Source organism: Specibacter sp. NPDC078692, from assembly GCF_040686835.1.
Taxonomy (GTDB): Bacteria; Actinomycetota; Actinomycetes; order Actinomycetales; family Micrococcaceae; genus Specibacter.
Map to the genome: position 1 here is coordinate 1 of NZ_JBFBLV010000008.1, position 113,067 is coordinate 113,067.

At 62.0% G+C, this 113,067-nt stretch carries 105 protein-coding genes, 1 pseudogene and 1 riboswitch (1 of these 107 only partly in view); of the genes and pseudogenes, 56 read left to right on the forward strand and 50 right to left on the reverse strand.

Going from position 1 to position 113,067, the window contains the following annotated elements; translation table 11 throughout:
* Positions 1-167: 167 nt before the first annotated feature.
* Together AB0O97_RS07650 and AB0O97_RS07655 are read right to left on the reverse strand one after the other, a co-directional pair.
* The gene (locus tag AB0O97_RS07650; protein WP_363841972.1) at positions 168-1,574 is read right to left on the reverse strand and encodes an NAD(P)/FAD-dependent oxidoreductase; all 1,407 of its coding nucleotides are present in this window, start codon (positions 1,572-1,574) and stop codon (positions 168-170) included.
* A gap of 381 nt (positions 1,575-1,955) precedes the next feature.
* On the reverse strand, positions 1,956-3,593 hold the full coding sequence (locus tag AB0O97_RS07655; RefSeq protein ID WP_363881473.1) for an ABC-F family ATP-binding cassette domain-containing protein: 1,638 nt from the start codon (positions 3,591-3,593) through the stop codon (positions 1,956-1,958).
* A gap of 230 nt (positions 3,594-3,823) precedes the next feature.
* Positions 3,824-3,943, forward strand: a riboswitch (SAM riboswitch).
* Positions 3,944-3,980: 37 nt separating this feature from the next.
* Between AB0O97_RS07655 and AB0O97_RS07660 the strand changes: the two genes are divergently transcribed.
* Positions 3,981-4,544, forward strand: a complete 564-nt coding sequence (locus AB0O97_RS07660) for an OsmC family protein (RefSeq protein ID WP_363881475.1) — start codon at positions 3,981-3,983, stop codon at positions 4,542-4,544.
* 193 nt (positions 4,545-4,737) lie between these two features.
* Here AB0O97_RS07660 and AB0O97_RS07665 read toward each other — a convergent pair whose 3' ends face one another.
* Together AB0O97_RS07665 and AB0O97_RS07670 are read right to left on the reverse strand one after the other, a co-directional pair.
* Complete coding sequence (locus tag AB0O97_RS07665) at positions 4,738-5,436, reverse strand: NAD(P)-binding domain-containing protein (protein ID WP_363881477.1); 699 nt, start codon at positions 5,434-5,436, stop codon at positions 4,738-4,740.
* Positions 5,433-6,491: an LLM class flavin-dependent oxidoreductase gene (locus tag AB0O97_RS07670; protein ID WP_363881479.1), complete on the reverse strand. Its 1,059-nt coding sequence runs from the start codon at positions 6,489-6,491 to the stop codon at positions 5,433-5,435. The genes AB0O97_RS07665 and AB0O97_RS07670 overlap by 4 nt, the downstream gene beginning before the upstream one ends.
* A 142-nt stretch (positions 6,492-6,633) precedes the next feature.
* Here AB0O97_RS07670 and AB0O97_RS07675 point away from each other — a divergent pair, with 142 nt between their 5' ends.
* Positions 6,634-7,161 (forward strand): MarR family winged helix-turn-helix transcriptional regulator, encoded by a 528-nt coding sequence (locus tag AB0O97_RS07675; RefSeq protein ID WP_363881481.1) that lies wholly within the window; start codon positions 6,634-6,636, stop codon positions 7,159-7,161.
* Between the two features lie 11 nt (positions 7,162-7,172).
* Here the strand turns inward: AB0O97_RS07675 and AB0O97_RS07680 are convergent, their stop codons facing one another.
* From AB0O97_RS07680 to AB0O97_RS07700, 5 genes are all read right to left on the reverse strand, one after another.
* Entirely contained in the window at positions 7,173-7,478 is a 306-nt protein-coding gene (locus AB0O97_RS07680) for a hypothetical protein (protein WP_363881483.1), read from the reverse strand.
* Positions 7,479-7,566: 88 nt separating this feature from the next.
* Positions 7,567-9,576 (reverse strand): GAF domain-containing protein, encoded by a 2,010-nt coding sequence (locus tag AB0O97_RS07685; RefSeq protein WP_363881485.1) that lies wholly within the window; start codon positions 9,574-9,576, stop codon positions 7,567-7,569.
* A 22-nt stretch (positions 9,577-9,598) separates the two neighbouring features.
* Entirely contained in the window at positions 9,599-10,954 is a 1,356-nt protein-coding gene (locus AB0O97_RS07690) for an MFS transporter (protein ID WP_363881487.1), read from the reverse strand.
* 33 nt (positions 10,955-10,987) lie between these two features.
* Positions 10,988-12,397, reverse strand: coding sequence for an FAD-linked oxidase C-terminal domain-containing protein (locus AB0O97_RS07695; protein WP_363881489.1), 1,410 nt, complete (start codon positions 12,395-12,397; stop codon positions 10,988-10,990).
* 644 nt (positions 12,398-13,041) lie between these two features.
* Positions 13,042-14,265 carry a hypothetical protein gene (locus AB0O97_RS07700; RefSeq protein ID WP_363881491.1) on the reverse strand — a complete coding sequence of 408 codons (1,224 nt, stop codon included), beginning with the start codon at positions 14,263-14,265 and terminating at the stop codon, positions 13,042-13,044.
* A gap of 217 nt (positions 14,266-14,482) precedes the next feature.
* Here AB0O97_RS07700 and AB0O97_RS07705 point away from each other — a divergent pair, with 217 nt between their 5' ends.
* From AB0O97_RS07705 to AB0O97_RS07740, 8 genes are all read left to right on the forward strand, one after another.
* Positions 14,483-16,327 carry an ABC transporter ATP-binding protein gene (locus tag AB0O97_RS07705; protein ID WP_363881493.1) on the forward strand — a complete coding sequence of 615 codons (1,845 nt, stop codon included), beginning with the start codon at positions 14,483-14,485 and terminating at the stop codon, positions 16,325-16,327.
* On the forward strand, positions 16,327-18,072 hold the full coding sequence (locus tag AB0O97_RS07710) for an ABC transporter ATP-binding protein (protein ID WP_363881495.1): 1,746 nt from the start codon (positions 16,327-16,329) through the stop codon (positions 18,070-18,072). Before AB0O97_RS07705 ends, AB0O97_RS07710 begins: the two co-directional genes overlap by 1 nt.
* 143 nt (positions 18,073-18,215) lie before the next feature.
* Positions 18,216-18,359 (forward strand): hypothetical protein, encoded by a 144-nt coding sequence (locus AB0O97_RS07715; RefSeq protein ID WP_363841940.1) that lies wholly within the window; start codon positions 18,216-18,218, stop codon positions 18,357-18,359.
* A 48-nt stretch (positions 18,360-18,407) separates the two neighbouring features.
* Positions 18,408-18,965 carry a dihydrofolate reductase family protein gene (locus tag AB0O97_RS07720; RefSeq protein WP_363881497.1) on the forward strand — a complete coding sequence of 186 codons (558 nt, stop codon included), beginning with the start codon at positions 18,408-18,410 and terminating at the stop codon, positions 18,963-18,965.
* Positions 18,966-19,101: 136 nt separating this feature from the next.
* Positions 19,102-20,163, forward strand: a complete 1,062-nt coding sequence (locus AB0O97_RS07725; RefSeq protein WP_363841934.1) for an LLM class flavin-dependent oxidoreductase — start codon at positions 19,102-19,104, stop codon at positions 20,161-20,163.
* Between the two features lie 46 nt (positions 20,164-20,209).
* The gene (locus AB0O97_RS07730) at positions 20,210-20,503 is read left to right on the forward strand and encodes a hypothetical protein (protein WP_363881498.1); all 294 of its coding nucleotides are present in this window, start codon (positions 20,210-20,212) and stop codon (positions 20,501-20,503) included.
* A 47-nt stretch (positions 20,504-20,550) separates the two neighbouring features.
* The gene (locus AB0O97_RS07735; RefSeq protein ID WP_363881500.1) at positions 20,551-21,027 is read left to right on the forward strand and encodes a GNAT family N-acetyltransferase; all 477 of its coding nucleotides are present in this window, start codon (positions 20,551-20,553) and stop codon (positions 21,025-21,027) included.
* 159 nt (positions 21,028-21,186) lie between these two features.
* Positions 21,187-21,447, forward strand: a complete 261-nt coding sequence (locus AB0O97_RS07740; RefSeq protein ID WP_363881502.1) for a hypothetical protein — start codon at positions 21,187-21,189, stop codon at positions 21,445-21,447.
* Positions 21,448-21,585: 138 nt separating this feature from the next.
* On the opposite strand, the gene AB0O97_RS07745 is transcribed toward AB0O97_RS07740, so the two are convergent.
* Both AB0O97_RS07745 and AB0O97_RS07750 read right to left on the reverse strand, forming a co-directional pair.
* Positions 21,586-21,849: a ribbon-helix-helix protein, CopG family gene (locus AB0O97_RS07745; RefSeq protein WP_363881503.1), complete on the reverse strand. Its 264-nt coding sequence runs from the start codon at positions 21,847-21,849 to the stop codon at positions 21,586-21,588.
* A 173-nt stretch (positions 21,850-22,022) separates the two neighbouring features.
* Positions 22,023-22,196, reverse strand: a pseudogene (locus AB0O97_RS07750) (NAD(+)--rifampin ADP-ribosyltransferase); the annotation flags it as partial.
* A gap of 331 nt (positions 22,197-22,527) precedes the next feature.
* Here AB0O97_RS07750 and AB0O97_RS07755 point away from each other — a divergent pair.
* On the forward strand, positions 22,528-24,201 hold the full coding sequence (locus AB0O97_RS07755; RefSeq protein WP_363841923.1) for a ribonuclease J: 1,674 nt from the start codon (positions 22,528-22,530) through the stop codon (positions 24,199-24,201).
* 221 nt (positions 24,202-24,422) lie between these two features.
* Positions 24,423-24,665, forward strand: coding sequence for a DUF2630 family protein (locus AB0O97_RS07760; RefSeq protein ID WP_363881505.1), 243 nt, complete (start codon positions 24,423-24,425; stop codon positions 24,663-24,665).
* Positions 24,666-24,826: 161 nt separating this feature from the next.
* On the opposite strand, the gene AB0O97_RS07765 is transcribed toward AB0O97_RS07760, so the two are convergent.
* The 5 genes from AB0O97_RS07765 to AB0O97_RS07785 all read right to left on the reverse strand — a co-directional run bounded on the left by AB0O97_RS07765 (position 24,827) and on the right by AB0O97_RS07785 (position 29,423).
* Positions 24,827-25,207 (reverse strand): RNA-binding S4 domain-containing protein, encoded by a 381-nt coding sequence (locus tag AB0O97_RS07765; protein WP_363881507.1) that lies wholly within the window; start codon positions 25,205-25,207, stop codon positions 24,827-24,829.
* Between the two features lie 161 nt (positions 25,208-25,368).
* Positions 25,369-26,370 (reverse strand): sugar phosphate isomerase/epimerase family protein, encoded by a 1,002-nt coding sequence (locus AB0O97_RS07770; protein ID WP_363881509.1) that lies wholly within the window; start codon positions 26,368-26,370, stop codon positions 25,369-25,371.
* 4 nt (positions 26,371-26,374) lie between these two features.
* Entirely contained in the window at positions 26,375-27,550 is a 1,176-nt protein-coding gene (locus tag AB0O97_RS07775; RefSeq protein ID WP_363881511.1) for a Gfo/Idh/MocA family oxidoreductase, read from the reverse strand.
* 11 nt (positions 27,551-27,561) lie between these two features.
* The gene (locus AB0O97_RS07780; RefSeq protein WP_363881512.1) at positions 27,562-28,668 is read right to left on the reverse strand and encodes a Gfo/Idh/MocA family oxidoreductase; all 1,107 of its coding nucleotides are present in this window, start codon (positions 28,666-28,668) and stop codon (positions 27,562-27,564) included.
* A gap of 5 nt (positions 28,669-28,673) precedes the next feature.
* A complete protein-coding gene (locus AB0O97_RS07785; protein ID WP_363881514.1) occupies positions 28,674-29,423 on the reverse strand; it encodes a sugar phosphate isomerase/epimerase in 750 nt (249 codons plus the stop codon).
* 138 nt (positions 29,424-29,561) lie between these two features.
* Between AB0O97_RS07785 and AB0O97_RS07790 the strand changes: the two genes are divergently transcribed.
* The 5 genes from AB0O97_RS07790 (at position 29,562) to AB0O97_RS07810 (ending at position 35,649) form a co-directional block, all read left to right on the forward strand.
* Complete coding sequence (locus AB0O97_RS07790) at positions 29,562-30,827, forward strand: ROK family transcriptional regulator (protein ID WP_363881516.1); 1,266 nt, start codon at positions 29,562-29,564, stop codon at positions 30,825-30,827.
* Positions 30,828-30,832: 5 nt separating this feature from the next.
* Positions 30,833-31,933, forward strand: a complete 1,101-nt coding sequence (locus AB0O97_RS07795) for a LacI family DNA-binding transcriptional regulator (RefSeq protein WP_363881518.1) — start codon at positions 30,833-30,835, stop codon at positions 31,931-31,933.
* A 468-nt stretch (positions 31,934-32,401) separates the two neighbouring features.
* Positions 32,402-33,706: a sugar ABC transporter substrate-binding protein gene (locus tag AB0O97_RS07800; RefSeq protein ID WP_363881520.1), complete on the forward strand. Its 1,305-nt coding sequence runs from the start codon at positions 32,402-32,404 to the stop codon at positions 33,704-33,706.
* Between the two features lie 136 nt (positions 33,707-33,842).
* Positions 33,843-34,817: a sugar ABC transporter permease gene (locus tag AB0O97_RS07805; protein ID WP_363881522.1), complete on the forward strand. Its 975-nt coding sequence runs from the start codon at positions 33,843-33,845 to the stop codon at positions 34,815-34,817.
* A complete protein-coding gene (locus AB0O97_RS07810; protein ID WP_363841853.1) occupies positions 34,810-35,649 on the forward strand; it encodes a carbohydrate ABC transporter permease in 840 nt (279 codons plus the stop codon). Before AB0O97_RS07805 ends, AB0O97_RS07810 begins: the two co-directional genes overlap by 8 nt.
* Before the next feature lie 79 nt (positions 35,650-35,728).
* On the opposite strand, the gene AB0O97_RS07815 is transcribed toward AB0O97_RS07810, so the two are convergent.
* The 4 genes from AB0O97_RS07815 to aceA form a co-directional block, all read right to left on the reverse strand.
* Positions 35,729-36,583: a trypsin-like peptidase domain-containing protein gene (locus AB0O97_RS07815; RefSeq protein WP_363881523.1), complete on the reverse strand. Its 855-nt coding sequence runs from the start codon at positions 36,581-36,583 to the stop codon at positions 35,729-35,731.
* A 490-nt stretch (positions 36,584-37,073) separates the two neighbouring features.
* Positions 37,074-37,778: a DsbA family oxidoreductase gene (locus tag AB0O97_RS07820; RefSeq protein ID WP_363841848.1), complete on the reverse strand. Its 705-nt coding sequence runs from the start codon at positions 37,776-37,778 to the stop codon at positions 37,074-37,076.
* Between the two features lie 212 nt (positions 37,779-37,990).
* Complete coding sequence (gene aceB / locus AB0O97_RS07825) at positions 37,991-39,640, reverse strand: malate synthase A (RefSeq protein WP_363841845.1); 1,650 nt, start codon at positions 39,638-39,640, stop codon at positions 37,991-37,993.
* Between the two features lie 125 nt (positions 39,641-39,765).
* Positions 39,766-41,088 (reverse strand): isocitrate lyase, encoded by a 1,323-nt coding sequence (gene aceA, locus AB0O97_RS07830; protein WP_363841842.1) that lies wholly within the window; start codon positions 41,086-41,088, stop codon positions 39,766-39,768.
* A 157-nt stretch (positions 41,089-41,245) separates the two neighbouring features.
* Between aceA and AB0O97_RS07835 the strand changes: the two genes are divergently transcribed.
* The 10 genes from AB0O97_RS07835 to AB0O97_RS07880 all read left to right on the forward strand — a co-directional run bounded on the left by AB0O97_RS07835 (position 41,246) and on the right by AB0O97_RS07880 (position 51,120).
* Positions 41,246-42,742: a helix-turn-helix domain-containing protein gene (locus AB0O97_RS07835; protein ID WP_363881525.1), complete on the forward strand. Its 1,497-nt coding sequence runs from the start codon at positions 41,246-41,248 to the stop codon at positions 42,740-42,742.
* Between the two features lie 141 nt (positions 42,743-42,883).
* A complete protein-coding gene (locus tag AB0O97_RS07840) occupies positions 42,884-43,747 on the forward strand; it encodes a hypothetical protein (protein ID WP_363881527.1) in 864 nt (287 codons plus the stop codon).
* Between the two features lie 136 nt (positions 43,748-43,883).
* Positions 43,884-44,402: a GIY-YIG nuclease family protein gene (locus AB0O97_RS07845; RefSeq protein WP_363881529.1), complete on the forward strand. Its 519-nt coding sequence runs from the start codon at positions 43,884-43,886 to the stop codon at positions 44,400-44,402.
* Positions 44,403-44,525: 123 nt separating this feature from the next.
* Complete coding sequence (locus AB0O97_RS07850) at positions 44,526-45,320, forward strand: SDR family oxidoreductase (RefSeq protein ID WP_363881531.1); 795 nt, start codon at positions 44,526-44,528, stop codon at positions 45,318-45,320.
* A complete protein-coding gene (locus AB0O97_RS07855) occupies positions 45,317-46,573 on the forward strand; it encodes an acyl-CoA dehydrogenase family protein (RefSeq protein WP_363841831.1) in 1,257 nt (418 codons plus the stop codon). Before AB0O97_RS07850 ends, AB0O97_RS07855 begins: the two co-directional genes overlap by 4 nt.
* Positions 46,573-47,652: a phosphotransferase family protein gene (locus AB0O97_RS07860; protein ID WP_363881533.1), complete on the forward strand. Its 1,080-nt coding sequence runs from the start codon at positions 46,573-46,575 to the stop codon at positions 47,650-47,652. The genes AB0O97_RS07855 and AB0O97_RS07860 overlap by 1 nt, the downstream gene beginning before the upstream one ends.
* Positions 47,653-47,844: 192 nt before the next feature.
* Positions 47,845-49,737: an FAD-binding monooxygenase gene (locus tag AB0O97_RS07865; protein WP_363841826.1), complete on the forward strand. Its 1,893-nt coding sequence runs from the start codon at positions 47,845-47,847 to the stop codon at positions 49,735-49,737.
* 187 nt (positions 49,738-49,924) lie between these two features.
* The gene (locus AB0O97_RS07870; protein ID WP_363881535.1) at positions 49,925-50,524 is read left to right on the forward strand and encodes a class I SAM-dependent methyltransferase; all 600 of its coding nucleotides are present in this window, start codon (positions 49,925-49,927) and stop codon (positions 50,522-50,524) included.
* A 93-nt stretch (positions 50,525-50,617) separates the two neighbouring features.
* On the forward strand, positions 50,618-50,866 hold the full coding sequence (locus AB0O97_RS07875) for a type II toxin-antitoxin system Phd/YefM family antitoxin (protein WP_363841820.1): 249 nt from the start codon (positions 50,618-50,620) through the stop codon (positions 50,864-50,866).
* The gene (locus AB0O97_RS07880; protein ID WP_363841817.1) at positions 50,863-51,120 is read left to right on the forward strand and encodes a type II toxin-antitoxin system RelE/ParE family toxin; all 258 of its coding nucleotides are present in this window, start codon (positions 50,863-50,865) and stop codon (positions 51,118-51,120) included. Before AB0O97_RS07875 ends, AB0O97_RS07880 begins: the two co-directional genes overlap by 4 nt.
* 286 nt (positions 51,121-51,406) lie before the next feature.
* On the opposite strand, the gene AB0O97_RS07885 is transcribed toward AB0O97_RS07880, so the two are convergent.
* From AB0O97_RS07885 to AB0O97_RS07925, 9 genes are all read right to left on the reverse strand, one after another.
* Positions 51,407-52,063 (reverse strand): type II toxin-antitoxin system ParD family antitoxin, encoded by a 657-nt coding sequence (locus tag AB0O97_RS07885; RefSeq protein ID WP_363881537.1) that lies wholly within the window; start codon positions 52,061-52,063, stop codon positions 51,407-51,409.
* Between the two features lie 300 nt (positions 52,064-52,363).
* Entirely contained in the window at positions 52,364-53,086 is a 723-nt protein-coding gene (locus AB0O97_RS07890; RefSeq protein WP_363881539.1) for a DNA methyltransferase, read from the reverse strand.
* Between the two features lie 231 nt (positions 53,087-53,317).
* Positions 53,318-53,473 carry a hypothetical protein gene (locus AB0O97_RS07895; RefSeq protein ID WP_363881541.1) on the reverse strand — a complete coding sequence of 52 codons (156 nt, stop codon included), beginning with the start codon at positions 53,471-53,473 and terminating at the stop codon, positions 53,318-53,320.
* Positions 53,474-53,484: 11 nt separating this feature from the next.
* Entirely contained in the window at positions 53,485-53,652 is a 168-nt protein-coding gene (locus AB0O97_RS07900) for a hypothetical protein (protein WP_363881543.1), read from the reverse strand.
* 110 nt (positions 53,653-53,762) lie between these two features.
* Positions 53,763-54,545, reverse strand: a complete 783-nt coding sequence (locus AB0O97_RS07905; protein WP_363881545.1) for an HpcH/HpaI aldolase/citrate lyase family protein — start codon at positions 54,543-54,545, stop codon at positions 53,763-53,765.
* Positions 54,530-55,315 (reverse strand): 2-oxo-hept-4-ene-1,7-dioate hydratase, encoded by a 786-nt coding sequence (gene hpaH / locus AB0O97_RS07910; protein ID WP_363881547.1) that lies wholly within the window; start codon positions 55,313-55,315, stop codon positions 54,530-54,532. Before hpaH ends, AB0O97_RS07905 begins: the two co-directional genes overlap by 16 nt.
* Positions 55,316-55,327: 12 nt before the next feature.
* The gene (hpaD, locus tag AB0O97_RS07915) at positions 55,328-56,431 is read right to left on the reverse strand and encodes a 3,4-dihydroxyphenylacetate 2,3-dioxygenase (RefSeq protein WP_363841795.1); all 1,104 of its coding nucleotides are present in this window, start codon (positions 56,429-56,431) and stop codon (positions 55,328-55,330) included.
* Positions 56,428-57,924, reverse strand: a complete 1,497-nt coding sequence (hpaE, locus tag AB0O97_RS07920) for a 5-carboxymethyl-2-hydroxymuconate semialdehyde dehydrogenase (protein ID WP_363881549.1) — start codon at positions 57,922-57,924, stop codon at positions 56,428-56,430. The genes hpaD and hpaE overlap by 4 nt, the downstream gene beginning before the upstream one ends.
* Entirely contained in the window at positions 57,921-59,417 is a 1,497-nt protein-coding gene (locus tag AB0O97_RS07925) for a fumarylacetoacetate hydrolase family protein (RefSeq protein ID WP_363881551.1), read from the reverse strand. Before AB0O97_RS07925 ends, hpaE begins: the two co-directional genes overlap by 4 nt.
* A gap of 244 nt (positions 59,418-59,661) precedes the next feature.
* Between AB0O97_RS07925 and AB0O97_RS07930 the strand changes: the two genes are divergently transcribed.
* Together AB0O97_RS07930 and AB0O97_RS07935 are read left to right on the forward strand one after the other, a co-directional pair.
* A complete protein-coding gene (locus AB0O97_RS07930; protein WP_363881552.1) occupies positions 59,662-60,153 on the forward strand; it encodes a DUF2127 domain-containing protein in 492 nt (163 codons plus the stop codon).
* A complete protein-coding gene (locus tag AB0O97_RS07935; protein WP_363881554.1) occupies positions 60,150-61,067 on the forward strand; it encodes a ketopantoate reductase family protein in 918 nt (305 codons plus the stop codon). The genes AB0O97_RS07930 and AB0O97_RS07935 overlap by 4 nt, the downstream gene beginning before the upstream one ends.
* Before the next feature lie 83 nt (positions 61,068-61,150).
* Here the strand turns inward: AB0O97_RS07935 and AB0O97_RS07940 are convergent, their stop codons facing one another.
* From AB0O97_RS07940 to AB0O97_RS07955, 4 genes are all read right to left on the reverse strand, one after another.
* Positions 61,151-62,977 carry a plasmid pRiA4b ORF-3 family protein gene (locus AB0O97_RS07940; RefSeq protein WP_363881556.1) on the reverse strand — a complete coding sequence of 609 codons (1,827 nt, stop codon included), beginning with the start codon at positions 62,975-62,977 and terminating at the stop codon, positions 61,151-61,153.
* A 136-nt stretch (positions 62,978-63,113) separates the two neighbouring features.
* Positions 63,114-64,337, reverse strand: coding sequence for a hypothetical protein (locus tag AB0O97_RS07945; protein ID WP_363841779.1), 1,224 nt, complete (start codon positions 64,335-64,337; stop codon positions 63,114-63,116).
* Positions 64,338-64,435: 98 nt separating this feature from the next.
* Entirely contained in the window at positions 64,436-65,362 is a 927-nt protein-coding gene (locus AB0O97_RS07950; protein ID WP_363881670.1) for an NADP-dependent oxidoreductase, read from the reverse strand.
* 213 nt (positions 65,363-65,575) lie between these two features.
* Positions 65,576-66,793 carry an alpha/beta hydrolase gene (locus AB0O97_RS07955; RefSeq protein ID WP_363881558.1) on the reverse strand — a complete coding sequence of 406 codons (1,218 nt, stop codon included), beginning with the start codon at positions 66,791-66,793 and terminating at the stop codon, positions 65,576-65,578.
* 99 nt (positions 66,794-66,892) lie between these two features.
* On the opposite strand from AB0O97_RS07955, the gene AB0O97_RS07960 reads away from it, so the two are divergent.
* A complete protein-coding gene (locus AB0O97_RS07960) occupies positions 66,893-67,522 on the forward strand; it encodes a hypothetical protein (protein ID WP_363881560.1) in 630 nt (209 codons plus the stop codon).
* A 318-nt stretch (positions 67,523-67,840) separates the two neighbouring features.
* Entirely contained in the window at positions 67,841-68,569 is a 729-nt protein-coding gene (locus AB0O97_RS07965; protein ID WP_363881562.1) for a queuosine precursor transporter, read from the forward strand.
* A 90-nt stretch (positions 68,570-68,659) separates the two neighbouring features.
* Here the strand turns inward: AB0O97_RS07965 and tgt are convergent, their stop codons facing one another.
* The 4 genes from tgt to AB0O97_RS07985 all read right to left on the reverse strand — a co-directional run bounded on the left by tgt (position 68,660) and on the right by AB0O97_RS07985 (position 72,129).
* Positions 68,660-70,006 carry a tRNA guanosine(34) transglycosylase Tgt gene (gene tgt, locus AB0O97_RS07970; RefSeq protein WP_363881564.1) on the reverse strand — a complete coding sequence of 449 codons (1,347 nt, stop codon included), beginning with the start codon at positions 70,004-70,006 and terminating at the stop codon, positions 68,660-68,662.
* Between the two features lie 103 nt (positions 70,007-70,109).
* Complete coding sequence (locus AB0O97_RS07975) at positions 70,110-70,826, reverse strand: SRPBCC domain-containing protein (RefSeq protein WP_363881566.1); 717 nt, start codon at positions 70,824-70,826, stop codon at positions 70,110-70,112.
* A gap of 122 nt (positions 70,827-70,948) precedes the next feature.
* Entirely contained in the window at positions 70,949-71,488 is a 540-nt protein-coding gene (locus tag AB0O97_RS07980; protein WP_363841755.1) for an NUDIX hydrolase family protein, read from the reverse strand.
* 56 nt (positions 71,489-71,544) lie between these two features.
* Positions 71,545-72,129: a hypothetical protein gene (locus AB0O97_RS07985; protein ID WP_363881567.1), complete on the reverse strand. Its 585-nt coding sequence runs from the start codon at positions 72,127-72,129 to the stop codon at positions 71,545-71,547.
* A 46-nt stretch (positions 72,130-72,175) separates the two neighbouring features.
* Between AB0O97_RS07985 and AB0O97_RS07990 the strand changes: the two genes are divergently transcribed.
* Positions 72,176-72,763: a YdeI/OmpD-associated family protein gene (locus AB0O97_RS07990; protein WP_363881568.1), complete on the forward strand. Its 588-nt coding sequence runs from the start codon at positions 72,176-72,178 to the stop codon at positions 72,761-72,763.
* Here the strand turns inward: AB0O97_RS07990 and AB0O97_RS07995 are convergent.
* The gene (locus tag AB0O97_RS07995) at positions 72,760-73,251 is read right to left on the reverse strand and encodes an Lrp/AsnC family transcriptional regulator (protein WP_363881569.1); all 492 of its coding nucleotides are present in this window, start codon (positions 73,249-73,251) and stop codon (positions 72,760-72,762) included. The genes AB0O97_RS07990 and AB0O97_RS07995 overlap by 4 nt on opposite strands.
* A 113-nt stretch (positions 73,252-73,364) precedes the next feature.
* Between AB0O97_RS07995 and AB0O97_RS08000 the strand changes: the two genes are divergently transcribed.
* On the forward strand, positions 73,365-74,594 hold the full coding sequence (locus AB0O97_RS08000; RefSeq protein ID WP_363881570.1) for an aminotransferase class I/II-fold pyridoxal phosphate-dependent enzyme: 1,230 nt from the start codon (positions 73,365-73,367) through the stop codon (positions 74,592-74,594).
* A gap of 55 nt (positions 74,595-74,649) precedes the next feature.
* Here the strand turns inward: AB0O97_RS08000 and AB0O97_RS08005 are convergent, their stop codons facing one another.
* Positions 74,650-75,729 (reverse strand): glycoside hydrolase family 76 protein, encoded by a 1,080-nt coding sequence (locus AB0O97_RS08005; protein ID WP_363881572.1) that lies wholly within the window; start codon positions 75,727-75,729, stop codon positions 74,650-74,652.
* Positions 75,730-75,970: 241 nt separating this feature from the next.
* Here AB0O97_RS08005 and AB0O97_RS08010 point away from each other — a divergent pair, with 241 nt between their 5' ends.
* On the forward strand, positions 75,971-76,744 hold the full coding sequence (locus AB0O97_RS08010) for an SDR family NAD(P)-dependent oxidoreductase (RefSeq protein ID WP_363881672.1): 774 nt from the start codon (positions 75,971-75,973) through the stop codon (positions 76,742-76,744).
* Positions 76,741-77,946, forward strand: coding sequence for an acyl-CoA dehydrogenase family protein (locus tag AB0O97_RS08015; RefSeq protein ID WP_363881574.1), 1,206 nt, complete (start codon positions 76,741-76,743; stop codon positions 77,944-77,946). Before AB0O97_RS08010 ends, AB0O97_RS08015 begins: the two co-directional genes overlap by 4 nt.
* Before the next feature lie 214 nt (positions 77,947-78,160).
* Here AB0O97_RS08015 and AB0O97_RS08020 read toward each other — a convergent pair whose 3' ends face one another.
* Positions 78,161-78,964 (reverse strand): DUF1684 domain-containing protein, encoded by an 804-nt coding sequence (locus AB0O97_RS08020; RefSeq protein ID WP_363881576.1) that lies wholly within the window; start codon positions 78,962-78,964, stop codon positions 78,161-78,163.
* A 126-nt stretch (positions 78,965-79,090) separates the two neighbouring features.
* On the opposite strand from AB0O97_RS08020, the gene AB0O97_RS08025 reads away from it, so the two are divergent.
* The 12 genes from AB0O97_RS08025 to AB0O97_RS08080 all read left to right on the forward strand — a co-directional run bounded on the left by AB0O97_RS08025 (position 79,091) and on the right by AB0O97_RS08080 (position 87,815).
* On the forward strand, positions 79,091-79,648 hold the full coding sequence (locus tag AB0O97_RS08025) for an SRPBCC domain-containing protein (RefSeq protein ID WP_363881578.1): 558 nt from the start codon (positions 79,091-79,093) through the stop codon (positions 79,646-79,648).
* Between the two features lie 141 nt (positions 79,649-79,789).
* Positions 79,790-82,648 carry a phosphoenolpyruvate carboxylase gene (gene ppc / locus AB0O97_RS08030; RefSeq protein ID WP_363881580.1) on the forward strand — a complete coding sequence of 953 codons (2,859 nt, stop codon included), beginning with the start codon at positions 79,790-79,792 and terminating at the stop codon, positions 82,646-82,648.
* Positions 82,649-82,829: 181 nt separating this feature from the next.
* Positions 82,830-83,135 (forward strand): hypothetical protein, encoded by a 306-nt coding sequence (locus AB0O97_RS08035; RefSeq protein ID WP_062285558.1) that lies wholly within the window; start codon positions 82,830-82,832, stop codon positions 83,133-83,135.
* 180 nt (positions 83,136-83,315) lie between these two features.
* The gene (locus tag AB0O97_RS08040) at positions 83,316-83,870 is read left to right on the forward strand and encodes an Asp23/Gls24 family envelope stress response protein (protein ID WP_363881582.1); all 555 of its coding nucleotides are present in this window, start codon (positions 83,316-83,318) and stop codon (positions 83,868-83,870) included.
* Positions 83,867-84,058 carry a DUF2273 domain-containing protein gene (locus AB0O97_RS08045; RefSeq protein WP_363841726.1) on the forward strand — a complete coding sequence of 64 codons (192 nt, stop codon included), beginning with the start codon at positions 83,867-83,869 and terminating at the stop codon, positions 84,056-84,058. The genes AB0O97_RS08040 and AB0O97_RS08045 overlap by 4 nt, the downstream gene beginning before the upstream one ends.
* Positions 84,055-84,486 carry a hypothetical protein gene (locus tag AB0O97_RS08050; protein WP_363881583.1) on the forward strand — a complete coding sequence of 144 codons (432 nt, stop codon included), beginning with the start codon at positions 84,055-84,057 and terminating at the stop codon, positions 84,484-84,486. The genes AB0O97_RS08045 and AB0O97_RS08050 overlap by 4 nt, the downstream gene beginning before the upstream one ends.
* Positions 84,483-85,073, forward strand: a complete 591-nt coding sequence (locus tag AB0O97_RS08055) for a hypothetical protein (RefSeq protein WP_363841721.1) — start codon at positions 84,483-84,485, stop codon at positions 85,071-85,073. The genes AB0O97_RS08050 and AB0O97_RS08055 overlap by 4 nt, the downstream gene beginning before the upstream one ends.
* Positions 85,070-85,777 (forward strand): hypothetical protein, encoded by a 708-nt coding sequence (locus AB0O97_RS08060; protein WP_363881585.1) that lies wholly within the window; start codon positions 85,070-85,072, stop codon positions 85,775-85,777. The genes AB0O97_RS08055 and AB0O97_RS08060 overlap by 4 nt, the downstream gene beginning before the upstream one ends.
* 22 nt (positions 85,778-85,799) lie before the next feature.
* On the forward strand, positions 85,800-86,057 hold the full coding sequence (locus tag AB0O97_RS08065) for a GlsB/YeaQ/YmgE family stress response membrane protein (protein WP_363841715.1): 258 nt from the start codon (positions 85,800-85,802) through the stop codon (positions 86,055-86,057).
* A gap of 128 nt (positions 86,058-86,185) precedes the next feature.
* Positions 86,186-86,755: an RNA polymerase sigma factor gene (locus AB0O97_RS08070; protein WP_363841712.1), complete on the forward strand. Its 570-nt coding sequence runs from the start codon at positions 86,186-86,188 to the stop codon at positions 86,753-86,755.
* A complete protein-coding gene (locus tag AB0O97_RS08075) occupies positions 86,752-87,438 on the forward strand; it encodes an Asp23/Gls24 family envelope stress response protein (protein ID WP_363881587.1) in 687 nt (228 codons plus the stop codon). The genes AB0O97_RS08070 and AB0O97_RS08075 overlap by 4 nt, the downstream gene beginning before the upstream one ends.
* A complete protein-coding gene (locus tag AB0O97_RS08080) occupies positions 87,435-87,815 on the forward strand; it encodes a hypothetical protein (RefSeq protein WP_363881588.1) in 381 nt (126 codons plus the stop codon). The genes AB0O97_RS08075 and AB0O97_RS08080 overlap by 4 nt, the downstream gene beginning before the upstream one ends.
* 44 nt (positions 87,816-87,859) lie before the next feature.
* On the opposite strand, the gene AB0O97_RS08085 is transcribed toward AB0O97_RS08080, so the two are convergent.
* Positions 87,860-88,786: a pseudouridine synthase gene (locus AB0O97_RS08085; RefSeq protein WP_363881590.1), complete on the reverse strand. Its 927-nt coding sequence runs from the start codon at positions 88,784-88,786 to the stop codon at positions 87,860-87,862.
* A gap of 106 nt (positions 88,787-88,892) precedes the next feature.
* Between AB0O97_RS08085 and AB0O97_RS08090 the strand changes: the two genes are divergently transcribed.
* A complete protein-coding gene (locus AB0O97_RS08090; RefSeq protein ID WP_363881592.1) occupies positions 88,893-89,279 on the forward strand; it encodes a hypothetical protein in 387 nt (128 codons plus the stop codon).
* A 32-nt stretch (positions 89,280-89,311) separates the two neighbouring features.
* Complete coding sequence (locus AB0O97_RS08095; protein ID WP_363881593.1) at positions 89,312-89,812, forward strand: maleylpyruvate isomerase family mycothiol-dependent enzyme; 501 nt, start codon at positions 89,312-89,314, stop codon at positions 89,810-89,812.
* 175 nt (positions 89,813-89,987) lie between these two features.
* Here AB0O97_RS08095 and AB0O97_RS08100 read toward each other — a convergent pair whose 3' ends face one another.
* The gene (locus AB0O97_RS08100) at positions 89,988-90,809 is read right to left on the reverse strand and encodes a DNA-formamidopyrimidine glycosylase family protein (protein WP_363841694.1); all 822 of its coding nucleotides are present in this window, start codon (positions 90,807-90,809) and stop codon (positions 89,988-89,990) included.
* A 26-nt stretch (positions 90,810-90,835) separates the two neighbouring features.
* Positions 90,836-95,689 carry a DEAD/DEAH box helicase gene (locus AB0O97_RS08105; RefSeq protein WP_363881674.1) on the reverse strand — a complete coding sequence of 1,618 codons (4,854 nt, stop codon included), beginning with the start codon at positions 95,687-95,689 and terminating at the stop codon, positions 90,836-90,838.
* A 288-nt stretch (positions 95,690-95,977) separates the two neighbouring features.
* Here AB0O97_RS08105 and AB0O97_RS08110 point away from each other — a divergent pair, with 288 nt between their 5' ends.
* Both AB0O97_RS08110 and AB0O97_RS08115 read left to right on the forward strand, forming a co-directional pair.
* The gene (locus tag AB0O97_RS08110) at positions 95,978-96,532 is read left to right on the forward strand and encodes a hypothetical protein (protein WP_363881595.1); all 555 of its coding nucleotides are present in this window, start codon (positions 95,978-95,980) and stop codon (positions 96,530-96,532) included.
* Positions 96,533-96,820: 288 nt separating this feature from the next.
* Positions 96,821-98,965, forward strand: a complete 2,145-nt coding sequence (locus tag AB0O97_RS08115; protein WP_363881597.1) for an alpha-galactosidase — start codon at positions 96,821-96,823, stop codon at positions 98,963-98,965.
* A gap of 780 nt (positions 98,966-99,745) precedes the next feature.
* Here AB0O97_RS08115 and AB0O97_RS08120 read toward each other — a convergent pair.
* Both AB0O97_RS08120 and AB0O97_RS08125 read right to left on the reverse strand, forming a co-directional pair.
* Entirely contained in the window at positions 99,746-100,258 is a 513-nt protein-coding gene (locus AB0O97_RS08120) for a hypothetical protein (RefSeq protein WP_363881598.1), read from the reverse strand.
* Positions 100,259-100,861: 603 nt separating this feature from the next.
* Positions 100,862-101,884: a LacI family DNA-binding transcriptional regulator gene (locus tag AB0O97_RS08125; protein WP_363881600.1), complete on the reverse strand. Its 1,023-nt coding sequence runs from the start codon at positions 101,882-101,884 to the stop codon at positions 100,862-100,864.
* 192 nt (positions 101,885-102,076) lie between these two features.
* Between AB0O97_RS08125 and AB0O97_RS08130 the strand changes: the two genes are divergently transcribed.
* Genes AB0O97_RS08130 through AB0O97_RS08145 form a run of 4 tightly spaced genes read left to right on the forward strand, consistent with a single transcriptional unit; the run spans position 102,077 to position 107,317 of the window.
* Positions 102,077-104,104, forward strand: a complete 2,028-nt coding sequence (locus tag AB0O97_RS08130) for a beta-galactosidase (protein ID WP_363881602.1) — start codon at positions 102,077-102,079, stop codon at positions 104,102-104,104.
* Entirely contained in the window at positions 104,101-105,027 is a 927-nt protein-coding gene (locus AB0O97_RS08135; protein ID WP_363881604.1) for a sugar ABC transporter permease, read from the forward strand. The genes AB0O97_RS08130 and AB0O97_RS08135 overlap by 4 nt, the downstream gene beginning before the upstream one ends.
* The gene (locus AB0O97_RS08140) at positions 105,020-105,940 is read left to right on the forward strand and encodes a carbohydrate ABC transporter permease (protein WP_363881605.1); all 921 of its coding nucleotides are present in this window, start codon (positions 105,020-105,022) and stop codon (positions 105,938-105,940) included. Before AB0O97_RS08135 ends, AB0O97_RS08140 begins: the two co-directional genes overlap by 8 nt.
* Positions 105,941-105,991: 51 nt before the next feature.
* A complete protein-coding gene (locus tag AB0O97_RS08145; RefSeq protein ID WP_363881607.1) occupies positions 105,992-107,317 on the forward strand; it encodes a sugar ABC transporter substrate-binding protein in 1,326 nt (441 codons plus the stop codon).
* A gap of 193 nt (positions 107,318-107,510) precedes the next feature.
* On the opposite strand, the gene AB0O97_RS08150 is transcribed toward AB0O97_RS08145, so the two are convergent.
* The 5 genes from AB0O97_RS08150 to AB0O97_RS08170 form a co-directional block, all read right to left on the reverse strand.
* Positions 107,511-108,212 (reverse strand): DUF4232 domain-containing protein, encoded by a 702-nt coding sequence (locus tag AB0O97_RS08150; RefSeq protein ID WP_363881609.1) that lies wholly within the window; start codon positions 108,210-108,212, stop codon positions 107,511-107,513.
* A gap of 118 nt (positions 108,213-108,330) precedes the next feature.
* Positions 108,331-109,044, reverse strand: coding sequence for a YcnI family protein (locus tag AB0O97_RS08155; RefSeq protein ID WP_363841662.1), 714 nt, complete (start codon positions 109,042-109,044; stop codon positions 108,331-108,333).
* 72 nt (positions 109,045-109,116) lie between these two features.
* Positions 109,117-109,818, reverse strand: coding sequence for a hypothetical protein (locus tag AB0O97_RS08160; RefSeq protein ID WP_363881611.1), 702 nt, complete (start codon positions 109,816-109,818; stop codon positions 109,117-109,119).
* 20 nt (positions 109,819-109,838) lie between these two features.
* Complete coding sequence (locus tag AB0O97_RS08165) at positions 109,839-111,419, reverse strand: HAMP domain-containing sensor histidine kinase (RefSeq protein ID WP_363881613.1); 1,581 nt, start codon at positions 111,417-111,419, stop codon at positions 109,839-109,841.
* Entirely contained in the window at positions 111,416-112,222 is an 807-nt protein-coding gene (locus AB0O97_RS08170; RefSeq protein WP_363841653.1) for a response regulator transcription factor, read from the reverse strand. The genes AB0O97_RS08165 and AB0O97_RS08170 overlap by 4 nt, the downstream gene beginning before the upstream one ends.
* Before the next feature lie 464 nt (positions 112,223-112,686).
* Here AB0O97_RS08170 and AB0O97_RS08175 point away from each other — a divergent pair, with 464 nt between their 5' ends.
* Positions 112,687-113,067, forward strand: the 5' portion of a protein-coding gene (locus AB0O97_RS08175) for an excalibur calcium-binding domain-containing protein (RefSeq protein ID WP_363881615.1). It continues 180 nt past the right edge of the window; only the first 381 of its 561 coding nucleotides appear in the window; its start codon is at positions 112,687-112,689; its stop codon lies beyond the right edge, outside the window.

Sequence of the window (113,067 nt, forward strand, 5' to 3'; positions counted from 1 at the left end):
CAACAAAGCCCACCGCTCCGATGGCAAGAAATGGGACTGCCGTGATGGCCGCTGCGGAATATCCATGAACAATTAACTCCTCCTGCCCAACCAACCCTGAATGAGAAAAACTCTCTCACCCAAGGCTGACACGAAGGGTTGCTGCGATAGCGTTCCGGGGGAGGAGGCTACTTGCGGGAGATCTGGTCCTCGCTGGTGAGCGCAGCCAAGGTGGCGGTGTCCACGTCCTGTGAGGGGCCGTTGAGGTAGCGTTCCAGTGAATCGTCCATGGCGTTGATCCACCGGGTGTGGTGTTTGGTGGCCATGGTGCCGGTGACAACGGAGCGGTGAACCATGTCGCGGTAGCCGAGGATGTCGGTTTCCTTGTGGCCCATCCAGTCCTTGAAGAGCTGCGAAACTGCGTTCAGGTCAAACGGCGGGTAGTCGGTAGCGTCAATGAGCTCGCGCAGGTAGTCCGACTGGAAATCAGCTTCGGCGTTGTGGTCCGGTAGTGCGGCCTGGCGCTCGAGCCAGAGCTGAATATCGGCCTCGCGTACTTCCGGTGAGGGGAGCGCAATAGCGCCTGTCATGACATCGCGGGCAAACCAGGCCTGCGCGTCAAACATGTTGAACGTGTAGTACTGATCCTGTGCGCCCAGGTAGAACAGGTTGGTGTTCCCTTGCCACACCACGCCCTTGTACAGATTGCTCGGGTAGAGCACGTTCTTGGACTTCAAGCTCAGTTCGCTGGGCAGGAACGGATACTTGTGCTGGTAGCCGGTGCACAGTACGACGGCGTCAAACTCACCTTGGGTGCCGTCTAAGAAGTGGGCGGTGCGGCCATCGAAGCGGGTGACCAGTGGGCGCTCTACCGTGTTCTCAGGCCAGTCGAAGCCCATGGGGCCTGAACGGTAGCTGAAGGTGATGGATGCTGCGCCCATTTTGTGGGCCTGCATGCCAATGTCTTCAGCGGAGTAACTGCTGCCGATCAGGAGCAGGTTTTTGCCGGCAAAACGCTCGGCGCCGCGGAAATCGTGGGCGTGCAGGACCTCTCCTGGGAAGCTGTTGATGCCGTCAAACTCGGGGACGGTCGGGGTGGAGAAGTGGCCGGTGGAAACCACGAGCTTGTCAAAGATGTGGTCCGTGGTTGTGCCTGTGGTCAGATCTTCAACAGTCAGGGTAAATTCTTGCGTGGCTTCGTTGTAGCTGGTGTGGCGTGCCACGGTATTGAACTGCACGTACTTGCGCACATCGGACTTTTCCACGCGGCCCTTGATGTAGTCAAAGAGGACTTCGCGGGGAGGGAAGGACGAGATGGCACGGCCAAAGTGCTCATCGAAGGAGTAGTCGGAAAATTCCAGGCATTCCTTGGGCCCGTTGGACCACAGGTGGCGGTACATACTGGAGTGCACGGGCTCGCCGTGGCCATCCAAGCCAATTCGCCAGCTGCTGTTCCACTGGCCGCCCCAATCGGACTGCTTTTCAAAGCACATGATCTCTGGGATATCCGCACCGTTTTGGCGTGCTGATTCAAAGGCTCGCAACTGGGCCATGCCGCTGGGGCCTGCGCCAATGATTCCGACTCGCAATGTCATGCTGTTCTCCTCATCATTTGGATCGACTATGTCGTTGTGAACATGACGCTTCGAATCCATGCCCGCGGCGATAGTGCGGAAGCGGACGATTCGTCAGCGCCTCCAAGCGGGGCAATAATGCGCAGGGAGCGCGGCGGCAGATATGACTGCGGCAAAAACCAGCCGGGTAAGCGCTGGTGGTCCACGGAAAATCAAGCGCAGGGGCGATGTCCGGGACCGGGGTGGTGCAAGTGGCACCAGGATTCGATCAGCAGCTTGCCGCAGATCCAAGAAGCAGCAAACCTGTTACCCATTGCAACATTTTAGAGAACGTAAGTCAAAATGGTCAGATCGATAAGCTGCGCTAATGCGTTGAATGGGGTGGGTTGGCTGAATAGCTCATTACAGCTCCGTGAGCTGCCCTCCGGAAACGGCCCAGCGGGCGTCCAGCCGAACATTTTCCAGCAGTCGGCGGTCGTGGGTTACCAGCAGCAGCGTGCCTTCGTAGCTTTCCAGAGCCTCTTCCAGCTGCTCGATGGCGGGCAGGTCAAGATGGTTGGTGGGTTCGTCGAGTACCAGTACATTCACACCGCGGGCCTGCAGCAACGCCAGTGAGGCGCGGGTGCGTTCGCCGGGGGAAAGGGCGCCCACCGGGCTGGTCACCTGATCGGCCTTGAGGCCGAATTTGGCCAGCAGTGTGCGCACCTCGGCTTGATTCAGCTCCGGCACCAGAGCCTCAAACGCATCCCCCAAGGGAGCGGCTTCCGGGAATTGGCTGCGGGCCTGATCAATCTCACCGATGGCCACGTTAGCACCCAAGGAGGCGACGCCGTCGTCCGGGGTAGTGCGGCCCAGCAGCAACCGCAAAAGGGTGGACTTCCCGGCACCATTGGGGCCGGTGATGCCAATGCGTTCACCGGCGTTGACCTGCGCCGAGACCGGGCCGAGCGTGAAATCCCCCTGCCGGACTACAGCTTCGTTCAGGGTGGAAACTACGGTGCTGGAGCGCGGGGCTGCGCCAATGCTGAACTGCAACGCCCATTCCTTGCGTGGCTCCTCAACTTCGTCCAGACGGGCGATCCTGGACTCCATCTGCCGCACCTTCTGCGCCTGCTTCTCGCTGGATTCGCTGGCCGCCTTGCGCCGAATCTTGTCATTGTCGGGGCTCTTTTTCATGGCGTTGCGCACGCCCTGGGAGCTCCATTCGCGCTGTACACGGGCCCGTCCCACGAGGTCAGCCTTTTTGTCGGCGAACTCGTCATAGGCCTCCCGGGCGTGGCGTTTGGCGATGGCGCGTTCCTCGAGGAAGGAATCGTAGCCGCCGTCGTACACGCCCACCTTGTTCTGTGCCAGATCCAGCTCCACCACGGAGGTGATGGTGCGAGCCAGGAACTCACGATCGTGGGACACCAGCACCACCCCGCCACGCAGTCCCTTCACGAACTCCTCGAGCCGGGCCAGCCCGGCCAGATCCAGATCGTTGGTGGGCTCATCTAGTAGCACGATGTCGAAGCGGCTCAACAGGAGCGCGGCCAGGGCAACGCGCGCGGCCTGCCCGCCAGAAAGCCCTGTCATGGCGGCCTCGGGGCCAACATCCAGACCGAGCTCGGCCAGGGTGGCTGGGATGCGCTCATCGAGGTCTGCGGCGCCGCACGCCAGCCAGTGATCCAGAGCTGTGGCGTAGCGGTCGTCGTCGGCGGAATTGCCGGAACCCAGGGCTTCGGCGGAGGATTCCATGGCTTCAGTGGCGGCGGTGCAGCCGGTGCGCCGGCCAATGTACGCGGCGATACTCTCGCCGTCGAGTCGCTCATGCTCCTGCGACAACCATCCGACGAAGGCGTCCTGCGGTGCTGTGCTCACGGTGCCGCCTTGCGGGGTTGCAGCGCCGGCGAGGAGGCTCAAAAGTGTTGATTTTCCGGCTCCGTTGGCGCCGACTACGCCAATGACGTCGCCGGGGGCCACCGTGAAGGAGAGACCAGTGAACAGGGTGCGGTGGGCGTGGCCGCCGGAAAGGTCCTTTGCCACAAGTGTTGCGCTCATGTATCCATCTTAAGTTGCTTCTAGGTGGTGGACGGACCTGCCCTCCGGAGCTGCTGGACCTGCCTTCCGCTCCTGCCTGTCCCGGCGGAGCCTGATGTCGAATTCATCCGTGAGTTATGGCTGTTTAGAGCACCCTAAACGGCCATAACTCACGGATGGATGTCGTGATGTTGCCCTGTGTGACGGAATCCTTGCCCGCGGGGACCAGTGGTAGGCAGACTGAGAGTCAGAATCAAGAGTTTCGACCATGCGGCCCTGGCCGGTCGAACGGCAACCCTCGCAACCATAGTGGGGTGCCCCAGGTGAGGATTCGACGCCTTCGACACCAGCCGTTGGCGTAAGTATGGCGCAGTGCCTCGCACTCGCCTTCATACGAAGGACACCACCATGAGTGAAGCAACACTTAGCGAATCAACTTTTATCCCGTCGATCGATGACGCAGCCCTCCGTTCAGCCCGCCTCGGCGAGGCCGGTGCAGCATGGGCGCAGCGGATCGGTGCCAACCCGGATAGCGCAAAGCTGACCTACAAAGTTGACGGCGTGGGCGTGGGTTCGGTGGCCACCCGCATCAGCTCCGGAAAGCACCAATTCACCGTGGACGAGCCCGCCGCGTTGGCCGGCGACGACGTGGCTGCCAGCCCGGTGGAATACGCGTTGGGTGCCATCATTTCCTGCCAAGTTGTGGTGTACCGGCTGTACGCCGAGCAGCTCGGCATTCAGGTGGATGACATCACCATCAACGCCGAGGGGGATCTGGACGTGCGCGGCCTATTTGGTCTGGATGACACCGTGCGCCCGGGGTTCAGTGATATCCGTCTGGCAGTGAACATCAGCGGTCCGGAAACACAGGAACGGTATGACGAACTGGCCCGCACCGTGGAGGCGCGTTGCCCCGTCCAAGATCTATTCAGTAACCCGACACCGTTCCGCACCTTCATCACCAAGGTGTGAGCGCTGATTTAGATGCTGGTCCAGACGGCGCTAGCCGGTGCGTGATCGAGGATAAAGCATAGGGAATCGACCGCACCGGCAAGCGTCGGGCTCAGATCCAGAGACCTAAGTGTCCAGAGGAATAGCCGCCTATGCCTCTAAGCTTCAAGGCTTCAAGGCTTCAAGGCTTCAAGGCTTCAAAGCGTCAAGGCGTCTAGGCGACGGGGCTGAGCTCAGCTTGTGCAGTAGCGGCATGTGCCAGAAGTTCTGCCTGCAACCCAGCCTCATCGTAGGTGCCGGTGAAGATGGGGGTGTCCGGTTCGAATGCAGCGCCTTGGGCGAGGTGACCGGCGTCGACCGCGTCAAACCCCAGGTGCTCCACGAAGTTCAGCACCATAGCGCGAGTCTCGGGATCGTCCGAGGCAACGGCCAGCGCGCGGCGATCAGCGGCTCCGGCGTCACGGGCATCCAACTCCAGCTCGTGGTAGCCAATGTGGTTCAGCGATTTCGCGAGCCGGGCGCCGGGAAGATGGGCGTGCACCATTTCCGAGCTGGAGCGCGCCTCGGCCAGCTCTGGCATATCGCCGTTGGTGTCGCGCCAATAGTTCATGGTGTCCAGGACGTGCTTGCCGGCAAGAGCGGCCGGATCCAGCGTGCGGAATTTGTGCAGCGGCACCGAAAGCACCACCAAATCGGAGAGCTCCATGGCGTCCTGCGCTGAGACGGCGATGGCGCCGGGAGCCATGACAGAGACGATCAAGTCGATCTTTTTCGGGTCCCCGGAGGCGGCAATCAGCACACGGTAGCCGGCCTTGATGGCCTGCCGGGCAACGCCGGTGCCTACTTTTCCGGCGCCGAGGATGCCAATGGTGGTGGTTGCCGGATCGTGGAGGGCGGGGGACTGCTGGCTCATGCGCTTACCTTCTTTGTGTTGCGGAGTTCTGCATCGATCAAGGGCTTGACCTCGGTGCCGAAGAGTTCAATGGACTTCAGGACGTCGGTTTGCGGCACCGAGGCGAAATCCATTTCCAGGATGTGGCGGTCGTGGCCCATGTGCTGATGCGTGAGCAGGATCTTCTCGGCGACCTGTTCCGGGGTACCTGTATAGATGGCGCCGGCCGGTGCGGTCTGCATGTTGTAGCTGATGCGGTTGGGAGGGGTGAAGCCGCGCTCGCGGGCAATGTCCTCCATGACTCGGCGCCAGTACGGGTAAAACGTCTCCGTGGCATTGTTCTTACTGACAAGTCCGACGGCGCTGACCCCCACCTTGAGTGCCTTGGCATCGTGCCCGGCTTGCTCGGCTCCGGCCCGGAAGAGCTGCGCGTGCCGGGCGAAGTTGCTGACGGCTCCGCCGAGCAGTGCGTAGATGACGTTGGTGCCCAATGCTGCGGCCCGTGCTGTTGAGCTGGGGGTGCCACCCGTGGCGATCCAGATGTCCAGATTGTTGTTGACGGGACGAGGATAGATGGTGGCGTCCTCCAATGCGGGCCGGAACTTGCCGCTCCACGTGATGGGCTCTTCCTTGCGGCCGGCCTCATTGAGCGCCAGCAATAGGGCGATCTTCTCTTCGTAAAGTTCCTCGTAATCGTTCAAGTCGGCGCCGAAGAGCGGGTAGGACTCAATAAAGGAGCCACGCCCCGCTGTCAGTTCCGCGCGGCCTCCCGACAGCAGGTCCAAGGTGGCGAACTGCTGGTAGACGCGGACGGGGTCCTCGGTGCTCAAGACCGTGACAGCGGAGCCTACTTTGATGTTCTTGGTTTGCGCGGCGGCGGCAGCAAGCACGGGGACGGGAGAGGAGATGGCGTACTCGGGGCGATGATGTTCGCCGAGCCCAAAGTAGTCAAGGCCTACCTCGTCGGCCAGCCGGGCGCGTTCAAGGAGATCAGCCATGCGCTGTTGCGGGCTGACCTGCGCACCCGTGACGGGATCTTGATGTACGTCACCAAAGCTGTAAACGCCTAGTTCCACGAAATGCTCCTTATTTCTGCGGTCCCGCCAGCGTGCCAGCGAGGTGGCTCACGGGCTTCTCCGTGAATATGTGTTGCTCTACAGATCATCTTACTCAAATATGATCTGTTGTAAAGCGTAGATGTCCGTTATGATGGGTGTCATGAGCAACACTGCAACCGCCGCACAGCCGCACACCAGTCCCGACGAGGACTTTGGGTGGACGCTGGGTGTTCTTGTGCGGAACTACCAAAACGCCACAAACGCTGCCATGGGGGAATCTGTGGGTGAGTTTCCGCATGGGGCGCGGGGTTACCAGGTCCTGGTGGCCGTTGTTAGCGGCGAGCAGCCCAATCAATTGGCGCTTGCCCAACATCTGGGAATTGACCGAACCGTCATGACGTATCTGGTGGATGACTTTGTGAAGGCCGGCTTGGTGGAGCGTCAACTCAACCCCGCCGATCGCCGTGCCCGCATAGTGGTGGCGACGGATTCTGGGCTTGCGGTACTGGCTGATCTGCAGCAGCGCGTGGCCGAAGCCGAGCGTGCGGTCCTGGGCGCACTTGCCGATGACGAGCGGGAGCTGTTCCGCTCACTATTGCGCCGGGTAGCGTGCGATGCCCCCATTGCTTCCGAACATGATCTGGGTGCTTGCGAGGCAGTTGAAGAAATGCTCGGGACGAAAGGGTAGCTCTCTACGGACTAGTTCCCCACGGTCCTGTCTGGGGCCTTAGATAGGGTTGCGCCGGGGGAGCAGGAACACCCGATGAACGCTTGTGGAAGCGGTTGATCCTTCTTCTCGAGTTGATCAATCGTGGTGTCGAGCGAAGACGCGAGGGCCAAGATGGAGATGTCCTGCGGAATGCGGTAACCAGCTTGTTGTAACCCGGCCACGAAACCAGGCCCGGCATGTTCATTCATCATGAGCACACACGTGGTTCTGGCGTGCTTGGCGACAAGTTCGCGGGCCAGCTCGCGGCCACCCGCAGATGAGTGCAATCCGCTCATGATAGATCCGGTCAGGCCGCGCACGCGGTCCGCGAGAATGAGTCCGCGAGAATGAGCAGGACGCCCTGGGGGTGGAAGGTGGTGGCAGTTACACGCCGCGGCCGCCTGGCTGTTGGGCAATTGTGTTTATGAGGCGGTTCAGGCGCAGCGCCAGCTGAATGTCGAGGCTGCGTGCCGGCTCCTTCCAATCGGGGCCGATGAGGTCGTCCATGCGTTCGAGCCGGTTGTACAGCGTATTCGCATGGATGTGCAGCGCGGCGCAGGTCCGGGCGTGGTGTTGTGACAATTCCAGGTAGGTGGAGAGCGTGGCGGCAAGGTTCCTGCCATGCTCCGTGTCGTAGTCCAGCAACCTGCCCACGCACTGCTTCACGAATACGGCAATGTCGTTGCGGCCTGACTGGCTGAACACGGCGCGGTAAATCCCCAACTCGGAGTCTTCGGCAACATCGTGCGGGCGGCCCAAGGCGTTGAGCATCGTGGCGGTTTGCACAGCCGAGGTGTGTGCTGAACGCAGAGCCCGCATTCCGCTACTGCAGGAAGCCAGGCCCACTGCTCCGGAGAAGTTTCCGTTGGTCAACTGCTGAACATAAGCCTTCGCGGCCGCCGCGTCAGTGTCCGGCAGCAGCGCCACCATATGTTCCCCGTGTTGGCCTGACCACCCTTGGAAGTGCCGCGCCACCCGCGTTGCCAGCCGCCGCGCGTCGTCCGCTTCCTTGCTGCCGGGATCGGCAGAGACAACGACGACGGCGCTCACCCTGCCGATATCGATGCCGGCGGCGGAGGCGTGCCGTGCCACGCTGTCCTCATCGGCCTGGCTGCCCAGCAAGGTGTTCATGAATTCACTGCGGGTGCGCATTTCCATTTCGGCCAGGGAACGGTCCGTGGCCACCAGGATGGCGATGGAGGTGGCGCCCAATGGCAACAGCCGCAGCGCCTCGCCGTCGAGCGGTTCGGGCGAATCCGCCACGACAACGCCGCCGTAGCCCGTGGACAGCATGACCGGCACTGCCACTCGATGCAGCCCGCCGGCGTTGCCCAGGAACGGAGCATCGGATGTTGAACCAGCGAACAGCGCTGCAAACTCGGCATTGTCGGCGTCTTCAAAGCGGACAGGGAGGCCGATGGTGTCCTGTAATTCGGCCAGAATGTCCACAGGTTTCCCGCCGCGGATCACGCTCTGGGTCAGCCGTTCGCGCAGATCGAAGGCCCGCTGCCGGGTGGCGTTGGCGGCCTTGAGCTCGTCAACTGCCTTGCGCAGCTGCGACTCGGATCGTTGCTGCTGTTCATAAAGCTGGGCATTGCGGATGGCGACTGAGGCGTGCGCCGCAAGGGCAGCAAGCAGCTCGATTTCACGTTCGGTGAATCTGCGGGGACGGCGGTTGGCGGCCAGCAGCACCCCCAGCGTCTTATCGCCGGCCTGGAGCGGGACTCCCAAAATACCGCCGAGGTGCTCGCTGCTTGCCACCTCATCAACATCGCTGAGGTGGGCGATCATGGGGTCGTGCAGGTAGTCCTCCGTCCACTGTGGTTTGCCTGCACGCAGGACCTGGCCTCCCAGCCCTTCGCCGAGGCCCACTTCAGTGCCAGCCAGAATGGATCCAAGAGAACCATCGGAAACCTCAATGCGGAGAAGTCTCCGGCCCTTGCGGCTGCTTTCGGTTTTCCCGTCCCGGACCCCATCCTGGCGGAGCATCAAGTAGGCAACATCGGCGTGGAGCAGCCGCCGGGCCTGGCTTGCCACCTCCTGGAGTAGATTCTGTGGTTCGTGCAGCGAGGCAAGCCTGCGGGCAAGATCGTTGAGCACCGTGAGCTCGTCCGCGTGCTCGCGGCGCTCGGCCAAGCGTTCCATGATTGTCTGGGCTTGACGGGCCTGACGTTCTATTTCAGCGCGCTCCGGGCCGGCTGCCGCATCCAGCAGCCCGCGCCGGTAAGCCTGCGCATCGTCCAGTGATGGGTCGCGGGCCAGCAGACCCAGCCACCCCTCGGCAGTGGCGAAATGGCTGGGGCCGAGCTGTCCGGCGTCGTCATTTACGGCGGAGCGGGCAACAGCGGCATCGGTGTTGTTGGCGGCAACGTGGCCGCTCTCGGAGGGAAGCACGCCTCAGTATTGCATGCTGGCGCTATTCGAGCTTGTCTTTGTTGGCTGCTGCCCGCAGGTCCGGTGCGAGGGTAGTTCTCAGTCTCACCACCACCAGACTGGCCAGAACCATGACCGCGCCAACCACCCACATGCCCGCCTGCTGGGAACCGGTGATCTCAGCCAGCTTGCCGGTGACCAGCGGGCCAATGAACCCGGAGAAATTGCCAAAGGAATTGATGAAGGCGATGCCGGCGGCCGCCGCGGCACCCGTCAGGAACAAGCTGGGCAGGGGCCAAAAAGTGGGCAGTGCCGCGCAGATGCCCATGGTGCAGATGGTGATCGCCACCATGGCTGCGAAGGGTGAATTCAGGTACAGGGCCACTGGGATGGCAATGCCACCCAAGGCCGTGGGGGCCGCGACGTGCCAGATTCGTTCGCCTGTTTTGTCGCCGTGCTTGGCCCAGAAGTACATAGAGAAGGCGCCGAAAACGAACGGAATGGCAACGATGAAGCCCTGCTGCATCACGGTGAAGTCAGTATTGAACTGTTCCGCGAAGCCGGCCACGATGGTGGGCAGGAAGAAGTTGATCGCGTAAAGGCCATAGGTGATGCCGAAGTAGACGAACGCAAGGGCCCACACGCGCCCCTTGGTCAGGGCGGCCTTGATGGACAGGCTGTGGCGGCTGGCGGTCTCGGCCTCTTCCGAGTCGATCTGCTGCTGCAACCATGCGCGCTCATCCGGCTTGAGCCATTTCGCCTGGGCGGGCTTGTCCGTCAGATAGAACCAGCACATGATGCCCAGAATCACTGCCGGGAGGCCTTCCATGAGGAACATGAAGCGCCAGCCGTCCAGGCCAAAGACGCCGTCGCCCGCCGTGATCAGCCAGGACGACAGCGGGGAGCCGATGGCCGCGGAGAGCGGTACGGCCAGGATGAACACCGCCAGTGCCTTCGCCCGTTGCTGCTTGGGGAACCAGAACGTCATGTAGAGGATGATGCCTGGGAAGAATCCGGCCTCGGCCACACCCAGCAGGAATCGCATCACATACAAGGTCCCGACATTGGGCACAAACGTCATCAAGGTCGCGATGATGCCCCAGCTGACCATGATCCTGGCGATCCAGCGCCTGGCGCCAAACTTGTTCAGGGCCAGGTTGCTGGGCACCTCCAGGAGCAGGTAGCCGATGAAGAACAGGCCGGAGGCCATGCCAAAGGTGGTTGCCGTCAGCCCCAGTGTTTCGTTCAGTCCGTGGGGCGCGGCGAACGCGAGGTTGGTGCGGTCAAGATAGTTGATCAGGTACAGCAGGCCGAGAAAAGGCAACAGCCTGCCGGACACTTTGCGCACAACGCGCTTGCGCATCGCCGCGTCGCTTGCCTGCATTTGGGTGGTGGTCATGGCGATCCTTGGGAGGGTAGGTGAATGCGGGCGTCAGGCCGTGACGGACTGGGGGAATGCCTTGCCGGGGTTCAGGGTGCCGAGCGGGTCAAGGGCAACCTTGATGCCCTTGTGCATCGTGATGACGCGCTCCTCCAGTTCAGCGCCAGCGCCTTCAAGTTTGAGCAGGCCAACCCCGTGCTCCCCTGTCACGGTGCCACCCAGGAGCCGGCAGTCCGCAACGATTTCGTCGAAGGCAATTTTGGCCCGCGCTTTGGCTGCTTCGTCTCCCACGGGAGCGATAATCAGAGGGTGCAGGTTGCCATCGCCGGCGTGCGCAATGTTGGCAATCACGACGTCGTGCCTCGCCGCTGAGGCCTGGATACGCGAGAGCATCTCCGGCACGGCCGCGCGCGGTACGCACACGTCCTCCGTAAGAACCGGCCCAAGCCGTTCCAGTGCGGGGTAGGCCATGCGCCGGGCAAGAAAGAGCGTAGCGATCATTTCCGGGTCGGTGGCCTGTTCAATATGGCTGCCGCCGTGGTCCGCGAAGATTCCGGCCAGCTTGGTGGCAAGTTCCGCGCCGGTGCTGCCTGGTTCGTCAACAGTAGCCAAAAGCATGACGTTGACGTCCTCGGGCAGTCCCAGCTTCAGCCAGTTGTCCACGGCCCGGAGGCAGGTGCTGTCGATGAGCTCCATGGCGGCCGGCACGATCCCGGCAGCCGTCACGGCTGCCACAGCCCGTCCCGCATCCGGCAGCGACGGGAAGTAGCCAATGACTGCCCGGTCCTGCCGTCCCGAGAGAGGCAGTAGCTTGACCGTCACTTCCGTGATGATGCCCAGGGTCCCTTCCGAACCGACCATGAGCGAGGTGAAGTCATAGCCAGTGACGCCCTTGGCGGTGCGGTGGCCCAGATGGACGATTTCACCATCCGCCAGCACAACCGTCATGCCCAGCACATAGTCACCGGTGACGCCATACTTGACGCAGCAAATCCCGCCAGCGTTCGTGGCCGCATTGCCGCCAATGGTTGAGATGTTGGAGCTGGCCGGATCCGGCGGGTACCAGAGTCCCTTGGCGGCCACAGCCTCTCGCAGCTTGTCATTGATGACGCCCGCTTCGGCCACCGCGAGTCCTTCGCCGGGGTTGATCTCAAGGACACGGTTCATGAGCTCAAGGGAGAGGATGATGCAGTTCTCCACGCTGTTGGCGCCACCGGAAAGTCCTGTCCCGGCGCCCCGGGGGACCACCTTTAGTCCGTGGCTTGCTGCATAACGCACGACGGCGGCCACCTCAGCTGTGTTTTGGGCCAGCACCACCGCCAGCGGTGTGGTGAACGGCGCCCACTCCGCGTCGTCGTGGCTGTATTTCTGCAGCGAAGGCCCGTCGTGAAGCACTTTTCCGTCCGGGACCAACATGGACAGCTCGTCCGCTAGGGTGGTTTCTTGCTCCGTTGAGGTCATTCTTGGTTGCTCCTTTGATGTGGCGACATCCGCTCGGGCGGCGGGAAACCGGCCGGATTGATCCAACACTATTGGGAGATTCACGTCACATCAATGGAGATTTAATCCACTGGAACTAGGGTGCATTGGAGAAAGCCTCCAGTCGTGCTTGGCAAGCGGCCGGGCCCGGCACCGTTGCTTCCAGCTTCGCCTGGCGGGTCACCAAGCCGGGGCGGCGGGTCACTTCTGCCGCAGGCGAGATGCAGGACATTGCGGGCTACCTGGGGCCACAGTCCCAGGCGGCCCGCTGGCGTTACCCATCCACGCTGCAGCCGGATAATACGCTGCTCTTCGGACGCCCTGGGCGCGCGAAGAAGTGCCAGGGCCGCCCGTCTCGTCGGCGAGATCCGCAAGGGCACGGCCGATGGCAGGGGTAAATCCGGAACCCTCCGATTCTCCTATACCCGCCCGCACATAAGTCCATTCCTCTGGCTCCGACAAGCATTGGCTCGATGCTCGCCAATACCGCCTGATCCGAGGTGATTTGGTCATCGAACTTGGAACGGGACGGCCTTAACGATGATGCGCATCATACGGAAAGTGACCCGAATGCGAGAATTCTGGGGATCTAGCGTGACTCATCCGTGCAGGACTCTCGAAGAGCCTTACGGCAGAGTTTCTTTCTCGCTGCGTACAGCTGCGGCAAGCTCAGCCTCAAGCCGGGCAAGTTTCGTTTCGTAGCGGGCCTGCTTGTGGCCTTCAACGCTCAGTTCAGTCCAGTAGGCGGCTTCGCGTGCTCCATCGAAGCAGGCAATTAATCCGTGGGTCAGCCGGTTTTTGGGCCGAGCGGCCAACCGGTATTCCAAAGGGGTCATGTGGGTTGACTGCGGTTTGCGGAAGATCAGCAGCAGCGAAGGTGTTAACCAGAGGAAATATCCCATGAGTGAATGCAGTACTCGTTCGTTCTGGAGCGCTGCCACCGTCAAGGGGCTGACTACGGCCAAGGCCACCACAACCAATAAAACCAAGGAATATCCCAAACCCACACCCGGATGGGGATTGCTGCGGTACAAGGAGACAGCCAAGGCAGTCAGCGTCGCGGTGGCAACCGCCAACAAGATCAATGCCACGAGAGACAGCGCTAAAAGCACGGGCGAGAAACTACTGTTGAGGATCAGCGGGACAACGGTAAATACCAGACCACTGCCTGCCCACCACAGCACCAATTTGACCGTCTTTGCCGGCGCAACCCTGATCCGAGTCCTGGCAGAAACTCCCCACATGCGCTCCCAACGGTGAGTGTGCAGACGCATGGCGGTGGTCAGATGAAACTCGTCAATCTCGCGCTGCACGGCTGCATCTCGCTGGCGCACAACAGAGAAGATGACCAGCATCAGGCACAGCAGGCCCAAGAAGAACTTGGGACCAGAATCAGGATCGGAGGGGAGGAAGAATACGTTGTGCAGCGCCATCCACATGGTGGCCGCCGCAGCGATTCCCACGAGCAGGGTCAAGAGTTCAAGCAGGTCATCCAACGCCATGACCTGGGCTTGATTAGCCATGCCCAGCGGGTTGCGTCCACTGAACACCAACGCCACCAAAATGGTGGCCGTGGCACCAATGATCCAGCCGAGGGCGTCAAGACCAAAGTCGAAGGTTTCCGGACTGGTGAAGGGTGCCAAGATCCGTTCACTGAAACGGGCCCACACCACATTCAGGTCACCAAAGGAGGCCACGATGGCCTTATCAGCTGGGTGGTGCACCTGCAGGATCAGCAGACACATGAGCCAGCCGAGAAAGAGCAAAGTAAAAATCTGTCTCCGCTGGCTACGCTTTTCGCGGTGAAAATCCGCAACAGCAGCCATGGTGTGTTCGTGTGTCGTGGCCAATTCTGTCCCCTTGATTGTCCCTATTCGGTGATCCTAGCCGAGCCCGTTCAAAGAATGTGGGTTCCTGTTGGATTCGGGCGCACACGTGTACTAGGGTAAATGATTGTGAGATAGATAACGCAGCCCCCGCCCGCGCCGATCGCTTCCGCTCTAACAGTGGATTGCCGGATCGCGCCTGACATGCCTGCCAATCCACAATTCTCGTTAGAAGGCCGTAGTGCGCTCGTTTCCTTACAAATCCGCCAAAAAACCGGACCTTCGCTCGCCTGACCGTTATCTCCTGTGGTTGGCGGGTGCCCAACGCGGCACGCTCTGGCTGGGGATCTTCTACGGCTCCATCTGGACGGTGTGCCAGGCGTTGACCCCCTACATCCTGGGCCAGGCGATTGATCAGGGGATTCTGCCCGGTGACTTCGCCCGGCTCTCCGTCTGGGTCGGACTACTGGTCGGGATCACCGTGGTCCAGTCAGTCTCAACCACCCTGCGCCACCGCGCAGCCGTGAGCAACTGGATGCAGGCGGCGTACCGTTCCTCGCAAGTGGTGGGCTACAAGGTCACCCGCAGCGGGGACGCCCTGCCACAAAAGTTCTCTACCGGTGAGGTGGTCTCCACCAGCGCCTCCGATGCCATGCGAATTGGCGAAATCTTTGACGTGGTTGCGCGTCTGGCCGGATCCGTAGTGGGTTACCTGCTGGTTTCCTACTTGGTCTTCCAAACGTCCTGGCAGCTTGGCCTTGTGGTGTTAGTGGGCGTGCCGCTGTGCGGTGCCGCCCTGTTGTTCGTGATTCGTCCGCTCCAAAGGCGGCAGAAGGATCAGCGCGAAGCGGCCGGACAAATGACTGCGCTCGGCGCCGACACCGTTGCCGGACTGCGCGTGTTGCGAGGCATTGGCGGGGAACACATTTTCGTGGAGCGCTACCGGGAACGGTCGCGGGCAACCCAGCTCGCCGGGAACAAGGTAGCTTATTCGCTGGCCGACTTGGACGCCGCTCAGGTCTTCGTGGTCGGCGTCTTCAGCGTCGCCTTCACCTGGATCGGTGCCCTGCAAGCCGTATCGGGGCAGATCGAGGCCGGCCAGCTCGTGGCACTCTACGGTTATGCGGTCTTCTTAGTCTCGCCCATCCGCACCGCTGCCGACGGCGTCTCCCGCTTCATTCGCGCCCACGTTGGTGCCAAACGCATCATCGATGTGTTGTCCACACCCTCTGCCGTGCACGACGCCGAGACCACAGTTCCTGCACCGTCGGCACCTAGCGCTTTGGTGGATTCGGTGACGGGGGTGATGGTTTCCCCGGGCGGGCTCAGCGCCATTGTCTCGGGCGATCCGGAACACTCGGCATCTTTGGCCCGGCGATTGGGCCGCTTTGAAGACGCCGTACTGCGTGAGGCGCAAGTGCGGTGGGGCGATGAGGCCCTGCACCTGATGCCGTTGCGCGAGGTGCGCTCACGCATTGTGGTTTCCGACGCTGAGCCCCAGCTCTTCACGGGAACCCTTCGCGAGGAGCTGGACCCCACGGGAGAGCACACGGATGCCGAAATCATGGCGGCCATTGACGTGGCCAGCGCGGAGGATGTCTTCGACGGGCTGGAAGACGGTTTGAATGATGAGGTCACGGAGAAGGGTCGCAGCTTCTCCGGAGGCCAGCGCCAACGCCTGACCTTGGCGCGAGCTGTGTTGACAGAGGCCGAGGTGCTGGTGCTGATTGAGCCCACCAGCGCCGTTGACGCCCACACCGAATCACGCATTGCCACCGCGCTGCGCCGCACCCGCAACACCCCCGGCCACACCACCGTGGTGGTCACGGCCAGCCCGCTGCTGCTGAGTGCCATGGACACCGTGGCATTTTTGCAGGACGGCAAGCTGCGGGCCCAAGGCACGCACCGGCATTTGCTGGACACCGAGCCCGACTACCGCAAGGTGGTCATCCGCGGTGAAGGCATGGACGGACATGGCGGAACCGCGGCGGATCATGCGGCAAGCGCCCAGGCAAGCGCCCAGGCGAGCAACGGCGTCGAACTTGCCAACAACAGCAACAACGTCATGCACGGAGGGGAGAACTAATGGCTGAAACGAAGCTTCCTGTGGCAAATTCTGCCGAGGTCAAGGCCGAGGGTTTGCGCCTCATGGGCATGCACAAAAAGCCGCTCGCAGGCGTTGTTGGCCTGTACGGTGTGGCCGCTGTTGCGGGATTGGCGGGGCCGTTCCTGCTGGGCCGGCTGGTGGATGCCATCAGCGTTGGCACCACCGCCGGGTTCGTGGCCATGGTGGCGCTGGCGCTCGCCGGATTCGTCATTGTCCAGACGGTGCTGGCTCGATGGGCACGGCGCAAGGGCATGATTCTGGGTGAGAAGGTCTTTGCCCAGCTGCGCGAGGAATTCATGGAGCAAGTCACCTCGCTGCCGCTCTCAACAGTGGAAAAAGCGGGTACCGGTGATCTGGTCTCGCGCACCACCAATGACGTGGACGCGGTCTCGCACACGGTCCGCTTCGGCGTGCCGCAGGTGCTGGTTTCGGTGGCAACCATTGCGCTGACGGTGGCCGCGGCGGTGCTTACGAGCCCGCTCGTAGCCGTGGCGTTGCTCATTGGCGTGCCGTTGCTGGTGCCTGTCACGCGCTGGTACCTCAAGCGCGCCACCCCCGGCTATTTGGCTGAGCGGGAGAGCTACGCCGGTCTCAACGGTGCCATCACCGAGACCATTGAGGGTGCCCGCACGGTCGATGCGCTGAGTCTGGGCCAGCATCGCCGCGACCGGATCGACGCGGCTCTGCGGAACTGCTTTGAACGTGAAAAATACACCCTGGGCCTGCGCACCGTGCTCTTCCCCGTGGCTGAACTTTCCTTTTGGCTCCCAGTAGCTGGGGTGCTGTTGTGGGGTGGCTGGCTGTCCTCGCAGGATCTGGTGACCACGGGTATGGTGGCCACGGTTGCGCTCTACGCCATGCAGCTCATTGACCCCGTGGACACCTTGATCATGTGGATTGATGAGATTCAGGTGGGCGCGTCCTCGCTGGCCCGGATTGTGGGCATTCGCGATGTCAAGGCTGACCGCATTGCCAAGGACGCCGTCCCCGCCGACGATCTGCTGGTGGTGGATGACGTCCGCTACGCCTACCGTCCCGGGCACAATGTTTTGCACGGCATCGACCTGACGCTGCGGCAGGGGGAGCGGCTGGCCATGGTGGGTCCCTCCGGCGCTGGCAAGTCCACGCTGGGCAGGTTGTTGGCTGGAATCCACGGACCCACGTCCGGTTCGGTCACGGTGGGCGGGGTGCCGCTGGTGGACCGGCCGCTGGATGAATTGCGTGGCGAGGTGGCTCTCGTGACGCAGGAACACCACGTATTTGTGGGGACGCTGGCCGATAACGTCCGCCTAGGTAAGGCCAACGCCAGTGACGCTGAGATCGAAAAGGCCCTGTCCGACGTCGGATCCTTAGCTTGGGTGCGTGCCCTCCCCAAGGGCTTGGCTACTGAGGTGGGTTCGGGTTCGCACACATTGACGCCGGCTCAGGCGCAGGAATTGGCCCTCGCGCGGCTGGTACTGGCCGATCCGCACACGCTGGTGCTGGATGAGGCCACCTCGCTGATTGATCCGCAGGCTGCACGGGATCTGGAGTTTTCGCTCAGTGCCGTGTTGGAGGGGCGGACAGTGATCGCGATTGCGCACCGTTTGCACACCGCGCACGACGCCGATCGGGTCGCCGTGGTGGAAAAGGGACGGATCACAGAGCTGGGCTCGCACGACGAACTGTTGGCGCAGGACGGTTCCTACGCGGCACTGTGGAACTCGTGGCGGCAGGACGCCTGAGCTCCGCCCCGGTGCTCGAGTGTGTCGAGACCCCGCCGGGGCCTGTTGGGTCTGCGGAAAGGGGCGTAACGTTCAAAGAGGGGGACGCGTTGGACCGACCCGGCCCGGTGCGTGTCTGCTCGTAAGATCACCAGGAGTTCACTATGCCTGACAAACAGCCACACCACCACGAACACAAAAAGCTGGACAAGGGCCATGCAATCAAGGCCAAGCGTGCAGAGAAAAAGGCCCGTAGCGCAGCCGTTGAGGCTGCTGACCCAGTGGCCCACATCGCCAAGAAACGGTAGTGCTCAGCTACGTTCGTGGCCGCGCCCTGGCAGCAGAGGAAGTGCCGTATGGGTCTTCTGACGTTCACCATCAACGTCACTCTTGATGGTTGCGTCGACCATCAAGAGGGTATCTCCGATGAGGAGACGCACACGTACTTCACCCGACTGTTGGATGAGAGCGGCGCAATGCTCTGGGGCCGCACGACCTACGAGATGATGGAGAGCTACTGGCCGGCGGTCGCCCGAGGGGACTTCGATGCGCCGCCGGCGCTACGCGAGTGGGCGCTTAAGCTGGAGTCCAAGTCCAAATACGTGGTGTCGGCGACTCGGAGTGATTTCCCGTGGACCAACAGCCACCACATCGAGGGCGAACTGCGCACGGCGGTGCAAGCACTCAAAGATCAGACACCCCGCGGGGTGCTCGTTGGCAGCGGCAAACTTGCGACGCAGCTGGACCGGTTGGATTTGATTGACGAGTACAAATTCCTCGTCCATCCCATGATCGCTGGCCACGGCCCCACCCTGTACCAAGGTGGACTGCCCAGCACTCGACGCCTCGAGCTGATCTCGGCCGAGCCGCTGAGCAACGGCGCGGTCGCCATGCACTATCGCCGGACTGACTGACGCCCGTCGAGCTGCCTGAGGCCCGTCGAGCGGGGCGGCGCACATCGTCAGAAGGCGCTGGTGCCCGCTTCGGAACGCAGACCGGCTAGATGCATATGCATGGAATAGCTGGACTGCTTTTCCCGTTGTGCCGTGTATGGAAACAAACTTCAAGAAGCGCATTGGATTCCTCTCTTTTGGCCACTACGGTACTGGCCGCGGCTCCCAAACTAACTCGGCAGCTGACGCACTACATCAAGCAATTGACCTTTCGGTCGCTGCCGAGGAGCTGGGCATTGACGGCGCCTTCTTCCGTGTTCACCACTTTGCCCGCCAGCAGGCGGCGCCTTTCCCGCTCATGGCGGCCATTGCGGCCCGCACCAGCCGGATTGAAATTGGTACCGGCGTCATTGACATGCGTTATGAAAATCCTCTTTATATGGCAGAGCAGGCTGCGGCCACGGATCTCATCAGCGATGGCCGGCTGCAGATCGGTGTGAGCCGCGGGTCACCCGAGCCCGCTGCCAATGGCGCAGCAGACTTTGGCCATTTCCCGCTCGACGGCGAAACGGATGCGGACATGGCCAGGCGCCACACCGCTACCTTCCGGCACGCGATTTCTGGCGCCGGCATAGCTGAGCCCGGCGAACGTGTCTCCATGGGTGGGGAACGGTTGCTGCGCATTGAGCCGCAGTCACCGGGTTTGTCCGAGCGTATTTGGTGGGGTGCAGGATCTCGCGCCACGGCCGTATGGGCTGCTCGCCAAGGCATGAACTTGATGAGTTCAACCCTGCTCACCGAAGACACTGGAGTGCCCTTCGATCAGCTGCAGGCCGAGCAGATTCAATTGTTCCGCGACGAATGGGCTGCGGCCGGGCACGGCTTTACACCCCGGGTTTCGGTCAGCCGCAGCATCATCCCCGTGGTGGACGATGTGGACCGCATGTACTTTGGTCTGCGCGCCCAGGCTGAGAACAAGGACCAGGTGGGCATGATCGACGGGCTGCTGTCCCGCTTCGGCAAGAGTTATATGGGCGATCCGGCGGACATTGCCCGCGATCTTGCTGCCGACGCCGCGGTTCAGGCTGCTGACACCCTGATGCTTACGGTCCCCAATCAGCTCGGCGTTGCTTACAACACCAAGATGTTGGCGAACATTGCCGAGCATATTGCCCCGGCTATTGGCTGGATGCCAAACATCGAGGCTCGGCTCGAGTAGTGCGCAGTAATCGACGCAGCCGTCGCCACTGGGTAGCGTGAAACGCATGGAGAACGATCGCTCACCCACGGACGACGGCTGGTTCTATGCACCTGCGCCGCCGGATACGAACACCTTTACAGACCTCGGGACGTTTAACGTGGATGGTGAGGTGTTCGAAGTGCGCAGGAGCGACGCTGAAGGAACGACTCTCTATGACTGGGTCTCGGGCCCCAACGACGACTATGGGTTCAACACGTTCGGCGGCACCGGCGCCTCCAGCCGTGAACAGCACGTTGCTTCCATTCGTGATTTCCTCGCCGGAATCGACGCCGCAACCGGGTTTCTCCGAGATCTGTAGGACCAACAACGGTGCCCCATTCAGATGGGAAGGCATACGCTGGGGCAATGACAATTCGTCTTGATCCTCTGGACCCCGGCAGCTTCCCTCAGTGGGTGGAACGAAGCTGCCGCGAGTATGTTGCTGATCTCGTCTCCTTGGCCACCTCACCAGGGGAAGCCCAGCGCCAGGCGGAATCGTCGCTTCGTGAGGCATTTCCCGAAAGTCGCCCGGGCCCAGATAACGCCGTATTCAACATGAGAGATGAATCCGGGCTTGGTGTTGGTTACCTCTGGGTTGGCCGGGACAGTTCCGATGATCCCACTTCATGGTGGGTGTGGGACATCCTCGTGGACTCCGAATATCGGGGCAGGGGATACGGCAGAGAGGGCATGAAGCTCGCAGAAGAATATGCCCGGTCGCGGGGTGCCGCCACACTGGGATTGAACGTGTTCGGCTTCAACCATTCAGCTCGCAGGCTCTATGAGTCACTCGGATACGAAACCATGAGTGTCAAAATGCGTAAAACGCTTGCGGCTGACTAAGGGCTTATCGTCCGGTCATGACCCGCTGGCCCCTGAAAGGCTACCGCGGGTCAGAACAGCTGTTTCACTGCCGGGGAAGCTATAGAGATGGGGCTCCCCCGTTCTGCGCGGGAGTCCTGCCGTAGCATCGGTGTCGGAGGTTGCCCGTACCCTCGAAATATGAACGACGGCAGGATTGAGCATTGGTGCGAAGCCTGGGGCGCGAGCGAGATGCTTACGCCCGATGAAGGGTTCGATGCCGGTTGGGATGTCCCGCCTATGATGGGCATGTTGGGCGTCGTGTCGCCTCGAACCTGCGGCAGTTGTTCCATCGCGAAAACACTCTGGTGGGCGCTCACAGTGGAGAAAAAGGACATTGGCACCATCATGCCGCAGCAGCGTCGGCTTCTAGCGCGAATACTGAACGAGGTCGATGATTAGGGCAGCAACTCAATCATCTGTGGCCGCGCCTGCATAGCATGAATCACAAGCTCATTGCCGCTGTCGAAGACGAGAACAACCGTTTCTAGCAGCCGCCCTCGGGGAGAACTCCGTGTTTCAGTGCCGTGCCATGAACTTTCATGCGGCCAAGCGGTGGAGTGCTTCTCGAATGACTTCTGAGCGAGACTTGCCCTCACGTTCAGCGCGCTCATCTATCGCCGCGATCTCTTCAACAGTCAGGCGGAGTGCGACCACCTGTGACGGCTCAGCTCCACGACCAGGGCGGCCGCGACCACGCTTTTTCAGCGCGTCGACGCCATACCCTTGCTCGGCTTCGGCAGCCCAGAGCGCGATCTTCTCTTCAGTGACCGGAGCCCCGTTGATCATCTCGTGTTCGCTCATGCCATTAATGTATAACGAAAATATCGACTGGACTAGATGTCACTTGTCTACTTCGCTTCGAAGAGTCTCACCGAGGATATCGGCAGCGAATGGATCGACCTGCTCCTAGGTGAGAAGTGCGGCGCATTTGTAGCGTCTAGCGCTGGCGGAACGGCGTCGGTACCGGAGAGCTCAGCTGCGATCTCGGCGGCGAGTACTGCGCCATCCACCAGGGCTGTGAAATAGACGTGGTTCATGACCACTTCGGGGCGGTAATTCGACGGATGGCCCGCCGTGAGGAAATCGCCTACCTGCAAGTCGGCAATTGTTCCGTGAAAGAATGGTCCGTCGTCCCATATGTGGTTCATCCTCAGATTCTTCCACTAATCCCCGCATAGCGAATGTGCGCTCATCACACCGACGCGACACTGAGTATCCCTTCGTTTTCACCATGCAAGCCACTGCACGGGGTGGGTGGACGAACAAAACTCACGTGCCGGCGTCGTGCTTAAAAGCACTGCTAAAAGCACTGCCCCGGCACGTGGCGTTAGCCGTTGTGCCGCGGTGGTAAAATCGGGGGTGGAGCAATCCCCCTAAATTTTAGCGACACCGGACCAGCTTTTTATCCGAACGCGTCGCACAAGAAAGGCAGCGCATCGTCGCCGCCGGCCGCCTACAACAGAACAAAGTTTGGAACCCATGAGAAGAACTGCCCGCCAGACCCCTCCCGCCCTCGCCGAAGGTGCAATGCGCATCGTCGCACTGGGTGGTTTGGGCGAAATTGGCCGCAACATGACCGTCTTCGAATACGCGGGAAAGTTGCTGATCGTTGACTGCGGCGTGCTCTTCCCCGAAGATCACCACCCCGGCGTTGACTTGATTCTGCCGGACTTCTCGTACTTGAAGAACCGCTGGCAGGACGTGGTTGGCCTGGTGCTGACCCACGGCCACGAAGACCACATCGGCGGTGTCCCGTACCTGCTTAAGCACCGCGGCGACATCCCCGTAATCTCCGCCAAGCTGACGTTGGCCTTCTTGAAGACCAAGCTTGAAGAGCACCGCATCAAGGGCAAGATGATCCAGGTCAAGGAAGGCGACCGACGCAAGTTCGGCCCGTTCGACGTTGAATTCTTGGCCGTCAACCACTCCATCCCGGACGGTCTGGCTGTTGCCATCCGTACGCCTGCTGGCCTGGTGCTGGAAACTGGCGACTTCAAGATGGACCAGTTCCCGCTGGATAAGCGCATCACCGACCTCGCTGGCTTTGCCCGCTTGGGTGAGGAAGGCGTGGATTTGTTCCTGCCTGACTCCACCAACGCCGAAGTTCCCGGCTTCCTGGCTGCTGAAGCTGACCTGATCCCGGCCATCGACCAGGTCATGCGCACGGCCCCGCGCCGCGTTATTGTCTCCAGCTTCGCCAGCCACGTGCACCGCATTCAGCAGATCATCGATTCTGCTCACAAGTACAACCGTAAGATCGCGTTCGTTGGCCGTTCCATGGTCCGCAACATGACCACTGCGCGCGAACTGGGCTACTTGAAGATCCCGCGCGGCATGCTCGTTGACGCCAAGGAACTGGAAAAGATGGCCCCCGAAAAGGCCGTTCTGATCTGCACCGGTTCTCAGGGCGAGCCCATGGCTGCGCTGGCTCGCATGGCTAACGGCGATCACCAGATCAACTTGACCGACGGCGACACCGTGCTGCTGGCGAGCTCGCTGGTGCCTGGTAACGAGTCCTCGATCTATCGCCTGATCAACGACCTCACCAAGCAGGGCGCCAACGTCATTCACAAGGGCAACGCCAAGGTGCACGTCTCCGGCCACGCTAGTGCCGGCGAGCTCGTCTACTGCTACAACTTGGTTCGTCCCAAGAACGTCATGCCGGTTCACGGCGAATACCGCCACCTGAAGGCGAACGCCGAACTGGCTATCCGCACCGGTGTGGATCCCAAGAACGCGTTCATCGTTGAAGATGGCACCACGATCGACCTCAAGGACGGCGTCGCCAAGGTCACCGGTAGCGTGCCCGCCGCCTACGTCTACGTCGAGAACATGGTTGCCGGTGCGGCCACTGAAGAGTCGCTGCAGGATCGCATCCGTCTCGCCGAAGACGGTGCCGTCACCGTTCTGCTGATCGTCAACCCGGACACCGGCAAGATCGAAGAAGACCCCGAGTTCTTCTCGGTCGGTTTCAACCTGACGCCCAAGGACATTGAAAAGGCCGCCGTCATCGTGGAGAAGACCATCACCGGTCTCCGCGGCGAAAAGACCGGTCCCAACGCCGAGAAGGCTGTGGCCAACGGCCTGCTGCGCTGGTCCGACCGCGCGCTGCGCCGCAAGCCCGTCTACACGGTCATCATCGTCGAGGCGTAAGCTACTTCTGCGTTTCCCGGGTGCCGCTGCCGTACTTTTTATAAGTACGACGGCGGCACTTTGTGTTTGCTTCGACCATTCAGTGCTCACGGTGACCGAGTTTGTCGATACCCCCGCCCGCGCGTGTGTGGCCAAAATCCCTATTCGCCGTAGGGGCAACTTCGCACTAACGTAGCTCTTAAGCGCCCACTCGGGGTAGCAAAACGGTAGGGAGTTGCGGCATGGACAACAACCAGGTGCACCAGAAGATCGCGGAGTTGGTGAGCGCCGAACAGGAACTGCGGGATTCAAGAGTTGACCAGGCCAAACTGCCTGAGCACGCCGAGCAGCTGAGGGCCATCGAAGTTCAGCTGGACCAGTGCTGGGACCTGCTGCGCCAACGCCAGGCGCGCATCCACGCGGGTGCGAACCCCGACGACGCCAAGGTGCGCCCCGCCAGCGAAGTCGAGGGCTACAAGCAATAGCCATTTTGGGCCATCTTGCAGGTGTCGGCCCTTCGACTGGTGGGCACTAATCCAGATTCTGGAAGAACTGTTGATGGCCGCAAAACGCAAGGGCCGCCGTCGTACTTTTTCTAGTACGTCGGAGGCACTTATGTTTGCTTCGCGCAGTGCCCGCTTTGGGATCAGACCCCGCGCAGCTTATCCATCTCGCGGCGGTCCCTTTTGGTAGGACGGCCGGTGCCACGGTCGCGCTGAGGGAGGCCAAGCGCCGGCAGAACGGGGCGCGGGGGAGTGTGATCGGTGAAACAGTGCGAGGCAGCCTCGGGACCAACCCGCTTGTTGATGAGTTGGCGGACCTCCAGGATCCTGTCGTAGCCGGGCTGGCGAACGCGAATGGTGTCGCCCGGGACTACGGTGTGAGCGGCCTTGGCGTTGGCATCGTTGAGTTTTACATGGCCCGCACGGCAGGCAGCCGTGGCCAAGGACCGGGTCTTGTAGGCACGGATGGACCACAGCCACGCGTCAATGCGTACTGAGGCGGGTGCATTTTTGGGAATGCTCATAGTGCCCTCCAGTCTATCCCGCGGGCCTTCCACCAAGAATGCCGCCGTTTGACGGAAATGCCATGGTTCAAACCCTGGCGTTTGCGTCAAACGGCGGCATTTGTGGAACGGGGACTCAGTCCTGTGTGGAACGGGGGCTCAGCCCTATTCGGAACGGAAACTCAGCCTTGGTTGCTGAAGGCGGCGTCGAAGGACAGCTCGGACGGGGCAAAGTCGAACTTCTTCAGGGCGGCCAACGCTTCGGGAGCGCCCTGCAGGCGGTCCATGCCGGCGTCTTCCCACTCGATGGAGATGGGCCCGCCGTAGCCAATGGCCGTCAGTGCGCGGAAGGAGGATTCCCAGGGCACATCGCCCCGGCCCGCCGAGACGAAGTCCCAGCCGCGGCGCGGATCTCCCCACGGCAGGTGAGAGCCCATGACGGTGTTGCGGCCGGTGGGGCGCAGCTTCGTATCCTTGCAGTCCACGTGGTAGATCCGGTCCTTGAAGTCCCAGATGAAGGAGACCGGGTCAATGCCCTGCCACATGAAGTGGGAGGGATCCCAGTTCAAGCCAAACGCGGGGCGGTGGCCAATGGCCTCCAGCGTGCGCACGGTGGTCCAGTAGTCGTAGGCGATTTCTGAGGGGTGAACCTCGTGGGCGAAGCGCACACCACATTCGTCAAAGACGTCCAGGATGGGGTTCCAGCGGTCCGCGAAGTCTTGGTACCCGGCCTCAATTACGGATTCCGGAACGGGTGGGAACATGGCTACGTACTGCCAGATCGAGGAACCGGTGAAGCCGACCACCGTCGAAACGCCCAAGGCCTGCGCGAGGCGGGCCGTGTGCTTCATTTCCTCGGCGGCCCGCTGGCGCACGCCCTCGGGATCGCCGTCGCCCCACACCTTCGACCCCACAATTGCCTGGTGGCGGAAATCGATGGGGTCATCGCACACGGCCTGGCCCTTGAGGTGGTTGGAGATGGCCCAGGCCTTCAGGCCGTAGCTTTCGAGCATGGCGAGCTTGCCGGCAACATAGCCGGGCTCATCCCAACGCCACGGATCCAAGTGATCGCCCGAGCAGGCAATTTCCAGGCCTTCGTAGCCCCATTCGGAAGCCAGTTTGGCCACTTCTTCGAGCGGGAGATCGGCCCACTGGCCGGTGAACAAGGTGTACGGGCGGCTCATGCGTTCAGTCCTTTGAGGTGGTGATGAGTTGGGGGATGGCGACGGTGGTTCCGCCAGCTGCCGAGGAGGCCTCGATGGCGGCCAAGACCTGCTGCACACCGTACCCTTCCTCGAACGACGGCGACGGGTCGGTTCCCGTGGAGATGTTCAGCAGGAAGTCGCAGATCTGATGCGTGAAACTGTGCTCCCAGCCAATCACGTGCCCCTGCGGCCACCAACCGGACATATAAGGGTGCTCGGGTTCCGTGACGAGAATACGTCTAAAGCCCTGAACCTCAATGGGCTCGCTGCCGTTGAGGAAGAACAGCTCATTGGGGTTTTCTAAGTTGAACGTCAGCGCCCCCGCGGTGCCATAAACCTCCACGCGGAGGGCGTTCTTCTGTCCCAGCGCCACGCGCGAAACATCTACGCTGGCCACGGCGCCACTTGCCATGGACAGCGTGGCCCAAGCTGCGTCGTCGACCGTGACAGCTTCAGGACCATCGGGACCAGGACGCTCGGTGGTGAAGGTGTGCAGCTTGCCGGAGACTTCGGTAACGGTGTCGCCGAGCAGGTACTGGACCTGATCGATGGCGTGCGATGCGATGTCGCCTAGCGCGCCTGAGCCCGCCGTTTCCTTGCGCAGCCGCCAGGTCATGGGGGATTCGCTGTCGGCCAGCCAGTCCTGCAAGTACGACGCGCGGACCTGACGGATGCTGCCCAGCTCACCATCTGCGATGAGCTTGCGAGCCAAGGCCAGCGCCGGGATGCGGCGGTAGTTGAACCCCACCATGGAGCGGACGCCTTGCGCACGGGCGGCCTGCGCGGCGACCACCATGGCCTCCGATTCGGCCATGGAGTTGGCCAGTGGCTTCTCCACGAGCACGTGCTTGCCCGCGGCGAGTGCCGCCGTCGCAATTTCAGCGTGCAGCCAGCCGGGGGCGCAGATGTCCACAATGTCGATGTCATCGCGGGCAATGACCTCCCGCCAATCGGTGGCCGATTCGCTCCAGCCATACTTCTTTGCGGCGGCAGCAACGGCTACGGCGTCCCGGCCCACCAAGACCTTTTGTTCGAAGTCAGGGACGTCGAAGTGGTTGGCCACGGTGCGCCACGCGTTCGAGTGGGCCTGCCCCATGAAGGCGTAGCCGATGGCAGCCACGCCGAGCGGACGGGCGGCCGGTGATTGAGGGGAGGTCATGATCGTGATTCCTAGAGGGTTGCGGCGGTGGGTGCCCAGTCAACGGGCACTGCCTCGGAGCTCGGGGCGGAGCTGGCAACATCGACGAACTCTCCGCTGTTGACGGACTCCGTGATCGAGACCATGGCATCCAGGATGTGGTACGCCAGTTCGCCGGTGGCGCGGTGCGGAACGCCGGCGCGGATGGAGCGTGCCATGTCCAGCACGCCCAAGCCGCGGCCATGGTCCGGTCCTTCTGCGGGGACGGTTCTCCAGTCTTCATCGCCGCTCTTGAAGAGCTGGATGTCGCCGTCGAAGTTGTTCGGATCCGGCAGTGAAATGGTGCCTTCGGTACCGGTGATCTCCACAAATCCCATGCGCGGGCGCGGGGATTCAAAGCTGAAGACGCTGTGCGAGGAGGCGCCGGATTCGAACTGGGCGATGGCGCTGACGTGAGTGGGAACCTCGACGTCGAACACCTCGCCTTCCTTCGGGCCCGAGCCAATGGTGCGGGTGGGGAACGCGGTGTTGCCCACGGCAGCCACCTTGGAAAGCGGACCGAAGGCCTGCACCAGTGTGGTCAGGTAGTACGGCGCCATATCAAAGAGCGGACCAGCCCCTTCCTGGAACAGGAATGCGGGGTTCGGGTGCCAGGACTCCGGGCCGGGGGACTGGAACATGGTCAGTGCCGTCAGCGGGGTGCCAATGGCTCCGCTGTCGATCAGGCGGCGAGCCGTCTGCAGCCCTGCACCAAGGAAGGTGTCGGGTGCGCAGCCGAGCCGAACGCCAGCAGCGTCTGCTTCTTTGAGCAGGCCCAAGCCACTTTCCCGATCGAGGGAGAACGGCTTTTCCGTCCAGACATGCTTGCCTGCACGGACGGCTGCCGTGGCAACTTCCACGTGGGCGGCCGGGATGGTCAAGTTGACGATGATTTCAACGTCGGGGTGGTTGAGCGCCACATCGACGCCGCCGGAAATTTCAACACCGTATTCAGCGGCGCGCGCGGCTGCTGCTTCTTCGAAGAGGTCGGCGATGACCAGCACCTTCACGTCAGGGAACGTGGTCAGGTTGTCCAGGTACTGCTTGCTGATGTTGCCGGCGCCAATGAAGGCAATGCCGACGGGTCCTGTTTTTGCCATGGTGATTAGGCCTTTCCGGCGTTAATGTTTCCGGCGTTGAGGAAGGCAAGGCTTGCGGCGATGCCCTCGAAGATGTCGCCGGCGTAGTCATCGAATTCCACCACGCCAACTTCCAGTGACTTGGCGGCTTCAATGACATCCCAGACCGGGACCTGCCCCTGGCCGGCTGGCAGCTGGGCCTTCGTGTCGGTCGAGATCGGGCCGTCCTTGATGTGGATGAACTTTACGCGCTCGCCCAAACTGGTCAGCAGGTCAACGGCGTTGGCGCCGCCCACGGACACCCAGTAGGTGTCCACTTCTAGGATGAGTTCCGGATCCAGCAGTGTTTCAAAGTACTGCAGTGCCGTGGTGCCGTTGATCGTGGACGCCAACTCCCACTGGTGGTTGTGGTAACCCACGCGGATGCCGTATTCGGCACCCTTCTTGGCAGCAGCGTTGAGGCCCTCGGCGATCTTCTGCACGTCCTCGGCAGTTTGCCAGCGATCGGCGGGAATGAACGGATCGATCACGGTAGTGATGCCCAGCTTCTTGGCCGCAGCGAAGATCTCGTCCTGATCGGCACTGAGCAAGGGCGCGTGGCCAGAGGGTGCGGTGATGCCGTGCTCGGTGAACGCGGCAGCGAGGGCATCGGCGGTGGCGACGAAGTTGTACGGCTCAACGTGGGTGAACCCCAGCTCGGCGACGCGGGCAATGGTTCCGGGCAAGTCTTCTTCAAGGGGCTTGCGGACGGTGTACAGCTGAAGGGAATACGTCATTGAAACTCCTTGAAGGCATGAAAGTGTGTTCAAGACTCAACTTAGGGGAACTTATGCCGAGCGTCAAGCAAAAGTTAATGGCTAACCCGTATAGCTTTAGATTGTGACAGATGGAAGTGCATGTGTTATTTATTGGGAATGCCAAAGACACCACTCCAGCAAGCCCCACGCAACCCTGTCGTCGGCGCAGCAGCCAGCAGCGATGGAGCAGCGTCGCGCGCTCAGGAACAATTCGGACATTCACGAGCAGGAGATGTTTTCCAAATCCTGCGAGACGGGCAGGCGCGTACCCGAGCGGAACTTGCAGAGGTCACGGGGTTGGCCCGTTCAACTGTTGCCGCCCGCATTGACGCGCTCACTGCTGCAGGGTTGATTGGTCCGGCTGGTGAGGCGATCTCCTCAGGTGGGCGTCCGCCGTCGCGCTTTGCTTTTCACCCCTCAGCCCGCGTCATCCTAGCCGTGGATATCGGGGCCACCCATGTGCTCATTGCGCTGACAGATCTTGGTGGGCGGGTGCTGAGCGAGTTGCGGACCTCGATTGATATTGCGTTGGGGCCCACCGAGGTGCTGGATGCGGTGTTGGAGCAGTGCGCGCAAGTTTTTGCCACGGCCGGACGCCACGAAAGGGAACTCGTAGGCATTGGCATTGGCCTTCCCGGGCCCGTGGAACATTCCACTGGACGGCCTGCCAGCCCACCTATCATGCCTGGGTGGGATGGTTTTGATGTGCCGGCCTACGTACAGCAACGGTTCCCCACCGATGTGCTGGTGGATAACGACGTAAATATTATGGCTTTGGGGGAGCGCGCTCACTACTGGCCGGATGCTCAGGACCTGCTCTTTGTCAAGGTTGCCACAGGCATTGGTGCGGGCATTATCAGCGGCGGGCGGTTACAGCGCGGCGCCGATGGCACGGCCGGCGACATCGGCCATGTGCGGGTCCCCCGTGGCGGTGAGGTGCTGTGTCGCTGCGGTAACTACGGCTGTTTGGAAGCCATGGCGTCGGGGCCGGCCGTGGCCGCAGCGCTCTCGGCTGACGGCGTTCCAGCGCACAGCGGCGAGGATGTTTTGGAGTTGGCGCGCAGGGGAAATCTGGTCGCCATTCACGCCATGCGCCAGGCCGGACGGGACGTGGGGGATGTCCTGGCGGCGTCCGTAAACTTGCTCAATCCTTCCGTGATAGTCATTGGCGGCGGACTGTCCTCGGCCGGCGAATATCTAATGGCCGGCGTACGCGAGATCGTATACCAACGCTCCTTGCCGCTGGCTACAGCGCGGCTACGGATCGTCCAGTCAATGGCCGGGGACCACGCCGGCGTACTAGGTGCGGGCCGAATGGTGATTGACCATATCCTGGCTCCAGCGTCGGTTGAGCGGATCGTCGCCGCCCATTCTCAAGGATGAGTGGCGTGGACGCCCCGCAGGCTGGTAATCCGCAGCCCGGCAAGCCGCAGGCGGGCAAGGTCACGATCAGCGACCTCGCTACCAGATTGGGCATCTCCAAAGCCTCGGTTTCTTATGCCCTCAACGGCCAGTCCGGCGTCAGTGAAACCACGAGGGCACGCGTGCTGGCGCTGGCTGGCGAGCTTGGCTGGTACCCCAGCTCCAGCGCCCGGGCCCTCTCGCAATCTCGCAGTGATGCGGTTGGCATTGTGCTATTCCGCGATCCCGTACAAATTGGTGCGGAACCGTTCTACATGAGCATTTTGGCCGGAATCGAAGGGGTCCTCGGCGCCCACGACATGAGCCTGATGCTGCGCATGGTCAACCCCCTCACAGTGCCGGATTCGCGCAGCCGCGACCTCGCCGTCTACGAGCGCTGGGCGGGGGAGGGGCGGGTCGACGGGGTCATCCTCTTTGACCATGTCCGAGACGATCCCCGCCCGCCCTTACTCAATCGTTTCAGGATGCCCTTTGTGCGCTTGGGAGCTGGAACTGAAGTGTTGCCTGCGGCTCGAAACTCCAATGTCACCGTCTCGCAGGCGACGGACGCGGCCACCGTGGTGGAGGCTCTGCATGAGCGCGGGCACCGGCATATCGCCTTCATTTCCGGACCGGTGGATCTCCTGCATGAGGAGCGAAAGACCGAGCACATCAGCGCACATGCTGCGCGTCTGGGCATGACCGTGGTGCTGTGCCCCTCAGATTATTCCGCGGACGACGGCGGCACCGCCACTGTTGCTGTCATGGCCGGGTTGGCCCCGGGGTCCCCTGATTTCCCCACGGCAATCATCTATGGCAATGACCTCATGGCGGTGGGTGGCTTGCAGGCTCTCCAACGGCTGAAACTGCGTGTCCCTGAGCAAGTTTCGGTGGTCAGTTGGGATGACTCAATTCTGTGCCGGGTGAGCTCTCCTGGTCTGGCAGCTTTGGGACGTAGCGTGTCTGACCTTGGGCGGAACTCTGCCCAGCTGTTGATGGAACTGATTTCCGGCCACGAATCACGCAACATTGAGGCTGCCCCTGGCCTCCTGCAGGTACGCGAAAGTCTGGGCCGCAACCCGTTCTAGCGGATTCCTCGCCGGTCCGGGCTAGTTGGTGCTAGCTGCAGCCGGCTTGATCCTCCACCTGCCCAGCCTCGGATTCCCCTGTGTCCTGCCTGAACAGGCTTGAATTGCCGCCGTCCTGCCCGTCAACTTTGGTGGGGCGATATCCAAAAAACTTATAACGGATTGATAACAAGTGACCTCTACTGAACCGGTTCAGTTATGGTGGTTACATGACCTTTTGCGGCGGAAGTTTCCCGTGATCTAGGGGATTGATAAGCTTCAAGCGGGAAAATTCATTCACTCCCTGCCGGGGACTGAAGCTTTCGGTGAGGTCACGAGTCAATATTATTTCAAACATTTTCTGACTTTTGATTGACGCTCGGCATAAGTTCATCTAGGTTTGGTTCAACGTCGAGCAGCGCGAGTCTGAAAAGCTCCCACACCTCGGGTTTTACGAACAATTTCCACACAGACAAGGAAGTCACGGAAGTGAAAAGACGTACTTTTGCCGCAGTAGCGGCCATCGCAGCACTCGCCATTACAGCCACCGGCTGCAGCGGCGGCACCGGCAGTGAATCCACCGATGCAGGTGGGAAATCCATCACTTACTGGGCCAGCAACCAGGGCACCAGTGTGGATAACGATAAAGAAGTCCTGACCCCGCAGCTGAAGAAGTTCGAGGACGAAACCGGCATCAAGGTCAACCTTGAAGTCATTGGTTGGAACGATCTCCAGACCCGCATCCAGACGGCCGTCACCTCCGGCCAAGCACCGGATGTATTGAACATCGGTAACACCTGGGCCGCGTCACTGCAGTCCACCGGAGCATTCCTGCCGTTTGACGATGCAGCCTTCACCGCCATTGGTGGCAAGGACAAGTTCGTCAAGACCGCCATGGACACCGGTGGCATGCCCGGCCAAGACCCCACCTCGGTCCCGCTCTACGGTCTGGCCTACGGCCTGTACTACAACAAGGCAATGTTCAAGGATGCCGGCCTCACCCCTCCCACCTCATGGGAAGAAATGGTTGCAGCCGCCAAGAAGCTGACCACCGGTGACGTCCACGGAATGACCTTGGCTGCTGGCAGTTACACGGAGAACTCACACTTCGCATTTATCAACGCGGCCCAGAATGACGCTGAGTTCTTCGATGCCGACGGCAAGCCCACCTTCACACAGGACGGAATTGTCGACGGCATCGCTCGCTATGTTGACCTGATGCAGACAGACAAAGTTGTTGACGCGGGCAACGCCCAGTACGACAACGGCACCCAGGCCATCAATGATTTCGCCAACGGCAAGGCAGCCATGGTCATCAGCCAGAACAACGCCAACAGCTCCATCGCTTCACAGGGTATGAAAGATGACGCTTTCGGCGTAGTTGCCTTCCCGGCACCGGAGGGTGGCAAGGACATCGCCACCATGGTTGCTGGTATCAACATGTCCATCTTCAAGAACACCAAGAACAAGGACTCCGCACTGGAGTTCGTGAAGTTCATGACCAGCGAAGCCACACAGGCTGAACTCGGCAAGTCCTTCGCGACCCTGCCGGTCCTCACCGGTGTGACCCCCACCTTCACCACTGACACGGAACTGGCCAAGACGTTCTCTGACATCTACGAGAACCGGTCCAAGCCGCTTCCCCTGGTACCGGGTGAAGACCAGTTTGAAAGCACTGTCGGTAAGGCCATGAACCAGATGTTCGCAACCGTCGCCTCCGGTGGCACGGTCAGCAAGGAAGACATCAAGAAGGCACTGGAAACAGCACAGCAGGCAGTCGAAGCAGCGGGCTAACCCCACCTGCTCCCCAGTTGCGGGTCGCTAACCCCGACCCGCAACTGGGCCCCGCAGGGTTGAACCCAACGCAGGGTGAACCCAACGATCCGCCTCTTCAATACTTCAATTTTCCACGAAAGGTGAGTGTCGAACAGTGTCTGCTTCCACCGCCGTAAAGAATTCCGGCCACTCCGCCGGGGCAGCCGGACGGAGAGAGCGCAAGCCTCGTCGTGCCGGCTGGTGGCTGCCATACGCGCTGCTGGCCCCCGCCGTCATATTTGAACTCGTCATCCACATTGTTCCCATGGTGACCGGCATTTGGATGAGCTTCCTTAAGCTCACCAAAATGTACATTTCCAACTGGGGCAACGCCCCGGTCATTGGCTTCAAGAACTACGAGGTGGCCCTCGACTTCAACTCCGCCATCGGGGCAGGGCTGCTGAAATCCTTCGGGATCACCGTAGCCTTCACCATTCTCGTCGTCGGATTCTCGTGGTTGCTGGGTATGGCCGCGGCCGTAGCGCTGCAAAAGGTTTTCCCCGGACGCGCAGTCTTCCGCACACTTTTTCTGATCCCGTACGCTCTGCCCATGTATGCCGGCGTCATTGCCTGGAAGTTCATCCTGCAGAAAGACAACGGCGCACTCAACCACCTCTTGTTCGACAACTTCGGCCTCCCCGGCGACAAGCCCTTCTGGCTGATCGGTGATAACGCCTTCGCCGCCGTCGTCATTGTTGCCATCTGGCGGCTCTGGCCCTTCGCTTTCTTGATGCTGATGGCTGGGCTCCAGTCCGTCCCCACCGACATCTACGAGGCTGCCTCCGTTGACGGCGCCAAGCCGCTGCGTCAGTGGTGGAACATCACGCTTCCGCTGCTGCGTCCGGTGAATATGTCGCTGGTCCTGGTGATGTTCCTCTGGACCTTCAACGACTTCAACACTCCGTTCGTCCTCTTCGGTGGCTCGCAGCCACCCGCCGGCGATCTGATCTCCTTCCACATTTACAACGCCTCATTCCTGACCTGGAACTTCGGCTCGGGTGCCGCCATGTCGGTACTGCTCCTGCTCTTCCTCTCGGTTGTTAGCGGAATCTACGTTCTCTTCATGAACCGGAGGAAAGACAATGCATGACACAACCGGGACAAAGATCTTTAGAATCGTCACGATTACCGCCCTCAGTATCTTCACCATCATCCCCATCTACGTCATGGTCATCTCCGGCCTGAAACCGCTCCAAGATGTCCAAGGTGCTTTCACCTGGTGGCCCGAACAGCTGACCATCCAGCCCTACATCGACATGTGGAAGACGGTTCCGCTGGCCGACTACTTCATGAACTCCGTGGTGGTCTCGACCGTAGCCACGATCCTCTCGCTCATCATCGCGATCTTCGCCGCCTACGCCGTGTCCCGCTACACCTTCCGCGGCCGGTCACTGTTCTCCGGAGCAGTGCTCTCCACCCAGATGCTGCCTGGCGTCCTCTTTTTGCTGCCGCTGTTCCTGATCTTCGTGAACATCAACACCAACTTCGGCGTCCAGTTGGTCGGAACCCGCGCCGGCCTGATCATCACCTATCTGACGTTCTCGCTGCCGTTCTCCATCTGGATGCTCGCCGGCTATTTTAACGGCATCCCGCGCGATTTAGATGAGGCCGCAACGGTCGACGGTTGCGGTCCCATGCGAACCCTGTTCACCATCATCTTGCCCACAGCCCGCCCGGGCCTGGTCGCGGTCGCCATCTACAGCTTCATGACCAGTTGGGGAGAGGTCCTGTTCGCCTCGGTCATGACCACCGACGCCAACCGAACCCTCGCCGTCGGCCTCCAGCTCTACTCGACCCAGACCAACGTCTACTGGAACCAGATCATGGCCGCCTCCGTGGTGGTCTCCATCCCGATCGTGATCGGCTTCCTGCTCCTGCAAAAGAACTTCGTCGCCGGCCTCACCGCTGGTGCCGTGAAGTGATCTAACAGAAGAGAAACACGTACGACGGCGGCACCTGGGTGAGTCTTTTGACTCACCCAGGTGCCGACGTCGTTCTTCTTTAAGGGATGGCGCCCAAGGTCAGGGTGGTGGTGGAAGTTTTTCCGGCTCGCACGTAGGTGACTTCGACGGTGTCGCCGGCCTTCCGGGTAAGGGTGACTTCGGCGAGGACCGCGTTGCTGGTGGCTGGCCGGTTGTCCAGAAGCGTGACGATATCGCTGGGCTGAAGACCGGCCTGGGCGGCGGGACCGCCGGGCGCCACCGACTGCAGATACAGGCCGTTATCTACCCCGAAGAGCTCGGCAGCCCGCGGGGGCAGGGGCACCGCACTGAGGCCAAAGTAGGGGTAGGCGACGGTGCCGGTGTCAATGAGTTGGCCGGTGATACGGGCGGCCAAATCAATGGGGACGGCAAAGCCAATGCCCACGCTGCCGCTGGCCACTTGGAGATCGTTGGGGATGGTGGCGATGGCCGTGTTGATGCCGATCAATTTCCCGCTGCAGTCAACCAGTGCGCCGCCGGAGTTGCCGGGATTGATGGAGGCGTCAGTTTGGATGGCGCCCACCAGCATGGCCGTGGTGTCTTCATCAACGGGAACTGGAACGTTGCGGCCGAGTGCGCTGATGATTCCGGCCGTGACGGTGCTGGAGAGTCCAAGCGGGGCGCCCAATGCCACCACGGGTTGGCCCACCCGGACATCGTCTGACTTACCAAGTTCAACAGTTGGCAGGTCCTTCTCGGCCGTCATCTTCAGTACAGCCAGGTCCGATTTCGGATCCAGTCCCACCAGCTCAACTTCGGAGGAGCGCCCGTCGCTGAATAAAACGTCAATGGTGCCGCCGTTCTCAGCCGCCGCAATGACATGGTTATTGGTCATGATGTAGACCTCTTTACGGACAATCACACCGCTGCCCACGCCACTGGCATTCCCGTTCCTGATGGAGACTGTGACAACTCCCGGCAGGACGCTTTGGGCGACGTCCGTGGCGTTACGGGTTCCGGCAGTGCTGCCGCGGTTGCTGCCGGACGCGTCACCAAGCTACTGATCCAGCCACCGGCAAGCCCCGCGATCAGGGCCAGGGCCGCGGCCGCGGCAATCACTGTTGAGAGCGGAAGCTGTTGGAACCAGCTGCTGCCCTGCAATTCGTTGGGTCGAGAATTTAGCGGAGGGTTCGTCGGCGCACTCAGTGGCTCATTCGGCGAGACGTTCATGGGGTGCTCGGATCAGGGCATCAACCGCGGCGATATGACTTCCCATGCTACGTCACCCCTTATTGTCACCACTCGATGTTGCCAAACGAAAAATGCCGCCGCTACCGTATACTGCCGCCGGGTCTATTTGCGGCAATCTACGGGAGTGGCGGCATTTGTGTGCCGGGGCCGGTTTCTTAGAGGGCGCAGCTTTCTTAGAGGGCACAGCCGTCCGGGCCGCACGCTTCGGCGTCGGAACCGTTTGCCGAGACCATAGTCAACGGGTTCGCTTCCTGCCACGCCTGATCCAGTGCCTGACCGAACACTTCGGCCGGCTGAGCGCCGGAGATGCCGTATTTACGGTCAATGACAAAGAATGGAACGCCGGTGACGCCTATGGCACGAGCCTCGGCAATGTCTTCCCGGACGTCATCGGCGTACTTGTCAGTATCGAGTGCTTCGTTGATGTCAGCGGCGGACAAGCCGGACTCCGTGCCGATTTTCACGAGCGCAGCGCGTGAACCAATGTCCACTCCGTGCTCAAAGTGACCTGATAGCAGGGCTTCCTTGACGACGTCACCCAAGCCATTGGCCTTGGCCAAATGCAGCAGCTGGTGGGCGTTGAAGCTATTGGCGACCACGACGTCGTCGAACTTGTAGTTGAGGCCTTCGCCCGCAGCCTGTTCGGTGACGTGCGTGAACATGCCAGCAACCTGCGCCGGATCCATGCCCTTGCGTTCGCTGAGGTAGCTGATCTCGGTGCCGTCATAGTGCTCCGGGAGAGTGGGGTCTAGCTGGTAGCTGCGCCACTGGACATCCACGGAATCCTTGTGCGGGAAAGCTTCAAGAGCGGTTTCAAAACGGCGCTTGCCAATGTAGCACCAGGGGCAGGCCACGTCGGACCAGATTTCAATCTTCATACTTGCGGTAACGGGGGCGGGGCGGTGGTTATTCCTGTCATTTCGTCACCATGGCACCGCGAAAGGAGGGTAGTTGCTAATGTTCGGCGTGAACATCAGCAACTACTCTCCTTTTCGTGAGCGGGAATTTCGCGGGTGGGAATTAAGGCTGCCTCACCGGCACCCGGATTTCGGGTTTGCAGTGGCGTCGCATCCGGCGAGGGCAACCAAATCTATGCTGCCGTGAGCTGCCGTTCCGGCTGCTCGGCGTGCAGGTAGTTTGCGTAGGCCGAGGTGGTCAGGAAGGCGGGGAAGGTCTCGCCCATGGCGACGTCGGTGAAGATTTCTAGTGCGTCCTCGAAACGGTCGCCCTCGAATCGGGGCAGGCGCGCGAATTCCTCCTCGAGCATCTCCGTGACCCAGTCGAAGGTGATGAGTTCGCCGGTATCGGTGATGGCCTGGCTGTGGATCCACTGCCAGATCTGCGAGCGGGAGATTTCCGCGGTGGCGGCGTCCTCCATGAGGTTGTTCAGGGCGACGGCGCCGTGGCCGCGCAGCCAGGATTCAATGTACTGGATGCCGACCCAGATGTTGTCGCGGATGCCCTGTTCGGTGATGTTGCCCTGGGTGCCAGCGACGTTCAGCAGTGCCCGGTCATCGAGTTCTACTTCTTCGCGGGTGCGGCTGATCTGGTTCGGGTTCCAGCCGAGGATCTCGTCGAAGACCGCCATGGCCACGGGGACCAGGTCGGGGTGGGCCACCCAGGAACCGTCGAAGCCGTCGTTGGCTTCGCGGGTTTTGTCGGCGCGGACCTTGGCCATCGCATTGGCGTTGGCTTCCGGGTCGCGGCGGTTGGGCACAAAGGCCGCCATGCCGCCGATCGCCATGGCGCCGCGGGTGTGGCAGGCACGGACCAGCTGTTCGGTGTAGGCGCGCATGAACGGGGCCGTCATGGTGATCTGGTTGCGGTCCGGGAGCACGAAGCGCGGGCCACGGGTGCGGAAGTTCTTGATGACGGAGAACAGGTAGTCCCAGCGTCCCGCGTTCAACCCTGCGGCGTGATCGCGCAGTTCGTACAGGATTTCCTCCATCTCAAAAGCTGCCGTGATGGTCTCGATCAGGACTGTTGCGCGGATGGTGCCCTGCGGGATGCCGAGCAGGTCCTGGGCCTGGATGAAGATGTCATTCCACAGGCGTGCCTCGAGGTGGTTTTCAATCTTCGGCAGGTAGAAGTACGGACCCTTGCCCTGGGCGATCAGCCGGCGGGCGTTGTGGAAGAAGTACAGGCCGAAGTCGACAACGCCGCCGGCCATGGGCTTGCCGTTGATCAGCAGGTGCTTCTCCGGCAGGTGCCAGCCGCGGGGGCGGACCACGATGGTGGGCAGCTCCTCCTGCGGGGCCAACTTGTACTCCTTGCCCTCGGGGCTGGTGAAGTCGATGCGGCGTTCCAGTGCGTCGATCAGGTTGAGTTGGCCGCGGATCACATTGCCCCAGGTGGGCGTGGAGGAATCTTCCATGTCGGCCAGCCAGACCTTCGCGCCGGAGTTCATGGCATTGATGGTCATCTTGCGGTCAACCGGGCCGGTGATTTCCACGCGTCGGTCCTCCAGCCCGGGAGCCGGGGGAGCGACGCGCCAGCGGGGATCTTCCCGGATGGCCGAGGTTTCGCGTAGGTAGCGGGGGTCGGTACCGCCGAGAATCTGGGAGCGGCGGGTGCTGCGGGCGTCGAGCAGCTCTTGGCGGCGCGCCGTCGTGGTGCGGTTCAGTGCTGCAATGAAGTCCAGAGCCTCGGGGGTGAGGATTTCGTCCTGGCGGTGGATGGGCGGGGCTGTCAGGGTGATGCCGTTGAACGTGATCCCGTTCAGGCTGTTCGTTGAGTTCATGGGAATTCTCCAAGTTTAATGAGTGCGATCATGGCCTGCGGTTCTCGAGCTAGGGGCGAATATGGTCTCGACGAGCTTGAGGACCGGGGACAAGCTCGAGAACCGCAGGCGATCTGCAAAAAGGGTTAGTGGAACTGCTGGGCTTCTGTGGAACCAGCCAATGCGAGGGTGCCGCTGTTCGGGTTCAGGGCTGTCGCGACCAGATCGAAGTAGCCTGTGCCCACTTCGCGCTGGTGCTTGGTTGCGGTGTAGCCGCGGGATTCGGAGTCGAATTCACGCTCCTGCAGTTCGACGTAGGAACTCATGCCGTTGCGGGCGTAGCCATGGGCAAGATCAAACATCGAGTAGTTCAGGGAGTGGAAACCAGCCAAGGTGATGAACTGGAAGGTGTATCCCATGGCGCCAAGCTCTCGTTGGAACTTGGCGATCGTTGCGTCGTCCAGGTGCTTTTTCCAGTTGAACGACGGTGAGCAGTTGTAGGCAAGCATCTGGTCGGGGAACTCGGACTTGACGCCTTCGGCAAACTTTTTGGCATGCTCCAGGTCGGGTGTTCCGGTCTCCATCCAGATGAGGTCAGAGTGGGGAGCGTAGGCGCGGGCCCTGGCGATGGAAGGCTCCAGCCCGTTCTTGACGTGGTAGAAACCTTCGGCCGTGCGCTCGCCGGTGAGGAACGGCGCATCGCGCTCATCCACATCCGAGGTGATCAGGGTGGCTGCCTCGGCGTCGGTGCGGGCAATGATCACCGAGGGGACGCCGGCGACGTCGGCCGCGAGCCTTGCCGCGTTCAGCGTACGGACATGCTGGGCCGTGGGGATCAAGACCTTGCCGCCCAGGTGCCCGCACTTCTTCTCGCTGGCAAGCTGATCTTCCCAGTGCACGCCGGCTGCGCCGGAGGTGATCATGGACTTCATGAGCTCGTAGGCGTTGAGCGGGCCGCCAAAGCCTGCCTCGGCATCGGCCACGATCGGGACCAGCCAGTCTTCAACGGTTTGCAGGCCTTCGGAGAATTCAATCTGGTCCGAGCGCAGGAGGGCGTTGTTGATGCGGCGGACCACCTTGGGGACTGAGTCAACGGGGTAGAGCGACTGGTCCGGGTAGGTGTTGCCATTGGAGTTGGCGTCTGCGGCAACCTGCCAGCCGGAGAGGTAGATGGCTTTCAAGCCGGCCTTGACCTGCTGGACGGCCTGGTTGCCGGTGAGTGCGCCAAGTGCGTTGGTGTAGCCGCCTGGTGCCGCAGTGGTCAGCTGGTTCCACAGCTTTTCGGAGCCGCGGCGGGCCAGGGTGTGTTCCTCATTGACCCGGCCGCGGAGCTGAATGACGTCTGCTGCGCTGAAGGAACGTTCCACGCCTTCCCAACGGGGGTTGGCGGCCCACTCGAGTTCGAGGGCGGCAACGGCTTCGGTGCGAATCTGTTCCGGCGTCTTTGCGGGTTCAAATGCTGCAGTCATGATGAAAGCTCCTTGTGGTTTTGATCTTGCCGGTTCGACGGTGAAGCGGTGGGGATCTTGCGTTCCTTCTTCGTGATTTCTACTATTCAGAGCTTTTCAAGGGGTTACTAGAGCAAAGTGGTGGAAAGATTTGCAGTTCTTCACGTATCCTCAAGAAATGACTAATGTGGGCTGGAACACAGGCGAATCGCTCGGCGGTGGTGGCAAGGCAGCCGCCCCAAGCACTGAATTGGACATCATTTCCCTGGGCCGGCGGGTACGGCATCTGCGCAAAACCCAGGGCATGACCCTCGATGATTTAGGCGCAAAGGTGGGCGCTGCGCCGTCGCAACTTTCCTTGATAGAAAACGGTAAACGCGAGCCCAAACTGGGGCTGCTGCAGGCACTGGCTGGGGCACTCGGCGTCGGGCTTGATCAGTTGTTGGGGAACGAGCCGCCCAGCCGTCGGGCAGCATTGGAAATTGAGTTGGAAAGGGCGCAGCGCGGACCGCTGTATCAGTCGTTGGGATTGCCCACCGTCCGCGTCAGTTCGCGGCTTTCCACCGAAGTGCTCGAATCGCTGGTGGGGTTGCAGCATGAGTTGGAACGGCGGTTGGATGAGCAATCGGCTACGCCGGAGGAGGCACGCCGGGCCAACAATGAGTTGCGGCTGGAAATGCGTCAACGCAACAACTATTACCCGGAGATTGAACGTCAAGCTCAGGAGCTGCTGACTGCCGTGGGGCATGACAGTGGGCCGCTCTCCCATCACGTGGCTGCCGACGTCGCCGAGCACCTCGGTTTTGATCTGCATTATGTGGGGGATTTGCCGCACTCGACCCGTTCGGTGACGGATTTGAAGAATCGCCGAATTTATCTCACGCACGGGCAGCGCTCCGATCATGACCCGCGATCTGTGCTGTTGCAGGCGCTTGGGCACTATGTTTTGGGGCATCAGACACCGCGCAACTATGCAGATTTTCTGCGCCAGCGCGTGTACACGAATTATTTTGCGGCCTCACTGCTGATGCCGGAACGGGCCACCGTGGACTTCCTGCAAACCGCAAAATCGGCCAAGGAGCTGGCCATTGAGGACATTCGGGACGCCTTTGCCGTCTCCTATGAAACGGCAGCGCACCGCTTCACCAACTTGGCCACGGAGCATTTGGGCATCACCACTCACTTCCAGAAGGTGCATGAATCCGGGATCATTCACAAGGCCTACGAGAACGACGGCGTGAACTTCCCTGCCGATCACACCGGCGCCATTGAGGGCCAAGCCGTTTGCAGGTTGTGGACCTCCCGGGCGGTTTTTGATGTACCGGATAAGTTCCGTGCGTTCAACCAGTACACGGATACGGTGATGGGGACATATTGGTGCACGGCCCGGACGGAGCGGCACTCCTCCGGCGAATATTCGCTGAGCATTGGTGTGCCGTATGAGCATGTGAAGTGGTTTCGCGGGCGGGAAACCACGGAGCGTTCACAGTCGCGGTGTCCGGACCCGGATTGCTGCCGCCGCCCGCCGGCCGATCTTTCGGCACAGTGGGCTGGTAATGCGTGGCCGTCCACCAGGGCCAACTCACATTTGTTGGCGGCGATGCCCCAAGGCGCTTTCCCCGGTGTTGATGAAACCGAGGTGTACAAATTTCTGGCTGCCCACGAAGGAAAGTAGGGAGCAGGGTGGGCCGCTCCACGGGGTGAAACGTTCCTTAGCTCTTCGTCTGACGTTCACTCGGAGCAGGGGGCGCTGTCCGGAAGGCCGCTTAGCGTGAAGAGGTCAGCTGAACCAAGGACTCCACGCTAAGGAACTCTCATGACCACGCACCACATTCCCGTTGTCCTGACCGCCGCGGGCGCTGCCGGCAACAACGAGGACGTCGTCGGCGACAACGTCTCCGTTGTCAATGAAATGTACCGCTCGCTTCTCAACGTCGAGGAAATCGCACCGAACGCCCTGCGCAGCTACTTTGCTGACTTTTATCTCACACAGGCGCTCGACGGCGGATTTGCCCAGTATGTTTTCATGACGCCGGACCGTGCAGAACTCGATGGCTACATCCGCGAAGGACTTGAAGCCATGGGCGCCAAGGCCCATCTTGAGCTGTTCAACCGGTCAGCCGCGCTCTATGACCTGCTCACCGAAACGGAGCTGCAGGACTATCTCGAAGACGGTGCCCCCGCAGAAGGTAACACTGAAGGCGCCGCTGACGGCCACCGTGCCGACGGCGCCGCCGCTATGGAATTGCTGGACGCAGAGTTTGAAGACCTTTTCGAGGCCGAGGACGTCACGGGGCTCAACGCCGACTGGCTGCGCAACCAGCAGTGCCTGCTGATTCTGACGGAGCAGGAACTTGCCGCACATATTGCCGACCGGGTGGCACAGGTACCTGACATGGAGGAGCGTCTGGCGGAGGAAGAGCGTGAGAACGGCCCTGAATTTGAGCTCATCATCCGGGAACTCTGCGCCGTTGCCGGTCATGAACTGCTGAAAATCTCCATGGGTGACCCCAACTACGAGCACAACGGTGAAACTGTTCTGGCCTGGCACTTCACCACCGAACAGGGCGAATTCATCATGATTGACGACGACGAGGAAGCCGTCATGATCAACCCGCAAACCCAGGAGATCCTCGCCACCGTGGAATTCGAGCTGGATGAAGACCTCGTCGAGGTCTGAGGCTGGGGTCTAAGGTCTAAGGTCTAAGGCCTGAGGTGTGGCGCTTGAGGCCTGAGGCTGATGCGGTCCCCGCTTGCGGCAAGGCTGCGGCACTCCGGACAACCGGAATGCCGCAGTATTGCCGTAAGGTCAACGCATGGAAGATCTCAAATGGACAAAGACTGCGCCCGCCAAAACCGCGTGGCAGGAGATGCCCTTCGGCCCCGGCATCTACAAGTGCTACCTGACAGGCGGCCTGCCCAAAAACGTGGTCTGGCCCGCCGAATTGAAAGCCCTCAAGAAGGGGGATTTGATCTATGTGGGACGGGCAACCAACCTGCGCAGCCGGGCCCGGCACCACGACGTGCAAACTTCAAAGTCCACATTCCGCCGTTCGCTAGCCGCCATCCTGGGGCTCCAGGCACAGTGGCACGGGCGGTCCGCGCATCCGCGGCTGACCGACAAGGATGAGGAACTTCTCAGCGCATGGATGGTGAGCAACCTCGGCACGTCCTTTAGCCTGGTTGCGGACGCGGACCGTGTTGCCGCCTTGGAAGATGAAATGCGCGCCGAACTCCGCCCGCCCTTTAACCGAGACGGACTGACGCCCGAGCAGTTGTACGTCTCGGCTGCTACGACGGAAGCAAACCGGAACGCGCTCCGCGAGAAGGGCTAAGAAACACTGCGGGTGCGCGGAAAGTTTCGTCCGGGCCACGGTCCCTTGACCGTTCCCGAAAACGGCAGCATGCTGGCAGTGGTTACTGCCAGGTAATCGCGAGGCTCAACGATGAGGACCGCCATGCTCCACACAAGCACGCCTGCAACGACTTATCCGGCCCAAAGGTTTACCGGCAAGTGCGCCATCGTCACCGGCGCCAGCCGGGGGATCGGACTTGCCATAGCCCAACGGCTCACTCATGAGGGGGCGCGCGTCCTGATTACCGCCCGCCGCCAGGAACCGCTGGATGCGGCCTTGGCGGAACTAGGCGAAAGCGCCCTTGCCGTTGCCGGGCACGCGGACGACCCGGACCACCGTGCAGAGGTGCTGGCCGCAGCAGAACATCATTTTGGCGGGCTGGACATTCTGGTCAACAATGCCGGCATCAACCCCGTCTACGGGCCGCTGGAAACAGCCGAGCTGGATGCAGCACGCAAGATCTTCGAGGTCAACGTGCTCGGCACGCTCGCCTGGACGCAGGCCGTGCTGGCGCACCCAGGGCTGAAGTTCCGGGCGCGGCGCGGGAATGTGGTGAATGTAAGCTCGGTCAGCGGCGACGTGCCCGCCCCGGGCCTGGGCCTGTACGGCGTCAGCAAGGCTGCCGTTTCACACCTTAGCCGCACGCTGTCCATGGAGTTGGCGCCGGAAATCCGGGTGAACGCGGTGGCGCCGGCAGTGGTCAAGACCCGATTTGCTGGAGCCTTGTATGAAGGACGTGAGGCCGAGGTTGCAGCCTCCTATCCGCTGGGGCGGCTGGGGGAGCCCGACGACGTTGCCGCAGCAGTTGCCTACCTCGCCTCCGCCGATGCGGCCTGGGTGACGGGGCAGGTGCTTACGCTCGATGGTGGCCTGCGCAACGCGGGAGGGCTGGGATGAACACGGTTCCTGTTGCCGGTGCCTACCCGGGTGCCGTTGAAGATCTTCGCCAGCGCACACGCGCCTTCATCCGCAACACGGTGATCCCTGCCGAGCCCCGGCCCGGGCAGGCGTTGAATCTGGCCGTCCGGCGTGAATTGCAGGCCGCTGCGCGGGACGCCGGCGTTTTTGCCCCACACGTGCCCGTGGAATTCGGCGGGCAGGGGCTGGCCGTGGAGCACTGGTCGCCCGTGTTCCAGGAGGCGGGATATTCGCCGATCGGTCCGGCTGTGCTCAATGCCATGGCGCCGGATGAGGGCAATATGCACATGCTCAACCTGATCGGGAACACTGCGCAAAAGCGGCAGTTCCTGGCGCCGCTTGCGGCCGGGGAGATCAGCTCGTGTTTTGCCATGACGGAGCCGCACCCAGGTGCCGGATCCGATCCCGATGCGCTGAACACCACCGCTGTCCGGGACGGCAGTGGCTGGCTGATCACCGGGCACAAACGGTTCACGAGCGGTGCCACCTTCGCCTCCTTTGCCATCGTCATGGCGCGCACCGTGGCGGACACGGACGGCGGGCCGGCACCTGCCGGCGCCACGATGTTCCTGGTGCCCATGGACACTCCGGGAGTGCGGATCGGCGCCCCCATCCACACGGTGGACAGGTACCTGCCCGGCGGTCACCCCAACGTGCATTTCGACGGCGTGCGCGTCCCTGGATCCGCTGTCCTCGGCGAGGCCGGGCTTGGATTCAAGTACGCCCAGGTGCGGTTGGGTCCGGCGCGGCTGACCCATTGCATGCGGTGGCTGGGGTTGGCCCGGCGCGCCATGGACATCATGCTGGACCGCGCCAACACCCGGGAGATTTTCGGGGCGCACCTCTCGCAGCTGGGCATCGCACAGGAGCTGATCGCACAATCGGTCATAGACATTGAGACGTCCGACGCCATCATCGCAAAGTGCGCGGCACTGCTGGCCGCACGCCCGAAGGCCGGTTCGGCGCTGTCTTCCGTGGCAAAGGTGCACGTCTCCGAAGCCGTATACCGCGTGATCGACAGGGCCGTGCAGCTCTGCGGCGGCGACGGCGTCTCCGACGGGCTGCCGCTGGCCCAATACTTGAACGAGGTGCGCCCGTTCCGCATCTACGACGGCTCCACCGAGACCCACAAATGGGCCATCGCCCGCCGCGCGGCCTCGGGACGCCGCCGGGCCGTTGCGGCCGGGGAACCGTTCCAAGGCACCGCGAAGATCCATGAAGGGGAACGCTGATGGGCACCAACCAGGACATTGTGCAGACAACGGAAGAAGCAGCCCGGCAGGATACAACGCCGCTGCTGATTCTGGAACGGGTGGAAGAATTCCTCGATGCCCACGGCATCGGAGCCGGGCCCGTGCACGCCCGTCGCATCGGTGGGGGCCAGTCCAACGTGACCTTCCGGATCAAACGCAAGGGATCCGACGTCGTGCTTCGCAGAGGACCGCGGCCACCGCTGCCGCCGTCCACGCACGACATGGTCCGGGAGGCGCACATTCAATCACTGCTGGCGCCGCTGGGCATTCCGGTGCCGAAAATCCTGGCCGTGTGCGCGGATGATCACGTGCTCGAGGTACCTTTCTACGTGATGAACCATGTGGAGGGCGAGGTCATCACGGATGAAATTCCGGCGCACCTGGACGCGCCTGCCCAGCGCCGCGCCACGAGTGAGGCCGCAGTGGACATGTTGCTGCGCCTGCACGCTGTGGACATTGGCAGCGGTGAGATTGCCGGAATCGGACGCCCCGACGGGTACCTGAAACGGCAAGTCGAACGGTTTGCAGCGCTGTGGGACCGCGGCGCTACACGGGATCTGCCGCGGGTGGCCCAGCTGGCGAACTGGCTGGAATCGAACCGGCCGGACACGCAGCGCTATGCCGTGATCCACGGCGACTACCGGCTCGGGAACCTGATGTTCGCACGGCAGGGTCCCGCGCATGTGAAGAGCGTGCTGGATTGGGAGATGGCAACGCTGGGTGATCCGCTGGCCGACCTCGGCTACCTGAGCGCCACGTATGCGCAGGCAGGCACGCCCTCCACACTGCTGGAACTCACGCCCGTGACGGCGCAGCCCGGCTACCTGAACCGCGAGGAATTGGCGCAGCGGTACAACACGCACTTTGGCCTGGATTTGTCCGCACTGCCCTGGTACCAGGCGCTCGCGCTGTGGAAGGCCGCCGTATTCAGCGAGGCCATTTACACGCGCTGGAAGAACGGCGAGCGCTCCGATGGCGGGGATTTTGGGGCGGCGCTGGAGTCCGGCGTGCCGCGGCTGCTGGAAACCGCCGCCGCACATGCCGCCCAGCTGCCCTAACGAGTCGCGCTTCCAGCTACCCGCCGGCCTGTACCGCCCGCCGCCTGGGGAGCGCCGCCGCACCTCTTGATCGGGCTGCCCGCGTGGCACATGATGAAGGGCAGAGCCCGTTGTGCGGCAGCCGGGCAGCCGGGCGGTCGTTCCGGCCGACGCGCAGTGGGTTGGCCCATCAGCCAGGCAGGAGGAGACCAGATGCAGTTCCACCAGCACGGATATGTTTCAGGAGACCCGCGCATCAAGGCGGCTGCCGGGACCGGGATCGACCGTCCCGCGGAACTGCCAGACACCATGGATGTGCTCATTGTGGGCACGGGCCCTGCCGGCATGATCACCGCCGCCCAGCTGGCCGCGTTCCCGAACATCAACACGCGCATCATCGAGCGCCGCCGCGGACGTCTAGAGATTGGCCAGGCCGACGGAATCCAGGCCCGCAGCGTGGAGACGTTTCAGGCGTTTGGTTTTGCCGAGCGCATCATCACAGAGGCCTACCGCATCACGGCCACGGTCTTTTGGAAGCCGGACCCAACGGACCGTTCGCGGATTGTTCGGGCAGCACGGGCCCCTGACGACACCACAGGCATCAGCGAGTTCCCGCACCTGATCGTCAACCAGGCGCGCGTACTTGACTACTTCGCCGAGGTCATGGCCTATTCGCCGGCCCGCATCAAGCCCGATTACGGCTGGGAATTCCGCAGCCTGACCATTGCCGAAACGGGCGAGTACCCGGTGGCCGTGACGCTGGTGGGCACCCACGGTGAGGGTTCCGGCGTCGAACGCGTTGTGCATGCAAAGTACGTGGTGGGCGCGGACGGTGCGCACAGCCGGGTGCGCGAATCGATCGGTGCTCGGCACACCAGCGTCCACGCGAATCATGCGTGGGGTGTCATGGATGTCCTGGCCGTCACGGATTTCCCGGACATCCGCGCCAAGTGCGCCATCCAGTCCGAGGACGGCGGGAACATCCTGCTGATTCCGCGCGAAGGCGGCTCGCTGTTCCGCATGTATGTTGACCTCGGCGAGGTGGTGGAGGACGGTGTGCACGCGGTCCGTAGCACGACCATCGAGGAGATCATCGCCAAGGCGAACAGGATCCTGCACCCGTACACGCTCGATGTGCGCAGCGTCGCCTGGACCAGCGTTTACGAGGTGGGGCACCGCCTTACTGACAGGTTCGACGACGTCCCCCTCGCCGAGCGCGGTGGGCGGTTGCCGCGGGTGTTCATCACGGGCGATGCCTGCCACACGCACAGCGCCAAGGCCGGGCAGGGCATGAACGTCTCGATGCAGGATGGTTTTAATGTGGCTTGGAAGATCGCCCATGTGCTGGAGGGGCGCAGTCCGGAGAGTCTGCTGGCCACGTATTCGGCCGAGCGGCAGGTGATCGCGAAGAACCTGATCGACTTCGACATGGAGTGGTCCACGCTGATGGCGATGCGGCCCGAAGACATGGAGGATCCCACAGAACTTGAGAACTTCTACGTGCGGACGTTTGAGTTCCCGGCCGGTTTCATGACGGAATACCAGCCGTCCATGATCACGGGCTCTGCTGCTTTTCAGGAGCTTGCCACCGGATTTCCAATCGGCAAACGGTTCAAGTCCGCGCCGGTGGTGAGGGTGGCGGATGCGAATCCAGTGCAGCTGGGCCACCACCACCGGGCCGACGGGCGCTGGCGCATCTACGCTTTTGCCGATGCGCCGGCGGTGGGGGAGCCGTCTTTGCTTTCTGACTGGGCGGCGTGGATGACTTCTTCGCCGGAATCACCGCTGCTGAAATACACGCCGGCCGATGGCGACAGCGACGCCGTCTTTGACGTGAAACTTGTTGCCCAGCAGGACTTTGAGGGCGTTCCCTTAGGTAGTGTGCCGTCGCTGTTCCTGCCGCGGACCGGCCCCTTTGGGCTGATCGACTATGAGCTGGTCTACGCCGCCGATCCTTTGAATGACATCTTCGAGTTGCGCGAGATTTCGCGCAGTGGGGCCGTGGTGGTGGTGCGCCCGGACCAGTACGTGGCCAACCTGCTGCCGCTGTCGGACACCGCAGGGCTCGCAGTGTTCTTTGCGGGGATCATGGCACCGCGGCGGTAATGCGGGCGGGTCTTATGGGACATCACTCGCGCCGAGGAATCAAAAGTGCAGGCCAGCAACTGGAGTGTCCGGTCAGGGACAGGCTTACGGTACAACTCATCTACATCAATACGGAATACTCCTTTCGCGACAACGCGGGCGAATGTCGAGCAAAAGGTCGTACCAGCGAGTCCCTAGGCTTACTTGCATGACTGACTCTCAAGTTCAACAGGCCTACGCCGCACGAGCATCCGAGTACACGGCCATCCTTGGGGCAATCGATGGCATGCATGAGCTTGATCGGAACCGCATAGAGCATTGGGCTCGGCAGATTAGCGGCCGTATCATCGACGCCGGATGCGGACCAGGACATTGGACCAACTTTCTGCATAAACGGGGTGTCGACATCTCAGGTATTGACCTCGTACCCGAATTCATTGAGCGCGCCCGGCTTCGCTTCCCCGATGTGTCATTCCAAGTCTCTTCGCGCCGCGCTCTCGAGGATGCCGATGGAAGCCTGCATGGAGTGCTCGCCTGGTATTCACTGATTCACCTGCCACCAGCAGAATTGCCGCCCGTTCTCTCCGAGCTCGCGCGCGTTCTTTCACCTCAAGGACACCTGCTCGTCGGCTTTTTCGATGGTGTGTCTGCAGAACCGCTCAACCATGCTGTTACCCCGGCGTACTGCTGGTCGCTCGATCAGATGAGCAGCCTGCTGCATGACGCCGGGTTCGAAGTGATCAATAGCGAAGCACGCCAAGATCCGGGCGGCCGGCCCCACGCAGCAATCTCCGCGATTGCCCGGTAAGCATCCCTTCAGTGGGTATCGCGATCAGCATGGCTTTCCTTTCAAAGAATCCACTTCATGTACATTTCAACATATGGGATGTACAATTGCGCTATGTCCATTGTCAGCGTCGCAGATGCACGCAACCACTTTTCAGACGTCATCGATCGATCGAAGACCGAAGCGGTGTTCATCGAGCGCCGCGGTCAGCGCGCCGCCGTGGTTGTCAGTCCTGAGCAGTACGACCGGATGCTCGAAGCTCTGGAAGACGCCGCAGACGTCGCTGCGTTCGATGAGGCGATGGCAGAGGAGGGCCCCAATATTCCTTGGGCTCAGGTGAAAGCTGATCTGGGCTGGGTATGATCTACCAAGTCGAGCTGCGACCTGCCGCAGTTCGCGCGTTGAAACAAATTGACCATCAGGATCGCGACCGCATTCGTGGAGCGATCGCGCTCCTCGGAGAGGATCCGCGGCCGCCAGGAGCCAAAGCCCTTCAAGGGCGTCCCGGCCTCAGGGTTCGCATCGGGGACCACCGCATCGTCTACACAGTTGACGACAACATCCTCGTTGTTGCAGTGATCACGCTCGGTCATCGCAGCAGCGTCTACGAACGCTGACTGCCCACCAATGAATCCATTTTTCGGTCACCCCGGTGTCCAGAGCGTTCCCTTTACGGGGTTCGCTCATCGGGTTTCCTCACGACCGGCTCCTAACCTTGCCTTGACCGCAGGCAGCCCTAAAACGGTGAGCTGCATGAGTGGGATGACAGCTACACCATCCTGCGATAGTCGTCCCGGTTGGCGCTCCCAGCCAGAAATGGGATCCGCCGCCAACTTGACGCATGGCAGGCCTCCGACCCTCAGCGGCGCGGCCTCCGAAATTGATGGGTGTCGCCGAGAGGGACTAATCCCGAGTCTGCTGGGATTCGACGTGTTGCCGGGGATCCATGGCGTCGTGAAGAACTCGGCCGACGACCAACACTTCTTCTTCGCGACGACAGATGAGGAAGTGTCGTGGTCGTCGGACGGTCTGTCCAGCGGCCACTGCGCGACTCTGTGCCAAGTGCCAAGAGAACACGCCTTCTCCCATTTCGGGGCGGGTGATATGCCCGACGTCGCTGGTGCTTGAAGCTGCGTCGCGGATGCCGTTTGCGATCAGAGTCTCATAGCGCTTGCGTGCTTCCTCACCGAACTCCGCCTCAGACCACGCAAGGATATCGATGACATCGGCCTGAGCGACGCGGGTAAGGCGGTATCCCACCATCAGCCAGCCAGCCCGTGCCGCGCGGGCGCCGAGCTGTCCAATGCAGCCATCGAGGTTGTCATCGGTAATGTCGTCGTAGCGTCCGTCGGCGAGATCCGACCAGTCCTTTGTTGCAGCATCACGCAGTGCAGCAAGCCTGGCCGCGTCCTCCGATTCCCTGCGTTCCAGAAGGCGAAGACCCTCGCGAAGCACCTCGCTGGCATTCTGATAACGCCCGGACCTGACTAACAAGTCTACAAGTTCGTGCTGATGTTGACTCAAGACAACATTCCTCGTAGCCACGACACCCACCTCCATTGGCGGTATATGCCAATGCGGGGGTGCCGGGCATGGAATCACTGAGAATTCTTGGCCACAATCGGTGGTCAACGAGGTGGCGGACAGGCAGCCCCTCGTCGCGCTTTGCAAAAACTTCAAGTCGGGCCCGATCGCACGAGTCACAATAAGCGGATGACAGCAACGCACTTTACAAGAACTTGGTACACCAAACTGAGCTGAGCCACCCTGCCATTTTTGAGCGCCACTTGCCCATCGCAGGGCTGGGCCTCGGCGCCTGACGGGTGTGCCGCCGTCGTGCTTGTCCTTGAAAGGGGACGGTTACGCGGTAGGCCGCTGGAACACGAGCAGCGCGTCAGCAATCAGGTCGTGAGGGTATTGGTCCCAGACAATCTCGGTGACGCCCACGGGGGTGAGGTGCTGCTCGAGCACGCGTGCGACGTCGCGGATCAGGTGGGTGGTGCGGCCCCTGTGGTGGATATCTGCCATGTTCCAGACCACGAAGCCGCCGGGCACCACGATGCTTGCGCACTGGGCTGCGACCAGACCAAGCTCGTCCAGATAGCGGCCATAGTCCCCGTTGTTTTTCTCATATCCGGTGAGGGGGTCGGCGTCGTGAAACGTTGAGGTCATGTACGGCGGAGAGGCGACAATCAGGTCGACGCTGGCGTCAAGGTGGGGCAGTTCTGCGCTGCGGCTAATCCTGTGCAGCTCCCGCGCGTCGCCCTCCACAATGCGCGCGCCGGGAATGCGTTCCTGCAGGTACTCCGCACGTTCGGGCAGCAGTTCGATGCCGAGCGCCCTCCGTCCCAGCGCGAGGGCCCGCTCAAGGGTGGTGCCAAACCCTGCGAAGGGATCAAACACCAGATCGCCCGGTTTGGAGCACCGTTCAATGATGTGGTCCACGAGCGCTGAAACCATGTGCACATCTTCGTCGGCGCCCGGGGGACGCTCTGCCACGAATGTGTCGATTGATGCGCTGAGTTGGGCGTCCAGCGGGGAAGTTGTGATTGTGCTGTTCAGTTCCTTCTCCACCTTGTTCACATGCGAAGTCTAGCCGCAGGGAAATGCCCTTGGGCAGTTCATACTCCTTCACGCCACTGTCCGGAGCTGGTGTCAGTAGTCTTCCGGGAAGACAGTATGGGTGGAACTGATGGAGTGGTTGTCGCGTTCAGGGAGATGTCCGTCCGCGGCGATAACTGTCTCGTCCCACTGCATCCAAGAATTGACGGGCGCAGCCACGGAAGCCGCCGACGTGCTCCACTTGATCCGATCCTAGATCCCGTCCAGTCGGTCCACGACCACGGGATTGAGCACCCGCACGTACCCTTCGTGACCGGCCGGAACGTAGGATGCCACGGTTCGGCCGTCCGGTTCAAGCACGTCGCGCAGCCACCAGGCCGGTGACGGATCCTGCAACAACGTCACCATTTCCAGACATCTCAGGGATTGGGTTTGTTGGCCATGTTCTGGGCGACAAGGCTTTGGGCAATGGACAGCAATGCAAGGGACTGCACGGCATCCCACGTGCCCGGCTTCAACTTGCTGGCAACATCGGCAGCCTTGTTTGCATAGTCTGCGGCCAGTCGTGCGTTTTCATCTGAGTTCATGAATGGCTCCTGCCACATGGTTTCGGAAACGGCCTGCATGGTTGGTGACACTACAATACCCGCGACGCCGCACTACAGGTGGCACCCGGCCGGGTGCCGCCGTCGTGCCTCTATTCCGGAATGTAGGTGGCGGCCAAGCCCTCGCTGCCCCTCGCCAGCAGGGTGACGTCGGCGCCGACCAGGATGAGGTCCACGCCGGCGTCCATGTAGTGCTTGGCGGTCTCCGGGGCGAACGCGTTCACGCCCACCGGCTTGCCTGCCGCCTTCGCCGCCGCAATGCAATGTTCGACGGCGGCCATCACCTCGGGGTGCCCCTGCACTCCCAGCCTGCCCATGGATGCGGCGAGGTCGGCGGGGCCCAGGAAGATGGCGTCGATGCCGTCCACGGCCAGGATGTCCGCGACGTTCTCCACCGCGTGCGCCGATTCAATCTGCACCATCACCGTGACGGTTTCCGAGGCGCGTTCGGCATAGTTCGGGATGCGGTTCCAGCGGGAGGAGCGGGCCAGTGCCGAGCCCACGCCGCGCACGCCCTGCGGCGGGTAATGGGCGGTGGCCACCGCAGCTTCGGCGTCGGCCACCGTATGGACCATGGGGACCATGAGCGACTGCACGCCCAAGTCCAGATACTGCTTGATGATGACGGGATCGTTGACCGGCGGCCGGACGACGGGTGTGATCGGGTAGCCGTGGATGGCCTGCAACTGGGCCAGGATTCCCTCCAGCCCGTTCGGGCTGTGCTCGCCGTCGACCAGGACCACATCCAGGCCGGACCCGGCACAAATCTCAGCCATGAGCGCGCTGCCGGAGGACACCCACATGCCCACGAGCGGACGTTTGGCATCTGCGAGCGCGTTCTTGAGAGAGGGGTCGGGGGTCATTGGAGGTGGCATGTGATGGTTCCCAGTTTTCCGTAGTCGGCATAAATGGTGTCGCCCGCTCTGACCCACAGCGGGCTGGTGAAGGAGCCGGCCAGGATGAGTTCCCCTGCCTTGAGCGTGTCCCCGTGCGCGGCGAGTTTGTTGGCCAGCCACGCCACGCCGTTCGCGGGGTGGCCCAGAACGCCTGCCGCCACCCCTGTCTCCTCCACTGTTTGGTTGCGGTACAGGATGGCGGCCACCCAGCGAAGGTCGACGGCGTCCGGGTGCACCGGGGTGCCGCCCACCACCATGGCGCCCAGGGCTGCATTGTCGCTGATGGTGTCCACAATGGTCCGCCCCTCCATCTCGATGCGCGAGTCCAGGATCTCCAGGGCCGGGGTGACGTATTCGGTGGCGCGCAGGACGTCGAAGAGTGTGGCATCCGGGCCGCCGATGCCCTCCTTGAGCAGGAAGGCCAGCTCCACCTCGACCCGCGGATGGGTGTAGTGCGCCCAGTCAAGTGTGGCGCCTGATTCCAGGATGGTGTCCTTGAAGATGACCCCGTAGTCGGGTTCGGTAATGCCGGTGGCCCGCTGCATGGCCTTGGACGTCAGGCCGATCTTGTGCCCGCCCAACACCCGGCCTTCGGCCTCGCCGCGTTTCCGCCACAGGCGCTGCACCCGGTAGGCGTCCTCAACGCTCATGCCGGGATGGCGTGTGGTCAGCAGGGGGACCGGTGTCCTGGTCCGTGCCGCATCCACAAGTTCGTCGGCAATGGCGGCGATGGTTTCCTCATCCAGCATGGTGTTGTCCCCTCATAGCTGTCCGCCCAACTTGAAGCCCTTGTTCCCGCCGTTTCTGCCGCCGTTCCCGTCCTTGGCAGGATCGCCGCGGGTGTACGAGAAGCCGTCGGCGCCGACAGTGACGGCCTGCTCCGAGGTGCCCACTGGAGAAGAGACAGGCTGTGGGTTGCCGTCCAGGTCCAGCACCAGGGAAGCCTCGGTGTACCAGGACGGGACCACGGGGTTGCCCCACCAGTCGCGGCGCTGATTGTCGTGCACATCCCACGTGATGACCGGATTGTCTGGATCACCGGTGTAGTAGTCCTGCGTGTAGATCTCCACCCGGTGCCCGTCAGGATCCAGGATGTAGAGGTAAAACGCGTTGGAGACGCCGTGCCGTCCAGGCCCGCGCTCGATCCTGTCGGAGATGCGCAGCGCGCCCATCTTGTCGCAGACCTGGATGATGTTGTGCTTTTCATGCGTCGCGAACGCCAGGTGGTGCATGCGCGGGCCGTCGCCCTGGGTGAGTGCAGTGTCGTGGACTGTTTGCTTGCGGTGCATCCAGACCGCGTAAGTGGTGCCGGCACCGTCCTGGATGTCCTCGGATACACGGAAGCCCAGATCCTCCAGGTACTTCTGGCCACGAGGGACGTCCGGGGTGACCTGGTTGAAGTGGTCCAGCCGGACCAGCTCGCCCGCGGTGTAGAGGTCGTACCGTTGGGTCAGCCGTTCCACATGGGTCGCCTCGTAGAAGAACTCGTACGGGAAGCCCAGCGGGTCCTCCACCCGGACGGCGTCGCCAATGCCTCTCACAAAACCCTCGCGGCGGCGCTCGGTGCGGCAGCCCAACGCCTGGTAATACGCTTCGGCAGCGCCGACGTCGGCAGGGGTCCGCACCCGGAATGCGGCCACGGCTGCGGCGGCCACCGGGCCTTGGCGCAGCACCAAGTTGTGGTGGATGAACTCCTCCAGGGTGCGCAGGTAAATGGTGTCCGCATCCTCGAACGTGACATGCAGGCCCAACAGGTTCACATAAAACTCGCGGGAGGCGGCCAGATCGGTGACCACCAGTTCCATATAGGCGCAGCGCACAATGTCAGGCGGCGGGACGCTGGGGGTGGGGATAAAGCGGCTCATGACGCTCCAAACCTGGGCGTGTGCACTGTCCCCAGCGTGATGTGGACTGCCTGCTGGTCGGTGTAGAAGTCGATGGAGCGGTAGCCGCCCTCATGACCCAGCCCGGATGCCTTGACCCCGCCGAACGGGGTCCGCAGGTCCCGCACGTTGTGCGAGTTCAACCAGACCATGCCGGCCTCCAGACTCTGGGCGAAGGTGTGGGCGCGGGCCAGATCGCTCGTCCACACATAGGCGGCCAGGCCATACTTGACGCCATTGGCCAAAGCCAGTGCCTCGGCGTCGTTCTCGAAAGGCGTGATGGCAACGACCGGGCCGAAGATCTCCTCCTGGAAGATCCGCGCGTCGGGCCCCACATCGGCAAAGACGGTGGGCGCCACGTAGTTGCCGGTGTCCAGGCCCGCGGGGCGGCCGCCGCCGGCGAGTAGGCGGCCCTCGGATTTGCCGATTTCCACGTAGCGCATGACCTTCGCGTAGTGCTCGGGGTGCACCAGCGCGCCCACCTCGGTGCGCGGATCGTGAGGGTCGCCCACCACGATGTTCCTGGCCCGGGCGGCGTACTTTTCGCAGAATTCCTCGTAGATGCTGCGTTCCACGAGGATGCGCGAACCTGCCGTGCAGCGCTCGCCGTTGAGGGAGAAGACTCCGAACAGGGCGGAGTCGATCGCGGTGTCGAGGTCGGCGTCGGCGAAGATCACACAAGGGCTCTTGCCGCCGAGCTCCATCGAGAGCCCCTTCAGGCTTGCGGCGGCGTTGGCGAAGATGGTCTGGCCGGTGGTGGTTTCGCCGGTGAAGGAGATCAGCGGGACGCCCGGGTGCTTGACGAGGGCGTCGCCGGCGTCCTCGCCGAGGCCGTTGACGAGGTTGAACACGCCCTGGGGCAGGCCTGCTTCCTCGAAGATCCCGGCCCACAGGGATGCTGAGAGCGGGGTGAATTCGGCCGGTTTGAGCACCACTGTGCAGCCGGCGGCGAGCGCGGGCGCCAGCTTCCACGATTCCAGCATGAACGGGGTGTTCCATGGCGTGATGAGCCCGGCGACGCCGATCGGCTTGCGGTTCACGTAGTTGAGCTGCGCGCCGGGGACCTTCATGGCGTCGTCAACCTGGGCCACCACCAGGTCTGCGAAGAAGCGGAAATTCTCTGCCGCGCGTTGCGCCTGGCCGCGGGCCTGGGTGATGGGCAGGCCGGTGTCGAACGTTTCCAGCTCGGCCAGCCGGTCTTCGCGGTCCTCGATGGCGTCGGCGATCTTGTTCAGGATGCGGGCGCGCTCGCGGGGTTTCAGGTGCGGCCAGGGCCCGTTTTTGAACGCCTGCGTGGCGGCGTCCACGGCGCGATCCACGTCCGCCTTTTGCCCAGCGGCGGCCGTGGCGTAATTGCCGTCCGACACGGGATCGAGCACGTCAAAGCTCTCCCCACCCGCCGAATCCACGTGCTCGCCGTCGATGTAATGCTGGATGTGGGTGGGCAATTTGTCCGGGATGAAGTGGCCGGTCATGGGGTGTCCGCTCCTTCTGCTCTGTCTGCGGTGTGTGCCCCTGTTTGCCCGGCCGCCCATTCCGTGAACCGGGCCCGCCACGTCTCGTCCATGGGGAACAGGCCTTCCACGCTGTGGCCCTGCGCGACCATCTCGGCGATGAACGTTTCCTCGAGTTCCTGGGCGATGGCCGCGTCCGCCACGTCTCCCGCGTACGACGGCGGGATGACCAGTAGACCGTCAGCGTCGCCGACAATGATGTCACCCGGTTGGACGGTGGCCCCTCCGCAGGAGATGGTGACGTCGGTGTCCCACGGGATGTGGCGCCGGCCCAGGACGGCCGGGTGGGCACCGGCATGGAACACTGGCAGGCCCAGGGTGGTCACCTCGGCAATGTCTCGGACACCGCCGTCGGTGACAATGGCAGCGGCGCCGAGCACCTGGGCCCGCAGGGCCAGGACGTCACCCAAGGTTCCCGCGCTGGGATCTCCGCGGGCTTCCATGACCAGCACCTCGCCGTCGTGCAGGGAATTGATGATGCGCTTTTGCGCGTTGAAGCCGCCGCCGTGGCTCGTGAAGAGGTCCTCGCGGTTGGGCACGAAGCGCAGCGTGCGGGCGGGGCCGGCGATGCGCTGGCCGGGTTGGGTGGTGGTGAGGCCGTCGATGCTGACGTTGTTCAGGCCCCTTTTGCGGAGTTGCGAGCTGAGCGTGGCGGTGCCGACGCTGGTCAGCTTGCGGAGGAGGTCCGAGCTGAAGCTCTGGGGCGGCAATCCGGCGGCCTCCGGGGAGCCCCAGGCATCGATGCGGTCGGCGTCGGTGATTTTGGGCCGGTTTCCGTAGGTGGCCATGGGGGTTTGACCCTGTATTACGGTGGTGCGGAGCCGGCCGGTGGACAGTCCCGCGGCGGGGTCGTCCAACTCAATTTCGATGACGTCGCCCGGCACGGCAACGGAGGAGCCGGCGGGGGTGCCGGTGAGGATGATGTCGCCGGGCTCGAGCGTCAGGAGCTGGGACAGGTCTGCGATGATCTGGCTGAACGGGAACAACAGGCCTGCGCTGCTGTCCTCCTGCGCAAGTGTCCCGTTGAGCCAGGTCCGGAGGCGCAGGGCGGTTGGGTCCACGGAGGGGGCCGCGATGAGTCCCGGGCCTAGCGGGGTGAAGCCGTCGCCGGATTTTGAGCGGAGATTGGAGCCCTTGTCGGCATATTTGAGGTCGTACACGCCGAGGTCGTTGGCCGCCGTGACGTACTGGACGTGGGACCAGGCTTCCGCCGGGCTGATGCGGCGGGCCGCGGTTCCGATGATCAGGGCGATCTCGCCCTCGAAGGCCAGCAGCTCGCAGCCGTCGGGGCGTTCAACGTCTGCGCCCGACAGGCTCAGCGAGGACGCAGCTTTGAGGAAGTAGGACGGCAGGGCGGGGGTGATGCCGCGCTGTTCGGCCCGCGAGCGGTAGGCCACGTGGACGGCTATGACCTTGCCGGCCGCCTTGAATGTGCCTGCTGAGACCTGTTCCACGAAACATCCCGTCTGGACTGTTGCCGTTGACTGCTGCCGTTGACTGCTGCCGCGGCCAGGGGCGGCTGCGGCGGTTGCGCTGCGATGGTCCTTTCCGCTTGCTGGCGTCCGGGACCATGTACGCTCAAGCTTCCGCCGCCGCTGCCGCCACGTCAACCAACCGACGTACAGCCAGGCCGGCGCTGAGCTTCCGCCTAGCCTGCAGTGCTAACCTCCAGACAGAGAAAGCACGGTGGGAGGAACTGTGAAGGCGACACGCAAATCCGATTGGTGGGACAGATTCTTCTACGTCGCCATCATCTTCAAAGGTCTCGACGGTGTGCTGGAATTGATCGGCGGAACGCTGCTGCTTTTTGTTGCCCCGGACAAGATCAAGCAGCTAGCCATCCTCATCACCCAGCCGGAACTGACGGAAGACCCCAACGACTTCATCGCCAACCACGTCCTGCAGGGGACTGCCGGGCTGACCGACCATGTGGTGCTCTTCGGCGCCATCTACCTGCTGGCTCACGGCATCGTGAAGGTTGTCCTCGTCACCGCCCTACTGCGCCAGAAACTGTGGGCCTACCCGTGGATGATAGCCGTCCTGATCATCTTCATCCTGTACCAGCTCTACCAACTCATCCTCACGCCGTCGGCCGGCCTCGTGGCGCTGACGGTGTTCGATATCCTGATCGTGGTGCTCACCTGGCACGAATACCGCCGGCACCGTGCGCGAAGAATAGGGAAGCCATGAAGATTCTCATTGTTGGGGCAGGCGCCACGGGTGGCTATTTTGGTGCCCGGCTGGCCGAGGCCGGGCGGGACGTGACGTTCCTGGTCCGCGAACAGCGCGCGGGGTTCCTGAAGCGGCGCGGCCTGCGGATTGCTGGGCTTGAGCAGGAGCTGCGGATCGAACCCAAGGTGCTTACGGCAGGGGAGCTGGGTGAGAGGTTCGACGTCGTTCTTCTCACCGTGAAGGCTGCCGGACTTCAAAGCGCGATTGCTGATGTGGCGCCGGCGGTGGGACCGGACACGTTGATTGTGCCGTTCTTGAATGGGATGGCGCACATGGATGCGCTCGCGGCGGCGTTCGGTGCGGAGAAGGTGCTGGGATCCGTGGTGCACCTGATCGGCACCATTAACGGAGACGGCGACGTTGCCATCTTGGCGCCGATGGCGCGGTGGACCCTCGGCGAACAGGACGGCGGCCCATCTGCACGGCTGGAGCGGCTCGTGGCCGAGGTGTCGGTGCCCGGCATTGACGTCATTGAGGCGCCCAACGGACTGGATGCGATGTGGCAAAAATGGGTGTTCATTGTTGCCGCGGGCGTGGTGACATGCCTGATGCGCGGGCCCGTGGGCGACATCGCCGCGGTGCCCGGAGGTGCTGCCTTTGTGGCCGGTGTGGTGGCGGAGACGGCAGCCGTGGCAGTTGCTGCCGGGTTCCCCGTTCCGGAGGCCGAACAAGCCAACACTCTGGCATTCCTGACCGCCCCGGGTTCGGCGTTCACCTCATCGCTGTACCGCGACGTCACGGCCGGGCTGCCCAATGAGGGCGAGCACATTGTGGGCGACTTTGCCCGCCGAGCCGCCGAGCTCGGGGTGGCCACGCCGCTCCTGGACCTGGCTCTACTGCAGCTGCGCGTCCACGGGGTGGCCAGAACCTGATGCCTGCGTGAAGTAACCCGGCGGCCCCGCACCTTTTCGCGAAAGGTGCGGGGCCGTCGTCGTGCTTGAGGCAAGAAAGCGGGCTAAAGCATCTTCCGCAACGGCGCCAGTTGCTTGTTGACGGCGGACGGATCGAAGGCTGTCGGGTCAATGTGCTGGCCCTTGCGCAAGCCCATCCATGAGCGGATGTATGCGTGGTCCGGGTCGCTGGGATTTCTTGAGGTGGCAAGTTTTTCCATCCAGCCGTGGGGGCCGGAAGAGTCCTCTTGCGGGGGATGACCGCTGCCGGCCACGCACAGCGGCAGGATTCCGGGGGCCTTTGCGGGCAGGATTTTCTCCAACGTGATGGTGTGCTCCCAGTTGTCACCAAAATCGTAGGTGTACAGCAGTGTGTCCTTCGGGGCGTGCAAGAGGGTGTTCAAGGCTACGCCCTCCTCATCGGCGGGCGGATCACCCCAGTGGTCCGCTTCGGGGTCGGCCGGAGCATAGCGGACGCCGTTGGGGTGGGTGCCCAGCATGAACTCGTGCAGGTGAGTCTCATTCCAGGCGAAGAGGTTTTGGATGATTTCGTGGAGCTCATCAAGGCCCAGCTCGGCGGGAACGGTGACGCTGCGCCAGACAGGAGGGGTGATCCCGTCAATCTGAATTTTCAGCTGGAACGTGGCTTTCGACGGGCCCCGAGGAACCCTTGACTGCTTCGCAATGTGCTTGTCCAAAAGCCCCAGAAGTTGCTCCACGGCGTGGCGCAGAACTGGAGGGACAACCACGTGAGTACCTATTTCCAGTAGCCCGTGGGCGGCGGCGTCCCGGATCCTTGTCTCAACAAATATCGCCGTGTACTTCTCAGGGCCAGCCGCAGGCCCCTGCCCGAAGACCGCGGATGTCTCCGGGGGATTACCGGAGGCGGCCGCAGCAATGATCTCTGCGACTTGGGTTCGCACTGGGTTGTCCGGCCTGGAGTCATCGTACGGAACCAAAGCGTCGTAGAGGAAGAAATAGGCCAGTATGGCGGCGTATCTGGCCCTCTGATTCGGATCGCTTTGAAAGAGTCGGCCTTGGCCGGTCAGCTGCACACGCTGACGGTCAACGTGAATCAGCTCGGCCTCGGTCATCACTTCCCAGTACTCCATCAGGCGTGGCAGCTGGGTCATGGACGTCACCTGGCGAGGCTCGTCGTCATCACTGGATATGGCACTAGTAACGGAACTACGCGTAGCTGCTCCGACGGCGTTCACCTCGACGCAGGCCGCGGCCCACTGGATATCTTTACGGGGGAGCAACCCTGACGGGGTGGTTTTACGGCCCTCTCCGATCCATTCCAGAAGAGCCCCCACCCGATGGACAAACACCAAATCCGCGGCGGCTTCGGCTGCTTGTGCGGCGGTCTGTGGCTGCCTGAAAACGCGCTGAGCGTACTTCGCATTGGCGGCCTGGGTTGCGTCCGGGGAAGTCATGGTGATCAGCTGAATCAGGTTATCGACGGGGCCGGTCCACGCTTGGGTGGTCATGAGAAATTTCAAATAGCTGTTGAGCGCCAGCGCTATGGATACACGCATTTCAGGATGGAATCCGCCAGCTGAATCCAAAATTCTAGAGGTCATATCGACCTCTAAATTGCTCGCATCCGAAGCCTGAACGCTTTGTACGTAGTTCTTGAAGAAGTCCAGCAGCAGAGCGGAGAGCCAATCGGCTTCTTCATGGTCAATGCCAGCTTGAATCATCCAAGACTTGAATGCTGGCAGCACCGACGCCAGTGTCCGCGCAGCCACGGCGTTGGCTAAAGACACCACGTTTGTGCTTGTGTTCAGGGCTGTGTTGACGCCGGCGCTACTGGCTTTGGCTTTATCCTCGGCTGCCTTTGCCGGGTTGCCGAAACGGGATGCCTTGCTGGGTTTGGACTTCTTGGCCATGGGTTCCTAAAGAATAGGGACGGAGGGTCGTATTCAGCCCCAGCCCGACGCCGGCTCCGCACCCTTTCGCGAAAGGTGCGTGGCCGACGTCGTGCTTGGGAGTGGTGCTCGGAAACGGGGCTTGGGAAAAGGGCGGTCAGTGCGACTCAGGCAAATCTCGCGCGGAAGAATTCACTGAATTCGCGCCCGGGCCCACGGCCTGAACCGGAACATCGTCGCTGAGCATATCGACCACGTCGGCACGGTAGGCGGGCGGAACTTCAATAAATTCGCCCACGATGACCAGGCCCTCATCGGCCCAGTGAGCAATGTTTGTCGCGATGGACAGCAGATCCGGGTGCACGGAATCGGGCTCCGCCAACGCCTGGATCAACAGCGCCGACTCCGGCGGTTCCACGGATGAACACTGCGTCAGCCAGTCGGTCATTTCCAGCTGCCAGTACTCGAGCTCGCCTTCTTCGCCGTCCTCGTCGCCGTTGTCGGAACCGGCCAGCGTCACGGTGAAGATAAACAGGCCCATCAGCTCACGCATGGTCTCGATGACATCGTCGTCGGACTCGGGATCAAGGGCAGGCTTGGTGGCCTGCAGCTGACCTTCGGTGAAGCTAATCAGCCCCGTGACATCCAGCATGTCCAAGTAGAGCGCCAGCCGGGCGGCGCTACGGTCCTCGGCAGTGGCCAATTTGGTGGCGTCGCTCAGCAACCCCAGGCCACTGTGGACCAGAGTGGCCGCGGCGCCTTCCGCATCAGTCAAAGAGTTGTCTTCATTCAGCTCCTTGCCATCGCCAATCCACTCCAGCAAGGCCATGGTGTTCTGCCACAAGGGGGTCTTTGTTACGGTTTCAAGGATTTCTTCCGAGGAAAGTTCCGGAACAAAAACGTCGGCAAATTCGTAGTCCTCAGGGGCCCAATCACTCTCGGCGGGGTCTACTCCCGTGCGCGCAAGCTCGCTTTGAACGGTCCCCAGGTCCTCGGCGGTCCCGGTCCAGAGCTTGGCCTGAGTCAAATAATCAACGTAGTCCCGCACGCCTGCGCGTAGCGTCAGAACACCCAGCGGGTTCGCGTGACTGGTGACCTCCATGACTTCCTGAACAGCGGCCGGATCCAGATTTGTGGGGTCGGTGTGGGGCTCCAGCATGCGGTACATGTCAAAGAAATCGTCCAAGATTGCCAGGCTCATATCGATCGATTTGTCCGGGCGGCTCTGGGCTTCCAGCCACGCTACGAACCCCGGCGACAGCGATTCCATGGCCCGGTTCAAGCGTGCTTCGAGGGACGGCCGGTTGACCGAACGGGTGGCGGCGTCGGCGCTGGCTTTGGCAGGGTTGCCGAATCGGGACTTCTTGGTCTTCTTGGCCACAGGGTTCCTTGCGGTCGGCGTGATGGGACCCCTTAACCGTAGCCGCATTCGCCTGCAACGGTAGGGCACCAGCCCAGTGGCTAGTTGGTGAACTCGGACTAGTTGGTGAACTCGGTCAGGACAATTTTGCCGGTGCCGTGGCCAGACATGCTGGCTTCGAAAGCTTGAGCAGCATCCTGCATCGGAAAGGTCTGGGCCACATCAACGCTCAAGGTGCCATCTTCGACCAGCAAACTCAGCCGTTCCAGCTCACTGGCATCGGGGCGCACCCACACGTACTGGCCGCCGTGCTGTGTGACAGACCAGTCGGCGATAGAGGCGTGCCGCCCTCCAGCTTTCAGCAGGGCAAGGGTTTCGGTTAGCACCCCACCGGCAAAATCTGCCACCGCGTCCACTCCTTCCAGCCCAAGTTCCTGCACACGCTCCACCAAACCGGGACCGTAGGAGAGCGGAATTGCACCAAGTTCACGCATCCGGTCGTGATTTTTGGGGGAGGCAGTAGCGATGACACGGACGCCGTCGTTGACGGCAAGCTGGATGGCTGTGCGGCCCACGCCGCCGGAGCCGTTGTGGATCAATAGCGTCTGTTCTTCTGCAACGCCGAGCGCATCAAGAGTGCGTTGGGCTGTCAGGCCGGTCAAGGGGAGTGCCGCCGCCAGTTCCCAAGAAAGCCCGGCTGGTTTGTGGGCAACAATGGCAGCCGGCAGGGCCACGAGCTCGGCAAACGTTCCGCCATGGACGGTGTCACGGCGGCCATAGGAGTAAACCTCATCGCCCACCGTGAATTCAGGGGTGTCGAAGCCCACGGCTGCAACCACGCCGGCCACATCCCAGCCAGGGATGACAGGAAAATTGACGTCCATCAAGGCATCCAAACCGCCGGACATGATCTTCCAATCCACCGGGTTGACGCCGGCCGCCTTCACGCGGATCAGCACCGACCCCGGGGCGACCTTGGGTGTTGGCAGCTGCGATTGGGTTAACACCTCCGAGCCGCCGTACTGGGAGTAGCTCATGGCTTTCATCATCGAACTCATGGCGTTTGTTCCTTTCGTAGCGTGTGTGGCTCTTAGTCTGTGTCAGTCGGTGTTTGGCATCGGCTTCACCTCGGAGTACAGCTACTGATTCACCCCGCTTGTTATCCTGTCCAGTGAAGACTCTTCTATGTATGTGCAGTATGTGCAGTATGTGCAGTATGTGCAGTATGTGCTGAACCTGTGGCGGGTACGACGCATAGCCTAGATGCGGGCCTTGAACTCCGGGGCGCGGTGTGCCTGTTCCCGCCACCGGTCTCGTGCGGCCGTATCCAGCGCGGCCTCGACCCAGCGGCCCATGCCGGCGTATGCCTGTTCCCGAATTTTGGACGGGGACAAGAAAACGTCATGGAAGGCGCCGGGAATTCTGTGCAGCGTCACCTTGGAGCCCAGATCGAGAGCACGTTTGGCCACCGTGTCCACATTCAACACCACATCTGCGGCCAGCGCAGTGGAGGACCATTTTGGCTGTAGATAGCTTTTATCGGAGAGCATCACCAGCACCGGAACGTCTAGTCCCAGCCCTTGTGCCACGTGCGCTTGTCCTTGAAAAACGGCGTGCAGGAACGACGGCGTCACTGGGAATCCGCGGTCCGGGCGCCACAGTGATTCATACTCCCACTCGCCGTCGAACCGCTTGGAAACCGCCCGCGTATAGAAACCAGGATCGATCGAGGGAAAAGGCACCATCGGCCTGAACCTGGTCCGCGCCTGAATGAGCGGCGCCACCATGGCCCGGCCCACCTCGCTTGCCTGGAATTCCAGCCACGGACTATTGAGTACGACGGCGGCTGCCGCACCTGGGTGCCGCGCGGCCCAGAGGCTCAAGGTCAGCCCGCCTGTCGAATGACCCAGCAGCACCAGAGGACGTTCACCGCTGGGCTCGGGTGTCTCCTCGGGGCGCTCCCGCCCGGCCAAAGCGTCAAAGGCCGCACTGAGCCGGTGCCGGGCCTCCTCCAGGAAGGCCAGCTCAAAACTTTGCTGCTCTGCCTCCTCATCGGGATCATCCGCAACTGCGGTCTGCTGCCCGGCAGAGTCCTCAACCCCAAGCCCGGCTGGGGCCGCTTCGGGAATCCCGCTGCGCCCCATGGCCGAAAGCGCGGCGGCGATGTCGTCGTCGTACTCGGTGAGGGAGGAAACCTGCCCGGGGAGCAGGCCCGGACGGAGGCTGCGGCCATAGTTGTGCAGGTCAAGGGCATAAAAATTCGCGCCGGCACGGTGCCAGAACTCGGCTAATTCGTGCTGAAAAAAGTAGTCGGACCAGCCGTGGACATACAAAATGTCAACCCCGGCGAGAGCGCTCGAGGCTCCCGGTGACGACTCGCCTACGTGCCGGACCAGCGTGGCGGGCGATCCGGCAGGCAGGTCCAGGGTCAGCTGCTCAAAGTTCGGGCCGAGGACATCTTGCTGCCATGAGGTCATGCTTTGATGCTAGCCGTATCACGGGCGGAAGCGGTTGTATGCTGAAGATGCGCCCTAACGTGCGGCCAGTTTTGACCGCGAGGCGTGGGCGACACTGGCATGGGCGAGAAAGGCAAAGACATGGCTCTCTGGCAGGATTCTTTTCCCGACTGGGCCCGCGCTTGGGCTACCTTGCAGGATGTGGAGCCCACCGCGACCGGTGCTGTGGTCACGATCGGGGCGCAGCAGGTGATGGTGTGGCCGGGCGATGGCGCTGCTTTTGAGCCGGTTTCCGCCGGCAGCGAGCTTCTCTTGGTCACCGATGATCCCGGCGGAGCTACCGAATTTGCCCAGTCGCAGGGGCTGCGGGCCACCATCTCAAACGTGTTGTTGTCCGCCGAGACGGAGGACCTGGATTTGGTCCCTGATCTGCCGCCGGACGCATACCTCGCTGAAGCTCCCATGGAGAATTACGACCTGGTTGAGGTGGCACTTTTTGACCGCCCGGTGGCTAGGGGTCGGCTGTGCCTAGTCGACGGACTGGCGGTCATGGCCGCACTGGTGGTCGACGACGGACATGAAGAGCATGTCCCCGCCTTCGAACAGGCCATGGTTGCAGGGCTGGGCGAAGAAGCCTTCACCCACGGCGCCGACACTCTGTACTTGATCGCTGGCCTGGAGCAGGCCGAGAGGTTTGCCGGCGTCGAAGGTTGGCACAAAGTGGCGGATATTCTCGGCTTCAGCAGCTAGCTCCGCGCAGCTAGCGCTGAGCAGGTCGAGCCGGTCGAGGTGAGGCTGTGCGTTACGAAAAGTGGGGCCGCCATGGCTGAAGTAGCATTCACCAACAAATCGGTGAGCAGTGCGAGTGCCTTGCACGTTTCAGTTCCCGCCGCACTGCGTGGAATGCAACCATCCGGCCGCCGTTGAGCCGGGTGGGCAGAAAATTCAGGACATGGCAGAATAGAGGATGGCCCGGGTGCAGACGGGCCCAGTGATAATACAGCCGGCCGGGCCCTGCGGGGTGCGGCATGAGCAAACCACTTAAACAACAGAAATTTGAGACTGAACATGTCCCCGCTGCAAAGCAACGCTTCGGCAACCCCTCTTAAAACCACCGCCGCCCCCACCTTTGCCGCAGTAGGAAGCCCCTATTTCGGGATTCTCTTGGCCTGCATGGCGGTCATTGTGATCCTGTCCAACATTGGCGCCTCCAAGGGTGTCCAATTTGGGCCCATCATCACCGACGGCGGCTTTTTCCTGTTCCCGTTCGCTTACATTCTGGGCGATGTGATCAGTGAAATTTACGGCTTCAAGGTCAACCGCAAGGCCGTGCTGACCACTTTTGTGCTGTCCATTTTTGCCTCCCTCAGCTACTGGGTGATCATCCTCCTGCCCGGATTCACCGACGATTACGGCGTTTCCAAGCAACACGCCCTCGAGGACGCGCTGGGCCCGGTACCGCAGATTGTGCTGGCCAGCTTGCTGGCATTCTTGGCCGGGCAGACCGTCAACTCCTGGATCATGGTTCGCCTGAAGGCACACCACGGGGAGCGCAAACTCTGGGTCCGGCTCATGGGTTCCAGCGGCGCCGGCGAGTTCCTGGACACCCTGATCTTCTGCGCCGTAGCGGCGCCAGTCATCGGGATCGTAGGCTTCGGCATGTTCGCGAACTACGTGCTGGTGGGCTTCTTGTACAAGGTGGGTGTGCAGTACGCGCTCATTCCGGTCACATCGCTGGCGATCGGCTGGTTCAAGCGCAACGAACCGTCGTATGTGGAGGCGGTCCCCGCGACCTAAGCGTTCTTAAAGAACGACGGCGGCACCCGGGTGGGGCGCGAAAACTCACCGAAGTGCCGCCGTCGTACGTTTAATGCGCTGTCTGCCGGGCTACCGCTTCGGGTAATAGCGGCGCAGCGTCTCGGCCTTGAACTCGAAGAACGTGCCGTCCTCGATGGCGAGGCGGGCGTCGTCGACCATTTTTACAACGAAGCGCTCGTTGTGGATCGAGACTAAGGTGGAGGACACCATTTCCTTGGCCTTGAACAGGTGGTGGATGTAGGCGCGCGTGTAGTTTTCGCAGGTGTAGCAATCGCATTCCTCGGACAGCGACGTGAAGTCTCGCTTGTATTTGGCGCCGGAGAGGTTGAAGCGGCCGTCCGGGGTGTAGAACGCGGAGGTTCGGGCTACCCGTGTGGGGGAGACACAGTCGAAGGTGTCGGCGCCGTTTTCAATGGCGGTGAAGATGTCATCCGGTTCGGAGATGCCGAGCAGGTGGCGCGGCTTGTTTTCGGGAAGCTCCTCGGCACACCAGCGCACAATGGTGCCCAAGTTTTCCTTCTCCAGCGCCCCGCCGATGCCGAAGCCGTCAAAGTTCATCTCACCAAGATCGTGCGAGGCCTTGCGGCGCAGGTCCTCGTACTGGGCGCCCTGAATCACGCCAAACAGGGCCTGGTACGGTTTCCCAACCCGCTCCTCGGTGAGGCGGAAGTGCTCCTCAATACAGCGCAGCGCCCACAACCGGGTGCGTTCCAGCGACATTTCCTGATAGCCGCGCGAGTTCAGCAGGGTAGTCAGCTCATCGAAGGCGAACATGATGTCCGCGCCGATCTGGTGCTGGACCGCCATGGAGACCTCGGGGGTGAAGCGGTGCATGTCCCCGTTCAGGTGCGACTTAAACCAGACGCCGTCATCATCAATGTGCGCCAAGCGCTCCTTGCCCACGGCCACGGAATCGTCGGCGCCAGCGTGCGGGGAGGCCGCCACGGCGTCCATGTTGATGACCTTTTTGAACCCGGAACCCAAGCTCATGACCTGGAATCCGCCGCTGTCGGTGAACGTGGGGCCCTGCCAGTTCATGAACTTTCCGAGGCCACCGGCGGCGTCGAGGATGTCCGCTCCCGGCTGCAAGTACAGATGGTAGGCGTTGGAGAGCAGTGCCTGAGCACCGAGATCCTCCATGGATTCCGGCAGCACGGCCTTGACGGTGGCTTTGGTGCCCACGGCGATGAACGCAGGGGTCTTGATGGTGCCATGGGGTGTGGTGATGACGCCCGTGCGGCCCTGGAACTTCCCACCGTTTTGCTCGATGGCTGCTGCGGTGGGCGCGCATGTTTCGTTCAGGCGCGTGGTGACTGCAAAGCCAAATTCCGCTTGCGACGCCGGTTGACCGGGTGTTTCGGGGGCGGCAATCGGAGCAGGAGCAAGGAGATCAGCAGTAGTTTCTGGGGAAGGCATTCCTCCATTTTGCCAGTCTTTGCCCGCGGCCGGGTCCGAAGGTGTCCAAAGCAACCCGGAGCGCTCTCATCAGTCGCTCAATCATGCTTGCACCGAAGGCAAGTTATTCGTCCGGGAAGTGCGCTTCCATGAACGCATCCCACTGATCGCCAATGGCGTCCAGAGCTGCCGCGCCCAGCCCGTACGTTGAGGCGATAATCTGGGCGCCCGGGTGCTCCCGGACTCCCTCCAGGGGAGCTTGTTGGGAGATGATCAGCAGCCCGTCACCGTGTTCTGCATAGGCTTCCACCGTCAACCCGACCTGGCTCTCATTGCGGTACCAGACCTTGCCAGTCAACGTGGCTCCGGTGTTCAGCGTGAGCCCATAAGGTTGGCCGGGGTCCGGAAGCCATCCTGTGTCGATGCCCAAAACATCCCACAAATTCGTGTGAGCCGCGCTGGTGCCATCAACAAAAACGGTACGCCGGGCAGTTCTGGGATGACGCTCTAGCGCGAACTTGAGTTGTTGCAAGAACATGGACCAGCCCGAGGTGATATCGGCGTCGTATTTGGTCCACTCGCCCTTAACCTCGCCCCGGGTCAGTGTCAGCAGCGTGCCGTCGGCGCGTGGCTCCAGAGTGAAAACGTCGCCCATTTCCAGCTCTAGGCGCAGGTGGTCGCTGCTCTCGCGCACGTTGGAGTGGAATATTTGCTGGATCTCAGTATCGAGCCCCTCCATCTCCCAGCCATGCCATTGGGCAGTCCGGGCCGGTTCGCGCAGCATGAGCCACACTTGTTCGGCATCGGCGTTGACAAGGACGGAGAGCTGAGTGGTCGCCATGACAGGTAATCTACGCCGGATCGGTTGAACCGGCTAGCGTTGACCCTGGAACGGGCGTAGGAAACGCTGCGTTCCGCGCGCAGAACAAGTCATGACGAACCCGGGAACGGACCCGGTCCAGGTCAGCGGCCAAGCCCTGCGTAGGAGATCGCCTGGCGCACCAATGCGCCGCGACCGCCCACAAACTCTTCTTGAACGCCGGGGCTGAGAACTTCTTCGGGTGTCATCCAAGTCAGTTCCAGAGCGTCCTGGCGGGGTTCGCATTCGCCGGTCACAGGGATGACATAGACCATGGCGACCGCATGCTGGCGTTCGTCGGTGAAGCCGGTTTGCGAGGGCGACGGCAGGTATTCGGCCACCGTGAACGGCACCGGGCTAACGGGCAGCTGCGGGAAGGCCAGCGGACCCAGATCCTTCTCAATGTGGCGGATCAGCGCGGCACGAATGGTCTCGCGGTACAGCACACGCCCGGATACCAGGGTGCGGACCATGGAACCGTTCTCGTCGGCCTGCAGCAGCAGGCCCACCTCGTTGACATAGCCCAGCGGATCCAGCCGCACGGGAACCGCTTCAACATAGACCATGGGAAGCCGGTTTCGGGCCTCGTACAGATCCTCGGGGGACAGCCAGCCGGGATACGGATCAGGGGTGCGCACGCTCATATCTTTAGTTCTACCCCATCGAAGCCCCACACGCTTCCCGCCGCCCCCGAAAATTCTCAGGATTCGCTCTCGGCACCAAAAGTGAGCGTCTCACCCTGATGCCTTATTTCAAGTTCGACGCCGGTCACGGCACCTTTCGCGGTGGCCACGAAGCCGCCATTCTTGGCCCGGAACAGGGCTCCTCCGCCCGGATAATCCTGGACGTGCTTGGCCCCGATGTCCGCCAGTACCTTGTTGGCCGCAGCGAGATCCGGCGTGCGCCAGATAGCTGTTACTGAAGATGGCGCGAAAGGATCAGCATCGGGCTCGGGCAGGCTCAGATCCTCGGAAGCGGCCAGCTCAAAAGTGAAACCGTCGGGCGCGGTGACGCGGGCGCCAGGCCCGGCGGAGGTGTCGGTTTCCTCGGCATGCGTGCCGTCCTCGAGCGTACGGCGGACAAAAATGGCGGCATCACGCACCTCAAAAGCCAACTCGATGCCTTCTGTCTCCGGTGCCTCGATGAAAACACCGACTTTGCCGTTGCCGGAATCAAACTCGGCCCAGTCGCCGTCGTTCTCTAAACAGCTCAAGCCCAGCTCAACTAACTGCGCGACTGTCTGTGTGAAATTCGAGGTCAAAATGATGGGGCGCACGCGCAGCATGGTTCTCCTTGTGGTTCTGCAATGCCACCAATACTAATGTTGAGCCATGGTTGAACTTCCTGAACTCCTGCTGCCCGACGCCGGCGCCTGGCGGGAATGGCTCGTGCGCAACCACGAATCCAGTCCCGGTGTGCGGCTGGTCCTGCACAAGAAGGGCGGGAATGTGACAGGGCTGGACTATGCCGCGGCACTGGATGAGGCACTGTGCTTCGGCTGGATCGACGGTGTGGCCGGCAAACGCGATGACGGCAGCCACCTGCGGCGGTTCACGCCCCGAACCAAGGCCAGCAAGTGGTCCAAGATCAACACCGGGCACTATGAGCGGCTCGTGGCTGAGGGCCGCATGCGGGCAGCCGGGGTGGCGGCCGCAGATGCCGCCAAGGCCGACGGGCGCTGGGAGGCTGCTTACTCGGGGCAGGCGGATGCCCAGGTTCCGGATGATCTTGGCGCCGCAATTGCCGCCAGTCCGTCGGCGCAGGCCATGTTTGACGTGCTCACCTCTGTCAATCGCTATGCCGTGATTTACCGCACCACCTCGGTAAAGACCCCTGCCGTCCGGGCAGCAAAGATCGCCGGATTCGTGGCGATGTTCGAGGCGGGCCAGACCCCGTACCCGCAAAAGCGCCGCCCCTAACCGGCCAATACCCCCACGCCGTGGCGGGCCTCAAAGATCAACTGCGTCTCTGTTTGGCGGACGACGCGGTTGACGGTGATGTGCTGGAGGACCATGTCGCGCAGGGCCTCGGGGCTCTCCACGGCGACATGCAGGTGAAAATCGTCCTCACCGGCCACATGGAATGCGTGGATGACGCCGGGGATCCGGGTGAGTGCGGTGTAGAGCGCATTGACGTGTTCGGCGTTGTGGCTGCCGAGGCGGACCTTGATGATGGCCTGGATGGGGAAGCCCAGGGCGGCCAGATCCAGCGTGACACGGTTGCCCAGGATGACGCCAGAATCGCGCATGAGCCGCAGGCGGTTCGCACAGGTGGACTCGGCCAAGCCCAACCGCGACGCGATGGCCTTGTTGGTCAGGCCGCCATCCGTGGACAGGGCCCGGAGGATGGCCAGGTCGGTGTGGTCCAGGCCGGACGTTACGGCACCGGCTCGTTGTTTTTTCTCCAAGGTGACGCCCGTCTCAATGCCCGTTGGTGGTGGGAAATGCCGATTGGGCCGATTCTATTGGTCTTTCGCCCAACTATCTAGCCATTCATTGCATGTTCGTTCATGGTTGGGGCATGACTGCTGAATATCTGAACCTCGAATCTCAGGCGGTGCATGCCGGGCGTGAAGACCTGAACGCACTGGGCGTTCACGCCCTGCCCCTTGATTTGTCCACCACGAATCCGCTGCCGGACATTGACCATGGCGGGGACTCCTACGAATGCATGGCCACCGGCGGGCATCCGCTGGCCGCGGGCGGCAATGTGTACGCCCGGCTGTGGAACCCCACTGTGGCGCGCTTTGAAGTTGGCCTCGCGGTGCTGGAAAGGGCGGAGGCCGCCGTGGCCTTTGCCTCGGGCATGGCTGCCATAACGGCGGCGATCCTGGCCAGCAAGCCTGCGCCCGGAACGCTCGGTTCCCTGCCTCACATCGTGGCCGTCCGCCCCCTGTATGGCGGCACCGACCACCTGCTGGCCTCGGGCCTGCTGGGTGTGGAAACCACGTTCTGCGACGAAGATGGGGTGGCTGCGGCCATTCGCGAAACCACCGTCCTGGTCATCCTCGAAACGCCCGCCAACCCCACCCTGGACCTGGTGGACATCCGCCACGTCGTTGCCCAATCCGACGGGGTCCCGGTCTTGGTGGACAACACCTTTGCCACGCCGGTGCTGCAAAACCCCATCAGCCTCGGGGCAGCGATGTCGCTGCACAGCGCCACGAAATACATTGGCGGGCACGGCGATGCCGTGGGCGGAATCATCGCCTGCAGTGAGGAAACAGCCGAATCCCTGCGACGCGTCCGAGCCATCACCGGAGCTATTTTGCATCCGCACGGAGCCTACCTGTTGCACCGCGGGCTGGCGACACTGCCCGTGCGTGTCCGTGCCCAGCAAGACGGAGCCCAACGTATCGCGGCCTGGCTGGTGAACCATCCAGCCGTGGAAAAGGTCCACTTTCCTGGCCTGCACGGCGACCCCAAGGGCCTGCTGCAACACCAGATCTCGGGCCCCGGCGCCATGGTGTCCATCAGCCTGCGCGGCGGTTTCGAGGCAGCCAAGGCGCTGACCTCCGGCGTCCGGCTGTTCACGCATGCCGTGTCTCTGGGCGGCGTGGATTCACTCATCCAGCACCCCGCAGCCCTCACCCACCGCCCCGTCGCCCCCGAGGCACGGCCGTCCGCGAACCTGGTCCGGCTGTCCATCGGGCTGGAAGCACCGGCCGACCTGATGGCGGACCTGGACCAGGCCCTCACCGCGGCAACGCCCGAGAACCGGGAGCTGGCGGCGGGCGCTGCCACCCGCTGATCCTGCGGCAGGGCAGGTGCTGGTGGCCGGGCGCCGTCGTGCTTGAGGGGCGGAGCTAAATGGACGCGGCTGCCGTCAGGATCATCCAGCGCTGCACGGCGCCCGAGAGCTGCTGCGGGTTCTGGCCGATGACCGCCCGGGCGGTGTCCTGGATGAGGCGCGACGCCGTGTCCCGGCTTGGCGCCGGCAGCCTTGAATCGCGCGCGGCAAGGGCGAGATAGCGGCAGAGGATGCCGGTGAACAGGCTGCCGTCGCCGCCTGGCTCCAGACGGATGCCGCGCCCGGGTGTGCTCAGTGTGGTCTTGACGGCGGCGATGAGAGTGGCTGCCTGGCGCAGTTCTGCCGGCCCGCCCAGTTGCAGCAGGGCGGCCAGGATGGGGCCCTGGTTGTACGTGTAGACGTTGCTTTCCACGTCGCGGCCTGTGGCGGAGGGGTGGATTCCGTCCAGATAGAGGCCGGTTTCGGGGTCGAAAAGTTCGGTGCGCAGCCAGGTGGTGACGGCCGTGGCGGTGTGGGTTTCGCCGATCCGGGCAAAGTGCAGGGCGGCCGGGCCGTTCACCGGAGTGTTCTTGTAGTCCCGCTTCCGCGACCAGTACAGACCGCCGCCCAGCACGGAATCGTGGGCCGAATGGAGTTGGCGCGTCAATGTCCCGGCGGCGAAGGCAGCCAAACGTGCGGGGCGGGCTTCCAGACGCAGCGAGAGTTTGTTGAGCCGGCCGGCTGCGAGCGCCAGCCAGGCCATGTCGTCGTAATAGTGGTTGGGGAAGCGGCCGAAGTTCCGGATCATGCTGCCGCGCAGGAGCGCCTTTGCTCGCCGCAGTTCGCGGCGGGCGGCCGGGCGGCGCCCTGCGCGAAGGTGTTGGAGGGCCGTGTCGAGGATGGCGTCGAGGTAGTGGGCCTGCCACCAGTAGTGCCATTCCGACCACGGGGTGGGGCGTTTTTTCGCGCCCGCTGCGGCCTCGGAGCTCGGGTTTCCTCCGGGCTGGGGTGCCTCGAGAGAGCCGATCCACGTTCCGGGCAGGCCCATCAGCCTGTGGCCGAAGCGCGTGTTCACATCTGCGCCAGCCTCGGCGGCCAGCGTGGCCCAGTCGTGGGTGGGTGCGGGAAGTTCGTTGCGAGATGCTGCGCCTGTCATGACCCCCAGCGTACGTCCCCTTTTCCCCGACGCCGCGTCACTTTAAGGCCCTTTTCTTCAAACGCGCCCTCTGCGTCAGGCGGCGGGTACGGATGTGGCCCTCCCGGAAGTGATGGAGCGTACAGAAAAAATGGCCGTAAAGTGGTGCCGCGTTGGGGGCGAATTTTAGTTAGTATGCATTAACGCAACATTTTCTCATCGCTCCCACGGGGGCGGCCCTCAACGAGGAGGAACCATGGAAATTTCGTCAAATGGCACAGTTGCCCTGATCACCGGCGGCGCATCGGGTCTGGGGGCAGCGACGGCGAGGCGCCTGCATGCTGCGGGAGCCGCCGTCGTGCTTGTTGATTTGCCCAACTCCGCCGGGGCGGAACTTGCAGCGGAACTCGGGGAGCGGGCCGTTTTTGCCCCGGCCGACGTCACCAACGAGGAGCAGGTGCGCGCCGCGATTGCCGCCGCCGCGGAGCTGGGCACGCTGCGCATTGTGGTGAACTGTGCCGGTGTGGCAACGCCCGGGAAGGTGCTGGGGCGCGAGGGCGTGCTGCCGCTGGAACAGTTCAGCCGCGTCATCCAGATCAACCTGGTGGGAACGTTCAACGTGCTGCGGTTGTGCGCCGAGGCGATGGCTGCGGCCGAACCGCTCGCCGGCGAGTTCGGGCCGGAGCGCGGGGTCATTGTGAACACCGCGTCCGTGGCGGCCTTCGACGGACAGATCGGCCAGCCTGCGTATGCGGCGTCCAAGGGTGCTGTGGCCGCCATGACCCTGCCTGTTGCGCGGGAGCTGGCGCGTTCGCAGATCAGGGTCATGACGATTGCGCCGGGCATTTTTGAAACGCCCATGCTGGCCGGGTTGCCGCAGGCCGCGCAGGATTCGCTGGGCCAGCAGGTCCCGCACCCTTCCCGCCTCGGCAAGCCTGCCGAGTACGCGGCGCTCGTGGAGCACATTGTTGCCAACGCCATGCTCAACGGTGAGACCATCAGGCTCGACGGCGCCATCCGGATGTCGCCCAAATGAGCAAGCAACACAGGGCCCTCCCGGCCACCGAGCTGCCCGCCGCCGACTTCTACGATTTCGAAGCATTGCTCAGCCCCGCAGAAAAGGCCAAGCTGGCCCAACTGCGTGAGTTTCTAGCAGCGGAAGTGGCCCCGTCCGCCGTCGGCTGGTGGAATGAGGCGCAGTTCCCGGAACACATCCTGCCCAAAATCGCCGCGCTGGATCTGGCCGCCCCTGACCGCCGCGAGTTCAGCCACCTGTTCACAGGTCTGGTGGTCGCGGAGATGACCCGGGTGGACACTTCTCTTGCCACGTTTTTTCTGGTTCACCACGACCTCTTCGTCCAAGCCCTGCTCGATTTCGGCACCCCCGAACAGCGTGAGCGGCTACTCCCGGACGCGCTCGCGCTGCGCACCACCGGCGCCTTCGCCCTGACTGAACCGGATCACGGCAGCGATGTGGCCGGCGGCATGGAGACTACCGCTCGCCAGATAACGGACGACGCCGGCACCCACTGGGTGCTCAACGGTGCCAAGCGCTGGATTGGCAATGGGACGTTTTGCGACCGGGTGTTGCTGTGGGCGCGGGATGCTGACACGGGGCAGGTGCGTGGGTTCTTCCTGGACGCCGCAACAGAAGGCGTGGTGCGGACCAAGATTGAAAACAAGATCGCCCTGCGCACTGTCCAAAACGCGCACATCACCCTCACCGATGTAGGGGTCCCTGATACGGACAGGATCGTGGCGGTCAACTCCTTCGAGGACACCAACCACCTTTTGCTGGGATCGCGGATTTCCGTGGCGTGGCAGGCGGTGGGTCAGCAGCTTGCCGCCTTTGATATTGCCCGCGCCTACGCCCTGGAACGCCAGCAGTTTGGCCGACCCATCGCTGCGTTCCAAATGATCCAGTCGCAATTGGTGAGGATGCTGGGCAACGCCACCTCTTCGCTAGCCATGATGGTGCGTATTGCCGGGCTGCAAGATTCTTCCGCGGCGGAGGCAACCATGGCGCAGGTTGCGCTGGCCAAGGCTCACACCACGGCGGCCATGCGCGAGACCGTTTCCCTGGGGCGCTCCATTTTAGGTGGCAACGGCATTGTCAGCGACTACGGCATGGCGAAGGTCTTTGCCGACGCCGAAGCCATTTACACCTATGAGGGCTCACACGAGATCAATACCTTGATCGCCGGACGGGCCATCACAGGCGTCAGCGCCATCGTCTAGTCTGGCCGCGTAGCTGACAGCTTGACTGCGGACCTGGCAGTGCGCTTATGCGCTGAACCGGACTTCAGTGGTCCGCATAAGCGCCTATGCGCACCACTCACACTGAGTCCGGCGCATAAGTTTGGGGCAGTGCGCTTATGCGCTGAACCCGAGAATAAGTTCGGCGCATAAGCTCAGGGATTGGCCGCGCGAGGGCAGGGATTGGCGGCGCTGGCTACTTCCGGGGGTCGCGCTCGCCGGCCTCGATGGACACGGGGAGCGTGTTGCCTGTAACGGGTGCCGGGCAGGTGCCGTAATCGGTGAAGGCGCTGGGGTAGTTGATGGCACGGTTGAAGTCAATCACTACGGATCCGTCCGGACGCGGTTTGGTGAGTCCCACCTTGCGCCACGCTGCGGTCGAAACCTCATTGCTGGCGTCATGGAAGGTGAGCGCCAGTGATCCCAGACCGCCCTCTTCGGCAGCCAGCCGGTACTGCTTCCCGTTGAGTTCAAAGGACACCTCGCCCACCAGCTCTGCCACACCGGGAACCAGTGGGTTGGCAGTAGCAATCACGGTGGGACGGGGCTCATCCCAGCGCTCAAACGTCCCCGTCACCACCAGAGACGGATCGTAGTCAAAAACAGGCACCTCAGAGAAATTCGTGAGGACCGGGGACGCGGAGTCGCGAGTACGGATCATGTAGCGGTTGGCGCGCATGCCCAGCTCCACCACCACGGAGCCCCACGATACCCACATGATTGATTGCTCATCGGAGAGCTCTGCCGTAATAGTTCCTACCACCGTGTCGCCGCTTTCCACCAGTGTCAGGTGGTCCTCGGCAGTTGCGGTGAGGGACGCCGTCGTACCTTCAAAACTCCACAAGCCCGGGACACCGGCCAAGGGGGCCGGAGCGGAGGGGAGCCAGTGGAAGGAAGTAAGCGTCAGCCAGCCGTGATCGTCGGCCAAAGAGGTATTGCGCCCGGCCCGGAAACGTTCCCAGCGTTGGGTGAGGCGGTCGATCTCGATGGCGGCGCTCATGGTGCTCCTTCAGGTGCGGGGATAAATCACTGTTAGGCACAACGGGAGGGGGCGGGCGCCTATTCCAGCGGCGAACAGGGGGCGAGAAATGGTGGGCAGGGCCGGTAGTGATGGAAGAATGGGGACATGGCATCGAACGCAGAATTCAACAAGGACATGACCCGATTCCCGCTGGGCACCGCCGCGGCAGTGGATGAAGAACGCACAGAACTGGTTTTCACGAGGCAGTACACGGCGGCACCGGAGGCTGTCTGGGCCATGCTGACCGAGCCGGAGAAGACCCCGCAATGGTGGGCCAAGGTGCGTGGTCAGGCGAAGACTGGCTCATCGTTTGATCTGAAATGGCTCAACGTCAAGGACGAGGGCCACGGGATTGAAACCGACTGGTGGAACGGGCGCGTGGTAGCTGCGGAGGCGCCGCGACTATTGGAAATATCCAACTCCATGCATGGTCGGATCCGGATTGAGCTGACGGCCACCGAGTCGGGCACTGCGATGACGTTCAGCAATACCGTGGCGGTGCCGGCCGAGGTGGTGTTGATGTCATTGGCAGGCTGGCATGTACACCTCGACCACCTGCACGATGCGCTTGAAGGCAAGAGCGTCGACTGGCAGCACTGGTGGGATGACTTCTACCCGTGCTGGGAGCAAATTCATGCTCGCTACATGGCTGGGCGCCAGTAACCACGCCAGTAACTTTGTGAGACGGATTGGCACCTTCCAAGTCCGTCAACGTAGGATCCAACTGGCCCGCTATTGGGCCCACACCGTATTCAACGCCGCATACGAGCACCCCAGAATCACAGACCGTAAGGACAATGACTCATGAGCTCAGATTTGCAAGCAAGCCCTCAGGATTCCCAGCGCTCTCAGGACCCGGACATCCAATCGGACATCCCGGCGGAGGACCAAGAGCAGGACACCGACCTGCGCGCCGATGTGCGCCGCGTCAGCACCCTTTTGGGCGACTCCTTGGTCCGCCAGCAAGGCCGCGAGCTGCTCGCCCTCGTGGAACAGGTCCGCCTGCTGACCAAGGAATCCAAGGAAGCCGCCCGCGGAGAGTCCGGCACCGGTCCGTGGAGCGCGAACGACGTCGCAGAGCAGGTCCGCGAAGTCCTCGCCTCCCTGCCACTGGAGCAGGCAACCGATCTGGTGCGCGCCTTTGCGTTCTACTTCCACCTGGCCAACGCCGCCGAGCAGGTACACCGCGTGCGCAGCCTGCGAGCACGTCCGGAAAAGGACGGTTGGCTGGCCAAGGCTGTTACCGAAATCGCTGCACAAGCCGGGACCGAGGCGCTGCAAAAGGTTGTCAACGAGCTCGATGTCCGCCCCATCTTCACGGCTCACCCCACTGAAGCGTCCCGGCGCTCGGTGCTGGATAAGCTCCGCAAGCTCTCCGACATCCTGGCCACCCCTTCGCAGGAAGGCAGCACCGCTCGCAGCCGTCAGGACCGTAAACTGGCTGAAATCATTGACCAGATGTGGCAGACCGATGAGCTGCGCAAGGTCCGTCCCACCCCCATGGATGAGGCCCGCAACGCCATCTATTACCTGCGGAACATCCTCACCGATGCCATGCCGGAGGTGCTGACCGAGCTCAGTGACCTGCTCGGCGAGCACGGTGTTTCCTTGCCGGCTGACGCCGCCCCGCTACGCTTTGGCTCCTGGATTGGTGGGGACCGCGACGGTAACCCGAACGTGACCCCAGAGGTCACCCGGGACGTGCTGATCCTGCAAAACCAGAACGCGGTGCGGATTTCGATCGTCTTGATCGATGAGCTGCTCACCATTCTCTCCAACTCCAGCTCTCTCTACGAAGCAGACGCTGCCCTGACGGATTCCATTGCCGTGGACCTGGCAAATCTGCCCGGTATTGACCCGCGCATCCTGGAACTCAACGCCGAAGAGCCCTACCGCCTCAAGCTCACGTGCATCAAGGCCAAGCTGTTCAACACCCAAAAGCGGGTTGCCGCTGACGCCTACCATGAACCTGGCCGCGACTACAGCGCCACCTCTGAGCTCATCGCCGATCTGGAACTGCTGGAGTCCTCGCTGCGCAACAACTCGGCCGCGTTGGTGGCCGACGGTGCTCTCGCCTCGGTGCGCCGCGCCATCTCCTCCTTCGGCCTGCACCTGGCCACCCTGGATATCCGCGAACACGCCGACTACCACCACGACGCCGTTGGCCAGCTCATGGATCGGGTGGGTGAATTGGGCACGCCGTACGCCGATCTGGATCGGGCCCAGCGCATGGCCGTCTTGAGTACCGAGCTGGCCAGTCACCGGCCGCTCTCCGGTCACCCGATTAAGCTCGACGGCGCAGCGAACGGCACCTACGACGTCTTCCGTGTGGTTCGCCGCGCCTTGCGAACGTACGGCCCGGATGTCATCGAAACGTACATCATCTCGATGACCCGCGGAGCCGACGACGTCCTGGCGCCGGCGGTGCTGGCCCGCGAGGCCGGCCTGGTTCAGCTCACGGGGGAGAACCGGTACGCGAAGATCGGCTTCGCCCCGCTGCTGGAAACCGTTGACGAGCTGCGTGCTTCGGCAGAGATTGTGGACCAGTTGCTCTCCGACCCGTCCTACCGCGAATTGGTGCGCCTGCGTGGGAACGTCCAGGAGATCATGCTCGGCTATTCGGACTCCAACAAGGAATCCGGTGTGCTGACCAGCCAGTGGGAGATCCACAAGACTCAGCGCAAGCTGCGCGACGTTGCGGTGAAGCATGGCGTGAACGTGCGCATGTTCCACGGCCGCGGCGGCTCCGTGGGGCGCGGTGGCGGACCCACCTATGACGCCATCATGGCCCAGCCCAATGGCGTCTTGGAAGGTGCCATCAAGTTCACCGAACAGGGTGAAGTCATCTCCGATAAGTACTCGCTGCCTGAACTGGCCCGCGAAAACCTGGAGCTGTCACTCGCCGCTGTCATGCAGGGTTCGGCCTTGCACCAGGCGCCGCGCCACTCCGATGACGATCTGGACCGCTTCGGCGAGATCATGGAAGTCATCTCCGACGCCGCCTTCGGCAGGTACCGGACGCTGATCGATCACGCGGACCTGCCCGCTTACTTCATGGCTTCCACCCCGGTGGAACAGCTGGGGTCGCTGAACATTGGTTCACGCCCGTCCAAGCGCCCCGATTCGGGCTCCGGTCTGGGTGGGCTGCGCGCTATCCCGTGGGTGTTCGGCTGGACCCAGTCCCGGCAGATCGTGCCCGGCTGGTTCGGTGTGGGCTCCGGACTGAAGGCTGCCCGCGAGGCCGGCCGCTCCGCTGATCTGTTGGAAATGCTGGATCACTGGCACTTCTTCTCCTCCACCATCTCCAACGTGGAAATGACGCTGGCCAAAACCGATATGGACATTGCCGCCCACTACGTGCGCACGCTGGTCCCCGCCGAATTGCAGCACCTGTTCGCCGTGATCCGTGCCGAGTACGATCTCACGGTGGCTGAACTTCAGCTGCTGACGGGCGAATCCGAGTTGTTGGACAACCAGCCGCTGCTGAAGCGTTCACTGAACGTCCGCGATCAGTACCTGGACCCGATCTCCTACCTGCAGGTTGAGCTCTTGCGCCGCGTCCGCGAAGCTGACATTTCCAAGTCCGAGGTGGATGAGCGGCTGCAGCGGGCCATGCTGATCACCATCAACGGTGTGGCTGCCGGCCTGCGCAACACCGGATAATCCCCGCACCCTCCCACCCTTCGCAAGCTCGGGGTGGGGCCCTCGGGCGCGTGGGCCCACCCAACTGCTCCCCTCGGTCGAGTAAAGACGGCGCTTGCGGGAAAAGACGCCGGTAGACGGCCGTCTTTTCCCGCAAGCGCCATCTTTTTTGCGTGCGGGGCGCCGCCGATAGGCTGGAGACATGCCTTCCTTCCGCGCCACCATTCAAATCACCGGCCTGCGCCCCGGCCACGCCCCCGAAGAAGTCATGGACATGGCGGTTGCTGCCGTGGGTTCGGCGCACGTGGTTGAAGCCAATCAGCTGGACATTGTGGCTGGCATCCCGCGCATCACCGTCCGCTTCATGGTGGAGGCCAGCGAGTACGACGCCGAGAACCAGTTTGCCCGTCACGCTGCCATCTCCTTGGCTCAGGGAGTCAACGAAGTGGCCACCACGGGTGCGTTGCGCACCTACCGCCGTTCGGCCGGTAAGTGGCTCACCGTCTAAGTTTTTTAGTTCAATGTGGCACCGAAAACCCCGTCTTTCCGCACCCAAACTGGAGTGTGACGCAGTTCACAGTGGGTTGACCGTGACGATGTTACCTCTCAGTACGCCTTACTTGTGTAGGCGCCAAACGGCACCGAGCTTGAAGAAAAACTGACACGAAGAACTTCGGGAGTGATTATTTTGACTACTCAGCCTCAGATCAAGAACAACGCATCAGGCAACAATGCTTCAGCCAACAACGCCAACAACGCCAACACCAACGCCAACACCAACGCCAACAACAACGCTTCAGGCAAGCAGACGGTCACTAGCCGAGGCACCACCACGGTTGCAGACGGTGTGGTGGCCAAGGTTGCCGGCATCGCTGCCCAGGACATCCCGGGCGTATTCGCACTCGGTGGTGGCGCAGCACGCGCCTTGGGTAGCATCCGCGAAGCCGTGGGTCAGAAGGATCTGACTCAGGGTGTCAGCGTCGAGGTCGGTCTGACCCAGGTGGCAGTGGATGTCACACTCGTGGTGGAGTACCCGCACCCGCTGCAGAAGGTGGCAGACGCCGTGCGCGACGCCATCTACGCAGCAGTCGAAGATGTGGTTGGGATGGAAGTGACAGAGGTTAACGTCTCCATCACCGACATTCACATCCCGTCCGAAGACGATGAGAAGCCTGCTGCGAACAAGCGCACCGACGTCGTTGCAGACGATCAGGTGAACCAGCGCGAAGCTCGCGTCTCATGAGTGCCACCTTGGCAGGAACAGCAATAGCTGCAACCCTCGCGATCTCGGCTTTGGCCTTTGGATTTTGGGCCATGCTGCTGGTGGCTCTGTTCATGGCCGTAGGCGCAGTGATCGGGCGCAGCATTGACGGCAACCTGGACCTACGAGGTGCCATTGACGCCCTTCGCGGGAAGCGCACGTCCTCATGAGTGCCGGCACGCTGGAGATTGAGAGGTTGGCGCAGCAATCCACTGTGCACAGCCGCCCACCACTGCGTGCCGGGTACACCAGCATTTCCGCCGGCACCATGGACAAGTTGGTAGCAGCTATTGCAGCTGACGCCTTCAACGTTCCACTCAAGGAGGTACGGGCCGGGGTGCACGACGAATCGGGGCAAGTTAGCGTCTCACTCGCCGTGCCTCTGGCTCTGTTCCCCGCCGCTGAGCTGAACGGCCGCAGTGAACTGAACGTTGGCGCTGATCTGAAGGGTGGGACCGTGTTTGAGCGGGCCGCGTCGGGCCGGCAACGTGTTGCTCAAGGCATCGAGGCGCTGGCTGGCTCGACGGTGGGCTGGGTAGATGTCCGCTTCACCGGTATTCATGAGCCAGATCCAAGGAACGCAGGGAGGGTCCAATGAGAGATGAACAAGCGCGTGAGGCGCGGATCATCAACAGGCTGAACAGGCGTGAAACCCGTTCCAGCCGGGCGGCGGTGTCCATCGTGGTAGCTGCGGCTCTGCTGGTGGTGACGCTCTGGCTGGCTCTGGAACTGGTGCTTTCGGCAACGCAGAACGCACCAGTGCTGGGGAGCCCTGCAGAGTTGGCTCAAGGCCTTGCTTCGCTGGCGACGCAGCTTATCCCCGGTGCACTTGTTGCCGTGGGGGTGGCGGCCGTATTGCTAGGGATTTTCCTGCTGGCTATGGCGGTGCTGCCGGGAACTAAGGCTCGGCACGTCATCGCTAACAAGCGTTCGGCCGTAGTGGTTGACAATGCCGTTCTTGCGGCGGCGCTCTCCCGGACGGCCCGTACCGCGGCTCACCTGGCTCCTGAACAAGTGGCCACAAGTGTCAGCCGCAAACGCATTGACGTGAGCGTTCACCCCAGCTCAGGCCGGGCAGTGGACACTGAACACATCAGGGAAACCGTGGCGCGTGAACTGAACGCTTACGGGCTGGGCAAGCCGCTGGCTGTCGGCGTGACCACCAGTACGGTGGTGGGTTCATGAACGGTACCCATCGCGGTTTGAACCGCGCATTGTTGGGGGTGCTCGGACTGGCCCTTGCCGCGGCAGGAGCCATCTCCATCTTGGCGGGAACCAGCCCGGCATTCGCCCAACGCTGGACTGCTACCGGCACCGAACTTTGGGCCAGTGTCCAGGACAGCTTGGCTGCCGCCAAGATCCCTGGCGCGGACATCAGCTGGTGGAGCGTGGCAGTGCTTGCCACACTCGTCATCGTCGCAGTATTGCTGGTGTGCTGGATCGCTTCACAAGGCACCGGCCGCAGCAACCAGTTGGCTCAACAGGACAGCAACAGCGATACAGAAAGAGCCGGAGCAGGAAGCGACACCACCGGCAAGACCACCGTGGACACCGCCGTCGCAGCGCAAGCCATCAAGGCTGCGCTGGCAGATAACACGCAGGTCTTGGCGACGTCGGTGCAGTCCTGGAACAACAAGTCCTGGAATAACAAGTCCTGGAATAACAAGTCTTGGACTAATAAGGCTTGGAACAACACAAGCGGCGGTAGCAACTCCGGGTTGAAGATCAGTATCCAAACCCGGAAAGGTGCCTCACCCGTTGAGGTGATGGCCGCCGTCGACCATTTGGTAGAGGGTCTGGATCAACTTCTCGGTTTCCGCCCACCTGTGCTGGTCCGTATTAAGGCCGGCACCCGCACACTATTTGCCCGCACCGAACGCGTGGCATAAGCATTCGCACAAGGAGAACATTATGGGTTTCATTAGCTTCATCATTTTGGGTTTGATCGTCGGCGCCATCGTCAAGGCAATCATGCCGGGCAAGGTCCAGGGCGGCTGGATCACCAGCATTATCTTGGGTGTGGTTGGTGCGATCGTCGGTGGGTGGCTGGGTTCCATTATCTTCAGCGCTGACCTGGGATCGTTCTTCAACATCCGGACCTGGCTGTTGTCGATCGGTGGCGGTCTGGTAGTTGCAGCAGCCTACGGCGCCATCAAGGGCCGCAAGTAAGTTGCATGGACGGCCGACGGTCGGCAGACGCACTCGCGCTGCCGGCCGTCGGCGCATATAGGCTCGTCCGTGAGTGTTCTTGCCCCGCTGCTCCTACTGGCCCCGCGAACCCCGAAAGGCACACGCCGGTGAAACTACTGCAGGATCTGCCCCACAAACTAGCCGATGCCCCGGACGCCGTTTTGGCCGAACGGGCCGGCGACGGGGATGTTGCCGCCTTTGAAATGCTGGCGCGCAGGCACGCCCCGCTCATGCGCGCCTATGCCCGGCGTCTGGTTAACTCCCATGCCGAGGCCGACGACGTTGTGCAAGATGCGCTCATTGCGGCATGGAAAGACATTGCTCATCTGCAGGACGGCACGGCCGCGAAGGCGTGGCTTATGCGGATTGTGTCCCGTCGCGCGGTGGACACCGGCCGGCGTCGAAAGTCCCACGATAACCTCGAGGACCAGCCTGAAGCGCCAGACCGCTTGCCTACGCCGGAGCAGGCAGCGGTGGCCGGGTCCGCGCGTCGGGCCTTGAATACCGCGCTGTCTAGGCTGCCCGAGGAACAGCGAAGATGCTGGGTTTTGAAGGAAATAGGCGGTCAATCCTATGAGGAGATCGCCCAGACGCTAGGAATTAGCGCCGCCAGCGTTCGCGGCCGGTTGGCCAGGGCGCGAACAACGCTTATGAAGGAAATGGAGGAATGGCGATGAACCCCACGCATGATTGCGGTCGGCGCATCGAAGCCCTCAGCGACTATTTGGATAGCGGCACCTCACCTGATGCCGAGCACATTGACCATTGCCCGCAGTGTCAGGCGTACCTTGCTGGACTGCGCGGCCTGAGTGCCGCCGCGCTTTTGATGATGGACGACGACGTTGCTTCCGCAGCTGCCAACGACACCGGCTGGCTTGACGGCATCATGGCGAACCTCCGTCTGGAAACACGGGCAGGGCGCTCGATTCCGCTCAGTGGCGACGGTGTGGATGGCGGTGAGCTGGATGAGTTGAGTGAGACCGAAGGTGCCGTCATTGCGCTGATCCGTACTGTGGGTGACTCGCTGGGCGGGGTCCTCATTGGGCGCTGCCAACTTGAGGGTGACGTCAGCGTGGCTGGAGCTCCGATAGATGTGAAGATCAACGTTTCCGCGCGTTACGGGTACCCGTTGCCATCGCTCGCACAGACGTTGCGCGACGCTGTCTTTGCCGAGTTGTTGGTGGAGACGGAGCTCAATGTGAAGGCCATCCATGTGGCCTTCACGGATATGCGCCCGCCGATGGCAAGCAGTCCCAGCAACGGTTCCGGCGAAACTGGGCCTGGCGAAACAGGGCCTGCCAAAGCAGGGCCTGCCGAAACTAGGTCTGCCGAATCAGAGACTGGGGAGGGGCCGCAATGAACCTAGAAGAGGATATCCGCCAGATGGTGCTGTCCATGGACGGCGTGGCCACGGTCTATGCCGCTGATCCGGTGTGGCTGAGCGCGCTCAAGCAGCTGGGGTCATTGATGGATCCAGACAGCGCCGCGCAGCCGGTTCCGTTTGTGGTGTGTTCTGAAGCAGCGTCTTCTGAGACAGACACCGGCGATGCCGGCAGCACCGGCGGCAGCAGTTGCCGGTCCGTCATGACCGTCAAGATCCGGATCGGCACCGATGGCGCACTACGGGCCCCCGACATGGCCCGGTCGGTGGCCGGCGCCATCCGTACCTTTGTCACTGCTCTGCACCCGGATGTTCAGGTGAAGGCCGTGGTGGAGATCTCCGCGATCGGTGTTTGAGTGGATCGCCGCCCAAGCCAGCCCAGTTTCAGTGCGAAAGGCAGCTATTTGTGGTCGGGGAACTCGGACAGTTCCAGTTCTGAGAAGTACTTCACCGGTTCGCGGGTCAGCGGGTCGGTGAAGGAAATGCTTTGGGCCAGCAGCTGCAGCGGTTTGGTGTAATCGTCCGGAGCTTGTTCGTGCAGCACGGGATAGAACGGATCATTCATGATGCCGATGCCTTGCGACGCCAAGTGCACCCGCAACTGGTGGGTTTTACCGGTGTGCGGTGCCAGATCGTAGAGGCCCAGCTTCTGGCCGGTGGTGGCATCAACGCGGGTATCCATGAGCTCGATGCGGGTTTCAGCATTGGGCTCGCCCTCAATTTCTTGCGCCAGCAGATACGTGCGCGATTTGATCATGCGGCTACGCACCACCATGGGAAACTCTAGGTCCTCACGCACCGGGGCCACGGCGCGGTAGGTCTTTTCGATGCGTCGTTTTTCAAAGAGCAGTTGATACTTGCCGCGGGTTTCCGGGTTGGCGGAAAACAGCAGCACACCAGCGGTCATGCGGTCCAAACGGTGAATCGGCACTAAATCCGGGGCGTCCAACAGCACTCGCAGACGGACCAGCGCTGATTCCTGCACGTACATGCCGCCGGGCGTGGTGGGCAGGAAATGTGGCTTGTCCACCACTACCAGATTCTCGTCCTGGTGCAGGATGGACAGTTCTACGGGCAGGCGCTTTTCAATGGGCAGCTCGCGGTAATACCAAATGAACATGTGTTCGTTCAGGGGTGTGGTGGGTGTGACAATTTCCCCGCCCAGCGCCTGAACCTCGCCACGTTCAAAGCGGTCAACGATTCCTGCCGGATCCACATGGCTGAACTTGTCCAACACAAAATCCATGGCCGTTGCCCAGGGGCCTTCATCGGGGACTCGCACGCGTGTTGCATTGACGCCATTGCGGACGGGAAGGGGAGATTTCATCACCTTTCAAGGGTACCGAGGGTTCGTCCCCTAGCCTGACCACACACTTTGCCGATCGCATCGTCGGATCGCATAGGGTGGATGAACAGCGTCCAAAGGACCTCCTTTGCCTCACTTGTCTCCCGCCCTGAACACTGAATTTCTCATGTTGGATGAGAGCGGCGTTGCCAAGATTAATACGGGCAAATCGATCCGTCTCGATTTCCGCACAGATGCCATTGTGAAGTCCGACGTCGGCCTGCCGGATTCGGCCTATGGGCCCGGCTTGGTTGCCCCGCAAGGAGAAAAGTTCCAGCTGGTTCGCGGCGGTGTGGCGAATCTGGGCATTGACCACGCCGAGAACTGGATTGAAAGCGTCAAAGCCCATCCGGAAGAGAAACATGAGTACGTGCTGTCACCTGGTTTTAGGCCCGGCTTCGCTGTCAGCTATGATCTGCGCTATGACGGCAGCAAGAGGACCCAAGTCATTATCGTGTCGGTGTCTGCCAGCTAGCCACACCGCACAATCTATGGAATGAGCTACACATGGCAAAGATTCAGGACAGCGGGCTCTGGGCCTTCGCCCATGCTGAACGAGCCGCGCTCGCGGAGGATTTGGCGGCTCTGACACCGGCCCAATGGAAGCACGAATCGCTGTGCGGGCAGTGGGATATTGAGCATGTGCTGGCGCATCTGACGGCGGCAGCGAGCGTTGGACAGTGGCGGTGGATGCGCAGCATGATCGGCGCGCGTTTCCGCCCGGCCGTGCACAACCAACGCCGGTTAGCTGAACATCTTGGTGCCACTTCGGGCGAAACTCTCGAGAGGTTCCGTGCGGTCATCAATAGCAGTGTTGCGCCGTCATCCCACACCCCGGCCTATCTGGGCGAAGTTCTGGTGCATGCCGAAGATATTCGCCATCCTTTGGGGCTGAGCCATACCCCGCCCATGGCTGCCCTGATGCCGGTCTCCAGCTCAAAGCTGACGATGGCCCTTATACTGCCGGAACAGGTCCTCTTCTTGAGGGGCCAACGCTGTCTCTGGTGATGGTCTTGGCCGGACGGAGTGCGCACTTGGACAAGCTCAAGGGTCCAGGCGTTGAGATCCTACGCTCACGCCTGTAGCTCGCGCCCCTAACTCAAGCTCCCGTAGCTCACGCCCCTAACTCAAGCTCCCGTAGCTCACGCCCCTAACTCAAGCTCCCGTAGCTCACGCCCCTAATTCAAGCTTGCAGCGGCAACGGCTGGCAGCGCGGACACCAATAGATATCCCGGGATCCGCGGGACGGGAATGTCGGATCTGCTAACTTGTCATGCCGAATCAGGGTCCCGCACCGTTTGCACGGTTTCCCCGCCAGCCCATAGACCCACGATGCCGCTTCGCCACGAGCCGGTCCACCAGTCGTGGAACGGGCGGAGCGGTCCTTGTTAGCCTCCAAGAGGCGCTTTGCCATGGCAATAACTCGGGGCAGATCCGGTGTATCCCGCACGGGCGCCGCCGGGTGAACGCCACCGAGGAAGCACAACTCGTTGCGATAAATATTGCCGATCCCGGCCAGATTCTGCTGATCCAACAGTGCCAAGCCAACAGCACGATCCGGGGCCGCCAGTAAACGGCGCAGTGCTTCCTCCGCATCCCAATCTGGACCCAGCAGATCCGGTCCAAGATGTCCGACGGCGTCTGCCACCAGCGCTTCAGGCAGGACTTCCAGCGTGCCCAGCGAAAAGCCCACAGCTGTTCCCAGCTTGGTTTGCAGCACCGCCCGGGCGGTGAAGGCGGGCCGCCGCCACTTTGCCGGACGGCCGTTGCTGGTTGCTGGGTAAATATCCCAATGGCCCTCCATGGACAGGTGCGAGTGGATGGCTAACCCGCCAACAAACATGAGCAAATGTTTCCCCCGTGACTGGACCCTGGAAACCACTGAGCCCGACAAATCCAGTGTGGCGTACGCGGGTACTCGAAAATCAGTGGCGATCAGGGTTTGTCCTTCAAGGACTGCCCGCAAGTCACGCGCCTGCCGCCAAACGGTATCTCCCTCAGGCACGGCTGTCTCCCGGTGTCCGGCCAGTCTCAGGCACGGATCCGCACTCCTCGTGGCGAGCTGTACGCCCCCGAGGCGAGCATTGCTGCAGCCAGCGGGGTACCCAAAACCTCACCGCCGTTGACTTTTTCAATGGCCATCTTGTCGATCGCTCCGCGCTTGACCACATTGACCAGCGCCGTGCCAGCGAGCGAGACCAAGGATTCGTCGTCGCTGAAGCACAATAGCGTGCGGCCGCCGCGCTCCACGTAGAGGACCAGTGCGCCGTCGACCATCACCACCAAGGCGCCGGCCTTGCGTCCTGGCCGGTGCCCGGATTCCAGCGGAGGCCAGGGCAGAGCTGCGCCGTAGGGGTTGGCGGGATCGGTCGCGGCCAAGGCTAAAGCGTACGGTGGACGCGGGTTCAGCGATGCGTCCTCGCTGAAGGTGCGCAGCCGATCCACGGTGGCCGGCACGGCAAACTGCGCCGCGCCCAGATGCTCGATGAAGTAGCCGCGGCGGCACTTTCCGCTCTCCTCCAACCGGGCCAGCACCTTGTACATGAGGCCGAAACCGCCGGGAAGTCCGTGGTTCATGACGGAACCGCGCGTGACCACCCCATACCGGTCCAGAAACAACTCGGCGAGGGCGTGACTGCGCAGGGTGGTTTGAGCGCTGTCGGCTTCGGCGGCAGGCATCGTCAACAAACTCCAGCGCCCGGCGCCCATGGGTGGGGCGCCGCGCTGCACACCTGCAGCACGTCCCGGCAGGCGCCCATAACGGCCAGCGCGGGCAGGGCGCAGCCGCGAGGGCGGGGCCTTTTGCTTGTGCGCCGTATGCCCGCCGGATAGCAGGGCCCGGACCGGGGCGAAGGTGTCATTGCTGATGCGCCCAGCCCAGAACAGCTCCCACAGCGCGGCGATCATCTCGGTGTCGGAAGCCACCAGATCTGGGCCGTCGGCGGTCATTTCGCGCAGCTGGTGGAAGAAGTAGGCGCCGCCAGTGTGCAACGCTGCCATGATGCGTTCGTGAAATTCGGTGGGCGTGAAACCCTCCGCTGTTTGCAGTGTCAGATCCGCAGAATCCGCAATGTGGAGACTTAGCCAGCCATCATTTGAGCCCAACGATCCTGCACCTGAAACGAGCACTTCGCCGGTGGCCGTCAGCTCATCCAGCATGGCGGGGGAGTAATCGGCCACGCGCGCAGCCAGCACCAGCGGTTCCCACGCCGATGCCGGGATGGGCACGCCAGCCAGCTGATCCACCACCGTCAGCACACCGTCCAAACCACGCAGAGCAGGCGAGCCAGCGGCCGAGGTGACATGCTGCCAGGCTGGGAGGAACCGGGCAAAGGCTGCCGCGTCGACGGGCTCAACTTCGGCACGCAACGCCGCCAGCGATCTACTGCGCAACTGCCGCAGGACCTGAACGTCGCACCACTCACTGGCACCATTTTCGGCGTGCAGAGGCAAAAATTCACCTTCGGTGACGCGTCTGTCCGCCGCCAACCTGGCTAGCCCGGAATGGACGACGGCGACGCCGAGTCCCAGCCTCGCAGCCGCTTCCGCGGCGGTGAAGGGTCCGTGGGTGCGGGCGTAGCGGCCCAACAGGTCGCCGAGCGGATCGGCCACCGGTTCAATGAACGCCAGCGGAACACCCATGGGCAGCGGAATGCCGAGGGCATCGCGCAACCGTGCAGCGTCCTCAATGGCGGCGTACCGTTCCTGGCCTGCCATGTTCACCCGCAGTGCGCGGTTCGCAGCGCGCAGTCCCGATAGGTGAGCGGCGGCCAGCGCCAGATGAGGCGCGGAGGCCTGCTCGGACGGGGCCGCAGGATTCGATGAGCCCACAGGATCGGGCGAGGCCGCAGCGTCAGGGGAGTGCCCGGCGTCGGACGCTTCTTGGGGTTGGGGAACTTCGGGAAGCAGCCGGGCGGCAACCTCCGCAACGCTCAACGGGCCCAACAACCGGAGCAGATCCGCCACGCCTTCCAGGCCACGCACGCGGCGATCGGCGTCGCCACCAGCACCGGCTAGACGCTGCAGCTGGGCCGCGGTGGCGGCGATAACTGCCGGGTCAAGAAGTTCGCGCAGCTCAGCCCGGCCCAGCAGCTCATCCAGCAGCGCCGGGTCCAGGGAGAGAGCGGCGGCGCGGCGTTCGGCGAGCGGGGAATCGCCCTCGTACAGGAAGCTGGCCACGTAGCCGAACAGCAGAGACCGGGCGAAAGGCGACGGTTCATTCGTGGTGGTTTCCACGATCCGCAGCTCGCGCCTCTCGATCGAGGCAGCAATGTCCTTCAGCGCGGGGAGATCGTAAACGTCTTGCAGGCATTCGCGCACGGTTTCCAGCACGATCGGGAACTGCGGGTATTTGCGGGCAACATCGAGCAGTTGGGCCGAGCGTTGGCGCTGCTGCCATAGGGGTGAACGTTTGCCTGGATTCTGCCGGGGGAGCAGCAGTGCGCGGGCGGCACATTCGCGGAAACGGCTGGCAAACAGGGCAGAGCCGCCCACCTCGGCCGTGACGATCCCGTCCAGTTCTTCGGGGTCAAACATGAACAAGTCGGCGCCGGGTGGCTCGTCATCCATGAGGGGAACGCGCAGCACAATGCCGTCGTCGGAGGCCATGGCCGAGCCGTCCAGACCATAGCGTTCATGCAGGCGGGCGGCCACGGCCAATGCCCATGGCGCGTGAACCGGCATGCCGAAGGGACTGTGCAGCACCACGCGCCAATCGCCGAGCTCGTCGTGGAAGCGCTCAACCATGAGGGTTCTGTCATCGGGGACGGCTGTGGTGGCAGCCTTCTGCTCTTCCAAATACCCGAGCAGGTTGTTGGCAGCCCATTCATCCAAGCCCGTGGCTTCGCAGCGGGCCAGGGCCTTTTTGCGTGGGGCGGCGCTGACTTCACGGATGAAGGCACCCAGTGCACGGCCCAGTTCAACCGGGCGGCCCAGGGAATCACCCTTCCAGAACGGCAGCTTCCCCGGTTGGCCGAAGGCGGGGGAAACCAGAACCCGGTCAAAGGTGATGTCCTCGATCTTCCAGCTTGTGGCGCCGAGGGCAAAGACATCGCCCACCCGTGACTCGTAGACCATCTCCTCGTCGAGTTCGCCCACGCGCCGGCCGCCCTTGGCAGCCTTTCCTGCGCCGGCTTCTTCTGAACCAACAATGAAGACACCAAAGAGGCCGCGGTCCGGGATGGTTCCGCCGGAAGTGACGGCCAGCCGTTGCGCGCCGGGCCGCCCGGTGATGGTGCCAGCCGTGCGGTCCCACACGATGCGTGGGCGCAGTTCGGCAAATTCGTCCGAGGGGTAGCGTCCGGCTAGTAGGTCTAGGGTGGCGTCGAAGGCTGACCGCGGGAGGGCCGCAAAGGGTGCGCTGCGACGAACCGTCTCAAACCATTCCTCCACCCCGATGGCTTCCAGCGCCGTGGCCGCTACTGTCTGCTGCGCCAGGATGTCCAAGGGATTGGCCGGGATGGACAGTGGCTCGATTTCGCCAGCCAGCATCCGCTCTACCGTGACCGCCGAATGCAGCAAGTCCGCACGGTGTTTGGGGAACAGCAGGCCTTCGGAAATCTCGCCCACCTGGTGCCCGGCGCGCCCCACCCGCTGCAGCCCGCTAGCTACCGACGGCGGTGACTCCACCTGGATCACCAAGTCCACGGCACCCATATCGATGCCTAATTCCAGGCTCGACGTGGCCACCACAGCGCGCAGCCGCCCGGACTTTAGATCGTCCTCAATCAGTGCCCGCTGCTCCTTGGACACCGAGCCGTGGTGCGCCTTGGCCAGGACGTTGGGGGCACCCGCAACAGCCCCGGCTTGGGCCATCATTTCCGCCGGCAGCCTGGTGGGGGACGAGGTGGGGGACGGTGCGGTCCGCCACGGATCGGGGGAGGAGGGTGCGGCGTCGGACGTCGGAGAAGACGCAGCGGAGGCCTCCAGCTCGGCCAGTTCCAGCCGCTCAAGGTAGATCTCGTTGAGTCGCCCGGTCAGCCGTTCAGCCAGACGGCGGGAGTTGGCGAAGATGATGGTGGACTTTTTGGCCAGGACGGCATCCACGATCTTTTCTTCCACATGAGGCCAAATTGAGGCGTTCGGCTGCAGCCCGGAGGCTGGACCCAGATCGTGAGCGGCGGCGAGTGCGGGCAATTCCGTCATATCCGCGACCGGGACTGTGACGCCCAGGTTCCAGGTTTTGGTACTGGCCGGGGCAACGATGGTGACAGGGGCCTGCCCGCCCAAGAAGCGGGCCACGGTGGAATGTGGCTCCACAGTGGCGGACAGTCCGATGCGTTGAGCCGGGGTTTCCAGCAGGGCATCGAGGCGCTCAAGGGATACGGCCAGGTGGGCGCCGCGCTTTGTGCCGGCGACGGCGTGGACCTCGTCGATGATGATGGTGTGGACGTGGCTCAGCGTCTCGCGTGCTTTGGAAGTCAGCATCAAATAGAGGGACTCGGGCGTGGTGATGAGGATATCCGGCGGATGGCTGAGCAGGCGGCGGCGCTCATTGGCAGGGGTGTCACCGGAGCGTACTCCGACGCTGACGTGTGGGGCGTCCAAGCCAAGCCGGGCAGCCGTTTGCGTGATGCCAATAAGCGGAGCGCGTAGGTTCCGTTCCACGTCCACGCCCAAGGCCTTCAAAGGGGAGATGTACAGGACGCTGGTGCCCTGCTTGGGTGCTGCGGCAGTAGATTCCGGGGAACTGCTTCTAGCAATGAGTCCATCCAAGGCCCATAAGAAGGCGGCCAAGGTTTTGCCGGAACCTGTGGGTGCCACCACCAAGGAGTGAGCCCCGTTGGATACGGCGTCCCACGCACCAGCTTGGGCCGGAGTGGGCGTGCCAAAGGCGCCCAGAAACCACTCGCGGGTCGGTTCCGCGAACTGGCTCATTGCGCTCATCTGGGTTGTTGCATCCACGGCTCCATCATGCCGCATGGCACTGACATTGCGTGCCTGAGCTGCTGAAAAAGTGATGAGGAAGTGATGAGAAAGTGATGGGAAGGACTGTTCCCGGGTGAAAAATATCTGACGAATTGTTTTCTGGTTCAGCAGTGTCGTTGCCGCGCGGTAATCTATCGGTAGGAGCGGCAACGATTGCCGAGGCCGGTCCGTTCTTTGCAACGTGTCTGCTTGTGCTCCTGCGAGAGAAGATTTTGGGGAGGTCAAGGGACAGTGCACACACGGCATGTGGGGAACAACTGGGTTCCCTTAGTGGGGTTGGCACTACTCTTTTTGATCTCTGGGGCCATCAGTATGGTGGCCGATCGCGGTAACGGAGCTGACGCTGGCTTCTTTGCGGCTGGCACCCTTTTGGTGGGGGCATTAAGCGCTGCCTGGCTGTGGAAGCACCCCTCTTGGTGGATTGCTCCGCGTAACCACTACCTATACCTTGCCGGAGGGACAGTCGTGGGCGTCATGCTGTCCGCCCTCCTGCCATTCCTCAATGGGGCTGGGCCCTGGGTTGTACTGGGCGCGGCTATTGTGATCTACGGATATTTTGAACGCTTGCGGCTTCTTATGACAGTCGGATCGGGTGTGATGTTGACGGGCCTGTTGGTTACCTTGATCCGCGCCGATATTTGGGGCGGTGCGTTGCACTTGATGACCACAGTCATTCTGGCCATCGGCGCTAACCGGTTGCATATCTTGCGCCACGGACGGCGCCGGGAAGCGGCCGACAGCGAGCCGGACTTCATCGGCACCTTCGAGGAGTTCGACCGCGATGAGGCGCTCCGTCCCTAATGCCCTAATGCGAAATTCGAAGAGCTGCCGCAACGGCACGCAATTCATAGCCTAGCGAGGGCCTCGATCCTGGCTTTAGCCATCACCAGCGCGGTGTTTGGAGCCACGTGGTTGTCCCTGAATTTACGCCGCTGCGCAAGGCGTTTAACGGGCTATCAAGCGGTGTAGGCTGCGGTGAATACTTTGTGGACGTCCTCGAACCACCGGCCCTGTCTAGGCCTGTCTCAGTTTGCATGGTTTATGGGTGATGCTTTTGACAGGTATTTTCTTTCGATATAAAACTAATGAATGAATTCTGACTCCTCCTACACGCAGTTGCATCGCGGTGGCACCTCAGTGATTGTTGACTTGAGCACCGCAGGCCTCCCTACGATCATCCATTGGGGGCCGGCAACAGGTGTTCTTTCCCCGGCCGAGCTCAGCTCCCTGGCCGTGGCCGCCCGCCCCCAACGCGTATCCGGGGGTATTGATGTTCCCGCGCGATTGACACTCCTGCCCCAAGAAACCTTCGGCTGGCAGGGCTCGCCAGCGCTTCAGGGGCAGCGGTCTCGACGCGGATGGGGCGCTGCGCTAAGCACCGTATCGACTGTTGCCGACAGTTCCAGCGTCACCATTACCGCGGAAGACTCGGCAGCTGAACTGAGCATGGTCACCGAACTATCCCTCACCGCGGCCGGCGTGCTCCGACAGCGCCACACACTGACAAACACCGGAAGTACCGAGTACGAACTGCATAGGCTCGACACCATCTTCCCGCTACCGGCTAGCGCCACCACGGTGCAAGACTTCACCGGGCGGCACCTCAAGGAACGCAGCAGTCAACAGCGCCCGTTGACGGTCGGCGCGCATGTTCGAGAAAGCCGACGCGGGCGCCCCGGCGCTGATGCCACGCTGCTCATGCTTGCGGGCACGGACGGAATGGGGCATCGCAGCGGACTTGTTCACGGCGTCCACACGGCTTGGAGCGGCAACCATCGATTCAGCGCTGAACGCACCATCACCAGCGATCGCTTCCTCAGCGCCGGCGAGCTGCTGCTGCCTGGCGAAGTGGTGCTTGCTCCGGGTGAGAAGTACTCAACCCCGTGGTCGCTGGGTTCTTGGGGCAGCGGATTGGACCAACTTGCCTCCCGGTTCCACGAGGACTTGCGTGCCCGCCCACAGCATCCTGCCCGGCCCCGACCCGTCACCCTCAACACTTGGGAGGCCGTCTACTTTGACCATAACCTCGAGACGTTGAAAACGCTTGCCAACAAGGCGGCCGCCATCGGCGTGGAGCGATTTGTGCTCGACGACGGCTGGTTCCTTGGCCGCCGCGATGACACCGCCGGTTTGGGCGACTGGTTTGTTGACCCCGCGGTGTGGGCCGATGGGCTGGGGCCCATCATCAACCATGTTCACGACCTCGGCATGGAATTCGGGCTCTGGTTTGAACCCGAAATGGTCAACCCCGACAGCGAACTGGCGCGCAACCACCCCGACTGGATTCTGCACACCGAGGGCCGATGGCCGGTCAGTGCGCGCCAGCAACAGGTACTCAACCTGGCCAATCCAGAGTGCTTCGACTACCTCTTGGGCCGCCTTGACGCCATTTTGAGCGAATACCCCATCAGCTACATCAAATGGGACCACAACCGTGACTTGCTGGAAGCCGTCGACCCGCGCACCGGCCACCCCGCTGTCAGGAATACCACTCTGGCTCTCTACAGGCTGCTGGGTGAACTGAAAAGCCGTCACCCGAGCCTGGAAGTTGAAAGCTGCGCCTCTGGCGGGGCCCGAGTAGATCTGGGCATTCTCGATTACACCGACAGGATCTGGACCAGCGACTGCATCGACCCGATCGAACGGCTCGACAACCAGGCCAACACCGGCCTATTGGTCCCCTACGAGCTGATGGGAGCCCACATCGGCGGGCCCGAATCACACTCGACCCGTCGCCGACACAGCCTAGGATTCATGGCGCGCACCGCCATCTTCGGCCATTTTGGCATCGAATGGAACATTGCCGACATCGACGCAGAGCAAACAGCAGAACTTACCGAGTGGGTCCAGTTCCACAAGGCCCACCGTGGACTTTTCCACACGGGCGTCTCAGTTCACGCCGATCTCCCGGACCCTGCTATGGATCTGCGCGGCGTCGTTGCGCAAGACGGTGGGCGAGCAATTTTTGCTCTGACCCAAAGAGAAGCCTCCATCAGCTACCCGTCCGGTCGTATCACTGTGCCGGGTCTGGTGCCGGATGTGAAATATCGACTCAGTTTGTCGCACCCACTTGACGAGGAACTGAGCAATGGCCAGTCACCGCTGGAATGGCCCCTAAACGAGTGCGTGCTCTCTGGATCCGTACTGGAGACTGTGGGCATTCAAGCGCCGGTGCTTTTCCCTGAGCAATCCGTGCTCATCATGTTCACAAGCATCGAATCCGACGACGTATAGCGCCAACGCGTTACACAGTACGAAGGATCCGGAGTACAGAACTACCGCTGGAGTAGGCTCCCCAGCTGTTTGACGCATGTCCCAATTTCGTGATGCCCTGCCTCAACTTAGTTGACGTAAATCGTCGAATCTCTGATGTTTGAGGACCGGCCCCATTTGGGTACCGGAGAATTGTCACCATCAAAATTCAACGACCGTTATTGGTCATGAGGAAGCAGCCTTGCCATCAGGGTTGCTTCCTCATGACCAATAACCAGGTTGTATTCGGCTTCAGCCACAACGAGAGGAGGGACAGCCCCGCAAGGGGAACCCTGACCGGACAGTACAAAGCAGGCGGCAGGCCGCCGCTGGATTTCCGGGACTGAACTTCCAGCGGAGCTAGATAACATCCCCAAAGGGTCCGGCAGCATCGGAGGGAACTATCTCCTTCCGCATGGAAACTGAGATGGCCAGAAACACTATCCCAGCGACCAGCACGATAACAGCAACACCAAGTAGGCCAACATCACCTGGGGTTCCTGGGCAGCCCATAATGTTGTCAGCCTCCGGACAGGACCTCCACGGTCCGAGGTACACCAAAGGAACACCTGCAACTGATACAAGCACCAGCAGAATCCCCAATGTCGCGTACACAGTCTTTCTGCAAGCTCTCATAGTTCATCCAAGCACGGCGAGACTGCCCTCTTCATCCGCCCGTAGGGGGAAGACTGGCTGGGGAGTCTTTTGCTGAGCGGCGCTGATTCCTGCCGTGTTCCAGGAATAGTCGGGACGGGCCCTCGGCTAGCGGCGAGTGAATGCCTCGTCGTGCCAGTACGCGGCCTGTGCCGCCGTGCGCCGCAGAATCGCGTCGGCGGAGTCCGGCGCAGGCCACAGCATCAGCTCGTAGGAGTCGGGCGCGGGATGCTCGGCATTGGCATTGGACTGCGCGTGGCCGGCGTCCATGCCCCGAGCGTTCCACCGAACCCGGTAGCTGGGGGCGGGCAGATCGAAGCGCACAACCGGGTCCTCCGCCCAGCCAGCGAACGCGGCCTCGCCCGCAGGGACAAGGCCCGCCTCGACCACTTCCTCCCACTCGCCGAGGCCGGGCGCGTCGTCCCATAGACTGACTCGCACTGGTACCCAGCCGGTGTGCGTCCCCGTGATGGGGAACAGCGCCCCGGGGACCGTCGCCCCACACAGCCCGTTCACCTGACCGATGAACGCGACATTGGGGATTGGCGGCTCGACTATCCCTGTTGTCAGCGTCATCTGCGCATACGACGTGAACACGAGGCCATCAAAGAGCACACGCATGGGTCTCATCCTTCCCCGACGCCCTGAGCCGCTGGCCACAAACCAAACGGCGAGTGGGACCGGCTATCGCTGGGCAACGTCGTTGGCGAGATATGTCGCTGCTTTTAGCGTGAGGCGGGGTTGGGCCGCACGAAGGCATCTTATTGCCAGGACACTATGGCCTGCTGGATCTACTCCAGCTTCGTCAAGAATTTTCTTCGCCCATTCGCGTGCAACCGGTGGCGGCCCGGCTAGGTTTGATGATCCGCCAAAGATGCTCTTCAACCGCAGTCGAGGATCTTCTTTGTCGCCGAAGACTTTTGCTGCTAGTTCGCTCTGCATTGTTCCATCCTGTCACCCTGCCTTTTGTAGAGTCTAAGCAAAGATCAAGCCCGCCTGGCTTAATACCCGTGCTCCGTATCCGGGGCGGTATGTCCAACGCCTAGGGTCGGCCGTAGGAACGTGTCACGAAATTGAGAACTTCTGTAATCTGGGCACAGGCACAGGCACAGGCGTCGTCGCAGGTCAGCATGTTTCTCTGGTGACAGCCAGCTCAGGTTCCTACTGCAAGGCGTTGAGGGGGCCATAAGCCCAGCTCTCAACGCCGCTGGTAGGTGGGGCGGATCAGACTGATTCGCGCCAGACGATGGACGTTTCCAAATACACGCCGTCGCGGTTTATCTCCCGACCCTTAATTTGGGCCAAGACCAGCTCCGCTGCACAGGATCCCAGCTCTGAAGCGGGTTGATGGACAGTGGATAGTGGGGGATTGGTGCGCTTCGCCCAGCTACTGTCATCGAAGCCGATCAAAGCCACATCGTCGGGCACTCGGTGCCCTGTTTGCTGAAGGATACTCAGAGCTCCCGCAGCCACGGCGTCAGAGGAGGCGAAGACGCCGTCGATCGTGGGACATGCTGCAAGAAGTTCACGCATGCCCGCAGTTCCAGCATCGAAGGAGAAACGGTCTACTTTGGCGACCAGCTCTGGGCGATAGCTTGAACCCAGGGCATCTTTAAAGCCCTCCAGACGGTCGGCTCCGGATGCCCTGTCCAAGGCGGAAGCGATCATGCCGATCTGGGTCCTCCCGGATGCCATGAGTTTTGCCGTAATTTCTGCCGCTGCTTGCCTGTTGTTGATCGAGACAAAAGGAAGCGGACGGTGATTGGGTGGGGGGCCTACGAACGCCGATGGCAGTCCGAGGTTTTCAATGATCTCCGTGATGTGGTCATTTTCTCGAGCCGAAACAACAATGGCCCCATCGATGGAGCCGCCATTGAGGTACTGGCCCACGCGGGTTTCGTCCCGTTCGGAATCGATGATCAAGCACACCATTTGGTATCCGGCTTGCGAGAGTACAGTGTTCGCGCCGAGGATGATCGACCCTAAATTTGGATCCTCAAGAAATAACGAATGTGGCTCGTGAATCAGCAGGCCCACAGCCTGTGAGCGTTGTCGCACCAGGTTCCTGGCTGCCGTGTTGGGGACATAACCCACGGCCTTGATAGCCTTATCGATGGCTTCCCGGGCCTCGGCAGAAACGTACCGTTCGCCGTTGAGTACCCGGCTGACCGTTCCTCGCGAAATGCCTGCAACTGTTGCAACATCCAGAATGGTTGCGCGCTTTTTTCTGCTAGGTAGAGGAGCCATTCCTTTACCTTACCGGGCTAAAGCAGGGCTGGGCGCATGGCGGAGACTTGACAGCGCTGTGACGCCAGCCATACTCTGTGTACGTTCACAGAAAATTCGACCTCGTTTGAAAATCTGTTTTCTGTGAACGTACACAGAGCGGTGTAAGTTGCCGCTGAATGACCAGTAGGCAACACCTCAGTAAGGATTTACATGAACAGCTCGCTAGCGGGGCAGCCGCGTCCAATCATTGAATTGGATTCCGGCATGGCCTTTGGGTGCGACTACAACCCGGAACAATGGGATCCGGAAGTCTGGGCACAAGACGCTACCGCCATGCAGCAGGCCGGAGTCAACTTTGTTGCCATCAACATTTTCGGCTGGTCTCACCTAGAGCCACGCGAAGGCGAGTACGACTTCAGCAATCTTGATGCCATCATCGAGCTCCTGCACGAACACGGGATCCGCATCAACCTAGCGACGGCTACCGCTTCTCCGCCGCCGTGGCTGACAACCACCTATCCGCAGGTACTTCCCGTCGTGGAAGATGGCACCAAGCGGTACCCGGGCGGCAGGCAAGCATTTTGCCCCAGTTCACCCATCTACCGGCACCATGCGGCACTCTTGGTGGAAAAAGTAGCCCAACGCTACGGCAACCATCCCGCCGTCGCACTGTGGCATGTTTCAAATGAGATTGGCTGCCACAACGCCCATTGCTACTGCGAAACCTCCTCCATCGCGTTCCGTGCCTGGCTGATGGAACGGTACGAGAGCATTGAAAACCTCAACACCGCGTGGGGCACTGATTTTTGGAGCCAGCGGGTGTCGGACTGGAGCGAGATCTTCACGCCGCGGCTTACCCTCTCCAGCCGCAACCCGGGCCAAAGCATGGACTTTCGACGTTTTAGCAGCGATGCACTGCTGAAAAACTACCGTCTGGAAGCGGACATCATTCGCCGGCACAGCGACGTCCCGGTGACGACAAATTTTATGGTGACCGCACACATTCGCAACATGGATTATTTCTCGTGGACTGCGGACATGGACATCATTGCCAACGATCACTACTTGGATCACAGACTGGGCGAGCCGACCACTGAGCTCTCGTTTGCAGCAGACCTCACGAGGGGCCTCGCCAAGAACGATCCATGGATTCTCATGGAGCACTCCACCGGCTCCGTCAACTGGCAACCGCACAACCCGGCCAAAACGCCCGGGGAAATGATGCGCAACTCCTTGGCTCACGTCGCCCGCGGCGCCGACGGCGTCTGCTTCTTCCAGTGGCGAGCCTCGCTGCAGGGATCTGAAAAGTTCCACTCCGCACTCATGCCCCATGCCGGCGAGGACTCTGAACTGTGGCGTGACGTTCTCGCACTCGGGAAGACCGTTGCGAGTTTGGCTGAGGTAGTTGGCACACGGGTTGAATCCACTGTGGCCTTCATTTTCAGTTGGGAATCGTGGTGGGCAGTTGATGCAGAGACTCGCCCGTCTGAATCTGTTTCCTATTTGGAGCAGGCTCATGCAATTTATGCCGCGATACATGCCCTCGGGACCACCGTGACCATGGTTGCTCCGGGATCAGATCTCAGCGGCTACGACCTTGTCATTGTCCCCACGCTGTATATGGTTTCCGATGACCATGCCGGTGTAATCAATGATTATGTCCGCAATGGCGGGCACGCAGTAGTCACCTTCTACAGCGGAATCGTTGACGAAGAAGACCGGGTACGTACCGGCGGCTACCCGGGTGCTTTCCGGGAGATGTTGGGGATCCGAACCGAAGAATTTTCGCCACTCCTGCCCGATCAGGTGCTCGAACTTTCCGATGGCCGGACGTCCTCGCTCTGGACTGAGCGGACCACCTTGCAAGGTGCCACCGCCGTTTCCAGCTATGTTGACGGGCCCATGCCCGGCGGTCCGGCAGTCACCTGCAATGACTTTGGGCAGGGGCGCGCCTGGTACATCGGCACCGCCTTGGATCAGGACGGATTGCTGCACGTGGTCCGTACCGCGCTGGAGGGTGCAGGGGTGAAGCCGGTAGCCGCAGAAGCGGATGCCAGCTTGGAAATGGTTCGCCGCTCAGCTGCCAACGCTTCTTTCCTGTTCGTCATCAACCACGGCCAGCAAGACCGGAGCCTGTCCAGCGCAGGCTACGAGATCATCACAGAAACCACGGTTTCTCAGTCACTCATTGTTCCTGCCGGATCTGTGCGTGTAATACGAGAGGAAGTACTGCCATGAGCCGCACCAAACTGCTCAACGCCGAGCCAGCGGTCCTCGAAACGCGAAAGCCGAAGAACAAATTCAACAAAGCGATTGTGCTCTTCGTAGCACCCTTCGGTTTGCTCTTTGTACTCTTCTACCTCGCACCGATCACCTACGCTCTCTACCAATCATTCTTGAAGGTGGAACGGCAAGGAACCTTTGGGAAAGCCAAGGAAGTATTTGGTGGCTTCACCCAGTACATTGCCGTATTTCAAAATGGACCTTTCTGGGAATCCATAGGCCGGGTGTTTCTTTTCGGTGTTGTGCAGGTGCCGGTGATGCTGGGCTTGGCGTTGCTTTTTGCCCTGCTGTTGGACTCTCCCTTGGTCAGAGGAAAGAAGTTCTTCCGCCTGGCATTCTTCGTCCCCTACGCAGTACCTGGTGTCATCGCCGCCATCATGTGGGGATTCGTGTACTCCCCGAACCTGTCTCCCTTTACTCAAGTCACCAGCAACATTAACTTCCTGTCTGCGGATCTGGTGTTGTGGGCGATGGCGAATGTGGTGACCTGGGTGTTCGTGGGTTACAACATGCTCATCATCTACTCGGCGTTGCTGTCCATACCGACAGAAATTTATGAGGCCGCACGGCTCGACGGTGCAGGACAGCTGCGCATCGCTTTGTCCATCAAAATCCCGTTGGTGATTCCGGCCATCGTCATGACGGCCATCTTCTCCATCATCGGAACGCTCCAGCTGCTTGCAGAACCTCAGGTTTTCCGTACCTTCAGTTCTGCCGTCAACAGCACCTTCACCCCGAACCTTGCTGTCCTGACCACGTCCTCCATTCCCAACATCCACCTGGCCGCAGCGATGTCAGTAGTTCTTGCCTTGACTACCTTCGTGCTGTCCTTTGCGTTCCTCAAGTTCACTGCGCCGAAGGGAAAAGACAATGAGTAAGCCTTCAACTCGCCCTTCGAAGCTGAAGGACGCACCCTATGAGGCCTCTGTGCAGCCCTCAGGACCGCGCGGACCCCGCGAGAACCTGCTCCCTCGCTTCGGCGCCATGCTCATCATGGTGGTCTTCGCCTTCTACTTCCTCACACCGATCTGGTGGCTCTTTGTCTCCGCATCGAAATCCAAGGGGGAACTGACCAGTTCCAACCCGCTCTGGTTTGCCGAATTCAACCTCTTTGAAAACATTGGCAATGTCCTGACGTACCGGGACGGGATCTTTGTGCGATGGCTGGGCAACAGCGTCGCCTACGCTGGTGGTGGCGCTCTGATTGCGACGGTACTCGCTGGAATGTGCGGTTATGCACTGGCCAAGTACCGGTTCAAGGCTCGGGAACTGGTCTTCAACATCATCCTCGGCGGCGTACTGGTTCCAGCCACCGCGCTGGCACTGCCACTGTTTTTGATGTTCAGCCAAGTCAACGCCACCAACACCTTCTGGGCCGTGTTCCTGCCCAGCATTGTGAGCCCATTCGGCGTCTACCTGACACGCATTTACGCCGGGTCCAGTGTCCCTGACGAACTGATGGAAGCCGCACGGCTCGATGGTGCAAGTGAATTACGCACCTTCTTCAGTGTCTCCGTGAAGCTCATGTTCCCAGCCCTGGTCACAGTCTTCCTGTTCCAGTTCGTCGCCATCTGGAACAACTTCTTCCTCCCGTTGATCATGCTTCGCGATGAAGGAAACTTCCCTGTGACCCTTGGTCTCTTCACCTGGAACTCCCAGATCAACCAGATCCCCGAGCTGCGGATGTACGTGCTCGTTGGTGCCCTGTTGTCCATCATTCCGCTGATCATTGCCTTCTTGTTCCTGCAACGCTTCTGGCGAAGCGGACTGGGCGCTGGCTCAGTCAAATAGTTTTCACCCCCACATTTTCAGTCCATCACTATCAATCACTTCGAGGAAGAAATGAAACCACTAAAAAGCGCCATCGCAGTCGCAATGCTCTCAGCTATGGTCCTCACCGGATGTTCAAGTGCTGACACCACCGAGAACGCCGGTGCCGCGATCGATTGCACGCCCTCAGATGGTCCCGTGAACCTCTCCTTCACATCCTGGATCCCCGGGATTGAGAGCGTTGTTGACGTTTGGAACAAGGCCAACCCGGAGATCCAGGTCAAGGTGCAGACCGGCCCGAACGGAAACAGCGGAACGTACCAGAACTTCTTCAACCAGCTCAAGGCCGGCAACGCCCCTGACCTTGGCCAAGTAGAGTACGACGCTTTGCCGAACTTCCGCGTTCAGGACGGCCTGATGGACGTTGGCGCATGCCAGGACGTGGCCGATGCGCAGAGCGATTTCATTCCGTGGGCTTGGAACCAGGTCAGCTTTGGCGAAAAGGGATCCGCGTACGGAATCCCCCAGGACACCGGTCCCATGGCGCTGTTCTACCGCAGCGATCTGTTCACGAAGAACAACATTGCCATCCCCACCACCTGGGATGAGTTCGCAGCCGCCGCCGTCGAAGTACGCAAGACCGGCAGCTACATCACCAACTTCTCGCAAAACGATATCAACCAGTTCGCCGGCCTTGTGTGGCAGACCGGTGACAGCTGGTTCAAGAACGACGGCGACGCATGGAACGTCGAATTGACTGGCCCGGGCAGCACCTCCGTAGCCGAATACTGGCAGGACCTGATTGACCGCGACCTGGTCTCCAGCTACCCCGGCTGGACCTCTGAGTGGGACAACGCCTACAACACGGGCAAGGTATGGAGCTGGAACTCAGCAGTCTGGGGTGCAAACTCCATTGCCTCAGGTGCACCTGACACAGCTGGTTCCTGGAGCGTCGCACCCATGCCGCAGTGGAAGAAGGGCGATAACGACAGCGGTAACTGGGGCGGTTCATCAACGGTTGTCTTCACAGGCTCCGAGCACCCCTACGAAGCAACGAAGTTCGCTCTGTGGCTGAACACCTCAGCGGAATCACTGACCATGCTCAACGAGTCCGCGAATATCTACCCGGCCACAACCGCCGGTTTGGAACTTCCCTCGCTGAAGGAAGGCGTTGAATTCTATGGCGACCAGAAGATCTACGATGTCTTCGCTGCCGCCTCCACCCAGGTATCCAGCGATTTCCTCTGGGGCCCGACCATGACACAAACGTACAATAGCGTTTCAGATGGCTTCAAGGCTGCCGTCACCAGCAAGGGAACCCTTGTAGATTCCTTGAAGACTGCTCAGGAAGCAACCATCAAGGAACTGAAGACCCAATCGATCCCCGTGGCTGAGTAAGTGGCTGAGTAATCTCCGCCTTGATCTAGAACTTGATCTAGAACTTCGGTCTTAGACCAACGGGTTCAGACAGTTCTAAAAGTGACCTGTTGCTCCAGTGGAAATCCGCTGGAGCAACAGGTCACTTTGCGTAGCTGTGCAGGCTCCGAGAATCCGCGCGGTCCGGGGGAACAGAGCCGACGAAGCCGGACGGCTACGGCATGAAGGCCCCGATCGTGAGCAACTTGATGTCCGCGTTGCTGCACGCGGTCAAGGGGTGGGCGATCTCAAGGCTGTCGTAGGCGCTGGGCGGATAAACCAGCAGTGATTCCGCCTGCACACGCTGGCAGTTCTGGTAATTTCCCGCCTGCGTGTAGCGCAGCGTGGCACCCGCGCTTTGGCCCGGTGCCAGCGTGATGGGACCGTTCGACGGCGCCGCTGGATCACGATCCGCTGGTGCCCCGATAGCCTCGGTGCTGCCAGCGCTCACCATCGAGACGCCCGGGTAACCGTCCAGAATGCAATCGGTCGCGGAGGTATTCGTCACCGATAACGTCATATAAATATGTCCCGCAGCGCCGCCGCCTGTGTCATCGAGGGAACCCTTCAGCGATGCCGCCGGGCAGAGCACGGGGGTTTGCCCCGGCGGTGTGACCGGGGCGCTGCTTGGCGCGGACGACGGCGTTGCCTCCGTTGTAGAGGCAGTTGAACTTGCGCTGGGGCTGGCTGAGCTAGTGCTGCTGGTGCTCGTGTTACTGGGACTGGCCGAGGAGGGCAGATCTCCGGAATTATCTGGGCCACATGCCGCCAACGAGCCACCGAGTCCGAGCGCCACCGCTAGGACGAGTGCGGTTCTCCACGTGGGGCGATGGGTAGGGGATCGCTGTGCGTCAATGGTTCGCTGTGCGGTAGTCATGTCACCACTGTTCCGCTCATGGATTCCTGAGTCAACAGGCCCCGCCGCGGAGGCACGGTCCTATGAATAAGACCGTGCTTCCGCGGGGTAGTGCTTGCTGGCATGAGAGCTTTTGCTGCTACGCCTTTTTGGTGGTGCGCAAGAAGGCCAAGCCGCCCAAGATCAACCCGGCCAGCCCCGCACCCAAGCCAAGCCATGCGGGCCAGGAGGTGCCGGCGTCGTTCTTCTCAGAAGTATGAGAAGCAGAAGCGGAATCAGAACTGCTGCCGTGCCCGCCGTGCGCATCCCCGGCCACTGCCGCCGTGATGGTCATGGCCGGGGCGGGGGAATCCACCGAATCGTGGTCCGCGCCGGCGGCCGGAATCTCCTTCCAATCGGTCTGGCCCGTTTCACACTTCTGCAGGGTGGGAAAGTTCAGGGTGGTCCCGGCGGCGTCGGGCAGCTGGAGTGAGAGCGTGAAGGTGTCGCGCTCGTGATCAGCCAGCGGAGTCTTAGCCGTGTAGGTGATGGACTCGGTGCGCTCACTGATCTTGCTGCCGTTGGCTAAGGTGCGCGGGGTGTCCAGCTTCTGCGTGGCCGTACTGATAGTCCAGTTCGGGTTGACCGTGGGGGTGGCCGCGTTCAGCTCATCGGGCAAGGTGATGGTCACCGAGGTGGTGGAAGAACCCTCGCAACCGTGGCCTACGGCAAACGTGACAAGAGTGTAGGCGCCAGCGGCGGTTTCCGTGGGCGTGGCGCTGACGTGGGCCGAGGCGCTGCCCAGACCCATCAGCATCAAAGTGCCTGTGGCGCCGACGGCGAGGGTGGTCTTGAGGGGACGAGAAAAACGCATGGTGAGAACCTTTCGAACGCGCTGATGCGCAAGAGATACAGGGATGACACCCTGCGAAGTGCTCGAAGGGTGTTAGGCGAAAACTGCGGCCGAAAGGGGCGGTCCGCGGCGTGTATTTGGACGTAGATTGCGCCACGGCTGACGGGGCAGCGGGCGCGGGACCACGGTGGGACGTGTGGACTGGGTCGGGATGACTAGCACCGCGGCGGCGCGCTGGTACAGCGGACGCAGCCAGTTCGCAAGCGACCACAGAGCGTTCTCGCCGTAGGTCAGTAGGCCGGCAGCAGCTAGTGTTGCCGCGATGTGGGCCGCCCACATCCACAGGGAGAGCGGGCCGGAATGGCTTAGAGCTTCTAGCCCTGAGGAGGCCATGCCTGATGGCATGCCTGATGACATGGTTGATGACAGGTCCGGGGCCATCACGGTGGACAGCATGGCGGCGGCGTGTCCCTCGGCAGACATACCGTGGTGGCTCAGTGCCTGTGCTTGTGCCTGTGCACCCGTAACCGCAACGGCGTGGGCGCTGTGCGAGAGACTGTCAAAACTTTGGTGCAGAACCACCTGACTGCTGGCTAGCAGAGCGAGTATGGCAGGCAGATTCAGCTTGAACGTGGTGGCAACCGTGGAGCACAGAATATGCAGCGCCAAAATGGCTGCCAGAATGGGTGGGGCTGGCAATGTCCCGCCGGCCACCAGGTGAGCCGCGGCTGCCAGACCGAAGATGGTGGCGCCCACTAGTGTGGTTCGGAGCAGCCTAAAGGGTGCGTGTGGCACAGTGCTCCCTTCGAACTAGCTTACCGAGAAAATGCGGTGGGATGCATCGGCGAATGGGCCGCGGCAGTGGTGCCGGGTAGCCGGACCGTGAAAGTGGTAAGGCCGGGCACGCTGGTGACGCTCACAGTTCCATGATGTGCGCGCACAATGCCCTGCACAATACTCAAGCCCAGCCCAGTGCTGCCGGAGGCGCCGGTGCGGGCCTGATCCGCGCGGGAGAAACGGTCGAAGATGATGTTTTGGAAGTCCGAGTCGATGCCGGGTCCGGTGTCGCTGACCTCTAGGAGGCACCACCCATCAGGTGTGTGGGAGACGGCGGTGTGAACGGCTGTTCCGGACGGGGTGTGCTTGGCAGCATTGGACAGCAAGTTTAAGAGGATCTGCCGCAGGGCCTGGTCTTCGCCCAAAACCTCGACGGGTTCATCGGGCACGGTCAGTGTCCAAACATGATCGGGGGTGGCCACCTGGATATCGCGTACCGTCTCCATGACCAGCGGACTTAGATTGACCACGGTGGGGGCACCCATCAGTTTTCCGTTACGCGCAGCCCCCGAACCGTCTGCTCCTGGAACAGCTGCTCCTGAGCCGGCGGACCCTGGACCAGCCAATCCTGCTGCGGCTTCATCCAACCGGGCCAACGTCAGCAGATCCTCCACGAGTCGGCTCATGCGCACCGATTGATCCTGCACGCGGTCCAACGATGTTTGGCCGTCCGGGCTGAGCTGTTCGGTCATGGCCAGCAGTTCGGCATAGCCGCGGATGGCGGTCAGCGGGGTGCGCAGCTCATGGCTGGCATCGGCCACAAATCGGCGCAGTTTGGTCTCGCTGTGCTGCCGGGCTTCGAGCGCATGGGAGACGTTCTCCAACATGGCGTTGAATGCGTGCCCCACATTGCCCACCTCGGTGCCCGGATGGGCCGCCGCGTCCGGAACCCGGGCACCCAAGGTGACCTCTCCGGCGTCGAGCCTGAGCGTTGAAACCCGGGTGGCGGTGTCCGAAAGCTGCGCGAGTGGGCGCAAGCTGCGCCGGATGATGGCCGTCCCCGCCCAGCCCAGTGCCAGCAGTCCGGCCAGCGAGACCAGCACGATGGAGAGGACCAGGGTGGACAGCGTCTGCTCGGTGGCGGCGAGGGGCAGCCCGGTGATGAGGATGTCGCGGTTGGGAGCGGCTTGGGTCTGCAGCCGATATTCGCCGATGGACAGCGTTTTGGTGCTGAGTTCGCCGTTGGGGGAGAGCCCGGCCAGGATATCGGCGTCGGCGGTGGTGAGTTGTTGGCGTTCCCCCTTATCGGAAAGGATCGCCGCATAGTGGACGACGCCGTTGCTCAAGACCGCGCTCAACTGGCCTGCGCTGGTGGCTCGGGCGTTGAGCGGGTCCGGCAGGCTGGAGCCGTTTTGACTCGTGTAGAAGGAGACTGTGCGCCCGGACGCTTGCTGCAGGGAGGAGTCGAGCTGGCTCCGCACGGTCATGCTTAGAGCCGAGTAACTCACCATGCCCACCAGCACACAAATGACTGTGAGCAGGGCCAGCATGACGGCTACTAGGCGGGTGCTCAGATGCCAGCTGCTGGGGCGCAGAAGATTGCGCGTAATGCTGGTCATTGACATGGTTTGATCACATAGCCGGAGCCGCGGACGGTGTGCAGCATGGGTTCCTGCCCGGCGTCGATCTTCTTGCGCAGGTAGGAGATGTAGAGCTCCACAATGTTGCTTTGGCCGCCAAAGTTGTAGTTCCAGACGCGTTCCAGAATGCGGGCCTTGCTCACCACGTGGCGTGGGTTTTCCATCAGAAATTTCAGCAGTTCAAATTCGGTGGCGGTCAGATTGATGTCCACGCCGGCGCGCTGCACGGCCTTGGTGTCTTTGTTCAGGCTCAAGTCCCCTACTGTGAGGAGTCCGAAGTTGGGCGCCGTGATCCCGGAGCGTTGGACAATTCGGTGCAGCCGCAGCAGGACTTCCTTCATGCTGAAGGGCTTGCTGACGTAATCGTCGCCGCCGGATTGCAGACCGCTGACCTTGTCTGCGACGGCGTCTTTGGCAGTCAGGAACAGTGCGGGCACCTCGGGATAAATGGTGCGGATCCTTTGCAGAAGTTCGACGCCGTCCATCCCAGGCATCATGATATCCAGCACCAAAACGTCCGGGAAAAACTCGCGGGCGATCTTCAAGGCTTCAAAACCGTCGTTGGCGGTTCTGACTTCCCAGCCGGTGATTTCCAGTCCGCGGCGCATCAGATCGGCCAGCTCGGGTTCGTCATCCACTACCAGGGCGCGGATGGGCTCACCGTCGGCGCGCGTTAGCTTGGGCAGGGCGGCAGGGGCTGGAGCATCTGCCGGTGCGGCTACAGGCGCTACTGACGGGGTGGCTGCCAGGTTACCAGCCGGGGGAGCGGACGGAAAAGTCATGCTTCCATTCTCTGATACCGGCCCCAAGGTTCACTGTATGGACCCTGTGTGTTCTCTGTGCCCCTTTGGTCTAGGCTGACCTCACATCTGTCCAGATGCATTGTTGGTATCGGAAAAACTAGAGATCCGTTGGGGGCGTTATGAGTGGCAATTTTTCTGTGATGAGCAGTAAGAGTCGTTGGCGAGCATCAAAGTCATTTTGGATTACGGTGGCGATTTGGCTCCTGATTCTAGTTATCACTTTGCCGACAGCTGGTTTCATGAGCTGGCTGGTAGCTTTTGCTTTGTTCTTGGTTATTTCGGCACTCTATTCCCTTGTTACTGGCCGCCCATCATGGATGGGACTACCGCGCCGCAAAAGTGCGGGGGCTGCGGTTGGGGTAGGCCTAGTTACCTTGATAGCTGGAGCAATGATGCTGCCGGGTACGGAGCCGGCCCCTAGTGGCATTGTTCCGCTTGCAGAGATGACTGCAGCAGGGACAACTTCGCCTACTCCCTCAGCCAGCCCGACTCCTCGATACGTGCTGCTGGAAGACTGCTTTGACGACGGCAAATCTGTCCAGGAAGGCGCAGCAACCTTGGTGTGCACTCTCGACGATCAAGACGCACTCGTCTGGATGGGAGAGAGCGAGTCCACGACTCTGCTGGCGCAACGCGCTGAAGAGAAGCGTGTTGAGGCCAAGCGCGTTGCCGATGAAAAGGTGGCGGTTGAGAAAGCCGCCATGGAAAAGGTTGCTGCCGAAAAAGCTGCTGTGGAGGCGGCGGCCGTCGCGAAAGCCGCGGCCGATGACAGTGCACGTGTGGCTGCTGAAAAGGCAGCCCAGCAGGCAGCTCAAGAGGCAGCT

Coding starts and splice junctions, on each gene's coding strand:
- AB0O97_RS07695 (WP_363881489.1), bottom strand. CDS start 12,397: ATGACCTCAACGGAGCAAGAAACCACCCTAGCGGACGAGCTGTCCATG.
- AB0O97_RS08115 (WP_363881597.1), top strand. CDS start 96,821: ATGAATTCTGACTCCTCCTACACGCAGTTGCATCGCGGTGGCACCTCA.
- AB0O97_RS07880 (WP_363841817.1), top strand. CDS start 50,863: ATGATCTACCAAGTCGAGCTGCGACCTGCCGCAGTTCGCGCGTTGAAA.
- AB0O97_RS08035 (WP_062285558.1), top strand. CDS start 82,830: ATGCCTTCCTTCCGCGCCACCATTCAAATCACCGGCCTGCGCCCCGGC.
- AB0O97_RS07845 (WP_363881529.1), top strand. CDS start 43,884: ATGGAAGATCTCAAATGGACAAAGACTGCGCCCGCCAAAACCGCGTGG.
- AB0O97_RS07980 (WP_363841755.1), bottom strand. CDS start 71,488: ATGAGCGTGCGCACCCCTGATCCGTATCCCGGCTGGCTGTCCCCCGAG.
- AB0O97_RS07875 (WP_363841820.1), top strand. CDS start 50,618: ATGTCCATTGTCAGCGTCGCAGATGCACGCAACCACTTTTCAGACGTC.
- AB0O97_RS07710 (WP_363881495.1), top strand. CDS start 16,327: ATGGCTGAAACGAAGCTTCCTGTGGCAAATTCTGCCGAGGTCAAGGCC.
- AB0O97_RS08000 (WP_363881570.1), top strand. CDS start 73,365: ATGACTGCTGAATATCTGAACCTCGAATCTCAGGCGGTGCATGCCGGG.
- ppc (WP_363881580.1), top strand. CDS start 79,790: ATGAGCTCAGATTTGCAAGCAAGCCCTCAGGATTCCCAGCGCTCTCAG.
- AB0O97_RS07955 (WP_363881558.1), bottom strand. CDS start 66,793: ATGACCTCATGGCAGCAAGATGTCCTCGGCCCGAACTTTGAGCAGCTG.
- AB0O97_RS08130 (WP_363881602.1), top strand. CDS start 102,077: ATGAACAGCTCGCTAGCGGGGCAGCCGCGTCCAATCATTGAATTGGAT.
- aceA (WP_363841842.1), bottom strand. CDS start 41,088: ATGACTGCAGCATTTGAACCCGCAAAGACGCCGGAACAGATTCGCACC.
- AB0O97_RS08075 (WP_363881587.1), top strand. CDS start 86,752: ATGAACCCCACGCATGATTGCGGTCGGCGCATCGAAGCCCTCAGCGAC.
- AB0O97_RS07680 (WP_363881483.1), bottom strand. CDS start 7,478: ATGAGCGGATTGCACTCATCTGCGGGTGGCCGCGAGCTGGCCCGCGAA.
- AB0O97_RS07950 (WP_363881670.1), bottom strand. CDS start 65,362: ATGAAAGCCATGAGCTACTCCCAGTACGGCGGCTCGGAGGTGTTAACC.
- AB0O97_RS07865 (WP_363841826.1), top strand. CDS start 47,845: ATGCAGTTCCACCAGCACGGATATGTTTCAGGAGACCCGCGCATCAAG.
- AB0O97_RS07850 (WP_363881531.1), top strand. CDS start 44,526: ATGCTCCACACAAGCACGCCTGCAACGACTTATCCGGCCCAAAGGTTT.
- aceB (WP_363841845.1), bottom strand. CDS start 39,640: ATGAACTCAACGAACAGCCTGAACGGGATCACGTTCAACGGCATCACC.
- AB0O97_RS07675 (WP_363881481.1), top strand. CDS start 6,634: ATGAGCAACACTGCAACCGCCGCACAGCCGCACACCAGTCCCGACGAG.
- AB0O97_RS08120 (WP_363881598.1), bottom strand. CDS start 100,258: ATGCGTGTGCTCTTTGATGGCCTCGTGTTCACGTCGTATGCGCAGATG.
- AB0O97_RS08045 (WP_363841726.1), top strand. CDS start 83,867: ATGAGTGCCACCTTGGCAGGAACAGCAATAGCTGCAACCCTCGCGATC.
- AB0O97_RS07985 (WP_363881567.1), bottom strand. CDS start 72,129: ATGCTGCGCGTGCGCCCCATCATTTTGACCTCGAATTTCACACAGACA.
- AB0O97_RS07760 (WP_363881505.1), top strand. CDS start 24,423: ATGGACAACAACCAGGTGCACCAGAAGATCGCGGAGTTGGTGAGCGCC.
- AB0O97_RS07860 (WP_363881533.1), top strand. CDS start 46,573: ATGGGCACCAACCAGGACATTGTGCAGACAACGGAAGAAGCAGCCCGG.
- AB0O97_RS07715 (WP_363841940.1), top strand. CDS start 18,216: ATGCCTGACAAACAGCCACACCACCACGAACACAAAAAGCTGGACAAG.
- AB0O97_RS07745 (WP_363881503.1), bottom strand. CDS start 21,849: ATGAGCGAACACGAGATGATCAACGGGGCTCCGGTCACTGAAGAGAAG.
- AB0O97_RS08105 (WP_363881674.1), bottom strand. CDS start 95,689: ATGAGCGCAATGAGCCAGTTCGCGGAACCGACCCGCGAGTGGTTTCTG.
- AB0O97_RS08050 (WP_363881583.1), top strand. CDS start 84,055: ATGAGTGCCGGCACGCTGGAGATTGAGAGGTTGGCGCAGCAATCCACT.
- AB0O97_RS07900 (WP_363881543.1), bottom strand. CDS start 53,652: ATGAACTCAGATGAAAACGCACGACTGGCCGCAGACTATGCAAACAAG.
- AB0O97_RS07765 (WP_363881507.1), bottom strand. CDS start 25,207: ATGAGCATTCCCAAAAATGCACCCGCCTCAGTACGCATTGACGCGTGG.
- AB0O97_RS07660 (WP_363881475.1), top strand. CDS start 3,981: ATGAGTGAAGCAACACTTAGCGAATCAACTTTTATCCCGTCGATCGAT.
- AB0O97_RS07775 (WP_363881511.1), bottom strand. CDS start 27,550: ATGACCTCCCCTCAATCACCGGCCGCCCGTCCGCTCGGCGTGGCTGCC.
- AB0O97_RS07935 (WP_363881554.1), top strand. CDS start 60,150: ATGAAGATTCTCATTGTTGGGGCAGGCGCCACGGGTGGCTATTTTGGT.
- AB0O97_RS07965 (WP_363881562.1), top strand. CDS start 67,841: ATGTCCCCGCTGCAAAGCAACGCTTCGGCAACCCCTCTTAAAACCACC.
- AB0O97_RS07895 (WP_363881541.1), bottom strand. CDS start 53,473: ATGGTGACGTTGTTGCAGGATCCGTCACCGGCCTGGTGGCTGCGCGAC.
- AB0O97_RS08155 (WP_363841662.1), bottom strand. CDS start 109,044: ATGCGTTTTTCTCGTCCCCTCAAGACCACCCTCGCCGTCGGCGCCACA.
- AB0O97_RS07690 (WP_363881487.1), bottom strand. CDS start 10,954: ATGACCACCACCCAAATGCAGGCAAGCGACGCGGCGATGCGCAAGCGC.
- AB0O97_RS07740 (WP_363881502.1), top strand. CDS start 21,187: ATGAACGACGGCAGGATTGAGCATTGGTGCGAAGCCTGGGGCGCGAGC.
- AB0O97_RS07665 (WP_363881477.1), bottom strand. CDS start 5,436: ATGAGCCAGCAGTCCCCCGCCCTCCACGATCCGGCAACCACCACCATT.
- tgt (WP_363881564.1), bottom strand. CDS start 70,006: ATGCCTTCCCCAGAAACTACTGCTGATCTCCTTGCTCCTGCTCCGATT.
- AB0O97_RS07655 (WP_363881473.1), bottom strand. CDS start 3,593: ATGAGCGCAACACTTGTGGCAAAGGACCTTTCCGGCGGCCACGCCCAC.
- AB0O97_RS08055 (WP_363841721.1), top strand. CDS start 84,483: ATGAGAGATGAACAAGCGCGTGAGGCGCGGATCATCAACAGGCTGAAC.
- AB0O97_RS08135 (WP_363881604.1), top strand. CDS start 104,101: ATGAGCCGCACCAAACTGCTCAACGCCGAGCCAGCGGTCCTCGAAACG.
- AB0O97_RS07735 (WP_363881500.1), top strand. CDS start 20,551: ATGACAATTCGTCTTGATCCTCTGGACCCCGGCAGCTTCCCTCAGTGG.
- AB0O97_RS08125 (WP_363881600.1), bottom strand. CDS start 101,884: ATGGCTCCTCTACCTAGCAGAAAAAAGCGCGCAACCATTCTGGATGTT.
- AB0O97_RS07650 (WP_363841972.1), bottom strand. CDS start 1,574: ATGACATTGCGAGTCGGAATCATTGGCGCAGGCCCCAGCGGCATGGCC.
- AB0O97_RS07720 (WP_363881497.1), top strand. CDS start 18,408: ATGGGTCTTCTGACGTTCACCATCAACGTCACTCTTGATGGTTGCGTC.
- AB0O97_RS08025 (WP_363881578.1), top strand. CDS start 79,091: ATGGCATCGAACGCAGAATTCAACAAGGACATGACCCGATTCCCGCTG.
- AB0O97_RS07770 (WP_363881509.1), bottom strand. CDS start 26,370: ATGAGCCGCCCGTACACCTTGTTCACCGGCCAGTGGGCCGATCTCCCG.
- AB0O97_RS08005 (WP_363881572.1), bottom strand. CDS start 75,729: ATGACAGGCGCAGCATCTCGCAACGAACTTCCCGCACCCACCCACGAC.
- AB0O97_RS07940 (WP_363881556.1), bottom strand. CDS start 62,977: ATGGCCAAGAAGTCCAAACCCAGCAAGGCATCCCGTTTCGGCAACCCG.
- AB0O97_RS07780 (WP_363881512.1), bottom strand. CDS start 28,668: ATGGCAAAAACAGGACCCGTCGGCATTGCCTTCATTGGCGCCGGCAAC.
- AB0O97_RS07905 (WP_363881545.1), bottom strand. CDS start 54,545: ATGCCACCTCCAATGACCCCCGACCCCTCTCTCAAGAACGCGCTCGCA.
- AB0O97_RS07835 (WP_363881525.1), top strand. CDS start 41,246: ATGACTAATGTGGGCTGGAACACAGGCGAATCGCTCGGCGGTGGTGGC.
- AB0O97_RS08150 (WP_363881609.1), bottom strand. CDS start 108,212: ATGACTACCGCACAGCGAACCATTGACGCACAGCGATCCCCTACCCAT.
- AB0O97_RS07730 (WP_363881498.1), top strand. CDS start 20,210: ATGGAGAACGATCGCTCACCCACGGACGACGGCTGGTTCTATGCACCT.
- hpaE (WP_363881549.1), bottom strand. CDS start 57,924: ATGACCGGCCACTTCATCCCGGACAAATTGCCCACCCACATCCAGCAT.
- AB0O97_RS07990 (WP_363881568.1), top strand. CDS start 72,176: ATGGTTGAACTTCCTGAACTCCTGCTGCCCGACGCCGGCGCCTGGCGG.
- AB0O97_RS08060 (WP_363881585.1), top strand. CDS start 85,070: ATGAACGGTACCCATCGCGGTTTGAACCGCGCATTGTTGGGGGTGCTC.
- AB0O97_RS07725 (WP_363841934.1), top strand. CDS start 19,102: ATGGAAACAAACTTCAAGAAGCGCATTGGATTCCTCTCTTTTGGCCAC.
- AB0O97_RS07840 (WP_363881527.1), top strand. CDS start 42,884: ATGACCACGCACCACATTCCCGTTGTCCTGACCGCCGCGGGCGCTGCC.
- AB0O97_RS08095 (WP_363881593.1), top strand. CDS start 89,312: ATGGCAAAGATTCAGGACAGCGGGCTCTGGGCCTTCGCCCATGCTGAA.
- AB0O97_RS08080 (WP_363881588.1), top strand. CDS start 87,435: ATGAACCTAGAAGAGGATATCCGCCAGATGGTGCTGTCCATGGACGGC.
- AB0O97_RS07785 (WP_363881514.1), bottom strand. CDS start 29,423: ATGACGTATTCCCTTCAGCTGTACACCGTCCGCAAGCCCCTTGAAGAA.
- AB0O97_RS08020 (WP_363881576.1), bottom strand. CDS start 78,964: ATGAGCGCCGCCATCGAGATCGACCGCCTCACCCAACGCTGGGAACGT.
- AB0O97_RS08145 (WP_363881607.1), top strand. CDS start 105,992: ATGAAACCACTAAAAAGCGCCATCGCAGTCGCAATGCTCTCAGCTATG.
- AB0O97_RS08165 (WP_363881613.1), bottom strand. CDS start 111,419: ATGACCAGCATTACGCGCAATCTTCTGCGCCCCAGCAGCTGGCATCTG.
- hpaH (WP_363881547.1), bottom strand. CDS start 55,315: ATGCTGGATGAGGAAACCATCGCCGCCATTGCCGACGAACTTGTGGAT.
- AB0O97_RS07790 (WP_363881516.1), top strand. CDS start 29,562: ATGCCAAAGACACCACTCCAGCAAGCCCCACGCAACCCTGTCGTCGGC.
- AB0O97_RS07855 (WP_363841831.1), top strand. CDS start 45,317: ATGAACACGGTTCCTGTTGCCGGTGCCTACCCGGGTGCCGTTGAAGAT.
- AB0O97_RS07885 (WP_363881537.1), bottom strand. CDS start 52,063: ATGGAGGTGGGTGTCGTGGCTACGAGGAATGTTGTCTTGAGTCAACAT.
- AB0O97_RS07810 (WP_363841853.1), top strand. CDS start 34,810: ATGCATGACACAACCGGGACAAAGATCTTTAGAATCGTCACGATTACC.
- AB0O97_RS07820 (WP_363841848.1), bottom strand. CDS start 37,778: ATGAAGATTGAAATCTGGTCCGACGTGGCCTGCCCCTGGTGCTACATT.
- AB0O97_RS08170 (WP_363841653.1), bottom strand. CDS start 112,222: ATGACTTTTCCGTCCGCTCCCCCGGCTGGTAACCTGGCAGCCACCCCG.
- AB0O97_RS08065 (WP_363841715.1), top strand. CDS start 85,800: ATGGGTTTCATTAGCTTCATCATTTTGGGTTTGATCGTCGGCGCCATC.
- AB0O97_RS07870 (WP_363881535.1), top strand. CDS start 49,925: ATGACTGACTCTCAAGTTCAACAGGCCTACGCCGCACGAGCATCCGAG.
- AB0O97_RS07755 (WP_363841923.1), top strand. CDS start 22,528: ATGAGAAGAACTGCCCGCCAGACCCCTCCCGCCCTCGCCGAAGGTGCA.
- AB0O97_RS08015 (WP_363881574.1), top strand. CDS start 76,741: ATGAGCAAGCAACACAGGGCCCTCCCGGCCACCGAGCTGCCCGCCGCC.
- AB0O97_RS08085 (WP_363881590.1), bottom strand. CDS start 88,786: ATGAAATCTCCCCTTCCCGTCCGCAATGGCGTCAATGCAACACGCGTG.
- hpaD (WP_363841795.1), bottom strand. CDS start 56,431: ATGAGCCGCTTTATCCCCACCCCCAGCGTCCCGCCGCCTGACATTGTG.
- AB0O97_RS07960 (WP_363881560.1), top strand. CDS start 66,893: ATGGGCGAGAAAGGCAAAGACATGGCTCTCTGGCAGGATTCTTTTCCC.
- AB0O97_RS07975 (WP_363881566.1), bottom strand. CDS start 70,826: ATGGCGACCACTCAGCTCTCCGTCCTTGTCAACGCCGATGCCGAACAA.
- AB0O97_RS08140 (WP_363881605.1), top strand. CDS start 105,020: ATGAGTAAGCCTTCAACTCGCCCTTCGAAGCTGAAGGACGCACCCTAT.